The organism is Dietzia timorensis, assembly GCF_001659785.1.
In the GTDB taxonomy this organism is placed as follows: domain Bacteria; phylum Actinomycetota; class Actinomycetes; order Mycobacteriales; family Mycobacteriaceae; genus Dietzia; species Dietzia timorensis.
Genome location: NZ_CP015961.1, coordinates 2976134 through 3089507, shown reverse-complemented (window position 1 = coordinate 3089507; position 113374 = coordinate 2976134). Strand labels below are relative to the sequence as shown.

The 113374-nt window shown below is 67.9% G+C and carries 108 protein-coding genes (2 of these 108 cut by a window edge); 59 read left to right on the top strand and 49 right to left on the bottom strand.

Annotation, left to right across the window (positions count from 1 at the left end):
• Positions 1-671: the end of a 5-methyltetrahydropteroyltriglutamate--homocysteine S-methyltransferase gene (gene metE, locus BJL86_RS14310; protein ID WP_067478554.1), read on the top strand. 1630 nt of this gene lie to the left of the window's left edge; the window shows 671 of its 2301 coding nt (coding positions 1631-2301); its start codon lies off the left edge, out of view; it ends in the stop codon at positions 669-671.
• Positions 672-691: 20 nt separating this feature from the next.
• On the opposite strand, the gene BJL86_RS14305 is transcribed toward metE, so the two are convergent.
• On the bottom strand, positions 692-2152 hold the full coding sequence (locus BJL86_RS14305) for an MFS transporter (RefSeq protein WP_067478551.1): 1461 nt from the start codon (positions 2150-2152) through the stop codon (positions 692-694).
• Positions 2153-2284: 132 nt separating this feature from the next.
• Here BJL86_RS14305 and fbaA point away from each other — a divergent pair, with 132 nt between their 5' ends.
• A complete protein-coding gene (gene fbaA, locus BJL86_RS14300; RefSeq protein WP_067478548.1) occupies positions 2285-3325 on the top strand; it encodes a class II fructose-bisphosphate aldolase in 1041 nt (346 codons plus the stop codon).
• Between the two features lie 102 nt (positions 3326-3427).
• Here the strand turns inward: fbaA and BJL86_RS14295 are convergent, their stop codons facing one another.
• Positions 3428-4801 (bottom strand): LssY C-terminal domain-containing protein, encoded by a 1374-nt coding sequence (locus BJL86_RS14295; protein WP_067478545.1) that lies wholly within the window; start codon positions 4799-4801, stop codon positions 3428-3430.
• A gap of 214 nt (positions 4802-5015) precedes the next feature.
• Here BJL86_RS14295 and BJL86_RS14290 point away from each other — a divergent pair, with 214 nt between their 5' ends.
• On the top strand, positions 5016-7190 hold the full coding sequence (locus tag BJL86_RS14290; protein WP_331710422.1) for a bifunctional lysylphosphatidylglycerol flippase/synthetase MprF: 2175 nt from the start codon (positions 5016-5018) through the stop codon (positions 7188-7190).
• Positions 7191-7210: 20 nt separating this feature from the next.
• Here BJL86_RS14290 and soxR read toward each other — a convergent pair whose 3' ends face one another.
• Together soxR and BJL86_RS14280 are read right to left on the bottom strand one after the other, a co-directional pair.
• Positions 7211-7657, bottom strand: a complete 447-nt coding sequence (gene soxR / locus BJL86_RS14285; RefSeq protein ID WP_067478542.1) for a redox-sensitive transcriptional activator SoxR — start codon at positions 7655-7657, stop codon at positions 7211-7213.
• A gap of 34 nt (positions 7658-7691) precedes the next feature.
• Complete coding sequence (locus BJL86_RS14280) at positions 7692-8123, bottom strand: winged helix-turn-helix transcriptional regulator (protein WP_067478539.1); 432 nt, start codon at positions 8121-8123, stop codon at positions 7692-7694.
• 149 nt (positions 8124-8272) lie between these two features.
• Here BJL86_RS14280 and BJL86_RS14275 point away from each other — a divergent pair, with 149 nt between their 5' ends.
• Positions 8273-8923, top strand: coding sequence for an NAD(P)-dependent oxidoreductase (locus tag BJL86_RS14275; protein WP_067478593.1), 651 nt, complete (start codon positions 8273-8275; stop codon positions 8921-8923).
• 36 nt (positions 8924-8959) lie between these two features.
• Here BJL86_RS14275 and BJL86_RS14270 read toward each other — a convergent pair whose 3' ends face one another.
• The 3 genes from BJL86_RS14270 to BJL86_RS14260 are packed head-to-tail and all read right to left on the bottom strand — an operon-like array spanning position 8960 to position 11642.
• Complete coding sequence (locus BJL86_RS14270) at positions 8960-10018, bottom strand: ABC transporter substrate-binding protein (RefSeq protein WP_067478536.1); 1059 nt, start codon at positions 10016-10018, stop codon at positions 8960-8962.
• Complete coding sequence (locus BJL86_RS14265) at positions 10015-10761, bottom strand: ABC transporter ATP-binding protein (protein WP_067478534.1); 747 nt, start codon at positions 10759-10761, stop codon at positions 10015-10017. The genes BJL86_RS14270 and BJL86_RS14265 overlap by 4 nt, the downstream gene beginning before the upstream one ends.
• Before the next feature lie 29 nt (positions 10762-10790).
• A complete protein-coding gene (locus BJL86_RS14260; RefSeq protein ID WP_075845056.1) occupies positions 10791-11642 on the bottom strand; it encodes an ABC transporter permease in 852 nt (283 codons plus the stop codon).
• Between the two features lie 148 nt (positions 11643-11790).
• Here BJL86_RS14260 and BJL86_RS14255 point away from each other — a divergent pair, with 148 nt between their 5' ends.
• The gene (locus tag BJL86_RS14255) at positions 11791-13032 is read left to right on the top strand and encodes an ROK family transcriptional regulator (RefSeq protein WP_198034329.1); all 1242 of its coding nucleotides are present in this window, start codon (positions 11791-11793) and stop codon (positions 13030-13032) included.
• Between the two features lie 51 nt (positions 13033-13083).
• Positions 13084-13692 (top strand): class I SAM-dependent methyltransferase, encoded by a 609-nt coding sequence (locus BJL86_RS14250; RefSeq protein ID WP_075845054.1) that lies wholly within the window; start codon positions 13084-13086, stop codon positions 13690-13692.
• 4 nt (positions 13693-13696) lie between these two features.
• Here BJL86_RS14250 and BJL86_RS14245 read toward each other — a convergent pair whose 3' ends face one another.
• Positions 13697-14425: an Rv0361 family membrane protein gene (locus BJL86_RS14245; protein WP_083657654.1), complete on the bottom strand. Its 729-nt coding sequence runs from the start codon at positions 14423-14425 to the stop codon at positions 13697-13699.
• Between the two features lie 97 nt (positions 14426-14522).
• On the bottom strand, positions 14523-16214 hold the full coding sequence (locus BJL86_RS14240; RefSeq protein WP_075845053.1) for an alkaline phosphatase D family protein: 1692 nt from the start codon (positions 16212-16214) through the stop codon (positions 14523-14525).
• A 205-nt stretch (positions 16215-16419) separates the two neighbouring features.
• Here BJL86_RS14240 and BJL86_RS14235 point away from each other — a divergent pair, with 205 nt between their 5' ends.
• Both BJL86_RS14235 and BJL86_RS14230 read left to right on the top strand, forming a co-directional pair.
• A complete protein-coding gene (locus BJL86_RS14235; RefSeq protein WP_067475688.1) occupies positions 16420-16836 on the top strand; it encodes a DUF3151 domain-containing protein in 417 nt (138 codons plus the stop codon).
• Entirely contained in the window at positions 16793-18091 is a 1299-nt protein-coding gene (locus BJL86_RS14230) for an FUSC family protein (RefSeq protein WP_156515353.1), read from the top strand. The genes BJL86_RS14235 and BJL86_RS14230 overlap by 44 nt, the downstream gene beginning before the upstream one ends.
• Here the strand turns inward: BJL86_RS14230 and BJL86_RS14225 are convergent.
• On the bottom strand, positions 18088-18570 hold the full coding sequence (locus tag BJL86_RS14225; protein ID WP_067475683.1) for a DUF4442 domain-containing protein: 483 nt from the start codon (positions 18568-18570) through the stop codon (positions 18088-18090). The two genes, BJL86_RS14230 and BJL86_RS14225, sit on opposite strands and share 4 nt — an antisense overlap.
• A 72-nt stretch (positions 18571-18642) precedes the next feature.
• Between BJL86_RS14225 and BJL86_RS14220 the strand changes: the two genes are divergently transcribed.
• Together BJL86_RS14220 and BJL86_RS14215 are read left to right on the top strand one after the other, a co-directional pair.
• On the top strand, positions 18643-19251 hold the full coding sequence (locus tag BJL86_RS14220) for a TetR/AcrR family transcriptional regulator (RefSeq protein WP_082908579.1): 609 nt from the start codon (positions 18643-18645) through the stop codon (positions 19249-19251).
• A 259-nt stretch (positions 19252-19510) separates the two neighbouring features.
• Complete coding sequence (locus tag BJL86_RS14215) at positions 19511-20974, top strand: alkaline phosphatase (RefSeq protein WP_067475678.1); 1464 nt, start codon at positions 19511-19513, stop codon at positions 20972-20974.
• Between the two features lie 100 nt (positions 20975-21074).
• On the opposite strand, the gene BJL86_RS14210 is transcribed toward BJL86_RS14215, so the two are convergent.
• Positions 21075-21728, bottom strand: coding sequence for a hypothetical protein (locus BJL86_RS14210; protein WP_067475675.1), 654 nt, complete (start codon positions 21726-21728; stop codon positions 21075-21077).
• Between the two features lie 179 nt (positions 21729-21907).
• Here BJL86_RS14210 and BJL86_RS14205 point away from each other — a divergent pair, with 179 nt between their 5' ends.
• The 3 genes from BJL86_RS14205 (at position 21908) to BJL86_RS14195 (ending at position 24091) form a co-directional block, all read left to right on the top strand.
• Positions 21908-23194, top strand: coding sequence for an adenylosuccinate synthase (locus BJL86_RS14205; RefSeq protein WP_067475672.1), 1287 nt, complete (start codon positions 21908-21910; stop codon positions 23192-23194).
• A gap of 95 nt (positions 23195-23289) precedes the next feature.
• Positions 23290-23571, top strand: coding sequence for a hypothetical protein (locus BJL86_RS14200; protein ID WP_067475669.1), 282 nt, complete (start codon positions 23290-23292; stop codon positions 23569-23571).
• A 202-nt stretch (positions 23572-23773) separates the two neighbouring features.
• Positions 23774-24091 (top strand): hypothetical protein, encoded by a 318-nt coding sequence (locus tag BJL86_RS14195; RefSeq protein WP_067475666.1) that lies wholly within the window; start codon positions 23774-23776, stop codon positions 24089-24091.
• Positions 24092-24194: 103 nt separating this feature from the next.
• On the opposite strand, the gene BJL86_RS14190 is transcribed toward BJL86_RS14195, so the two are convergent.
• Complete coding sequence (locus BJL86_RS14190) at positions 24195-25304, bottom strand: CaiB/BaiF CoA transferase family protein (RefSeq protein WP_067475663.1); 1110 nt, start codon at positions 25302-25304, stop codon at positions 24195-24197.
• A 165-nt stretch (positions 25305-25469) separates the two neighbouring features.
• Between BJL86_RS14190 and BJL86_RS14185 the strand changes: the two genes are divergently transcribed.
• The 5 genes from BJL86_RS14185 (at position 25470) to BJL86_RS14165 (ending at position 30294) form a co-directional block, all read left to right on the top strand.
• The gene (locus BJL86_RS14185; protein ID WP_075845051.1) at positions 25470-26603 is read left to right on the top strand and encodes an ATP-grasp domain-containing protein; all 1134 of its coding nucleotides are present in this window, start codon (positions 25470-25472) and stop codon (positions 26601-26603) included.
• Positions 26604-26747: 144 nt separating this feature from the next.
• Positions 26748-27224 carry a hypothetical protein gene (locus BJL86_RS17285; RefSeq protein ID WP_075845050.1) on the top strand — a complete coding sequence of 159 codons (477 nt, stop codon included), beginning with the start codon at positions 26748-26750 and terminating at the stop codon, positions 27222-27224.
• Positions 27221-28582: an alpha/beta hydrolase gene (locus BJL86_RS14175; protein WP_075845049.1), complete on the top strand. Its 1362-nt coding sequence runs from the start codon at positions 27221-27223 to the stop codon at positions 28580-28582. The genes BJL86_RS17285 and BJL86_RS14175 overlap by 4 nt, the downstream gene beginning before the upstream one ends.
• Before the next feature lie 36 nt (positions 28583-28618).
• Positions 28619-29032: a rhodanese-like domain-containing protein gene (locus BJL86_RS14170; protein ID WP_067477537.1), complete on the top strand. Its 414-nt coding sequence runs from the start codon at positions 28619-28621 to the stop codon at positions 29030-29032.
• Between the two features lie 59 nt (positions 29033-29091).
• Positions 29092-30294 carry an O-succinylhomoserine sulfhydrylase gene (locus tag BJL86_RS14165; RefSeq protein ID WP_067477540.1) on the top strand — a complete coding sequence of 401 codons (1203 nt, stop codon included), beginning with the start codon at positions 29092-29094 and terminating at the stop codon, positions 30292-30294.
• Positions 30295-30379: 85 nt separating this feature from the next.
• On the opposite strand, the gene BJL86_RS14160 is transcribed toward BJL86_RS14165, so the two are convergent.
• Together BJL86_RS14160 and BJL86_RS14155 are read right to left on the bottom strand one after the other, a co-directional pair.
• On the bottom strand, positions 30380-30754 hold the full coding sequence (locus tag BJL86_RS14160; protein WP_231887289.1) for a WhiB family transcriptional regulator: 375 nt from the start codon (positions 30752-30754) through the stop codon (positions 30380-30382).
• A gap of 251 nt (positions 30755-31005) precedes the next feature.
• Entirely contained in the window at positions 31006-31701 is a 696-nt protein-coding gene (locus BJL86_RS14155; protein ID WP_067477546.1) for a hypothetical protein, read from the bottom strand.
• A gap of 222 nt (positions 31702-31923) precedes the next feature.
• On the opposite strand from BJL86_RS14155, the gene fgd reads away from it, so the two are divergent.
• The 4 genes from fgd to BJL86_RS14135 all read left to right on the top strand — a co-directional run bounded on the left by fgd (position 31924) and on the right by BJL86_RS14135 (position 37280).
• Positions 31924-32961 (top strand): glucose-6-phosphate dehydrogenase (coenzyme-F420), encoded by a 1038-nt coding sequence (gene fgd / locus BJL86_RS14150; protein ID WP_067477549.1) that lies wholly within the window; start codon positions 31924-31926, stop codon positions 32959-32961.
• Positions 32955-33635 (top strand): suppressor of fused domain protein, encoded by a 681-nt coding sequence (locus BJL86_RS14145; protein ID WP_067477552.1) that lies wholly within the window; start codon positions 32955-32957, stop codon positions 33633-33635. Before fgd ends, BJL86_RS14145 begins: the two co-directional genes overlap by 7 nt.
• Positions 33636-33997: 362 nt before the next feature.
• Entirely contained in the window at positions 33998-36094 is a 2097-nt protein-coding gene (gene pta / locus BJL86_RS14140; RefSeq protein WP_067477576.1) for a phosphate acetyltransferase, read from the top strand.
• 4 nt (positions 36095-36098) lie between these two features.
• Entirely contained in the window at positions 36099-37280 is a 1182-nt protein-coding gene (locus tag BJL86_RS14135) for an acetate/propionate family kinase (RefSeq protein WP_067477555.1), read from the top strand.
• Between the two features lie 144 nt (positions 37281-37424).
• Here BJL86_RS14135 and BJL86_RS17280 read toward each other — a convergent pair whose 3' ends face one another.
• From BJL86_RS17280 to BJL86_RS14105, 7 genes are all read right to left on the bottom strand, one after another.
• Positions 37425-37667 (bottom strand): hypothetical protein, encoded by a 243-nt coding sequence (locus tag BJL86_RS17280; protein WP_067477558.1) that lies wholly within the window; start codon positions 37665-37667, stop codon positions 37425-37427.
• Between the two features lie 124 nt (positions 37668-37791).
• Positions 37792-38223, bottom strand: a complete 432-nt coding sequence (locus BJL86_RS14130) for a type II toxin-antitoxin system VapC family toxin (protein ID WP_067477561.1) — start codon at positions 38221-38223, stop codon at positions 37792-37794.
• Entirely contained in the window at positions 38220-38513 is a 294-nt protein-coding gene (locus tag BJL86_RS14125; protein ID WP_156515433.1) for a hypothetical protein, read from the bottom strand. The genes BJL86_RS14130 and BJL86_RS14125 overlap by 4 nt, the downstream gene beginning before the upstream one ends.
• 66 nt (positions 38514-38579) lie before the next feature.
• Positions 38580-40031: a protein adenylyltransferase SelO gene (locus BJL86_RS14120; protein ID WP_067477567.1), complete on the bottom strand. Its 1452-nt coding sequence runs from the start codon at positions 40029-40031 to the stop codon at positions 38580-38582.
• 46 nt (positions 40032-40077) lie between these two features.
• Entirely contained in the window at positions 40078-43014 is a 2937-nt protein-coding gene (locus BJL86_RS17645) for a serine/threonine-protein kinase (RefSeq protein ID WP_067477570.1), read from the bottom strand.
• 2 nt (positions 43015-43016) lie between these two features.
• A complete protein-coding gene (locus BJL86_RS14110; RefSeq protein ID WP_232228995.1) occupies positions 43017-44234 on the bottom strand; it encodes a glutamate ABC transporter substrate-binding protein in 1218 nt (405 codons plus the stop codon).
• Positions 44235-44244: 10 nt separating this feature from the next.
• A complete protein-coding gene (locus BJL86_RS14105; RefSeq protein WP_067472887.1) occupies positions 44245-45612 on the bottom strand; it encodes an O-antigen ligase family protein in 1368 nt (455 codons plus the stop codon).
• Positions 45613-45884: 272 nt separating this feature from the next.
• On the opposite strand from BJL86_RS14105, the gene BJL86_RS14100 reads away from it, so the two are divergent.
• Positions 45885-46850 carry an NUDIX hydrolase gene (locus BJL86_RS14100; protein ID WP_067472890.1) on the top strand — a complete coding sequence of 322 codons (966 nt, stop codon included), beginning with the start codon at positions 45885-45887 and terminating at the stop codon, positions 46848-46850.
• Positions 46851-47308: 458 nt separating this feature from the next.
• Here the strand turns inward: BJL86_RS14100 and thiE are convergent, their stop codons facing one another.
• Entirely contained in the window at positions 47309-48109 is an 801-nt protein-coding gene (gene thiE / locus BJL86_RS14095; protein WP_082908399.1) for a thiamine phosphate synthase, read from the bottom strand.
• On the opposite strand from thiE, the gene BJL86_RS14090 reads away from it, so the two are divergent.
• From BJL86_RS14090 to thiG, 3 genes are all read left to right on the top strand, one after another.
• The gene (locus tag BJL86_RS14090) at positions 48108-49412 is read left to right on the top strand and encodes an FAD-dependent oxidoreductase (RefSeq protein ID WP_067472893.1); all 1305 of its coding nucleotides are present in this window, start codon (positions 48108-48110) and stop codon (positions 49410-49412) included. The genes thiE and BJL86_RS14090 overlap by 2 nt on opposite strands.
• A complete protein-coding gene (gene thiS / locus BJL86_RS14085) occupies positions 49409-49636 on the top strand; it encodes a sulfur carrier protein ThiS (RefSeq protein ID WP_231887156.1) in 228 nt (75 codons plus the stop codon). Before BJL86_RS14090 ends, thiS begins: the two co-directional genes overlap by 4 nt.
• 61 nt (positions 49637-49697) lie before the next feature.
• Complete coding sequence (gene thiG, locus BJL86_RS14080; RefSeq protein ID WP_257787309.1) at positions 49698-50465, top strand: thiazole synthase; 768 nt, start codon at positions 49698-49700, stop codon at positions 50463-50465.
• Positions 50466-50490: 25 nt separating this feature from the next.
• Here thiG and BJL86_RS14075 read toward each other — a convergent pair whose 3' ends face one another.
• Positions 50491-50748 (bottom strand): hypothetical protein, encoded by a 258-nt coding sequence (locus tag BJL86_RS14075; RefSeq protein ID WP_067472899.1) that lies wholly within the window; start codon positions 50746-50748, stop codon positions 50491-50493.
• A 28-nt stretch (positions 50749-50776) separates the two neighbouring features.
• Positions 50777-51478: a TetR/AcrR family transcriptional regulator gene (locus BJL86_RS14070; RefSeq protein ID WP_067472902.1), complete on the bottom strand. Its 702-nt coding sequence runs from the start codon at positions 51476-51478 to the stop codon at positions 50777-50779.
• A 184-nt stretch (positions 51479-51662) separates the two neighbouring features.
• Between BJL86_RS14070 and BJL86_RS14065 the strand changes: the two genes are divergently transcribed.
• The 8 genes from BJL86_RS14065 to BJL86_RS14030 all read left to right on the top strand — a co-directional run bounded on the left by BJL86_RS14065 (position 51663) and on the right by BJL86_RS14030 (position 60926).
• Complete coding sequence (locus BJL86_RS14065; RefSeq protein WP_067472905.1) at positions 51663-52523, top strand: alpha/beta fold hydrolase; 861 nt, start codon at positions 51663-51665, stop codon at positions 52521-52523.
• The gene (locus tag BJL86_RS14060; protein WP_067472908.1) at positions 52520-53563 is read left to right on the top strand and encodes a VOC family protein; all 1044 of its coding nucleotides are present in this window, start codon (positions 52520-52522) and stop codon (positions 53561-53563) included. The genes BJL86_RS14065 and BJL86_RS14060 overlap by 4 nt, the downstream gene beginning before the upstream one ends.
• Positions 53560-55278, top strand: a complete 1719-nt coding sequence (mhpA, locus tag BJL86_RS14055; RefSeq protein ID WP_067472911.1) for a bifunctional 3-(3-hydroxy-phenyl)propionate/3-hydroxycinnamic acid hydroxylase MhpA — start codon at positions 53560-53562, stop codon at positions 55276-55278. The genes BJL86_RS14060 and mhpA overlap by 4 nt, the downstream gene beginning before the upstream one ends.
• Positions 55279-55288: 10 nt before the next feature.
• The gene (locus tag BJL86_RS14050; protein WP_082908400.1) at positions 55289-56425 is read left to right on the top strand and encodes an amidohydrolase family protein; all 1137 of its coding nucleotides are present in this window, start codon (positions 55289-55291) and stop codon (positions 56423-56425) included.
• 470 nt (positions 56426-56895) lie between these two features.
• The gene (locus tag BJL86_RS14045; RefSeq protein ID WP_075845046.1) at positions 56896-58164 is read left to right on the top strand and encodes a Vgb family protein; all 1269 of its coding nucleotides are present in this window, start codon (positions 56896-56898) and stop codon (positions 58162-58164) included.
• Positions 58165-58266: 102 nt separating this feature from the next.
• The gene (locus BJL86_RS14040; RefSeq protein ID WP_075845045.1) at positions 58267-59013 is read left to right on the top strand and encodes a dienelactone hydrolase family protein; all 747 of its coding nucleotides are present in this window, start codon (positions 58267-58269) and stop codon (positions 59011-59013) included.
• Positions 59014-59121: 108 nt separating this feature from the next.
• On the top strand, positions 59122-60159 hold the full coding sequence (locus BJL86_RS14035; protein WP_075845044.1) for an ATP-binding cassette domain-containing protein: 1038 nt from the start codon (positions 59122-59124) through the stop codon (positions 60157-60159).
• Positions 60156-60926, top strand: a complete 771-nt coding sequence (locus BJL86_RS14030; protein ID WP_067477232.1) for an ABC transporter permease — start codon at positions 60156-60158, stop codon at positions 60924-60926. Before BJL86_RS14035 ends, BJL86_RS14030 begins: the two co-directional genes overlap by 4 nt.
• 296 nt (positions 60927-61222) lie before the next feature.
• On the opposite strand, the gene BJL86_RS14025 is transcribed toward BJL86_RS14030, so the two are convergent.
• Positions 61223-62860, bottom strand: coding sequence for an MFS transporter (locus BJL86_RS14025; RefSeq protein ID WP_067477235.1), 1638 nt, complete (start codon positions 62858-62860; stop codon positions 61223-61225).
• Positions 62861-62985: 125 nt separating this feature from the next.
• Here BJL86_RS14025 and BJL86_RS14020 point away from each other — a divergent pair, with 125 nt between their 5' ends.
• Both BJL86_RS14020 and BJL86_RS17265 read left to right on the top strand, forming a co-directional pair.
• Positions 62986-63519, top strand: a complete 534-nt coding sequence (locus BJL86_RS14020; protein ID WP_067477238.1) for a TetR/AcrR family transcriptional regulator — start codon at positions 62986-62988, stop codon at positions 63517-63519.
• Between the two features lie 250 nt (positions 63520-63769).
• On the top strand, positions 63770-63925 hold the full coding sequence (locus BJL86_RS17265; protein ID WP_156515418.1) for a hypothetical protein: 156 nt from the start codon (positions 63770-63772) through the stop codon (positions 63923-63925).
• Positions 63926-63949: 24 nt separating this feature from the next.
• On the opposite strand, the gene thiC is transcribed toward BJL86_RS17265, so the two are convergent.
• From thiC to BJL86_RS14000, 3 genes are all read right to left on the bottom strand, one after another.
• Positions 63950-65698, bottom strand: coding sequence for a phosphomethylpyrimidine synthase ThiC (gene thiC, locus BJL86_RS14010; RefSeq protein ID WP_082908679.1), 1749 nt, complete (start codon positions 65696-65698; stop codon positions 63950-63952).
• 155 nt (positions 65699-65853) lie between these two features.
• Positions 65854-66306: a hypothetical protein gene (locus BJL86_RS14005; protein ID WP_156515419.1), complete on the bottom strand. Its 453-nt coding sequence runs from the start codon at positions 66304-66306 to the stop codon at positions 65854-65856.
• A 124-nt stretch (positions 66307-66430) separates the two neighbouring features.
• Positions 66431-67825 (bottom strand): hypothetical protein, encoded by a 1395-nt coding sequence (locus BJL86_RS14000; RefSeq protein WP_075845042.1) that lies wholly within the window; start codon positions 67823-67825, stop codon positions 66431-66433.
• A gap of 45 nt (positions 67826-67870) precedes the next feature.
• On the opposite strand from BJL86_RS14000, the gene BJL86_RS13995 reads away from it, so the two are divergent.
• From BJL86_RS13995 to BJL86_RS13980, 4 genes are all read left to right on the top strand, one after another.
• The gene (locus BJL86_RS13995) at positions 67871-68674 is read left to right on the top strand and encodes an alpha/beta fold hydrolase (protein ID WP_067478084.1); all 804 of its coding nucleotides are present in this window, start codon (positions 67871-67873) and stop codon (positions 68672-68674) included.
• Between the two features lie 47 nt (positions 68675-68721).
• Positions 68722-69039, top strand: a complete 318-nt coding sequence (locus BJL86_RS13990; protein WP_067478081.1) for a GNAT family N-acetyltransferase — start codon at positions 68722-68724, stop codon at positions 69037-69039.
• A gap of 344 nt (positions 69040-69383) precedes the next feature.
• Positions 69384-70832: a poly-gamma-glutamate synthase PgsB gene (pgsB, locus tag BJL86_RS13985; RefSeq protein WP_075845041.1), complete on the top strand. Its 1449-nt coding sequence runs from the start codon at positions 69384-69386 to the stop codon at positions 70830-70832.
• On the top strand, positions 70832-71818 hold the full coding sequence (locus BJL86_RS13980; RefSeq protein WP_067478078.1) for a poly-gamma-glutamate biosynthesis protein PgsC/CapC: 987 nt from the start codon (positions 70832-70834) through the stop codon (positions 71816-71818). The genes pgsB and BJL86_RS13980 overlap by 1 nt, the downstream gene beginning before the upstream one ends.
• A 2-nt stretch (positions 71819-71820) precedes the next feature.
• Here BJL86_RS13980 and BJL86_RS13975 read toward each other — a convergent pair whose 3' ends face one another.
• The 4 genes from BJL86_RS13975 to BJL86_RS13960 all read right to left on the bottom strand — a co-directional run bounded on the left by BJL86_RS13975 (position 71821) and on the right by BJL86_RS13960 (position 76629).
• Positions 71821-72390: a hypothetical protein gene (locus BJL86_RS13975; RefSeq protein WP_067478075.1), complete on the bottom strand. Its 570-nt coding sequence runs from the start codon at positions 72388-72390 to the stop codon at positions 71821-71823.
• Between the two features lie 139 nt (positions 72391-72529).
• Positions 72530-74587: a gamma-glutamyltransferase family protein gene (locus BJL86_RS13970; protein ID WP_083657652.1), complete on the bottom strand. Its 2058-nt coding sequence runs from the start codon at positions 74585-74587 to the stop codon at positions 72530-72532.
• Between the two features lie 220 nt (positions 74588-74807).
• A complete protein-coding gene (ppk2, locus tag BJL86_RS13965) occupies positions 74808-75701 on the bottom strand; it encodes a polyphosphate kinase 2 (protein ID WP_067478680.1) in 894 nt (297 codons plus the stop codon).
• Between the two features lie 82 nt (positions 75702-75783).
• On the bottom strand, positions 75784-76629 hold the full coding sequence (locus tag BJL86_RS13960; protein WP_067478677.1) for an exodeoxyribonuclease III: 846 nt from the start codon (positions 76627-76629) through the stop codon (positions 75784-75786).
• 123 nt (positions 76630-76752) lie between these two features.
• Between BJL86_RS13960 and BJL86_RS13955 the strand changes: the two genes are divergently transcribed.
• Positions 76753-78528, top strand: coding sequence for an acyl-CoA dehydrogenase family protein (locus tag BJL86_RS13955; RefSeq protein ID WP_067478683.1), 1776 nt, complete (start codon positions 76753-76755; stop codon positions 78526-78528).
• Between the two features lie 281 nt (positions 78529-78809).
• Here BJL86_RS13955 and BJL86_RS17450 read toward each other — a convergent pair whose 3' ends face one another.
• From BJL86_RS17450 to BJL86_RS13945, 3 genes are all read right to left on the bottom strand, one after another.
• A complete protein-coding gene (locus tag BJL86_RS17450; protein ID WP_197487678.1) occupies positions 78810-78953 on the bottom strand; it encodes a hypothetical protein in 144 nt (47 codons plus the stop codon).
• A gap of 109 nt (positions 78954-79062) precedes the next feature.
• Positions 79063-80118: a GNAT family N-acetyltransferase gene (locus tag BJL86_RS13950; RefSeq protein ID WP_075845040.1), complete on the bottom strand. Its 1056-nt coding sequence runs from the start codon at positions 80116-80118 to the stop codon at positions 79063-79065.
• A complete protein-coding gene (locus tag BJL86_RS13945; protein WP_067478668.1) occupies positions 80111-80734 on the bottom strand; it encodes a peptide deformylase in 624 nt (207 codons plus the stop codon). The genes BJL86_RS13950 and BJL86_RS13945 overlap by 8 nt, the downstream gene beginning before the upstream one ends.
• Before the next feature lie 152 nt (positions 80735-80886).
• Here BJL86_RS13945 and BJL86_RS13940 point away from each other — a divergent pair, with 152 nt between their 5' ends.
• From BJL86_RS13940 to BJL86_RS17445, 3 genes are all read left to right on the top strand, one after another.
• On the top strand, positions 80887-81180 hold the full coding sequence (locus tag BJL86_RS13940; protein ID WP_067478665.1) for a DUF3263 domain-containing protein: 294 nt from the start codon (positions 80887-80889) through the stop codon (positions 81178-81180).
• A gap of 123 nt (positions 81181-81303) precedes the next feature.
• Positions 81304-82188, top strand: a complete 885-nt coding sequence (locus BJL86_RS13935) for a LytR C-terminal domain-containing protein (RefSeq protein ID WP_083657651.1) — start codon at positions 81304-81306, stop codon at positions 82186-82188.
• Between the two features lie 116 nt (positions 82189-82304).
• Entirely contained in the window at positions 82305-82682 is a 378-nt protein-coding gene (locus BJL86_RS17445; protein WP_067478162.1) for a hypothetical protein, read from the top strand.
• A 91-nt stretch (positions 82683-82773) separates the two neighbouring features.
• Here BJL86_RS17445 and BJL86_RS17440 read toward each other — a convergent pair whose 3' ends face one another.
• From BJL86_RS17440 to BJL86_RS13890, 8 genes are all read right to left on the bottom strand, one after another.
• Positions 82774-83103 carry a cation:proton antiporter gene (locus BJL86_RS17440; RefSeq protein ID WP_067478165.1) on the bottom strand — a complete coding sequence of 110 codons (330 nt, stop codon included), beginning with the start codon at positions 83101-83103 and terminating at the stop codon, positions 82774-82776.
• Positions 83093-83476 carry a monovalent cation/H+ antiporter complex subunit F gene (locus tag BJL86_RS13920; protein ID WP_067478167.1) on the bottom strand — a complete coding sequence of 128 codons (384 nt, stop codon included), beginning with the start codon at positions 83474-83476 and terminating at the stop codon, positions 83093-83095. Before BJL86_RS13920 ends, BJL86_RS17440 begins: the two co-directional genes overlap by 11 nt.
• Before the next feature lie 5 nt (positions 83477-83481).
• The gene (locus tag BJL86_RS13915) at positions 83482-84102 is read right to left on the bottom strand and encodes a Na+/H+ antiporter subunit E (RefSeq protein WP_067478170.1); all 621 of its coding nucleotides are present in this window, start codon (positions 84100-84102) and stop codon (positions 83482-83484) included.
• Positions 84102-85766, bottom strand: coding sequence for a Na+/H+ antiporter subunit D (locus tag BJL86_RS13910; RefSeq protein ID WP_075845039.1), 1665 nt, complete (start codon positions 85764-85766; stop codon positions 84102-84104). The genes BJL86_RS13915 and BJL86_RS13910 overlap by 1 nt, the downstream gene beginning before the upstream one ends.
• Positions 85767-86303 (bottom strand): Na(+)/H(+) antiporter subunit C, encoded by a 537-nt coding sequence (locus BJL86_RS13905; protein WP_067478173.1) that lies wholly within the window; start codon positions 86301-86303, stop codon positions 85767-85769.
• Entirely contained in the window at positions 86304-89390 is a 3087-nt protein-coding gene (locus BJL86_RS13900; protein ID WP_083657650.1) for a Na+/H+ antiporter subunit A, read from the bottom strand.
• A gap of 188 nt (positions 89391-89578) precedes the next feature.
• Positions 89579-90109, bottom strand: a complete 531-nt coding sequence (locus BJL86_RS13895; RefSeq protein ID WP_082908676.1) for a 2-isopropylmalate synthase — start codon at positions 90107-90109, stop codon at positions 89579-89581.
• Positions 90110-90341: 232 nt separating this feature from the next.
• Positions 90342-92663 (bottom strand): AAA family ATPase, encoded by a 2322-nt coding sequence (locus BJL86_RS13890; RefSeq protein WP_231887281.1) that lies wholly within the window; start codon positions 92661-92663, stop codon positions 90342-90344.
• 70 nt (positions 92664-92733) lie between these two features.
• Here BJL86_RS13890 and BJL86_RS13885 point away from each other — a divergent pair, with 70 nt between their 5' ends.
• Positions 92734-93015 carry a hypothetical protein gene (locus tag BJL86_RS13885; RefSeq protein ID WP_198034328.1) on the top strand — a complete coding sequence of 94 codons (282 nt, stop codon included), beginning with the start codon at positions 92734-92736 and terminating at the stop codon, positions 93013-93015.
• Positions 93005-94420, top strand: a complete 1416-nt coding sequence (locus BJL86_RS13880; RefSeq protein ID WP_067477206.1) for a flavin monoamine oxidase family protein — start codon at positions 93005-93007, stop codon at positions 94418-94420. The genes BJL86_RS13885 and BJL86_RS13880 overlap by 11 nt, the downstream gene beginning before the upstream one ends.
• Here BJL86_RS13880 and BJL86_RS13875 read toward each other — a convergent pair.
• Positions 94417-96006: an MDR family MFS transporter gene (locus tag BJL86_RS13875; protein WP_067477209.1), complete on the bottom strand. Its 1590-nt coding sequence runs from the start codon at positions 96004-96006 to the stop codon at positions 94417-94419. The genes BJL86_RS13880 and BJL86_RS13875 overlap by 4 nt on opposite strands.
• Positions 96007-96146: 140 nt before the next feature.
• On the opposite strand from BJL86_RS13875, the gene BJL86_RS13870 reads away from it, so the two are divergent.
• Positions 96147-96734 (top strand): TetR/AcrR family transcriptional regulator, encoded by a 588-nt coding sequence (locus tag BJL86_RS13870; protein ID WP_067477212.1) that lies wholly within the window; start codon positions 96147-96149, stop codon positions 96732-96734.
• A 39-nt stretch (positions 96735-96773) separates the two neighbouring features.
• Here BJL86_RS13870 and BJL86_RS13865 read toward each other — a convergent pair whose 3' ends face one another.
• Positions 96774-97673 (bottom strand): oxidoreductase, encoded by a 900-nt coding sequence (locus BJL86_RS13865; protein WP_067477226.1) that lies wholly within the window; start codon positions 97671-97673, stop codon positions 96774-96776.
• Positions 97674-97849: 176 nt separating this feature from the next.
• On the opposite strand from BJL86_RS13865, the gene BJL86_RS13860 reads away from it, so the two are divergent.
• The 3 genes from BJL86_RS13860 to BJL86_RS13850 are packed head-to-tail and all read left to right on the top strand — an operon-like array spanning position 97850 to position 102909.
• Positions 97850-99262 (top strand): MFS transporter, encoded by a 1413-nt coding sequence (locus BJL86_RS13860; RefSeq protein ID WP_067477215.1) that lies wholly within the window; start codon positions 97850-97852, stop codon positions 99260-99262.
• Positions 99259-101403, top strand: coding sequence for a molybdopterin oxidoreductase family protein (locus tag BJL86_RS13855; RefSeq protein WP_075845038.1), 2145 nt, complete (start codon positions 99259-99261; stop codon positions 101401-101403). The genes BJL86_RS13860 and BJL86_RS13855 overlap by 4 nt, the downstream gene beginning before the upstream one ends.
• Positions 101404-102909, top strand: a complete 1506-nt coding sequence (locus BJL86_RS13850; protein WP_067470768.1) for an FAD-dependent oxidoreductase — start codon at positions 101404-101406, stop codon at positions 102907-102909.
• Between the two features lie 18 nt (positions 102910-102927).
• Here BJL86_RS13850 and BJL86_RS13845 read toward each other — a convergent pair whose 3' ends face one another.
• Both BJL86_RS13845 and moaCB read right to left on the bottom strand, forming a co-directional pair.
• Complete coding sequence (locus BJL86_RS13845; RefSeq protein WP_067470766.1) at positions 102928-103368, bottom strand: molybdenum cofactor biosynthesis protein MoaE; 441 nt, start codon at positions 103366-103368, stop codon at positions 102928-102930.
• Positions 103358-104494 (bottom strand): bifunctional molybdenum cofactor biosynthesis protein MoaC/MoaB, encoded by a 1137-nt coding sequence (gene moaCB, locus BJL86_RS13840; RefSeq protein WP_082908252.1) that lies wholly within the window; start codon positions 104492-104494, stop codon positions 103358-103360. Before moaCB ends, BJL86_RS13845 begins: the two co-directional genes overlap by 11 nt.
• 89 nt (positions 104495-104583) lie before the next feature.
• On the opposite strand from moaCB, the gene moaA reads away from it, so the two are divergent.
• The 8 genes from moaA to BJL86_RS13800 all read left to right on the top strand — a co-directional run bounded on the left by moaA (position 104584) and on the right by BJL86_RS13800 (position 110993).
• Positions 104584-105567 carry a GTP 3',8-cyclase MoaA gene (gene moaA / locus BJL86_RS13835; protein WP_067470764.1) on the top strand — a complete coding sequence of 328 codons (984 nt, stop codon included), beginning with the start codon at positions 104584-104586 and terminating at the stop codon, positions 105565-105567.
• Positions 105560-105820 carry a MoaD/ThiS family protein gene (locus BJL86_RS13830; protein WP_067470762.1) on the top strand — a complete coding sequence of 87 codons (261 nt, stop codon included), beginning with the start codon at positions 105560-105562 and terminating at the stop codon, positions 105818-105820. The genes moaA and BJL86_RS13830 overlap by 8 nt, the downstream gene beginning before the upstream one ends.
• Before the next feature lie 2 nt (positions 105821-105822).
• Complete coding sequence (modA, locus tag BJL86_RS17255) at positions 105823-106656, top strand: molybdate ABC transporter substrate-binding protein (protein ID WP_197487501.1); 834 nt, start codon at positions 105823-105825, stop codon at positions 106654-106656.
• Between the two features lie 2 nt (positions 106657-106658).
• A complete protein-coding gene (modB, locus tag BJL86_RS17250; protein WP_067470760.1) occupies positions 106659-107459 on the top strand; it encodes a molybdate ABC transporter permease subunit in 801 nt (266 codons plus the stop codon).
• The gene (locus BJL86_RS13815; protein ID WP_075845037.1) at positions 107456-108112 is read left to right on the top strand and encodes an ABC transporter ATP-binding protein; all 657 of its coding nucleotides are present in this window, start codon (positions 107456-107458) and stop codon (positions 108110-108112) included. Before modB ends, BJL86_RS13815 begins: the two co-directional genes overlap by 4 nt.
• Positions 108113-108236: 124 nt before the next feature.
• Positions 108237-108815, top strand: a complete 579-nt coding sequence (locus BJL86_RS13810; protein ID WP_082908251.1) for a carboxymuconolactone decarboxylase family protein — start codon at positions 108237-108239, stop codon at positions 108813-108815.
• Positions 108816-108831: 16 nt separating this feature from the next.
• Positions 108832-109710, top strand: coding sequence for an RNA polymerase sigma factor SigJ (gene sigJ / locus BJL86_RS13805; RefSeq protein ID WP_067470756.1), 879 nt, complete (start codon positions 108832-108834; stop codon positions 109708-109710).
• A 443-nt stretch (positions 109711-110153) separates the two neighbouring features.
• Complete coding sequence (locus BJL86_RS13800; RefSeq protein WP_067470755.1) at positions 110154-110993, top strand: esterase/lipase family protein; 840 nt, start codon at positions 110154-110156, stop codon at positions 110991-110993.
• A gap of 35 nt (positions 110994-111028) precedes the next feature.
• Here BJL86_RS13800 and BJL86_RS13795 read toward each other — a convergent pair whose 3' ends face one another.
• Both BJL86_RS13795 and BJL86_RS13790 read right to left on the bottom strand, forming a co-directional pair.
• Positions 111029-112000 (bottom strand): MBL fold metallo-hydrolase, encoded by a 972-nt coding sequence (locus tag BJL86_RS13795; protein WP_082908249.1) that lies wholly within the window; start codon positions 111998-112000, stop codon positions 111029-111031.
• A 259-nt stretch (positions 112001-112259) separates the two neighbouring features.
• Positions 112260-112748, bottom strand: a complete 489-nt coding sequence (locus BJL86_RS13790) for a hypothetical protein (RefSeq protein WP_067470751.1) — start codon at positions 112746-112748, stop codon at positions 112260-112262.
• A 55-nt stretch (positions 112749-112803) separates the two neighbouring features.
• On the opposite strand from BJL86_RS13790, the gene BJL86_RS13785 reads away from it, so the two are divergent.
• On the top strand, positions 112804-113374 hold the 5' portion of the coding sequence (locus BJL86_RS13785) for a DUF5701 family protein (protein ID WP_197487500.1). The gene runs 86 nt beyond the window's last position; only the first 571 of its 657 coding nucleotides appear in the window; its start codon is at positions 112804-112806; its stop codon lies off the right edge, out of view.

Here is a 113374-nt window from a genome sequence, read left to right as displayed (position 1 = left end):
CCGTCGACTGGGCCACCTACGCCCAGTCGCTCACGGATTCCCCGGTCAAGGGCATGCTCACCGGACCGGTGACGATCCTCGCGTGGTCCTTCGTCCGCGACGACATCCCGCTCGCGGACTCGGCGGACCAGGTCGCGCTCGCGATCCGGCAGGAGACCGTCGACCTGCAGGGCGCGGGCATCCGCATCGTGCAGGTCGACGAGCCGGCGCTGCGCGAGCTACTGCCGCTGCGCAAGGCCGATCAGCAGGCCTACCTCGACTGGTCGGTGCGCTCGTTCCGCATCGCCACCTCGGGCGTCGCGGACTCCACGCAGATCCACACGCACCTGTGCTACTCGGAGTTCGGCGAGGTCATCGACTCGATCGCGGGCCTCGACGCCGACGTCACCTCCATCGAGGCGGCGCGCTCGCACATGGAAGTCGTCGCGGACCTCGAGCGTTCGGGCTTCTCGAACCAGGTGGGCCCGGGTGTCTACGACATCCACTCGCCGCGCATCCCGGAGACCGGGCAGATCGTCACCTCCCTGGGTGAGGCGCTCGACGCCGTCACCGCCGATCGCCTCTGGGTCAACCCCGACTGCGGCCTCAAGACCCGCAAGACCGACGAGGTCGAGGCCGCGCTGGCCAACATGGTCGCCGCCGCGAAGCAGGTGCGCGAGCGCCTCGGGTAGTTCCCGCCCCAAAAAACACCTCACGTATGACGCCGGACGCGCCGTTCCTCCTCGGACGGCGCGTTCGCGTGTTCTCTGCGGGAAGGGGGGCGCCCTTCCGAGAGGGCGACGGCGATCGCTGCGATGAAGAAGACGATGGCGGCGACCCACACTGCGCGAAGTCCGGTTCCGGCGTCATGGGTGAGGGTTAGTGCCTGGGAATGGATGAGCAGAAGGACGGCCGCGCCGATGGCGTTGCCGATGCGCTGGGCGGTTTGGACGGCGGCGCCGGCGGCTCCGCCCATGCGTGGCGGCACGTTCGCGAGGGTCATGGTCATGTTCGGGCCGACGACGCCGCCGGCGCCGAAGCCGGCGATCATCATGGTCGCGATCTGCGTGGGGATCGCGAGCGCGGTGTCCTCGGTGAGGGGGATGAGGGTCGCCGCGAGAGCGAGGCCGACGATGAGGAGGACGAGGGCAGCGACGGTGGTCATGCGGCCGCCGCGTGCGACGAGACGGCCCGCGATGGGCGCCGCGACCGCAGAGGAGATGGCGAACGGCGTGATGAGCAGGCCTGCGTGGAGCGGCGTGAAGCCGAGGCCCGACTGCAGGTAGATCGAGTAGATGAGAAGCACGCCCGTGAATCCACAGAAGTAGAGGAGGCCGACGGCCATGCCCGTCGCGTAGCCCGGGGTGGCGCGCAGAAGGGGGATGTTGAGCAGCGGCGCGCGGCCGAGGCGGATGATGCGGCGCTCCCACCACACGGTGAACGCGCCGAGGATGGGGGCGAGCGCGATGATCGCGAATTCGGGGCCGAATCCGTGCTCGACGCTGGAGATGGGGAACAGCAGCGCGAGGACGGTAAGACCGAGGAGTGCGGCGCCGACGAGGTCGAGATCGGGCTTGCCGGAGCCCGGTTCGCGGCCGGGAATGATGCGCCACACCGCGGCAATGAGGGCGAGGCCGATGGGTATGTTGACGAGGAAAATCCAGCGCCAGCCGCCGTCGCCGCCGGCGAGACCGATGATGACGCCGCCGAGGACCGGTCCGATCGAGCCGGAGATGCCGACGGCCATACCCATGTAGCCGAACGCGCGGCCGCGCTCTGGGCCGGAGAAGACGTTTTGGATGATGCCCGAGTTCTGCGGGACGAGCAGACCTGCGGAGATGCCCTGGGCGAAACGGGCGGCGATAAGCCAGCCGATCGACGGGGCGAGGCCGCACGCGGCGGAGGTGGCGACGAAGCAGACGAGGCCGATGAGCATCATGCGGCGGCGGCCGAGCGCGTCGCCGAGGCGGCCACCGGTGACGAGGATGAGGCCGAACGCAAGCGCGTGGCCGGAGACGACCCACTGCAGCGATGAGGTCGAGCCTCCGAAGTCCGCATCGATCGCGGGGAGTGCGATATTGACGATCGTGACGTCGAGCAGCCCCATGAACGTGACGCACAGCGTGATCGCGAGGATTCGCCAGCGGTCCGGGTGGGGAGATACGTCGCGCATGGCAATAGGTTAGGCACAAACGAGCTTCCATCGGCGGGGCGCCGAACCCGCCGCGGGAAAATACCGCCTAGTCTGGAGGAAGAGCGCGGCGCGCCGCGCGACGAACCCGGACATGTTGGAGGTTAGTACCCAATGCCCATCGCAACTCCCGAGCAGTACCGCGAGATGCTGGACCGCGCGAAAAACGAAGGCTTCGCGTTCCCGGCGATCAACTGCACCTCGTCGGAGACGATCAACGCTGCGCTGCGTGGCTTCGCCGAGGCCGGCTCGGACGGCATCATCCAGTTCTCCACCGGCGGTTCCGAGTTCGGCTCGGGCCAGTCGGTAAAGGATATGGTCACAGGTGCCGTCGCGCTCGCAGAGTTCGCGCACGTGGTCGCCGAGAAGTACGACATCACGGTCGCGCTGCACACCGACCACTGCCCGAAGGACAAGCTCGACGGCTTCGTTCGCCCGCTGCTCGAGATCTCCGCCGAGCGTGTCCGCAACGGACAGAACCCGCTGTTCCAGTCGCACATGTGGGACGGCTCCGCGGTGCCGATCGACGAGAACCTTGAGATCGCCAAGGAGCTGCTCGCGAAGTCGGCCGAGGCCAACATCATCCTCGAGGTCGAGATCGGTGTCGTCGGCGGCGAGGAGGACGGCGTCGAGAACGAGATCAACGAGAAGCTCTTCACCTCCGAGGAAGACTTCGAGAAGACGCTCGACGCGCTCGGTGCGTCCAACGACGGCGACCGCTACATGCTCGCCGCGACGTTCGGCAACGTCCACGGCGTGTACAAGCCGGGCAACGTCAAGCTCCGCCCCGAGGTGCTCAAGCAGGGCCAGGAAGTCGCGCGTAAGAAGCTCGGCGCCGCCGACTCGGACTACCCGTTCGACTTCGTCTTCCACGGCGGTTCGGGCTCGCTCAAGAGCGAGATCGAGGAGTCGCTGAGCTACGGCGTGATCAAAATGAACGTCGACACCGACACCCAGTACGCCTTCACCCGTCCCGTCGCCGGCCACATGCTCGGCAACTACGACGGCGTCCTCAAGATCGACGGCGAAGTCGGCAACAAGAAGGTCTACGACCCGCGCTCCTACCTCAAGAAGGCAGAGACCGCGATGGCCGAGCGCGTCGTCGAGGCGTGCAATGACCTGAAGAGCTCGGGCCGCTCGATCTCCGCGAAGTAGGCCAGCACAGGCACGACCACAACCCGAGTATGACGTCGGAGGTCCCCGTTCGCTTTGCGGACGGGGACTTCGCGCATTTCGGCCGGGTCCGCCGGGCGGCGGCTACTCGGTGGGTTCCTGCGCTCGCCCGTGCGTGGGGGTCGTCCACTCGCGTGCCGTCTGGCTCGTGAGCGCATAAATGATGAGCAGCCCGATCCCCATGGACGCCAGCGCGCCCACGCTCGGGCGCACCGAGCCGAGGTACTGCGCCATTTGGCTGACCTGGGACAGCATGACGAAGGCGATCGCGAGCCAGCGGGCGAGACGCCGTCCCTTGAATGTTCTCCACGCGAGGTAGATGGTCAGCAGGTGGGCGAGCGCGACGAACGCGATGGCGATCCAGAGCGTCGCGTCCGCCTCGGCCTGCGAACCGTACTCCTGGGCCATCTCCCCGTGCTGCGACTGGAGCTGCTGGATCTGCCCCTGGATCGAGAACGCCACGGAGGCGATGGAGAGGACGAGGGCTGCGAGGATCGAGAAGGGGCGCTCGCCGGCCCGCGAGACGGCCTCGGTGACCTCGGCGGTCACCTCCGCGGTGTTCGAGGTTCCTCGCGTCCGGCGTTTCTCGCTCGGTGCCGGCGCTACGCCGGATGCAGGGAGGGCGCCCACGTCGATGATGGGAAGTGCGCCGTCCGTCGTCACGACGTCCCCACCACCGTTGCGCGAGTGGTAGCCCGTCGAGAAATTCTCCAGGCGGCGCAGGCCGATCCGGGAGTCCGAGTGTAGGAGGCTTTCGGAGACGAAGTCGCGTTCGACATCGATGTTCGCGTCGATTTTGTGCGTGACCTGGAGCGTGAACAGCGACAGGCCCACGGATTTGTCGTACGTGGCGGCTGCCAGCCAGTCGACCCGGTGGCCGCCGGGGAGGAGCCAGCCCACGGGGCACCGCCAGAAGCGGATGTGGTGTCGCTTCGAGGGGCTGCCGGCGACCTCCTTCTGATAGGCGAAGGCCTGGCTCGCCCCGAAGAGCACGAGCGGGCTCACGGGCGCGCGGTCGTAGCTGCGCCCGAGGAGGGAGCTTCCGATGATCGCGATACTGGACCTGACGTTGACGGGATCGGCGAGGGTCCACCCGGCATCCTGCATGGCCGCGTGGATTTGGGCTCCGGAGCCGTTGAACGCGAGGTTGACCGGATCGCCCAGGAGCCCGTCGGAAGTGCGCGTTCGACCGATGAAGTAGCCCGGCACGTAGATCGCGGTAAGGATCTTGTGTAGCCGCGGAAGCGCGAGATAGGCGATGATCAGCCAGAACGCCACCGCATAGACGACGAGTGTCCAGGACCAGTCGATCTGTTCGGCGACGATGATGCCGAAGGCGAAGATGAGCACTGTGGAGAACGCGAAGAAGATGTTCTCCAACGCGACGGCGCCGGGGCGCGGGCGCGCGGCGATCTTCACCGCGTCTCGCCGGTATTCCGGCGGGGATGTCTCGCTCATGCACGTCCCGCCTTCCTCGATGCGCGTGAGGCCACGAATTGAGTCTGCTGCTCAACGATACGAAGTATGGAGGGAAGAGAAGGCGTAATAGATAAAAGTAGAGCGAAGGGATTTCCGGCACGGTCATTCGGCCCGCGCGGGCGGGTGGTCTTCCCTAGACTGTGGCCGAGAGAAGCGCTCGGTGGAGTAGTCGACACGGGATACGAGGACCAGCGTGGCAGAACACGACGAGAAACTGAGCTCGCCCAACATCGAACACGGACCGCAGGACACGGAGAAGACGCCCTCGGAGATGGCCCGCCGGATGCGCCACGCGGGGGCCGTCGCGCGGCAGGTCGTGGCGCATGCGCCGCTGTCCGCCGCGGTAGTGCTCGCGCTTATCGTCGCGGGCGTGGCGACGAGCGCGTTGTGGTCGCCGCTGCGCGATAGGGAATTGTTCGGCGAGGTCGGATACGGCGTGCCTGCCTTCGCCGAAGGACAGTGGTGGACGCCGATCACGGGCATGATCTTCGGACTCACCCCGTGGCACGTCATCGTGATGATCGTCCTCGCCGCGGCCGTGCTTGCCGTGTCCGAATGGCGGATCGGGTCGGCGCGAGCCGCGGCCGTGCTCGTCGGATCTCAGCTCGTCGGCATCGTGGCTGCGAGTGGTTTCGCGTGGCTCTTCGGCGACGCGCTCGCCTCGAACTGGCAGTGGCCGCAGCACCTCGCGGACGCCCGGGACGTCGGGATGACGACGGGCATGCTCGGCGTCGCGACGGCCGCCACCGCGACGTTGCGTTCTCCCTGGCGGCTTCGCTCCCGGCTGATTCTCGTCGCGTACGTCGTGCTCATGCTCCTCTTCGAGGGAAAGCTCTCCGACGTCATGCATATTTTCGCTTTTGCCGCGGCGCTCTACGCGGGGGAGCGGATGTTCCGCGAAGGGGAACGGGGCTTCGCTCCGCGCACGCGCCGAGAAATGAGATTCCTCGCGTTCGTCGGGCTGCTCGCGATCGCGGCGACGCACATCCTCGTGGCGCTGTTCCCCGGATCCGGGCCGTTCGGTCCCACCGATGCCGACGGCGAATCGGTGTGGAACATCCTCGTGTCGGTGGTGCTCATCGCGGTGGTCGGGCACTCGCTGCGGATGGGTAAGAAGTGGGCGTGGATCGTGTGCCTGGTGATCGCGGTGGCGAACGCGCTGGTCCTCGTTCTCGTCATCGTCCTCACCGCTACGACAGACTTCGAATCGGTCGGCGGGGTCACGCTTGGCACATCAATCCTGTGGGTCGCGGAGGCGATCATCCTCGTTTCGGGTCGCTTCGCGTTCGCGGTGCCGCGGAAGCCGGAGAAGAATTCCGGCGACGATCCGGAGACGGTGGAGCGCGTCAAGGACCTGTGCCGCACCTACGGTGGCGACACGATGTCGTGGATGACGACGTGGCGCGGCAATCGCTACGCGTTTCAGGGCGGCGAGGCCGCGGGATCCGACGCGGTCGTCGCCTACCACCAGCACGTGGGGACGATGGTCGCGCTGGCCGACCCGATCTGCGACCGCGCGAGGCGGCACGAAGTAGTGTCGTCGTTTATCGACTTCGCCGAGAACTCGGGCAAGGTGCCGTGCTGGTTCTCCATCGGGAGCGAGACCGCCGACATCGTGCGCGGACTCGGCTGGCGGGCGACGCAGATCGCCGAGGACACGATCATCGACCTGCCGGGCCTGGAGTTCAAGGGTAAGCCGTGGCAGCACCTGCGCACGGCGATGAACAAGGCGAAGCGCGAGGAGATCACGTGCCGGATGACTCGGCTCTCGGACGAGAACTTCGCCATCGTCTCCCAGGTGCGCTCGATCTCCGAGGAGTGGGTCGGGGACAAGGGGCTGCCCGAGATGGGCTTCATGCTGGGCACCACGGAGGAGGCGATGGACCCCGAGGTGCGCGTCGCGCTGGCCCTCGACCCGGAGGGCAACGTCCACGGCGTGCTGTCGTGGCTCCCGGTGTACGGAGGTGGCGGCGAGATCCGCGGATGGACTCTCGACGTGATGCGGCGACGCAACGACGGATTCGGTCCGGTGATCGAATTCCTCATCGGCTCGTCCGCGCTCGTGTTCAAGGAGGAGGGAGCCGAGGTCGCCTCGCTTTCCGGTTCCCCGCTCACGCGTTCGGATCACGAGGCGGACCTCGAGCAGATCGACAAGGTGCTCGACTACCTGGGCAAAACGATCGAACCGTACTACGGATTCCGTTCGCTGCACACGTTCAAGAAGAAGTTCAATCCGAGGTACGAGCCGGTGTTTATCGCCTACCGGGACGAGAGCGACCTCGCGAGGATCGCCCTCGCGATCGGCCGCTGCTACCTGCCGAATGCGACGCCGTCGCAGATGGTGAGGCTGATGGCTTCGAGCACGTAGGGCGCGCTCGTGTTCTCGGGTTAGTCGTGGAGGAGGCGGCGCGGGCCGGCGCCTTCTTCGCCGAGCTTGTCGCCCGGGTTGACCATCGAGCACACCTCGAAGGACAGGCAGCCGCAGCCGATGCAGCCGTTGAGGCGGTCCTTCATTCGGCGGAGCATCGCGATGCGCTCGTCGATCTCGTGGTTCCAATCCTGCGCCGCCGCGTGCCACATCCTCGGGCTGGGAGCCTCGGTGTCGCCGAGCCCGGCGAGCATCGAGGCCACCGTGCTCAAGGGGATTCCGACCTCGCCTGCGGCGAGGATGAACGCGACACGGCGCAGCATGGCGCGGTGGTAGCGGCGCTGGTTGCCGCTCGTGCGGCGGCTGATGATGAGGCCCTTGTCCTCGTAGAACCGCAGCGCGGAGGTGCGCACGCCCGCACGGGCAGCGAGCTCGCCGATGGTGATCTCGTAGTGCTTGTCCTCCATGCGGCCCACGGTACGCCTGGAGCTGAAGTTGAAGTTAACTTGAGGACGACGTGGGGGTGGCACATACGTTCTCGTCGTACCGGCGCTGCGCGCGGACCACGTCGGGCATGTGCTCGACGGCCCATTCGGTGAGCGCCCGCAGGGGGACGGTGAGGCTGTGCCCGCTGGAGGTGAGCGCGTACTCGACGCGCGGCGGGATCTCGGGGTAGACAGTGCGGCTCACTATGCCGTCACGCTCGAGCGCACGCAGGGTCTGGGTGAGCATCTTCTGCGAGATCCCGTCGATCCGAGCGCGCAGCTCGGAGAAGCGGTGCGACCCCTCGCCGAGGATCGCGATGACGAGGACGCTCCACTTGTCGCCGATCCGGTCGAGGAGAAGGCGCGACGGACATGAACGGTTGAATGGGTCCCATTCTGTGTCGATGTCGGTGTCGATGTGGTCATTGGGGGTGCTCGCGCCTGCCATTTTCGTTGTCCTTTCGCCCGCGGCGGTGCCGTGACCTTGATTGTCACCGACAGGTAACTCGGTTTCCGAAAAGTGCTCTCTACCCACGAGAGAGCTGGTCACTTATGGTGACTATAGGCCAAGTGGCCGAGAACGAAAAGGAGAAGAACATGACAAAAATCGTTGTTGTAGGAGGAACCGGCTACGCGGGCGGACACATCATCGCCGAGGCCGCGAAGCGCGGACACGAGGTGGTGTCGGTGAGTCGCTCGATCCCCGAGGGTGCGAACAAGGTCTCCGGCGCGGACTACATCGCCGCGGACCTTCTCGACGCGGACGCGGTGGCCGGGGCGATCCCGGCGACCGACGTCATACTCTCTGCTGTTGCGCCGCGGGGTCCGCTCGCGGGGAACACGCGGGGGGCGCTCGCAAAGTTGGGTGATCTGGCGCGCGACCGTGGCGTGCGGTACGGCGCAGTCGGCGGTGCGGGCTCGCTGCTCGTGTCCGAGGGCGGGCCGAAGCTCATCGAGACGCCGGACTTCCCGGACGCCTTCAAGGCCGAGGCCGCGGAGATGGGCGAGGTGCTCGACGATCTCCGCGCGCGTGAGGATTCGCTCGACTGGTTCTTCGTGAGCCCTGCCGCGAACTTCGGGTCATTCAACCCGGGCGAGGCCCGCGGCGATTACCGCCTTGGCGGGGACGTGCTGCTCGCGGATGCGAACGGCACCTCAGACATCTCCGGCGCGGACCTCGCGGTGGCGATCATCGACGAAATCGAGTCGCCGGCGCACCGCAAGGCCCGCTTCACCGTCGCTTACTGACGTCGAGCGTGCCGCGCCACCCGCGCGGCCGGGGCCCTACGGTTCGTCGAAGTAGGGCTCCAGGTCGGGCGCGTATCGGGTGTCGACGAAATCGGCGAAGGAGAACGGCTCGATGAGCTCGGCGTCTGCGAAGGCATCGGCGATGGACTGCTCGGAGTCGTTGAGAGCATCGGCCGGAACAGCTTGCCTGTCCTGACGGCGCCGCTGCGCGATCTTCGCAGGTTCGAGCGGTACGTCGACTGCCTGCGAATATTTTTCGGCCCATTCGTCCGGGTTCGCGGCTGCCCAATCCGAGGCCCTCGCGATCCGCTGTACGAGATCGGCGAGCGCGGTGCTGCGCTTCGAATCGCCGAGCGCGTCGAGGGAGGCGAGGCCGAACTCCGCGCCATTGGACACCGACTCGGCCGTGGCGAGCACGCGAACGTGCTCGGTGGTCTCGGTGAGCGCCGTGTACGGATCCCAGATTGCCCAGGCATCGACATCGCCGCGGCTGAACGCGGCGGACGCCTCGGCCGGCTGCAGATACACGGGCTCGATATCGTCGATCCCGAGCCCGGCCTTCTGCAACTGGAGTAGCAGGTTGCCGTGCGCCGAGGTGCCCTTGCCGACGGCGACCTTCTTACCCTTGAGATCGGCGACCGAGGCGATCTGTGAGTCGGCCTTCGAGAGGATCTGGTCGCCCTCCCCGGCCATGTTCGTCGCTGAGACGATCTTTATCCGCGCGCCCGAGGAGGCGCCGAAGATCGGCGGGGTATTGCCGGTGACGGCGAAGTCGATCTGCCCCGCCGTGAGAGCCTCTACCTGCGGCGGTCCGGAAGTAAAGGTCGACCATTCGATCTGGTAGGGGAGCTCGTCGAGCTCGCCGGCGGCCTGCAGGAGCGACTGCGTGCCGCCCTTCTGGTCGCCGACCTGGAGCGTGAGATCTCCGAGCGAATCGAGCGGGACGCGCTCGGGCTCGGCGGCCTCCTTCGCCTGGTCGGCCTCGCTCGTGACGCACGCCGAGGTGAACACGAGAACGCCGGCGAGCAGCGCCGCGATAAGTGCAAGGGTGCGAGAGTTGTGGCGCGTTCGGGGATGGGTGCGGGAATGGCTCATGCGTGCACGCCCAGGTGCTCGAGCAGGTGTGCCTTGTGGCGAGGGTCCGGCTCCTCGGCGCGCGGGGAGTCGATCCGCTCGGAATGCGCGACGCGCCCGTCGACGAGCACGTCCACGCGATCCGAGAGCGCGACCGCCTCGTCGACGTCGTGGGTGACGAGCAGGATCCCGAAGCCGTGGTGCCGCCACAACGAAAGTAGTAGCCCGTGCATCGTGTGCCGCGTGATCGCATCGAGTGCGCTGAACGGTTCGTCGAGCAGCAGCAGCTCAGGCGCGCCGACGAGGGCGCGGGCCAACGAGGCGCGCTGTGCCTGGCCGCCGGAGAGCTCGCCGGGGTACGCACCCGAATGCTCGCCGAGACCGACCTCGGCAAGCGTGCCCGCGACGCGCTCGGCCTTCTCGGCCGGCGAGATATCGATTTGGTTGAGGCCGTGCGCGACATTGCCGGCCACGGTGCGCCACGGCAGGAGGCTGGGGGACTGGAAGACCACGGAGGGGTTGCCGGAAAGGAGGATGCGCCCTCCGGCGTCATCGTCCAAACCTGCAAGCAGGCGGAGGGCGGTGGACTTGCCGCTACCGCTGCGGCCGATGAGCGAGACGATCTCGCCCGCGCCGATGCGCAGGTCGAGGCCGCGGAGCACGGGTGTCGCGCCGAAGCTGCGGGTGACGTCCTCTAGGAGTGCGGCGGCGCCCGAGTCGGTGGCGTCGACGGTGGCCTGGTGGGAATGTGCGGTGAGGGTCATGGCGAAAAACCTCGCTGAGTCGAAACGGGCTAGTGGTAGTGGCGCAGCGCGCGGCGTTCGAGGGCGCGGACGAGCGCGTCGGTGGCGACGCCGAGGATCGCGTACACGACGAGACCCACGAGAATGACGTCGACCTGCAGGAAATCTCGGGCGTTCATGATGAGGTAGCCGAGCCCGCTCGTCGCGTTGAGCTGCTCGGCGACGATGAGGGTGAGCCAGGCGATAGCGAGGGACTGCCGCAGCCCGACCAGCGCCTGGGGTGCGACGGAGGGGAGGATGACGTCGGTGAGGCGCTGGCGCCGGGAGAACCGGAATACCCGCGCGACCTCGAGCAACTTCGGGTCGATCTGGCGGATGCCCGCCGCGATCGTGAGGTAGATGGGGAAGAACACGCCGAGGGCGATGAGCAACACCTTCGGCACCTCGCCGATGCCGAACCACAGGATGAACAGGGGGATGAGGCCGAGGTGCGGCAGCGCCCTGATCATTTGTAGAGGCGGATCGAGGAGATAATCGGCGATTCGGGAGCTGCCGACGACAACGCCGGCGACGAGGCCTGCGGCGATGCCGAGCGCGAGCCCCTGGAGGACGCGGCCGGTGGAAATGAGCAGAGCCTCGCCGAGCTGGCCGCCCTGGGTCAGCTCCCAGCCGGCTTCGGCGATGAGCTGCGGCGCCGGGAGGACGCGCTCGGGGAGCAGGCCGAAGAACGAGGCGAGCTGCCACACGATGATGATCGCGACCGGCGACAGCCAGCGCAGTAGTCCGGGGCCGGTGGGTAGTCGTCGTCGGCCCCTGTCAGGTGGGGAGGCCGAGCTCGATACGGGGGCCGGAGAGGTGTCGGTGGCCGGTGCCGCGGGTGGCGCGGCGAGTAAGGAGGTCATGGCGTCGTGGAGTGCTTTCGTCGGGGGTGGTCGATGAACGAACATGTTTGTGGCCGCGCGCGGGACCGATCCACCCTTCGAATCAGCGTGAGCGAAAGTTGCCGCGGAAGTAGACAGATCTGTCTATTTCGGTGCTAAGGTTTGGCTCGTGACCGATCAAACTCCCCTCCCCACGAGTGCCCCGACGTTTCGGGTATCCGACGTCAGCGCTGCGCAGGTGCTGCGCGCCATCCGCTTCCGCGGCCCGGTGTCGCGGTCAGAGGTCGCCGACGTGACCGGACTGTCCAAGGCGACGGTGGCGCGCGCCGTCACGACCCTCCAGGACCTCGGCGCGGTGCGCCCGCAGCCCGGCCGGATGAGCCAGGGGGCGACGGGTCGGCCCGGCGCGATGCTCGAGCTCGACCCCGCCGGGCCCGTCGCCATCGCGGTGCACATCGGTTTGAAGAACTCGGTCGTCGCTGTGTGCGACCTGAGCTGCCGCGTGCTCGCCGCGCGCGAGATCCCCACCGAATCCTCGCCGGGCGACGCCGTCGACACGCTCTCCGCCGAGGCCTTCCGGCTGCTCGACGGATTCCGCGGGCGCCGGCTCGCCGCGGGCGGCGTCGCGACGGCGGCCCGCGTGACCGGCGGCGGCTGCGTGGACCACGACCTCCTCGGCTGGGCCGGCACGCCGCTGGGTGAGCTGTTCACCGAGACGATCGGCGTGCCCTTCTCGGTGGCCCCCCACGTGGAGGCGATGGCCGCGGCGGAACTGCTCGTCGGCCACGAGAGGCACTCCGGGACGACGCTGCTCGTCTACGGACGTGAGTACATCGGCTCGGCGCTCGCGATCGACGGCGTCGTGCACCAGCCGTCGGCCGGACCCGCCGACCTGCGCTACCTTCCGTTCGGCAAGGTTCCTCACCTCGACGACCGCGGCGAGGGGCTCATTGACACGGTCTCCGATCACGGTCTCGTCCGCGCTGCACGAAAGCATGGTCTGACGGCGGAAAGTGTGAGCGCCCTCGGCGAGCTCGCCGCCGGCGAGGGTGGAGAGTCCGGCGAGGCGCGTGCGATCCTGCGGGACCGCGCGCTCGCGCTCGGCCGCGTCGTGGGCACTGTCTCGGCGGTCCTGCGCCCGGACACCGTCGTCCTCGCCGGCCAGGCCTTCACCGACCATCCGAAATATCTGCCCGATGTGCTCGCCGGGTCTCGCGAGGTCGCCGTCGCGGGCCGGGCCCCCGCACTGCGCGTGTCCACGGCGGGACGCCGGATTCAGGAACAGGCCGCGATGGCCGTCGCGCTCGACAGGCTGTGCGCGGATCCGGAGGCAGTGCTCTCGGTCGGCGCCCGCCCGGGCGGTGAGGAGTCTCGACAAAAGTCGAGCCCGAAAAGCGGATTCGCAGCCTGACGCCGGAGTGCAGGGATTGCAGGGACGTCCGACGTCACGAACAATGGAGTAATGAGCGGACCCGAGGAAAATCGCTGGCTGGCAAGTGTGCGGGAGAATCCCGATAAGGCGAGTGAATACGCGGAGCGTTGGCGCCGCATCGAGGCCGAGGGAAACGACATCTTCGGCGAGGCGCGGCTCGCGGACGCGATGGCGCCTCGCGGCGCGCGCATTCTCGACGCGGGCTGCGGGACCGGCCGCATCGGCGGCTACCTCCACCGCGCCGGGCACGAGGTGTGGGGAGTCGACCTCGACCCGACCCTCATCGGCGTGGCGCGCGCGGACCATCCGGGGCCGACGTGGCAGGTCCAGAACCTCGCCGAGCTCTCGCTCGTCGACGGCGCGGGCGCACGCATCGAGTTCGGCCTGATCATCAGCGCGGGCAACGTGATGGGCTTCCTCGCCGGCGCCGAGCGCGCCGCGAGCCTACGCGGGATCTTCGCGCACCTGGCGCCGGAGGGCCGCGCCGTGATCGGCTTCGGGAGCAACTGGGGCTGGGAGTTCGGCGACTTCGTCGACGAGTCCTACGCCGCAGGGCTCGAGCTGCAGTCGCGCTATTCGACCTGGGAGCTGCATCCGCCGAACGACGATTTCTTCGTCGGGGTATTCGGCCGCCGGTAGCGCGCTACTGGCCCTGGCCGGCGGGCAGTCCGCCAGTGCCGACGGCCGGGTCGCACACGAGCCAGGAGCCGTCCTCCTGGCGCATCTGCACGTCCTCGTCGGTGCTCGCGCCCTCGTCGTCCGAAGAAGTGACGTGGGCGGTGGCGTTATCCCCGTCGAGCTCGACCGATTCGACGTCGAGCGAGGCGGGGAAGGCCGCGCGGATCTGCTCGGTGAACTGGGCGTCGAAATCGACGCCGGACTGGCCGGAGATCTCCGAGAGCGAGTTCATCACGTCGGTGTCGGGGCGGAACTCCTCGCAGATCTGCGAGCTGAACTCCTCGACGCTGGTCACCTCGGAGAGGTTCTGCAGGGTGGACTCGATGTCCTTCTGCGCGCGAGCCTCCGGGGAGCGGTCGGTGAACACGAAGAAGATGAGCGCGGCGACGATCACGATGACCGCGAGCACGGCCGCAATGGCGATGATCAGCTTCGTGTTCAGTCCGCCTGACTTCGCGCCGCCGGAGCCGCTGGCTCCGCCAAAACCGCCCGGTCCGCCCTGCCCGGAAGGCGCGGAGGCGTAGCCGCCTGTGGGCGCACCCGAGCTCGGCCCACGGCCGTGGCCTGCGGCATTCCCGTCGCCCTGCGCGGATCCGCGTGGCGCGGACTCGCCGCGCGGGCCGAAGCCCGGGACCGGATCCGGTGTGGGGCCCTGCGCGCCGGGGCCGGAGTTCGGTGACTGAGGTGGCTGCATCGTTCTCCCTTTCGCGCCCGTCCGCCTGCCGGACCGCGCTTCAAGCGACTCTGCGTCACCGTACACGGCGACGCTGCGCCGCCTGAACACGTGCTCGCTACGGCAGAGGTCCAGCGGGCTGGATCGGGCCGCTGCCTTGGGGCTTGCGCCAGCCGCCCATCCGGTAGGTTCCGGTGCCGGCGTCCTCGCGCGAGAACACCGCGAAGTAGTCCATGTGCGCGAAGCCCTCGGTCAGCTCGAACACGCCGTAGCCGTGCCGGTCGAGGTCGACCCAGCGGATGTGGTGATTGACGGCCGGCAGCGCGGTCTCCGCGGCGTCCGACAGCGGATTGCCCTCCGGCAGCCCGATCATGTCGTCGATGTTGTTCGAAGTGATTGACGGGACCACGAATTCGGCGCCGACCAGTCCCTCGGCGGGTGCGGCGGCGCGGCGCGGCAGGTCGCATGCCCACGAGGTGTGGATATCGCCGGTGAGGAACACGCAGTTGTCGATCCCCGCGTCGGCGATCGTGTCGAACAGGCGGCGGCGCTCGGCCGCGTAGCCGTCCCACTGGTCAGCGTTGTAGGGCACGCCCTCCTCGGGCAGGCCGGTGAGATCGGTGAGCGCCTTCGTCACTCGCGGGTCGAGCGGCGGCAACAGCACGGGCGTGATCATCACCGAGTTGCCCACGAGGTTCCACCGCGCGGTCGAGGAGGTCAACCCGCCGGTGAGCCAGTCGAACTGCGCCGCGCCGGTCATCGTGCGGCCCGGGTCGTCGATCGCGCGGCCCTCGTAGAACTTGGGCTGCTCCGAACGGTAGGACCGCAGGTCGAGCATGGACAGCTCGGCGAGGGTGCCCCAGCCGAAGCGCCGATAGAGCTGCCCGCCGTCACGAAGCGATTGGGGGCGGATCGGTAGCCATTCGAAGTAGGCCTGCGCGCCGTTTCGCTTGCGGCCGGAGTAGGATCCCTGCCCGGCGTCGTGATTCTCGGCGCCGTGCTCCCAGGCGTCGTTGGCGATCTCGTGGTCGTCCCACGTGCAGATCCACGGCACGTGCGCGTGGAGCCGCTGCAGGTCCGGGTCGGTGCGGTACTGCGCGTGGCGGCGCCGGTAATCGGACAGCGAGACGATGTCCCACGCCGGATCGTGCGGGCGGACGACTCCGTTCGGCCCCGCGTATTCGCCGTTGCCGTACTCGTAGATGTAGTCGCCGAGCTCGAGCACCGCGTCGATGTCGCCGCGGTCGGCAAGGTGCCGGTAACCGGAGAAGAACCCGGCCTCCCAGTTCGAGCACGAGACGACGCCGAAGCGCGCGCGGCCCGGCCTCGCCCCCGGCGCGGGCGCGGTACGCGTGCGCCCGACCGGCGAGGTCTGCCCGTTACACCGGAAGCGGTAGTAGTACCACGTGTCCGGGGCGAGCCCGCCGGCGTCGACGTTCACGGTGTGGTCTCTGCCGCCATTTGTGACGGCGGAGCCCGCGCGCTCGATGGCGCCGAAGCCCGCGTCGCGCGCCATCTCCCACTGGACGGTGGCCTCCGGGCCGGCCCCGGAACCCGGAGTGGCCTCGGGACCAGGGGTCACGCGGGTCCACAGGATCACGCGGTCGCTCAAGGGATCGCCGGAGGCCACGCCGTGCCGGAACACCGCATCCTGGGCCAGCGCCTCGGCGGGCGCGAACGGCCCGATGCCGCCCTTGCCGAGCGCGAAGGCCGAGCCGGTCGCGGCTGCGGCGACGGCGCCGGCCTTGAGTACGGTGCGGCGGTTCGTACCCGCGGGGCGGGCGTCCTCAGAATCCGAATCAGGGCGCACGGAAGTCGAGGACTGTGGATTACGGGGCAGGTCGTAAGCAGTCACAATCCTTCACTTAAAGCCATTCTTTATCTCCGTGTCCACTTTTCGGCGAAAGCTTCACCAAGTCTTCACCTTTTGGTCGCTTGTCCAACCCGGCGCCCGCCTCGTGTGCCCGACCACGTGTGACGGCGGCGGACGCGTCCGAACCTCTAATATCGTCACCATGACTTCTTTTGGTGATTTGCTCGGACCGCCCCCGACCCGCCTTCCCGGAGACCCGGAGGCCGAAGAGGGCATCGCCACCGGCGTCGACGCCCGCAAGGTCGCCGCAGAGAGCCCCACCGCCTCGATCGCCTGGGCGAAGCTCGCCGAGGACGCCTTCGACGAAGGCGACACGATCGGTGCGTATGCGTTCGCGCGCACCGGCTACCACCGCGGGCTCGATCAGCTGCGGCGCAACGGGTGGAAGGGCTTCGGCCCGGTGCCCTTCGATCACGAACCGAACCAGGGATTCCTCCGCTGCGTCGCCGTGCTCGCCCGCGCCGCGCAGAAGATCGACGAAGTCGACGAGTACGAACGCTGCTTGGAGTTGCTGCATGAGTGTGATCCGCACGCCGCCTCGGCTCTCGGCCTGGCGTGAGCGAGTAGACCAGGGGGCCTATGGCTTCTACGCCCGGCTTCCCCCGTCGATGCGTGAGCGCGTCCGGCGGGTCGCCTATGCGCTGATCCCGATCGTGCAGTGCGGCATCGGTGCCGCGCTCGCGTGGTGGATCGCCAGCGAACTCCTCGGCCATGAGCGTCCGTTCTTCGCGCCGATAGCCGCGACCATCGCGCTCGGGGTGTCGATGGGGAAGCGGCTCCGACGCGCCTTCGAACTCGTCGTGGGCGCGGTCATCGGCATCGGCCTCGGCGATCTTCTCATCTCCGCAATCGGCTCGGGGCCGTGGCAGATCGCCATCGCCGTCATCGCCGGGCAGACGATCGCGGTATTCCTCGACAAGGGCGCGATCTTCTCCGGCCAGGTCGCCACGTCCGCGGTGCTCGTGGCGACGCTACTGCCGCCGGGCAGTAACACCGGGTACGAGCGCATGATCGACGCGCTCGTCGGCGGGCTCATCGCCCTCGCGATGATGTCGCTGTTGCCCGTCCACCCCATCAAGCGCGCGCGGCGCGAGACGGCCTCGCTGCTCGGGGTGTCCTCGTCGATCCTCCGCGAGGTGGCCGAGGGGCTGGAGAGCCGGGACGTCGACCGTATCGGCGACGCTCTCCAGTCGGCGCGCGATACCCAGCCGGCCCTCGACACACTGCGAGAGCAGGTGGGCGGCGGCAAGGAGATCATCTCCATCTCGCCGTTTCACCTCACCAAGCGCAGCGAGCTCGACGGGATCGCCGACGTGCTCAACCCGCTCGACAACGGGGTGCGCAACATCCGCGTCCTCGCCCGCCGCGCCGCCACGTCGGTCGAGGACTCGGTGGATATCCACCCGAAGCTCATCAACCTCATCGACCACCTCGCCGACGGCTTGGAGGACCTCTCGCGTTACGTTGCGCGCATCCCGGACGCGCCCGACCAGGTGACGATGACCCGCCAGCTCCGCATGGTCGCAGCCGGCCTGCAGCGCGAGCTCGTCTCCGGCGGCGGCATCACCGAGACCGTGGTGCTCGCGCAGATGCGCTCGATCCTCGTCGACATGCTCCAGGTCGCCGGCCTGTCGAAGATCTCCGCGCTGGCCACGCTCCCGGCGACCGTGCCGAAGCCGGCCGTCCGCCCGGAGCCGCTCACCAGTGGCGAGGCCAAGTCGACCGAGGGGCTGGCGCCGAAGGATGCCGCGCGCGAGGTGCTCCCGCCGCGGGTCATCAAGAACATGCCCGAGGTGTTCCTCGACGAGGACTAGCGCTTCTTTCTGCGCACGTAGACCTGCTTCCGGACGCGGGCGATGGTGTTGCCGTCGCCGTCGGTGAGGTCGGTGGAGAACCAGGTGAGCACCTTGTCTCCGCCGGCGGCCTGTTCGCGGATCCGGTCGATCTCCTCGGGCGTGGCCTCGAAGGTGCCGTAGACGGTGCCGCGGCCGGGCGCGACGAACTCGATCTCGCCCGCGGTATCCCACACGGTGTAGGAGCTGCCGAGCTGCTGCATGACAAGGAACATCCACCACGGATCCGACATGGAGAATAGCGATCCGCCGAATGCGGTGCCCACGTAGTTCGTGTTCCACGGGCGGCGGCTCAGCCGGACCTTCACCGACGTGAAGTCCTTGGCGAAGGGCTCGACGCGCACGCCGGAGGCGAGGAACGGCGGCCACAGGCTCATGGCGATCGACAGGGTGCGCGGGTGTGACAGCGCCCTCTTCAGTGGCGTGACCGATTGAGTCATTGTCGAAGATCTCCATTCGCGGATCGGCCGATTCGGATTATGGTTTATAGCATAAAGCGTAGGGTGGAGGGCATGGCAAATGAAGCAACTCCGACGTCAGACGCGGGTGTGGTGAAGCGCCGTGGAAACACCCGTGACCGCATGGTGCGCACGGCGGGCGAGCTGCTCGGTGAGTATGGCGTGGCGGGGACGAGCATCGACAGGGTGCTTTCGGTGAGCGGGGCGCCGCGCGGGTCGGTGTACTACCACTTCCCCGGTGGGCGCGCGGAGATGCTGTCGGCGGCGGTGGAGCAGGCCGGCGAGTTGGTGTTGCGGACGATCGGGGAATCGCCGGATCCTTCGGTGGCGCTGCGGTCGTTCGCCGATTTCTGGCGGGCGCGGCTCGAGGCGACCGGTTTTCGTGCTGGCTGCCCGGTGCTGGCGGTGACGGTGGACGAGAATCCCGAGCTGCCGGAGTTGCACGATCAGGCCGCGGCGGCGTTTGCGGGGTGGCAGGACGCGCTGGCCGCGCGCCTGGCCGAGTCCGGGTTGGATGACGGCGCGGCCGCGATGCTCGCGGAGCAGTCGCTATGCCTGCTCGAGGGTGCCGTGGCCGTGTGCCGCGCGCGCCGCGAGATCGCCCCGCTGGATTCGGCGGTCGATGCGATCGGCGCGCTCTATCGGTTGCGCGCCGAAGGTTAATCAGAAGAAAAATTGTTCACGCTAATTTATTTGTGACTTGTGGGGCTTTATAGGGCAATTGTGGCCGTTGGTGCAGCATGTTCGCGAATAAATCCTGATTTAATTGGTGCGACGAGCACAGGTTTCTACGAATTCACGACTAATTAATTCTCAGCTGATTGTGTGGGTCGTGCTCGTCGGGCCGCCCGCAGTGTGCGTGAGCGCGGCCTGGTGGGCCACGAGTCCCTTGCGAAGTTCACCACGGAGAAAGTAGCCACGTATGTCTATGTTGCGCCGCTCCGTCCGCAGTGTCTCGGCAGTCACCTTCTCGGCCTGCATGGTCGTGAGTATTGCCGGCGCGGGCGTTGCCCAGTCCCAGTCCCTCGAATCCCAGTCGACGGCCGCTTTCGGCTCGCTGCAGCAGGCCGGCTCCTCGCTCGGCTCGCTCGAGGACCTCCTTCCCGGTGGCAAGGCCCCGAAGAACATCATCTACATGGTCGGCGATGGCATGGGCTTCAACCACGTCGCCAACACCAACTTGTTCGAGTCCGGCCAGTCGCGCTACGCGGTCGAGGGCGAGGCCGACGGCGAGGCGCTGGAGGAGGCCGGCGGTGAGGCCGTGCAGGTCTACGAGGGCGACGAGTGGCAGCAGTCCTCGATGTCGACCTACCCGGTGGACAGCGGATACGACCCGGTCAAGGCGTGGAACGACAACGACTACATCAACCAGAACGTGACCGATTCGGCTGCGGCCGGAACGGCGATGGCCACGGGACAGAAGACCCTCAACGGCATGATCGGCGTCGACGCCGAGGGTAATGAGCTCGAGAACACCAACGAGCGCGCTCTCTCGATCGGTAAGTCCGCCGGTGTCGTGTCGTCGGTTCCGTTCAACCACGCGACCCCGGCCGCATGGGGCGCGCACAACTCCGACCGCAACGCGCTGCACGACATGGCCGACGAGATGATCGACAGCGATCTCAACGTCATCTTCGGCGCCGGGCACCCGGACTTCGACGACAACGCCGCCGGGCGCGACGCGAAGTACGAGTACCTCTCCGAGGAGGGCCAGGACCTGCTCGAGTCCGGCGATTCCGGGTTCGAGTACTTCGATGACAGCGAGACCTTCGCGGACCTCGCCGCGGGCAACGTGTCCTCGGATCGCTACTTCGGGCTCGCGCCGGTCGCCACGACGCTGCAGCAGAACCGCGACGGCGAATCGGTCGTGCCCGGCGATGTTCCGGCCAATGACGTCACCGACCTGCCGACGATGTCCACCGCGGCGCTCAACGTGCTGGGCCAGGACGAGGACGGCTTCCAGGTGATGATCGAGGGCGGCGCCATCGACTGGACCGGCCACGCGAACGAGTCGGCCCGCAACGTCGAGGAGACCCAGGACTTCAACGCGGCGGTCGAGGCAGTGAACGTCTGGGTCGAGAAGAACTCGAACTGGGACGAGACGCTCGTCATCGTTACCGCTGACCACGAGACGGGTTACCTCTCCGGCGAGGACCAGGGTGACGGGTGGAAGGCGCTGCACGGCCCGACCGGACAGCTTCCCTCGCACCAGTGGTACTCGGGTAACCACACGAATCAGCTCGTGCCGGTGTTTGTGCGCGGTGCTGGCGCGGACGCGGTTATCGCGGCCGCCGACAAGCAGGACCCGGTCCGCGGCTCCTACATCGACAACACCACGATCGCGAAGCTCACGCTCGAGAACTGGTGGACCGCCGAGGGCAAGTAGTCCTGACGCAGGTAGCGGCCCGCCCCGTGTCGACCGGAAGGTTGGCACGGGGCGGGCTTTTCGCTGTCTGGGCGTTCTGGCGTTCTGGCGCGCTTAGGCGCTAGGGGCGGACGAGGTGCATCGGCTCGGTATGGCGGTACACGCTAGACCGCTTGACCGGGCGCTTGGCGGGAACGCCGTCGCGCACGACGATGGCACCGGCGGTGCCGAGCTGCACGGCGCGGCCGTCGAACCATTCGCGGCGGCGGCGAAGCCCGTGCTTCTTGCCCGAGGCCACGCGCACGCCGGGCCCCTCGAGGGAGGGGAGGAGCTCGACGAACGGGACCTTTCCGGTGAATACGTGCTCGGAATCGGCATAGACCTGCCCCTCCAGCGGTCCCTGCTCGGGTCCGGTCCACAGCGCCTGGCCGACGATCGCCTGTCCGGATTCGTCGCGGATAAGGACGGCCTGCCTTGCGGTTCCGGTCGCGGCGAGCTCAGCTGCGGCCTCGCCGTGGGGGAGGTCGTATGCGTTGGTCACGGGGCTCGCGGTGGCGCGGACGAACGCGACCTCGGTGCCGAGGCGCTCGGTGCGCATGAGCCGGGTCATCACCGCGGCGAGGGCCGCGTCCGACCCGGCGACGACGAGCCGCTCGGATGCGAGCTCGAGGGCCTCGTCGATCTGCGCCTTCGTGGGAATCGCCTCGCCCGACGTCATACGAAATGAGTCCAGTGGCGCGAAGGTGGCGGCGTCCCCGCAGCGGAGAATGTGCATGTGTCCACTATGCAGGGAGTGCTGGCTAGGGGCGAAGTGGCGGGCGCGAACTTTCCGCAGTGTCGGAGGTAGGCGGTAACCTTATGGGTTGGTGCGTGCAGAACGTGCCGGGAAGTCCAATTTCCGCCGCCCGGGCCCGGTGTGGTGCCCGCGGCGAACGTGACGAGGTGACGAATAATATGCCCGCGATCGTGTTGATCGGCGCCCAGTGGGGCGATGAAGGCAAAGGCAAGGCCACCGATATCCTCGGCGGCCGCGTGGACTACGTGGTCAAGCCGAACGGCGGCAATAATGCCGGCCACACCGTGGTCGTCGGCGGCGAGAAGTACGAGCTCAAGCTGCTGCCCGCGGGCATTCTCTCGCCCACCGCGACGCCGGTGATCGGCAACGGGGTCGTCGTCAACCTCGAGGCGCTGTTCGAGGAGATCGAGGGGCTCGAGGCGCGCGGAGCGGACACCTCACGCCTGCGGATTTCCGCCAACGCCCACCTTGTCGCGCCGTATCACCAGGCGCTCGACAAGGTGACCGAGCGCTTCCTCGGCAAGCGCGCGATCGGCACCACGGGACGGGGCATCGGACCGGCTTACGCGGACAAGGTCTCGCGCGTCGGGCTGCGCGTGCAGGACGTGTTCGACGAGTCGATCCTGCGGCAGAAGATCGAGGGCGCGCTGCACACGAAGAACCAGGTCCTGGTCAAGATCTACAACCGCCGCGAGGTCGAGGTCGAGGAGATGGTCGAGTACTTCCTGTCCTTCGCCGACCGTCTGCGCCCGATGGTCGCGGATACGACGTTGATGTTGAATGAGGCCCTGGAGGACGGCAAGAGCGTGCTCATGGAGGGCGGCCAGGCGACCATGCTCGACGTCGACCACGGCACCTACCCATTTGTGACGTCGTCCAATCCCACCGCCGGGGGAGCCTGTGTCGGCTCCGGTATCGGCCCCACGCGGATCACGCACACCCTGGGAATCGTCAAGGCGTACACGACGCGCGTGGGCGCCGGGCCGTTCCCGACGGAGCTGTTCGATAAGTGGGGCGAGTACCTACAGGTCACCGGCGGCGAGGTCGGCGTGAACACCGGGCGCACCCGCCGTTGTGGCTGGTACGACGCGGTGATCGCGCGGTACGCCGCCCGGGTCAACGGCTTTACCGACTACTTCCTGACGAAGCTCGACGTGCTCACGGGGATCGGCGAGATCCCGATCTGTGTCGCCTATGACGTCGACGGCGAGCGGTTCGACGAGATGCCGATGTCGCAGTCGCAGATCCACCATGCCGAGCCGATCTACGAGACGATGCCCGGCTGGGAAGAGGACATCACGGGCGCGCGGCAGTTCTCCGACCTCCCCGCCGCCGCGCAGGACTACGTGCTGCGGCTAGAGGACCTGGCGAAATGCCACATGTCCTACATCGGCGTTGGTCCGGGTCGCGACGAGAACGTCGTGCGCCGCGACATTCTCGCTTAGGGGACTTCTCCAGCTGTTCGTAACGGCTGATGGACGTGGTCGATAGACCCACTAAGGGATTCGCACACCCGATCCGCAACGCAAAGGAGCGAATCATGTCCTCGACCATCCGCACCCGACGCTACGCCGGCATCGCCGCGACCGCCTCTGCTCTCGCCCTCGGCGGTGCCGTGTTCGCAGGCCCGGCCGCGGCCCAGTCACCTGGAATGGGCACCGTCGACAACGCGATCTCTGCCGCCTCGTCCAACTTCGGTGACCCGGGCTCGCTCAGCCTTCGGTACCTCTTCGGTCCCGGCCCCGGCGAGATCACGTGCATGGCGATCACCCCCGGCTGCATGGGATTGATCCCGTACCTGATCGCCACGTCGCAGTCCTAAAACGGTCCGATCGCCTCCGCCGCTGCCGCGTATGACGTAGCTCTCAGTTTCGAGAGTTAACGCCTGGGGCGACGGAGGCGATGGATTAGCATAAGGTCATCAACGCACGTCCAACCTCGCTGAGTGGGCGGACATAGCAAGTACGACTTTCACTTTCGTTCGCGCCGGCGCCACGTCGGTATTCCCGCCCAGGAGGCCATTCATGAGCTCGTCGACCATCAACTCCCGCCGCACCGCCATCGTCGCCGCCGCTGCAGCCGTCGCGCTCGGCGCCGCTTCGCTCACCGGCGTTGCCAACGCCGCCGAGGCGGGCGAAACCACCGGCAGCGTGAGCGGGCTCAGCAGCGGCGAGAACGCGGGCACCGGCAGCCTCACCTCGGACAGCGTCGGCGATTTCTTCGAGAACCCGGCAGTGCAGGCCGGCGGCGTTCTCGTGCTCGGACTGGGCGTGGCTGCGGCGCTCGCCATCGGCGCCGGCATCCAGGGCGGCGCGTTCAACGACGTGCAGCTGCCCTTCTAGACTTCGCACTGGCTGCGACACAGGCGCGGTCCTCATCTCGAAGGAGATAAGGGCCGCGCTTTGTGAATTTCGGAAAACGCCGGCCTAGCCGTGGCTTACTACGCTATGCCCACACGCCCGCGGCGGGCGTGGCCTCGCGCGGGGGCTGCGAGGGCGTAGGCGAGGCGGTCGCGGAGAAGCGCGGCGCCGGCGCCGGGCCGGTGTCGCCAGCAATGTCGACGTAGATGCCGCGGGCGGTGTTGTGCTCGTTCTCGAGGGCCTCGGTGTAGGAGAGAACGGGTGTCGTGCACGCATCGGACCCGGCGAAGACCTCGGCCCACTCGTCCCGGGTGCGCGTGGCGAAGCGCGCGGCGATGAGCTCGCGTAGCTCGCCCCATCGGTCCACGTCGAACTGGCCCGGATCGTTCTCGCCGTCGACGCCGAGGAGCTTTGCGAACTCGGCGTAGAAGTGCGGTTCGAGGCAGCCGACGGCCATGTACTTGCCGTCCGAGCACTCGTAGGTGTCGTAGAACGGGTAGCCGGTGTCGAGCATGTTCTCCCCGCGCATATCGGACCACTGTCCGCGGGCGCGCATTGCCCACTGGAACTGGCCGAGCGTCGCGGCGCCGTCGACCATTGCCACGTCAACGACCTGCCCCGCGCCGGTGTTTCCACGGCTGTAGAGGGCGGCGAGGATGCCGGACATCGCGAACATCGAGCCGCCGCCGAAATCCGCCGCGAGGTTGAGCGGCGGGACGGGCTTCTCGCCGCGGCGGCCGATCGCGTTGAGGTGCCCGGTGATCGACAGGTAATTGATGTCGTGCCCGGCGAGGTTCGCCCACGGTCCGTCCTGCCCCCAGCCGGTCATGCGGGCGTAGACCAGCCGCGGGTTGAGCTCGAGGGACTCTTCCGGTCCGATGCCCATGCGCTCGGTGACCCCGGGGCGGAAGCCCTCGATGAGCACGTCGCCCACGCCGATGAGGCGGCGCAGCTCGCCGAGGCCCTCTTCGGACTTGAGGTCGAGCTCGACGATCGTGCGGCCGCGGCGGGTGATGTGCGCCCAGCCATCGCGGGACTTCTCGGTCTCGCCCGGCCGCAGCACCGTGACGACGTCGGCACCCATGTCCGCGAGCATCATCGCCGTGTGCGGGCCGGGGCCAATGCCGCCGAGCTCGATAACGCGCAGGCCCGCAAGGGCTCCGCCGGCGTGTGGGGATGCGGTCTCCGACGTCATAGATGGTCCTTTGTCCTGGCGTGGTCTACGGGTTCTGCGGCCCGCTTGGTGAGGGCATGCAGTGATCACAACTGTAACGTGTTCTAGTCGCGGGGCGGGCTGAGTCCGGCAAAACCCGGGCGTTCGCGTCGACGCGCGGCGGCGGGCCGGATACCGTGGGAGGTTATGACACCCCAGGTGACACCGCAGCCCACCGCCGATTCGGTCAGCGACGAGTCCATCCCGCGCCGGGTGCTCGTGCTCGGCCTGGCCGACGAGGCCGAGGAAATGGCCGCGGCGCTGCGCCGACTCGGAATGGCCGTCGCCGTCGCCGCCGATCCCGACCCCGAGCAGCTCGCGAGCATCTGCGAGCAGTTCACCCCGGATGTCGTGGTTCCGGTCGGGGCCATTTATGACGTCGGAGTGCTGGATCTCCTCGAGGACCTAGGCGCACGCGTCGCCCCTTCGAAGGCGGCCGTGTCCATGGCGGGACGCCGCGACGAGCAGCTGCGCTTTGCCTCGGACTCGCTCGGGCTTCCGGTGGCGCGCTACGCCACGGCGCGCTCGTCCGTCGAGGTCGAGCAGGCGACCGGCGTGCTCGGCTACCCGTGCGTCGTCACCCCGGCGCGCGCCGATTCCGGCATGAGCTCGATCGTCGAATCGGCCGGCGACATCCCCGCCGCGTACGGACGCGCGGGCAGCCGCGACGTCGTCGTCGAGACCAAGGTGACGGCGGACGTGGAGATCGTGATGCTCGCGGTGTCCGGGGTGCAGTTCTCCGGCGGTTCGCGCGAGCCGGTCATTCATTTTTGCGAGCCGATTGGCGTCGCGCGCAAGGGCAACGGCGCGATCCGCGAGATGTGGCAGCCGCAAGAGACCACGGAGGGCGAATACGATGCGGCACGCTCGGTGGCCGCGCGCGTGGTGCGGGCTCTCGGCGGGCGCGGGGTTTTCGCGGTGCGTCTACTGGTGCGGCGAGGCGACGTGTACTTTGCCGGGCTCGAGATCGGGCCGGCGGCGGCCGGGGTTTTGACGGTGTCCAGCCAGATGTTCGACCAGTGGGCGCTGCACGCGCGCGCGATCGTCGGGGCGCCCAGCGAGGTGACGATGACCTCTCCGGCCGCCGGTGCCGCGCTCGACCGCGCGCTTTCGGTGGGCCTGGTCGGGCGAGCGCTGGACGTGTCCGAGTCCGCGCTGTGGATTTGCGAGCGGACGAGCGAGTTCTCGCCGTGGCAGTGCGGGGCCGCGCTGGCCACGGCTGATGAGGTGTTACAGGCGCGCGAGCGTGCGCGCGAGGTGGCGTCTCGGGCGCTGCCGTAAGGGCCTGCGCGGGAAGAGTTTTCCTTCCGGGTGTGGACAACGTGGCTGCCGGCGAACACGTTGTGGACGCGCGGCTTCCAGGGCTGTTTCCGGCCCTAGCGTGAGTGGTGGATCGACCAGTCACCACGCGCCGAAGGACCGCCCATGGACCCCGCACGACTAACTGATGACGCCGCCGGAGCGGAGGCTTCTGCGGCGCAGCCGTGCCGTCCCGAAGACGTCGCGCTCGACCCTGAACGCCTTGTTGTTCTCGCGGGACGGTTGCAGAATCTCGCTCTCGAGGCGGATGCCGAGCAGCCGGGCCCGCGGCTGATCGGGCCGCCGACTCCTGCCGCCCTGGCCGCGGCCGAGTCGCCCGGCTCCCGCAGCGCGGCGACGCTCGCGATGGAACGGCTCGCCAGGGTGTGCGCCGACTTCGCTTCGGGGGCCGCGCTTCGCGAGCGCGGGATGAGCCTCGATCGCGAGCTCGCATGGCTGCGCCGGGAGGCCGCCGATATCGGCGGCCTTGCTGCGCGCAGCGTGCGCTCGCTGGTCGGTGCGGACGAGGACGGCGCGTCCGGGGTGGGATCCGCCGGTGCCGGTGCCGGTGGCTCGGGAGCGGGCGAGAGGCCGGCGGCGTGAGTGCGGCCGTGGCGGCTGAGGCCGCCCAGACGGTCGGCGATTCGGCGCGTCGGTGGGGAGTCATAGCGATCGAGCTCGCCTCTATTTCCGCAGGAATGCGGGATGGCTGGTCCGGGCTCGCCGCGCTGGCCACGTTCGCGCGTCTCGACGAACTTGCCCGCCGCATCGAACGGACCATCGGCGAACACGCACACGTCGCCGAAGTCCTCGCTGCGGAGGGCGCCCGCCTCGAAGAGGCTATCGCCCGGGGCGATCGCGAGGCCGCTGCCGACGCCGACGCCGCGCTCGTGGCTCTCCTCGGGACCGACTGGGAGGCCGAGCGCGTGCGATCCCTGCTGCAGGGGCCCGCCGTCGACGCGTCCACCGCTCCGGCGGCTCTGCGCGGGCATGGGCCGCTGCCACCTCCGCCGTCACACCTGGCTCTCGATCCGGCGGTGAGGGCGGCGACCTGGCATGGGCTCTCGCCGTTCCAGCGCGCGGCGTGGGCGGAGCGCGCGCCCGGCCTGTCCGATGGTGCCGGGCTGCCCGCGACGAGCCGCGATGCGCTCAACCGGATCGAGCTCGCTCGGGCGCTCGGTGGCGCACCCGCCGGCGAGGACGACCGGACCCACCGCAGGATGACGTCGGCGGCGCGTCATCTCGCGGCCACACCGGAGGCGCGGTTGCTGGGCCTGCGTCCCGACGGGCGTGGGGTGCTGGCCTCGGGGGATCCCGGAGATGCGAGCGAGGTGGTCACGCTCGTCCCGGGCACCGGCGCGTCGATGGAGACGATCGATCGCAGCGTCGAGCGTGCGGCGGCCGTGTGCGAGGAGCGCGGAGGGCGCGGAAGCGGCGACGACGAAGGGGAGAAGAGGTGTGTGTCGATCGCGTGGATGGACTACGAGGCACCCGAGACGATTCCCGCGGCCGCGCTCGATCGTGGGCGGGCCGAGGACGCCGCGCCCAGGCTGCGCGAATTCCAGGACGGGCTGCGCGAGATGACCGACGGGAGGCTCGGTGCGATCGGGTACAGCTACGGCGGCGTCGCGCTGGGGCTGGCTGCGGGCGGGGACGGCCTATCCGCAGACGCCCTGGCGTTCGTCGCCGCGCCGGGTGTGGGGGCGGAGCATGCGAGCGATCTCACGCTGCGCGATGGTGAGGGCGCCCGGCGCGAGGGCGGCCCGGAGTCGGTGTCCGCGGTGGCGAGCCGGTGGGATCCGATCCCGTGGTGGGCGCTGACGAAGACCTTCGGACCCGACCCCGCGGACGCGGATTTCGGCGGGGATGCGAGGCGTGTGGATGGGTTCGTCGGGCACTCGGACTATTTCGATCGCCGCAGTGTTCCGCTGGCCGAGATCGGTGAGGCATTGGGTGAGTAGAGGTACTTACGCCGGTGGGGTGTTGTAATGGAAGGCATGAGCGAATCCGTGGAATCCGTGAGCCCGGCGCGGGCCTGGGCGCAGCTCGCCTCCGACCCGAACGCCGTGCTCGTCGACGTGCGCACCGCGAGCGAGTGGAGCTGGGTGGGCGTGCCCGACACGAGCTCGCTCACCTCTCGCATGGTGTTCATCGAATGGGTCGGGTCGACCGGGGAGCGGAACGAGGATTTCTGCTCCGAGCTCGCCGACGCGGGCGTGGGCGAGGAGTCCAACGTGTACTTCTTGTGCCGCTCGGGCGCCCGCTCGCAGGCGGCCGCGGAGGCGTCGGCGTCGAAGGTCGGCCAGGCATTCAATATCCTGGACGGGTTCGAGGGGCCGCTCGATGCCGATGGGCATCGGGGGACGAGCACGGGGTGGAAGGCCTCGGGGCTGCCGTGGCGCCAAAGCTGAGGTAGCTCCTCGCGGGGTTTGTCGATAATCGATCAAGTCAATAGAGAAATCAGGTAGAGATGCAAAACAATCGATTGCCGGACGGGCTGCACCCGGACACTCTCGCCGTGCGCGCCGGGCAGGTTCGCACCGGTTTCGAGGAGACCAGCGAGCCGCTGTTCCTCAACTCCGGGTACGTGTACTCCGATGCGGCGAGCGCCGAGGCCGCCTTCGCCGGCGATATCGACCGCTTCGTGTACTCGCGCTATGCCAACCCGACGGTCGACATGTTCGAAAAGCGTCTCGCCGCGATCGAGGGTTCCGAGGCGGCTTATGCCACGGCCTCGGGCATGGCAGCGGTGTTCGTCGCGCTGTCGGCGCTGTGTGCCAACGGCTCTCGGCTCGTGGCGTCCCGCTCGCTCTTCGGCTCCTGTTTCGTGATCTGCAACGAGATCCTCCCGCGCTGGGGCGTGGAGACGGTGTTCGTCGACGGCAAGGACCTCGACCAGTGGCGCGAGGCCCTGTCGCAGCCGACCGATGCGGTGTTTTTCGAGACCCCGTCGAACCCGACCCAAGACCTCGTCGACGTGCGCGCGGTGTGCGATCTCGCGCACGAGGCAGGCGCGACCGTGGTTGTCGACAATGTGTTCGCGACACCGCTGCTGCAGCGCCCGCTCGAGCTCGGCGCGGACGTCGTGGCGTATTCGGCGACCAAGCATATGGACGGTCAGGGGCGCGTGCTCGGCGGTGCCATCTGTGGCACCGAGGAGTTCATCGGTGGACCCGTGAAAAATCTCATGCGCCACGCTGGTCCGGGAATGAGCCCGTTCAACGCGTGGATCCTGCTCAAGGGGCTCGAAACCATGCCGCTGCGCGTGCAGCGGATGAACGACTCGGCGTTCGAGGTCGCGAAGTTCCTCGAAGGCCACCCGGCGGTGGAGTCGGTGACCTACCCGATGCTCGACAGCCACCCGCAGGCCGAGCTCGCCCGCGCGCAGATGAGCGGCGGCGGCTCTGTGGTGACGTTCGCGCTCAAGGGCGATACGCCCGAGGACGCGAAGAACGCCTGCAACAAGATGCTCGACGCCGTCGAGGTCATCGACATCTCCAACAACCTCGGCGATGCGAAGTCGCTGATCACGCACCCGGCGACGAGCACGCACAAGTCGATGGAACCGGCCGACCGCGCCGCGATCGGACTCGGCGACGACATGCTCCGTCTGTCCGTCGGGCTCGAGCACGTCGGCGACCTGATTGCCGACCTCGAGCGCGGACTGGCCTGACGCGCCGTGCCGGGCTCGGTACGCACGAAGAAGGGCCGCTCGCCGATCGCTCGGTGGGCGGCCCTTCGCGCGTGTGAAGGCGCAACTAGTCCGAAGAGCCCGCGAGATCCGAGGCGAAGATACCCGCCGATACCGGGTGGCGGTCGCCTGCGCGGCGTTCGGCGTCATCCACCGAAACGGGACTGCGGCTACCCGAGAGAATGCGCAGGCGCTGGTTCTCGGTGAGCCCGCCCCACACGCCGTACCGTTCGCCCGTGGAGAGTGCATGGTCGCGGCAGGTCTGCAGTACCGGGCATTCGCCGCAGATGCTCGCGGCCTCTCGCTCGTTCCGGCGGCGCTGGCCGCGGGGAGTGTCCTCCGAATGGAAGAACAATTCGATGGGGTGCTCCTGGCACGCGCCCATCGAGCGCCACGCCCAAAAATCGACGGTCGGCACTAACCTCTCGGACTGGATCGACACGAACGTCCACCTATCGGCTCGTACGGAGCAGTGTTTACTACATTTCCGGCGCCCGGCGCCTCGGCCGGGTAGCAGGGTCCGGTGCCGTTCGGCGAACTCACTTCGAGCGCGCAGCAAAGGATCTCGAACCCCAGCCCGTATTGTTTCAGTTCCAGGGTGCGCGTAAGTGAACAATTGGCACACGCGTAGTAAAAAATCGGTGCCCAGGCGTTGACCGGATGGTAAGGCCTGGCGTCGCCCGAGAGCGGGAGCTAGCTTTCCTCGTTCTGCCGGACCGGCGAGGTCGGGTCGATGGTCGAGGCTTCCGCGCCGTTGTCCTCGCTGGGCGCCGCGGCGCGAGCGGAGATGGGCCACGCGAGGGTCAGCTCTCCTCCCGGGGTCTGTTCCTCGGCGCGCTTCGTGCCGAATTCGATGCACACCGTCTCGGCCTTGCCGGCGGTCGAGGGTGTGCCCGCGCCGAGCTCGATGGGCAGTTCGGTGGCCGGGGCGTCGAACGGGCCCGGTTCGCCGTTGCCGACGACGGGCTCGAGGTTCGGATCGTCGAAGAGCGCATCCGAACACACCCCGTCCGGCGAATATGCCATCCGGATTCGCAGGTACTTCGCGGCCTCCGGATCGCCCTGAAGCAGCTGGGCGGTCTCGAACTCGACCTCGCTCGGGGACACCGAATCGACGGTATTGCGCAGGGTTACGGGCTGGTAGACATTCTGCCTGCCGAGCGCGTCGAGATTGACGCGGACAGGAAACAGGCCTTGCCCGTTCTTGTCAAGAGGGGAGGTCCAGGTCGCTCCGTAGTCGGACGAGGTCTCCACAGTCCACGTCAATCCGGCGAGATGGGTGGCGGAGGTGTCCTTGGCGTCTTCGGCGGACACGATGGTCACGGCCACTCCGGCTGTTGTGAGGCACGTCAGCGCTGCGAACGTCGACACCGCGACACGGAATCGCATACGCGCGCTCCTTACTCCAGCCTTGCTACGGCCAGCTTCCTCTAGTCCCATCTGGCCCACGGGACGGCCTACTAGCTCATCCCATATCGGTATCAAATTGTTACATTTCTTTCTCGGGTTCGAAAGACACATCAACAAAAGCCGGAACCTCGATGGCGAAGCCCCCTCGAACGGGCCTACGGTTGATGAAAGCGAACCACAATCACCCAGGAGGCCGGGCCAATGTCAGAAGACGTGGCGGAGTTGAAGTTCGGATACAAGGCGTCCGCAGAGCAATTCGCCCCGCGCGAACTCGTCGAGCTCGCCGTGCTCGCAGAGCGCGCAGGTATGGATTCCGCCACAGTCTCGGACCACTTCCAGCCCTGGCGGCATGACGGCGGACACGCGCCGTTCTCCCTGTCGTGGATGACGGCGGTCGGCGAGCGCACCGATCAGATCCAGCTCGGCACCTCCGTTCTCACCCCGACGTTCCGTTACAACCCGGCGGTCATCGCGCAGGCGTTCGCGACGATGGGCTGCCTGTACCCCGGCCGCGTCTTCCTCGGCGTGGGCACCGGCGAGGCGCTCAACGAAATCGCCACGGGTTACGCGGGCGAGTGGCCGGAATTCAAGGAGCGCTTCGCGCGGCTGCGCGAATCCGTCCGGCTCATGCGCGCCCTGTGGACCGGCGAGACGACGAGTTTCGAGGGCGACTACTACACGACCAAGGACGCGTTCTTGTACGACGTCCCCGAAGGCGGCGTTCCGGTCTACATCGCCGCGGGCGGGCCAGTGGTCGCCAAGTACGCCGGCCGCGTCGGCGACGGTTTCATCTGCACCTCCGGCAAGGGCATGGAGCTCTACACCGACAAGCTGCTGCCGGCGGTCAAGGAGGGCGCGGGCATCAACGACCGCGACCCGAAGAAGATCGACCGGATGATCGAGATCAAGATCTCCTACGACCGCGACCCGGAAGCTGCCCTGGAGAACACCCGCTTTTGGGCTCCGCTGTCGCTCACCCCGGAGCAGAAGCACTCCGTGGATTCGCCGGTGGAGATGGAGCGCCTCGCGGACGAGCTGCCCATCGAGCAGGTCGCCAAGCGCTGGATCGTCGCCTCGACTCCGGAGGAGGTTCTCGGGCAGCTGCAGCCTTACGTCGACGCCGGGCTCAACCACCTCGTCTTCCACGCGCCGGGCAACGACCAGCGGCGCTTCCTCACGCAGTTCGAAGAGGACCTCAAGCCGGCGTTCGCCGATCTCAAGGTGCCGGCCCAGTGGTAGGAGAGCAGGGCGCAGCGGCGGACGGCGTAGGCGCAGACTCAGACGCAGTCTCAGACACAGACGGGCTGCCAAGCGGGCTCGACGGACCGGCGGACCTCGAGGGCCTCGATCCTCTGCTCATCGAGGGGATGCGCGTGCTGCGCTACCCGCACACGACCGAGAAGGACGAGAACGGCGAGCAGACCGAATGGCACTGCGATGTCGTCGTCGCCGACGGCGTGCCCGCGCCGGGCTTTTCCACCTACGCGACGAGCGGGGTTCGGCAGTTCCCCACGAACCTCACGTCCGAGGACGGCAAGGAGCTGTGCACCGAGTTCGTCCTCGCCGCGCGCACGACCGCGCGGGAGGCCGCGGACGTTGCGGACGCGTGCGCGCTCGCCGCATCTAATGGCACTTTTCATATCGCGCCCGGCGCCGTCATCCCCGATGCGGTGAAGTTCGTGGCGCCGAACCTGCGCTGTGAGCACATTCTGCTCGTGCCGCCATTCCTGTGGCCGGAGCTCGAGGTGGTCCGCGACCTTTCCGATGACGTCGTGCTCACGCGGCTGCAGGCCGTGCCGATTACGCGCGGGGAGTTGCAGTTTGCGGCAGAGAAGGGCGCGGATGCGCTGATGGAGCGGCTCGAGTCCCGCGGCGCGGACGTGTCGAACTTCGACCGACCGTCGGTGGTGTAGCTGCGGCATTGCCGCGGCGCGCAGTCGCACCCGGAATCTCGGATGCTGGCAAACTGGAACGCGTGAGCAAAGCGTCGGATACCGAAGCAAGCAAGAAGAAGGCCTCAGCAAGCAAGAAGAAGGCCTCGAGCGCCAAGGCGAAGAAGGGCGGCAGCACGAAGGCCGCCTCGAAGAAGGCCTCGAACACCTCTGCTGCGAAGAAAACGAGCAGGGCGAAGGCCAAGGACTCCTCGGCGAAGGTGAGCTCGAAGAAGGCCGACAGTACGAAGTCGAGCAAGGCGAAGGCCTCGGCGAAGGGCGCCTCGACGAAGAAGGCAGCGCCGAGCAAGAAGGCCGCGGCCGACGACGCAGTGTCGGCGACCGTGCCCGAGCGCCGCGCCGAGGACAGCGGCGCCGCGCCGTCAAGCGTGTTCGTGGTGGCGTCCGAGGGCGCGACCGGCAAGTCGACGGTGGCGCTCGGACTGCTGCGTTTCCTTGCCGGCAAGGTCCAGCGGGTAGGCGTATTCCGGCCGATCGCGCCGTGCGCCGAAGGCGAGCGCGACGAAATTCTCGAGGTGCTGCAGCAGCACACGAACGTCGACATCCCCTACGAAGACTGCATCGGCGTGTCCGGGGATCTGTTCCACGCGAATCCGGAGCAACGGATCGACGAGATCGTGCAGCGCTACCACGCGGTCGCAGACCAGTGCGACGCCGTCGTCGTGCTCGGTTCGGACTACACCGGTGTGGCGTACCCGCCGGAGTTCGACGTCAATGCGCGCATCGCGACGAACCTGGGCATCGCGGTGCTGCTCGTGGTCAAGTCGTTCGGGCGCACGCCGGCCGAGATCGCCGGCAACGCGGAGATCTCTCTGCAGGAGCTGCGCAACCATCACGCGCACCCGGTGGCGCTCGTCGCCAATCGCTGCGACCCCGGAGCGGTCGAGGATATCGAGTCCGCGCTCGGCTCGCTCGATATGCCCGTGTGGGCCGTGCCCGAGGACCCGGTCCTCGTCGCGCCGACGATGGGCGAGCTGATGGAGGCCCTCGACGGCGAATTCCATGCCGGCGATCCGGCCCTGCTAGACCGCGAGGCGATGCACATGATGGTCGGAGGTATGACCGCCGACCGCATTCTCGCGCGGCTCAAGGATGGGCAGGTCGTTATTATTCCCGCGGATCGTACCGATGCCGTTCTCGCGGTCGCCTCGGCGCACAACGCGGAGGGCTTTCCGTCCCTCGCGGGCATGGTCTGGAACGGTGGCGTCGAACCGTCCGAGGAGCTCGACCGGCTCATCACGGGCCTCAAGCCGTCGATGCCGATCATCAAGACCGCGCACGGCACCTACGAATCAGCGTCCATCGCCGCGGGCACCCGCGGGCGCATCAACTCCACGTCCGGCCGCAAGGTCGAGGCGGCGTTGTCGCTGATGGAAAAGTACGTCGACACCTCGGAGCTGCTGCAGCGCCTGCAGGTGCGGATCCCCGACGTCATCACCCCGCAGATGTTCGAATACCGCCTCCTCGAGCAGGCCCGGAGCGACCGACGTCATATCGTGCTTCCCGAGGGGACCGACGACCGCATCCTGCATGCCGCGGGAAGGTTGATGCGCCGCGAGGTTGCGAAGCTGACGATCCTCGGCGATTCCGAGGCGGTGGCGGCGCGCGCGGAGGAACTCGGCATCGATCTCGGCGACGCGACGATCCTCGACCCGGCGACGAGCAAACACCTCGACAAGTTCGCGAAAAAATACGCCAAGCTGCGCAAACACAAGGGCGTGACGCTGGAGCAGGCGCGCGAGAAGGTCACGGACATCTCGTACTTCGGCACGATGATGGTGCTCGAGGGGATGGCCGACGGCATGGTCTCCGGCGCCGCGCACACCACGGCGCACACGATCCGGCCCTCGCTCGAGGTGATCAAGACCAAGCCGGGCGTGAGCACAGTGTCCTCGGTGTTCTTCATGTGCCTCGCCGACCACGTGCTCGCGTTCGCCGACTGCGCGGTCGTGCCGGACCCGAGCGCGGCGCAGCTCGCCGACATCGCCGTGTCCTCGGCGGAGACGGCCTCGCAGTTCGGCATCTCCCCGCGCGTGGCGATGCTGTCGTACTCGACCGGCGATTCCGGTTCGGGCGAGGACGTGGAGAAGGTGCGTGAGGGCACGAGCGTCGCGGAGGAGCGGCTCAGCGGCATTCCCGTCGAGGGGCCGATCCAGTTCGATGCCGCCGTCGACCCGGTCGTGGCGCAGAAGAAGGCGCCCGGATCGGACGTCGCGGGGCAGGCGACGGTGCTCATCTTCCCCGACCTCAACACCGGCAACAACACCTATAAGGCCGTGCAGCGCACCGCCGGCGCCGTCGCGATCGGGCCGGTCCTGCAGGGCTTGAACAAGCCGATCAACGACCTCTCGCGTGGCGCGCTCGTCGAGGACATCGTCAACACTGTCGCGATCACCGCGATCCAGGCGCAGAAGGGATAGGCACATGACCCGGGTCCTTGTGATCAACTCCGGCTCGTCCAGCCTCAAAATGCAGATCGTCGACACCGCCGGGGACACCATCGCTTCCTCGCTGTCCGAACGGATCGGCGACAGCGGTTCCGTCGTCCACGTCCAGGCGGGGGATGACGGCGAACGCCGCGAACGCCAGGTCGACCTCGCCAATCACGGCGAGGCACTGGAGGTCGTGCTGGAGCTCGTCGCGGAACTGGGCGTGCACCCGAAGGACGTGGGCGTGGCGATCGTCGGACACCGAGTCGTGCACGGCGGGTCCAAGTTCACCCAACCGACGCTCGTCGACTCCGCGGTCGAATCGGAGATCGAGCGTCTCGCCGAGCTGGCACCGCTGCACAATCCGGCGAACCTGCGCGGCATACGCGTGGCGCGCGAGATGTTCCCGGACCTGCCGCACGTTGCGGTGTTCGACACCGGGTTCTTTTCCACCCTTCCCGCCTCGGCCTACACCTACGCGGTGCCGAAGGAGTGGGGGATCAGGCGCTACGGCTTCCACGGCACCTCGCACGCCTACGTCTCCGAACAGGCTGCAGGGGTTCTCGGGCGCGAGTACGCCGACGTCAACCAGATCGTGCTGCACCTGGGCAACGGGGCCTCGGCCTCCGCGGTGCGCGGCGGCGTCGCGGTCGAGACCTCGATGGGGCTCACCCCGCTCGAGGGCCTCGTGATGGGCACGCGGCCGGGCGATGTGGACCCGGGCGCGTTGATCCACCTCATGGACGAGCGCGGCGTCTCGCCGAAGGAGCTGTCCGAGGGGCTCAACCGCGCCTCGGGGCTCAAGGGGCTCGCCGGTGTGTCGGACTTCCGCGAGGTGCTCGAGCGGGCCGATGCCGGGGACGCCGACGCGCAGCTGGCGTACGACGTCACGGTGCACCGTTTGCGCAAGTACGTGGGCGCGTACTGGGCCGTGCTCGGGCGGGTCGACGCGATCACGTTTACCGCGGGGATCGGGGAGAATGCGCCGCGCCTGCGCGCGGATGTGCTGGCGGGGTTCGAGAGCTGGGGCGTAGCGGTGGATGCGGCTGCGAACGAGTCGGGCAAGGGCGCGCGAGTGATTTCCGGCGAGGGGTCGGCGGTGTCCGCGCTGGTGGTGCCCACGAACGAGGAGCTCGCAATCGCGCGGTTCGCCGACGAGGTCGCCGGCGAGGGGTAGCAGGCTCCACGCTTGGCGGTCGACGGCTAGAAACCGTCCAAAAGCCTAGAAACCGTCCTGTGCACACGCGAAATCGACACTCTCGACGGTTTCTAGGTTGCGGGGCGTCCCGGTGTCGCCGCGGAGCGCCAGCGGCCGAGCGCGCTAGGTTCCGCAGTACGTCGTGTACGGGCCGAAGTCGGCTGGTGCCGGCTGCGCGTAGCGCTCGAGGCCGGGTCGGGGCTGGAACGGCGAGGTCACGGCGTCGAGGCCTTCGCCAGTGATTTTCGTGCAGGCCCCGCCGATGCGCCTGCGGTGCGGGGAACGACATTGGCGGTGGCCACGGCTATGGCCGGGCGTCTGGGTGTTCTCGCCGAGCTCAGTGGGTATGGCGTCTCCGCGTTGCATTCGCGCCTGAGGTAATTACTTCGTTCGGCCGCAGTGCGAATTGCTACTGAGTGACAATGAGGGACGGACGAAAGTTGGCAGTCCGCGCGAATCCCCTCGGATCCTCCTTTTGGTCTCCAGTACGTCAGCATTCAATGACGTCAAGGAGACCTTCGAGCGCCCGGAAATCGCCCACATTTCGAGTGACTAGCACGAGGTTATGGGCCAATGCGGTAGCGGCGATCATCCGATCTAACACGTGGGCCTTAAGGGACTGCTTGTGCGGCGTTCGTGTGGCGAGAAAGTCCATGATTTCGCTGTATGCCTCGGCTGCCGAGTCGTCGAATGGAAGGCCCGAACCGAAGACGTGTTCAACGCTTTCCAAGCGGTTCCTACGAAGGATGTACTCCTTGGGCGAGCGTTGGAGAGCCACGGAAAGCCCGAACCGAAGTTCGGAATAGCTCAATGAACTCACGTACAGATCGTCGAATTTCGTGAGATCAGGTCGAGGTGACTCCGGAGAGAATTGCGCGATGAGAATGTTCGTGTCGAGCAGAGCTCGAGGGGACTCACTCATTCGCCCCACGGGTCGCGAGCCACGACCTCCTCGCGGTCCGCACTCAATTCAGCTTCCCAATGAGAGTCGGTAGGGACGTCGAATATAGACATCGCCTCGGCTGCGGACACGGGTGTACGAGGCTCAGCGGAAACGATCTTCCACCGAACTCGTCCCCGTTCCGTGACCTCCACCTCGTCAAAATCTTTCCCTACCTTGCGTAGGATCGCCCCGCCGTTGTGGTTGATCTCGCGCATGCCGACAACAGATCGGCGAATATGTCGAGATCGGGTGAAGCGGCGGGTACTCATGTCATGAAATGTACTACACGTAGTACAAGGTGAAAAGGCCTTACTCTTTGCCAGCGGCCGAGCGCGCTAGGTTCCGCAGTACGTGGTGTATGGACCGAAGTCCTCGGGCGCGGGCTGCGCGTAGCGCTCGAGGCCGGGTCGGGGCTGGAACGGCGAGGTCACGGCGTCCAAGAGCGTGCCGAAGGGCTCTAGGTCCCCGCCCGTTGCGGCGTCGAGCGCTTCCTCGACGAGGTGATTGCGCGGGATGTAGACCGGGTTCGTCCGGTCCATGAGTTCGCGGTCCGGGCCGAGGGCCAGCCAGCGATCCAGCCACGCGCCGAGGGCCTCGGGTTCGGACACGAGGGAGACCACCGGCGTCCGGTCGTCGCCGGATACGCGCGCGAGGGCGCGGAAGAAGCTGGTGAAATCGAGCGCGTGCGACGTCATGAGATCCATGAGGTCTCCGAGGAGCTCGGGTGGGACGTCGTCGGGGGCGAGGCCGAGCTTGGCGGCCATCCCGGCGCGCCACGCGTCGGTGTAGAGATCGGGGAAGCGGCGCAGCGAGGCCTCCGCGAGCTCGACGCCGCGCTCGGGGGAATCCGCGAGCAGCGGCAGCAGCGTCTCGGCGAAGCGGACGAGATTCCAGTGGGCGATCTGCGGCTGGTTGCCATAGGCGTAGCGGCGCTGGGCGTCGATCGAGCTGAACACGGTCGCCGGGTCGAAGCGGTCCATGAAGGCGCACGGGCCGTAGTCGATTGTCTCGCCGGAAATGGTCATATTGTCGGTGTTCATCACGCCGTGGATGAAGCCGACGTTCATCCACTGCGCAACGAGCGAAGCCTGCGCGGAGATCACCGCGTCGAGCAGCGCGAGGTACGGGTTCTCCGCATGCGCTGCTGCGGGGTGGTGCCGCGCGATGGCGTGGTCGGCGAGGCGGCGCAGCAGCTCGTCCTCGCCGGCGATGCGCGCGTACTGGAACGAGCCGACGCGCAGATGGCTCGCGGCGACGCGCGTAAGGATCGCGCCGGGCTGGAGGGTTTCGCGGCGCACGCCGTGGCCGGTGGCGATGACGGCGAGCGAGCGGGTGGTCGGCACGCCGAGCGCGGCCATCGCCTCGCTGATGAGGTACTCGCGCAGCATCGGCCCGAGGACCGCGCGGCCATCGCCCATCCGCGAGAACCGGGTGCGGCCGGAGCCCTTGAGCGCGATGTCGCGCAGGCGCCCCTCGCGGTCGCGGAGTTCGCCGAGCAGCAGCGCGCGCCCGTCGCCGAGATTCGGGTTGAAGGTGCCGAACTGGTGGCCCGAGTAGGCCTGCGCGACGAACGTGCCGGCGTCGGTGTCCTGACCGGCGAGAAATGCGACGCCGTCGTCGGTGCGCAGCCATTCGGCGTCAAGGTCGAGCTCGGCGGCAAGCGAATCGCTGAGTGCGACCAGCTGGGCCTTCGCCGGCACCTCGGCGGCCGTCTGGACGGCCATCTCGGGCAACGCCTCGGCGAACTGCGTGCCGAGCTCGTATTTCGGTGACGTCGGGGTGCTCATTCCCCCAGCCTACGAGCCTCGCCCGGAGCCACGCCCGGAACTCCGCCTAGAACAGGGTGTTCGGGCGCACCTCGTTCGCCCAGTCCACTAGCCGATAGCGCTGCTGCCGGGTGCCCATGTTGCGGGCGAGCGCGCGCAGCACGCGCTCCTGCCCGGTGCGCAGGCCGAAGTTCGTGAACGGCACGCCGAGCAGCGGCGACTGCGACGGGCGCGGCTTGTCCGTGCCGCGCAGCCACTCGAGCGCCGTGCGCAAGACGACGAAGCGGGTCTGCAGCGCGCGGTGCTCGCCGGTCGGCAGCGCCGACACGCGCCGCGCGGCATCGCGCAGGTGCCGCTCCTCCAGCTCCTCGATCTCGCGTCCCTCGCACAGCAGCATGATCGTCGTGAGCTGCGCGATCGCCCAGTAGCGCGAGTTCATGGGCACGTTGTCGAGCTCCTCGATCGCCGCGTCCGTCTCGCCGCGCTTTTGCAGCTGGCGGGCGAGGCCGAACGCCGAGGAGATCACCGATCGGTCAGTCGACCACACGCGCCGGTACAACTGCTCGGACGCGCGCTGCCAGCGGGCACGCTCGCTCTCGCCGGCATAGTCGAGGATCAGCTCGGCGGTCGCGGCGAGCGCGAGTTTCGGCCCCGTCTCGCCGGGCATGGCCGACAGCACCTGCTGGAAGCGCCCATAGGCGCCGACCGGGTTGCCCTCGAGCAGGTAGAGCACGCCGCCGTACCAGGCCAGGCGCCATTCGATCTCGAAATCGTCCTTCTGCGGCAGCAACAACTGCCGCGCGGCGAGAATGTCGCCGACGTCGAGGTACGCGCGCACAAGCGCCATCGTCAGCCCCACCGACGGTCCCGGCACGCGGTGGGCGTAGGTACCCACACCAGATGACGTCGCAGATGCCGAGCCGCGCGAGCCGTCCGCGCCTGGAGCGGCCGTCGTCTTGTGGGGCGTCGACTGCGCCGCCTGCGTGGACTCTTCTTGCGTAGAGGCGGCCTGGGTCAACTCCGCCTGCGTCGAGTTGGCTTGCGTGCCGGCAGCGTGAGTTGATGCAGCGTGAGTTGATGCGGCCTGCGTCGCCGCAGCCTGTGTCGATGCGCCCTGGGTGTTCGCTGTCGGCGCATCGTCGCCGTGCCTCTTCGCGTTCGCCTCGGAGGCGGCGACGGACGAGATCTGGCCGTCGGTCGTGGTCGGTGGCCCGCCGGGGGAGCCTGCGTCTTTCGCCTCGCCGGAGGGCTTCTTCGCCTTGCTGGACGACGCCGAGGTTATCCCCTGTTCCGGATCCGAGGAGGCCTTCGCCTTCTTGGCGTGCGAGGCGAGCTCGTCGTCATACAACTTTTGTAGTGTCTCGAGCCGCTCCTCGGCGGAGGCGAAGGACGCCGCGTTGAGGCGCTGCGCCGAGGGGTCACCGGGTTCGATGAGCGGGGCGGGCAGCGAGTTGACCAGTTCCGGTCCGGAGAGGGTGTGCCCGCGGGGGCGGCCGTCGATGATCGAGTCGACGGGGATGAGTGAATAGAGCGTGCCGAAGGTCGCCCGCTGAGGGGAGAACACGGCGGAGAACGCGGGCTGCGGAACGCCCGTGCGCAGCGCGACGACCTCTCGTAGAACGCCCATGAGCTGCCCGGCCATGCCCTCGGCGGTGCGGAAACGCATGTTCGGGTTCGGATTGGTCGCGCGGAGGAGGAAACGGTACAGAGAGTCGTACTGGGAGAACAGCGGCTCCTCGAGCGGCGACGGGATGCCGTCGGCGTAACGGCCGTTCTTCACGGGAAGGCGGCAGATGAGCGAGGCGAGCGTGCGACCGACGGTGTAGAGATCGGAGGCGACCGTCGGCCCGGTGCGCGCGATCTCCGGCGCCTGGAACCCGGGCGTGCCGTAGATGTAGCCGTACGAGCCGATGCCCGAGACCGCGCCCATGTCGATGAGCTTGACGTGCTCCTCGGTGAGCATGATGTTCTCGGGCTTGAGGTCGTTGTAGACGAGGCCAACGGAATGCAGGTAGCCGAGGGCGGGCAGGACCTCGAGGACGTAGGCGATCGCGGTCTCGACGGGCAGGACGCGGTCGGCGGACTCACGGCGCACGTCGCGCAGGCTCGGCCCGCCGACGTACTCCATGACGATGTAGCCACCGTGGTTCGGCGAGATCGCCCAGTCGTCGTGGATGAAGTTGAAGATACGCACGATCGACGGGTGCGAGAGCTCGGCGAGGAACTCTCGTTCGGACACCGCGACCTTGCGGGCCTCGGCCCGGTCGGCGTGGAGCAGGCCCTTGAGTACGACCCAGCGGTCGGAGACGTTGTGGTCGATGGCGATGTAGATCCAGCCCATGCCGCCGTGCGCGAGGCAGCCCTGGACCTCGTACTGGTCGGCGACGATATCGCCGGGCTGGAGCTCGGGCTCGGGGAGTCGGCCGTCGGAATCGTCTATTTCCTGCGCGATCTTCTGCGGCGACATGAGCGCCGCGGCCGGGTCGCGTGGGCTGATATACGGCAGCTCGACAAGCCCCTCGGCTGCCAGCGAGAGTCGGGACTTGGGCTCGGAGGGCTTGCGCATGCGGAAGCGCGGGCCGGGGACGGTGTCGTCGCGGCCCGGGCGTCCGCCGGAGTCGGAGAGCACGTTCGTGGTGAGCTGCGCGCGCGTGCTCGTGTCGAGCCCGGCGCCGGCGGTGAACTCCTGGTCCTCGGCGCCGGCGCTGCCGCTGGGGCGACGGCCCGCGGGACCGGTCGACGGAATGGCCCCGGTGTGCTGCATGGCGCCGGTGGCCGCCATTCCGCCGGTGGATTCCATATCGCCGGTGTGCTGCATGGCCCCGGTCGCCTCCATCGCCCCGGTGGCCTGCATGGCTCCCGTGTCCTGCGTCGGTTCGGGAGCGGACCTGTCGGAGGGTTCGGAATCGAATTCCGGTGAGACCGCCTGGGTGCCGACCGTGGGCTCGTCACCGTACGGCCGTTTCCGCGAGGAGGTGTCGTTGTCTGTGTGGCCTGTCGCCATCGCTAGTTACCTCCCTCTTCGGAAGTAGAGGTGGAGCGCGAACCCGAAGTGGGTGGAGTCGAGGACTGCGGCTTCGAGGTGGACGAGGACAGCCCGGCGTCATCGGGCAGATCTTCGGAGTACACGGGGCGCGGCATCACGGGGTTCGACCCGTACTGGCTTAGCCAGGTGTTGTACATCTCGCGCCAGCGGCCGGAGTCGCGGATCCGCTCTAGCGTCGCGTTGACCTGCCGCACGAGCCCGTCGGTGTTGTCGTCGGGGCTGTTCGGCGGGATGCCGACGCCGTACGGTTCGGCGCCGACGTAGTCGCCGACGATCACGAGGTTCGGGTCCTGCGCGACCATGCCGGCGAGGATCGCATCGTCGGTGGTGATCGCGTCGACCTGCTCCTGCTGGATCGCGACGAGGCAATCTGCCCATGTGTTGACGCTCAGGACGGTCACGTCTCCGACGATATCGCGCAGCTTTGCCGCCGATGTCGTCCCCTCGGCCACGCACACTCGTTTGCCGCCGAGGTCGCTCAGCTGGCCGATATCCGAGCCGCGAAGGGTGAGAAGCCGCTGGTTGGCGCTGTAATAAGGAGCGGAAAAACGCACGTGTTCGCGCCGCTCGCACGTAATCGACATCGACTTGACCACCACGTCGACCCGGTGGTCCTGCAACGCGGCGATCCGTTCGCCCGAGGTGAGCGAGCGGAACTCGACGCGCTCGGGATCGCCGAAGATATCGCGCGCGATCTCCTTCGCGAGATCGACATCGAAGCCCTCGAGCTCCCCGGACACCGGATCGCGAAAGCTGAACAGGTTCGACCCCTGGTCGAGCCCGACGATGAGCCGGCCGCGGTCGTAGATCTTCGGCACGAGATCCTCGGCGTCGGCATCGGAGTCCGGCGGCAGCGTCTGGAACAGCTCGCAGTCGCCATTCGCCGGGTCGGGCAGATCGCCGAGCGACATCACCCGCGCATCCGCCGGCAGCGGAGGACCTGCCTCGACTGTCGGGATCGCGCCGGATGTGGTCGGAGCGCTGGATGACGTCGGAGTCGGCTCCTCCGCGGCGGGGTCCGGTTCGCCAGGTGAGCAGGCCGCGAGGCCCGCGCCGAGAAGCACCGCGCACGCGGCGGCGGATGCGGCGCGCCGAAGGACCGAGGGGCGCCCGGAGGCGCGCACGCCTGGGCGCGCGGCGAGCCCGCCGTCATCCATTCTGACCTGCCCGGAACCCATGATCCCCACCCTACAAATACTCGCGGATGCGCGGCGCGATACCCGCCACGCATGCGAGCAGCGCGAGGAAGGTGAGCGTGCGGACGGCATCCGGCGTGGTGTCGGAGGTGGCGCGGGCTTCGTCGATGACGGTGCGCAGGCGATCGCGAGCCTTCTCGATCGCCTCGACGAGTGCGGAGTCGAGCTCGTCGAACGCGGCCCCCGACTCACCCTCCTCGCGGCCCGTCGACGCGGCGATCGCGCCCTGATAATCGCCCTGCTGGTACAGCGAATCGGCGCGGCGCTGGGTCGCCTGCCAGTCGTCGAGGGAGTTGACGGCGTCGGTGATCGCGCCATCGGCGTCGAGGCCCGCGTCCGCGTTCGACCCGGACTCGAGGTACGCCGACAGCGTGCGGCGGATCTCCTCCATCTTCCGGGTGCGCTCGTCGGAAGCCGATTCGGGATCGGTGCGGCGGACGATGTCGAGGGTCTCTGTCGCGCGGGCCTGCTGTACCCAGATTCGGGCGCGGGTGAGCTCGCTCATCGGCGCGGCGCCCTCCGAGAGTCCGCGCGAATTGCCCGTCGCCATGACGAGGCCGCCGAGCATCGTCCACCCGAGGGCGATGACGACGAGGATCGTCGCCGCGGCGAGGCCGATGTTGAACTGGCGGCCTGTCGCCCGGCGCAGCCAGAACTGCAGCAACACGAGCATGGCGATGGCGATGGACAGCCAGATGAACGACAACCACGGCGGCGAGGACCACTCGCCGGAGAACTCCTGCACCGAGGACGATTGGTCGTCGAACAAGTCGGCGGCCGAGGGGAGGATATCGTCCTGCATCATCGCCGAGGCCTCCGCGAGGTACGCGGTGCCCACGGGATTGCCTACGCGGTTGTTCGTGCGCGCGGTCTCGACGAGGCCGGTGTAGGTGGTGAGCTTGGAATTGATCTCGGCGAGCATCTGTGACTGCCCGGACTCGGAGGTTTCGAGGCTCTGGGTGGCCGCGATGATCGCCGCCGCCGACGTGCCGATCGCCTCGTTGTAGCGATCGCGCAGTTCGGTCGACTCGACGCCGCCGGTGAGGAATGCGGTGTTGGCTGCCGAATCCGCGATCGACAGTGACGAATACAGCGTCTGGGAGGCGTTGGCGACGGGCTCGATCTCGGCGAGCAGCAGATCGCGCTGGGTCTTGCGATCCGAGGCCGTCTGCGCCGTGTACAGGCCGGTGACGAGCGTGATGAGAAGGATGACCAGCGTGAACGCCGTCATTTTTCCCGGGGTCGAACTAGTGCCCTTGAAGAAGCGGCCGAGTCGCGCGCGAAGGCCAGGGCGCTGCGATAGCGAGGTCGGCAGCACGGGCGCAGCTTGGGCCGTATCGGCCGTGTCCACTGCGGTCACGTCCCACCTCCTCAGGGCAACTGCGTCTGCTCTAGCCTAATGTGAATCGGCACCCCACGCGCGGCGTTACGCGTGAGACCTATGAGGTTAGTGTGATTTACCTCGGAAGCCCACCCGCCCGCACGATCTGACCCCATTTTGCGCCTCGCACCCCGCGCGCGGGCCGCTTCCGCGACTTTCCGACACACTGGGGAGGTGGGCCTCGCGCCGCGACCGAAGGTTGCGCGCGGTCGGGGCCGAATCGGAACCAACACGATCGACGGATGTGACCCATGGATTTGGCGGACGAAGGCGACGGTGGCGGCTGGGTGATCGGCCCGGATTCCCAGCGTCGCTGGGGGTTGTTCGGCGCGGCCGGGCTGCTCCTGCGCGCGCCGAGCCCCGACGATCCCGCCGATCCGCTCGTCCTGCTGCAGCACCGTGCGAAGTGGACCGCGTCCGGCGATACTTGGGCGCTGCCCGGCGGGGCCATCGACTCCGGCGAGACGCCCGCAGAGGCGGCCGCGCGCGAGACCTTCGAGGAAGCCGGCATCCCCGTGGGCGCGGTGCGGGTGCGCGGCGAGCGCGTGACCTCGCGGATGTCCGGCGTCCCCCGCCCGCGCACGCGCATCGGTTCGCTCCTCCACGACGGCTCTTTGCCAGACGGGATGAGCCGCTCGCGTTCCATCGAGTGGACCTACACGACGGTGTTCGCCGACCTTCCCGAGCCGCTCGACACGGTCGCCAACCACGAGTCGGTGGAACTGCGCTGGGTGCGCGAATCAGAGGTGGCGGGGTTCGATCTGATGCCCGCGTTCGCCGCGGTGTGGCCGTCGCTTCGCATGCGGCCGGTGTCGTGCGTCGTCGATGTCGCGAACGTGTTGGGCTCGCGGTCGAACGGCTGGTGGCGTGATCGCGCGGGGTACACGTCCGCGCTGCTCGGCGACCTCGCCGCGGCGGTGCCGTGCGCCCTCGCGCCGGACTCCACATCTGACGCCGGAGGTTCATGGCTCGCCCGGACCACCGTGGTCGTCGAGGGCGCGGCCAAGAAGGCCGAGTCGCCCGCCTCCCTCGTGCGGGTCGACGCGTCCGGCGAGGGGGACGACACGATCGTCGACGTGGCCTCGGCCGAGCTTGCGTCGGCCGGTCCCGGCAACGTCCTCGTCGTGACCTCCGACCGTGGCCTGCGCGATCGGCTGCCCGCGGGGATTTCGGTGCTCGGCTCCGGCGGATTCCTCTCGCGGCTGGGGTTGAAGTAGCGCCTGGAGCGCACACACCCTTCTGCGTGCTACAAACCGTCCTGAGTGTCGAATTTTCGTGTTCCTGGGGGCCGTTTGTAGCACTCAGGGCAGTTTGTAGGGCGGGACGACCACAGCGCTCCCAGAAGTCACGGCGGACGCACTCTCCCGAGGAGCGGGGCTAGAAACCGCCGAAGTTGTCAATTTCTAGTGTTTTCGCAGCGGTTTCTGGCATTTTCGACGGTTTGTAGCCGGCGGGAGAGTGATACACACCAACCTGAGGGGCTACGCACCAATCCACGGTAGAAAAATTCGTGTTCCTGGGTTGGTTTATAGGCCCATGCGCTGGTGTGCGTGCCCCGCGTTGGTGGGTGGCACCCCGGGCGAGTTTTAACGTGCGGCCGACGAGGACGGCATGGACAAGAGGAGCGGGTTCGACGCGAAAGGAGGTTGCTGGACGGCAAGGGATGCTGCCGACCCTAATCCTCCGCGGTCACGGCGGCGCGCATGTGCCGGGCGGCCGAGGTGATGTCGTCCGCCGCCGTCACCGCGCGAACGACAACAACGCGCGAGGCGCCGGCCGCGAGGACTTCGCCGACGTTCGATGCGTCGATGCCTCCGATCGCGAACCACGGCTTCGTGGCAGCGGACGAGGCGGAGGTGGCGGTCGCTGCGTGCTCGACCAGCGGCAGGCCGGGGGCTTCGCGGCCGGGCTTGGTCGGGGTCGGCCACGTGGGACCGGTGCAGAAATAGTCGACCTCGGGATCGGCGAGGGCCGCGTCGACTTCGCCGGCCGCGTGGCAGGAGCGGCCGATGATCGGCGAAGGCCCGAGGATGTCCCTGGCCACGGCCACGGGGAGATCGTCCTGGCCGAGATGCATCACGTCCGCCGAGACCGCGTAGGCCACATCGGCGCGGTCGTTGACTGCGAACAAGGCGCCGGCGGAGGCGGCCTCCTCGGCGAGAACGCGCAGCGCCGTCATCTCGTGGAGTGCTTCGAGGACGCCGAACTCGCGCTCTCCCGCCGACCCCTTATCGCGTAGCTGCACGATGTCGACACCGCCGGAGAAGGCGGCGCGGACGTCTCGGCGCAGCGCGGGGAAGTCGCCGGTCCAGCCAGCTTCGCGGGCATCGGCGTCCCGCTCGCGGCGCGCGTCGATACAGACGTAGAGGCGCGAGGCGGCGAGGCGTTCACACCGCCATGTACGCAGCGCGCCTGGGGCGGTGGGGCGCGGCGTAATCTGGGTGGCGGAATCAGCTTGGGACGGATCAGCTGGCATGGCTCAACCATACGGGGAGGAAATCGCGTTGGCCGAAGCACGGAAGGTCGCCGTCGTAGGCGGCTCGGTGATCGGTCTGACCATCGCGTTCCGCGCCGCGCGTGCGGGGTTCGAGGTGACGGTGTTCGACCCCGACGATTCCGGGCCCGCGGGAGTGCCGTCGCGGTCGGCCGCGTGGGTCGCAGGCGGCATGCTCGCGCCGTATTCGGAAGCGTGGCCGGGCGAGCCGGAGGCGCTGCACCTCGGTCTCGAGGCGCTGGCCGCGTGGCCCGCGCTGCTCGAGGAGCTGGCAGAGTACGAGAAGGGAACGCCGGGCGGAGAGGGCGCGGCCGGCGACGCGGATCCGTGGACTCGCGGGCGTATCCTCACCTCCACCGGATGTCTGCTGCTCGGCTGCGACGATGCCGATACCCGCGACCTCAACCTCGCCCTCGACTGGGCGCTGGAGACGACGGGCCGCGAACCGCAGAGCGGAGCGGACACCGTCGACCCGGCGACGCTGGGTGAGGCAGCAGACCAGCCGGTAGTGCGTATTACGCGCCGGCACATGCGCGCCCTCGAACCAGGACTGACCGGCCAGATTCGCAGCGCCTACTACATGCCGGGCGAGGGATCGATCGACAACCGGCGACTGCTCGGCGCGCTCCGTAGGGGAGCAGCGGCGGAAGGTGGGATGTTCGTGCGCCGGCGCATCGATGCGCTGGGAGATCTGGCGGGTGAAGGCTTTGACGCGATCGTCATCGCCGCCGGTGAGGGATCGACCCGACTTACCAAACTGCCCGTGCGCAACGTCAAGGGCGAAGTGTTGCGGATATTCGAGCGCCCCGGCTGTGAGCCTGCGCCCACGCACGTCGTGCGCGCGCAGGTGCGTGGCCGGCCACTGTATCTCGTTCCGCGGGATGGCGGCCTGGTCGTCGGCGCGACGCAGTACGAGCATGGCGAGGACCGTCAGGTCACCGTGGCCGGCGTGCGTGATCTACTCGCCGACGCCGAGACCGTATTCCCCGCGATCGGCGAGTACGAGCTGCGCGAGACCATCGCCGGCCTGCGGCCTATGTCCGCCGATAACCTGCCGTACATCGGGCCGATCCCGCAGGAGTTACTCCGAAGCGGAGAATCGGTGGCGCCGCTGGTCATCGCGGCCACGGGACATGGCAGGAACGGGGTGGCGCTGTCGAGCGTGACGGCCGAGGCCATCCTGGCCTACCTTGAAGGGGGAGCCGATGCGGTCGTATCAGAGGCGGTTGCGGCTGCTCATCCGGCGCGAATGATGCGCGGGGAGAAAGGACGTGAGGGCAAATGAGTTTTGATGTGGCAACAGGCACGATCGCTGTACGCGTGAACGGCGAGGCGCGCGAGGTGCCGGCCGGGTCGACGGTTGCGGATCTCGCGAGGATTCTGGACCTGCCCGATGCGGGCGTGGCGATTGCTGTTGATGACGATGTCGTGCCCGCGGCGCGCTGGGCGAAGGTGTCGCTGCGCGCGGATGCGCAGGTCGATGTGCTCACCGCGGTGCAGGGCGGATAGCGGCGTGGGGAACGAGTTCGCCGCCGGCTCGGCGGAAACCGATGCCAACCCGGGCGATGCGCTGCCGCCGCTGGTCATTGCCGGCGAGGAAGTGCCGTCGCGGTTGATCATGGGCACCGGCGGCGCCTCCAACCAGGAGATTCTGCGTGAGGCGCTGATCGCCTCGGGCACCGCGCTGACGACGGTGTCGATCCGCAAGGTTGACCTGCGCGCTGGCTACAACGGCGCCGGTCTGCTGCCGCTTCTCGGTGAACTCGGGATCCGCACGCTGCCGAATACCGCCGGGTGCCGCAGCGCGCGCGAGGCCGTGAAGACGGCGAAGATGGCGCGCGAGGCGCTCGGCACGAACTGGGTCAAGCTCGAGGTGATCGCGGACGAGCGGACACTGATGCCCGATGCGATCGAACTCGTGGCGGCGGCCGAGGAACTCGTCGACGAGGGTTTCGTCGTGCTGCCATACACGACCGATGATCCGACGGTGGCGCGTCGCCTGGAGGATGTCGGCTGCGCCGCCGTCATGCCGCTGGGTGCGCCGATCGGTACCGGGCTGGGCATCTGCAACCCGCACAACCTGGAGATCATCGTGGCAAATGCGGGCGTGCCCGTGGTGTGCGATGCGGGGATCGGTACCGCGTCGGACGCAGCGCTCGCGATGGAACTCGGCTGTGATGCGGTGCTACTTGCGACGGCCGTGACGCGCGCCGAGCGGCCCGCGCAGATGGCGCGGGCGATGCGGCTCGCGGTGGAATCGGGGTACCTCGCGCGGCTCGCGGGCCGGATCCCGAAGCGCTTCTGGGCGCAGGCATCGAGCCCTCCGCTCGACGACTAGCGCGAGCGCTTGCGGGCGAAGGGCGCTATTGCTCGCCGGAACCCGACAGTTTCGGGCGTCCGCCGCGTTGCGCGTAGAGCGCCCAGGCGAGGTAGCCGGCGCCGAACAGAATCAGCACGGCGGGTGCGAAGAATGCCGCCACAAAGCCGAGCGCGGCGATGGCGAGTGCCGCCATCCGAGTTCTCGGATGGTTGAGGTATTGCGCCAATGCTGCGATGAGCACGATCGCGATGGCGATCGGCGTGGCGATGCTGAAATAGATGTCCAAAATCGGCGGTTCCATGTGTCCACTGTTATCCGATTTAGTTGGGCTAAGGAAGCCTCAGTGCGTCCCAATTGATCTCGTCCTCGCCCGGCAAGTCTCGGGAAACGACGTCGGCGGCGTCCTGCGCGTTCAGGCCGAGCATCCTAAGGACGGATTCGGCCTGTAGATCGATTTCGTCCTCGCTGATCGGCGTTCGACCGGCGCCGAGACGATGCGCGGTGAGGCGAATCATCCCGAGCAGTGCACCGCCGACGGAGGCGAGATGAACCTCGGGGTCCATCGGCGCGAAGCGGCCGGATTCGATGCCTTCTGCGATGTCGTTCAGAGCAGCGGTTCGCAGCGGGAAGTCTTCTACGAGAAGCTCGGTGCCGCTCGCGAGCACGGGAGTGATCAGCGCGGCGTTATTGATAGCGAGCCTGCCGGTCAGGCGAAATGAACGTGCAAATACCTCGGCCGGGTCGGAGCAATCGGACGTGGCCTCGGCGATGGTAAGCGCGAACGCGTCGAGAATCTCGCGAACCGCCGTCGAATACAGCTCGTCCTTCCCTCCGGGGAAATGATTGAAGAATGAGCCGAATCCGACGCCGGCCTCGGCGGTGATCTCCCGAATCCCAACGCCTTGTCGTCCTTCGGCGAGCAACCGCATCGCCGCGGAAATAAGTGCTGACCGCGTCTTTGTGCGCCGCTTCTCGTGCCCGGCACCTGGAACTACTCGAGCGGAGTTCTGCGCTCCAGCCTCACGCGCCATTCGTCCTCCTCGCTTCCATGTATCGCCGGGCCACTTTCTTCCAGCAAGTGTATTCGGCCGATTCCCGCGGTCGGGGCTGCCGTCGGAACTCCATCCTTGACACGCTCAACACATTAGTTGATCATTTGATCAAAGAAAGTGATCGAACGATCAACTAAGGATCGAGCGCCACCCGGAGGACCTCATGGCAGCACTCAACGAACGCACGATTCGAGTAGGGGCGAGAGACCTCCACGTCGGCTCCACGGGGAGTGGACCGGCGGTCGTCCTCTTGCACGGCGGTGGCCCCGGCGCCAGTGGTGTGGCGAATTGGAGCCGCAACATCGACGCGCTCGCCGAACACTTCACCGTCCACATCCCGGACATGCCCGGCTACGGCAAGTCGACCAAGCACATCGAGCACGACGATCCCTTCGGTGACCTCGCCGCCTCGATTCGAGGGCTGCTGGACGAACTCGATATCGACAAAGCGCACCTCGTGGGCAACTCGTACGGCGGCGCCGCGGCGCTCCGCCTGGCTCTCGATCGTCCGGATCGGGTGAACCGCATGGTGCTCAACGGACCCGGTGGAATAGGCACCACCAAGGCTCCGCCGACCAAGGGGCTCAACGCGCTGCTGGGCTATTACGGCGGCGATGGCCCGAGCCGGAAGAAGATGGACGACTTCATCCGCACGTATCTCGTCGCAGACCCCGGGAGCGTCACCGACGACGTCATCGAGGGGCGCTACCAGGATTCCCTCGACCCGGAGGTCATCAAGAACCCGCCTCTGCGTCGCCCCTCCGGCAAGAACGCGCTGCGCACTCTGTGGCGTATGGATATCACCCGCGACCGTCGCCTCAAGTCCTGCGAGGTCCCGACCCTCGTCATGTGGGGAACCGAGGACAAGATCAATCGCCCATCCGGAGGACCCGCCCTCGCGCACACCATGCCCCACGCCGATCTATACCTGGCCTCGGGAATCGGACACTGGGTCCAATGGGAAGCGCCGGATTTGTTCAACACGATGGCCATTGACTTCCTCCGCGGTGAGGCCGGCCGATGAGCATCGACGCAGAAACCACCCAAGAGCACCCGGCCCCCGATGCCGACCTGTTCGGCGCGGTCAAGCTCGGCTACCTGGTTGTCGACACCATGAAGTTCGCGGACTGGCGCCGATTCGGTGCCGACGCGATCGGGTTGCACGTCGACGAGCTCACGCGCGACACCATGCGCTTCCGTCTCGACGAGCGCACGTGTCGCGTGCTCGTTCGTCGTGGCACTCGTGAAGATGTCGTCGCCGTCGGTTGGCAGGCCGACGACCACCACACTCTCGACACCATCCTCGCCCGCGTCAGAGCCGCCGGGCTCCCCGTCACCGAACCGTCCGCCGAGGAATGCGCCCTCCGCGGCGTCGATCGGCTTTATCGATTCCCCGGCCCCAACGGCCTCGCCTCGGAGGTCTTCGTCCGCGCTGCCGAAACCACCGAGCCTCTACGGATGTTGCAACAGGGGTTTGTCACCGGCGACGGGGGCATGGGGCACATCGCTCTCACCGCCCGCCACCCGGAACGTACCCGCGCCTACTACGACGCCATCTTCAACGCCCGGCTCTCGGACTGGATCCACGAGAATATCTCCGGCTTGATGATGCGCATCCGCTTCCTGCGCGTCAACGAACGGCACCATTCCATCGCCATCGCCGGCCTCCAGCGCCTTCGAATCAACCCGATCCCTACGGCTGTGCAGCACTTCAACACGCAGGTCGAGTCCCTCGACGACATGCTCGCCGCCTACGAGCGCGTCATCGCGCACGGCTTCAAGATGCAATGGAGCGTCGGTCAGCACACCAACGATCGCGAATTGTCCTTCTATGCGATCACACCGTCGGGCTTCGAGTGGGAGCTCGGTTGGGACCCCATTGTCTTCACGCCCGAACTCGAGAAAACGTGGGCGCCGCGTACCTATGACTCGATCTCGATCTGGGGCCACACCCAGGTCGGTGGCGTCATCGCGCAGCGTCTCGTGCAGGCGGGTTTCGGGGCGAAATCCCTTCTTGTTGACGACGAAGCGCTCGTTTTCGGAGAGGGAGGTAAGTCTCGATGAGCGCACAACCCGAAACCCCCGATTGCGACGTCTGCATCGTCGGTCTCGGCCCGACCGGGCTGATGATGGCTCACCTCATGGCCCTTCGCGGCCTTCGAGTCACGGTTCTCGAGCGAGAGCCCGAACGCTACGGGATGGCGCGTGCGGTCTACACCGATGACCAGTGCCTGCGGATCATGCAAACAGCAGGCCTCGTGGACGAACTCCACCGCGAAATGCGCGCCGATCTGCCCGTGCGTTGGCTCCGCAAGAGGGATTCGACGCTCGCCGTCATCCACGATCCGCGCCGCACCTACGGGTGGCCCACCGCCAACTTCCTCTACCAACCGGCATTCGAGGGCAGGCTCGAGGACGCGCTCGGCCGCTACCCGCAGGTCGAGGTTCTCCGCGGGCGCGAGCTCGTCGGCCTCGAGCAGGATGCGGACGGCGTCACCGCCCGCCACCAGGAATGCACCGGTACGGATTACGGAAAATCGTCCCCTCGACTCACCGAGGGGTCCCAGCAGGAGCTCCGCGCCAGATACCTTGTCGCCTGTGACGGCGGACGGTCGGCAGTCCGCGAGGACTTTCTGCAGATTTCGATGTCGGGTAAAGCGTTTCCGCAGCGCTGGCTCGTCATCGATCTGCGCGCCAAGGAGGGAGCCGAACCGTTCGCCCACCTGCCGTTCTTCGATTTCCACTGCGACCCCGAACTGCCCGTGGTGAGCTGCCCGCAGCCGTTCAATCGCCACCGCTTCGAGTTCATGCTCCACGACCACGACGCCACCGAGGACTTCGAACAACCCGGCAAGGCGTTGGAGCTTCTTGCCGATTTCGTCGACACCGATAGCGTCGTTCTCGATCGGCAGCTCGTGTACACGTTCAAGGCTCTCGTCGCCGATCGTTGGCGCGACCGCCGCGTGTTCCTTGCCGGCGACGCCGCGCACATGACCCCGCAGTTCATCGGCCAGGGCATGAACGCCGGGATCCGCGACGCCGACAATCTCTCGTGGAAGCTCGCCGAGGTCATCGGGGGCCACGCGGATCCCGTCATCCTCGACTCGTACGAGTCCGAGCGCCGTCCGCACGCCAAGGCGATGATGAACCTCTCGGTGCTCAACAAGGTCCTCGTGAGCACGGGGAACCCGGTACTCACGACGCTTCGCGACCGGGTCATCCCGGTAGCGCGCCGAACGCCGGGGGCGGCGACGTGGCTCCGCCAGTCGCGGATGAAGCCGCGCCCCCGTTTCCGGCGGGGCACTTTCGTTGGTCTTCCCCGCGCTGTCCATGCCCTCGATGGACAGCTGTTCCCGCAGCCGCCCGTGCGCGACGCGCACGGACACGCCGTCCGCTTCGACGACGCCATCGGTCATGGCTGGTCGGTAATCGGGATTGACGTCGACCCGCGTCGCCTGCTCGGCCTCTCCGAGCGCCAGGACTCTACGACGCCCGAGCCGACGTGGGTCGATCTTCTTCCGGCCGGTAGGTCTGCGGAGGTCGGCCCCGGCGTGCTTCCGCTGGAGCTCGCCGACTCCGAGGTATCCCGCTGGCTCGATAAACACGGAGTCATGGCCGGCTCCATCGTCGTGCTCCGCCCGGACAGGTTCGTGTGGGGAGTCGTTATTCCCGGCGACGACGAATCGTTCCGCCGAACCGTCGATTTTCTCACCACCATCCCTCCCGGCTTGCGCAGTCACCCGCGCACACCGCGCGCGGTCGCCGCGCAATCTCACTAAAGGGGATCTCATGAACCAGGACGATCACATCATCACCAGGCGAAGCATGATCCGTGCCGCTTCTGTCACCGCAGGCGCTGCGATCGCGGGCAAGACGGTGTTCGCGGGCGCCACCGCGGCCGCAGACACTGCCGGAGCCGACACCCCGGCCCCCGCGGATCCTCCGGCCGGGCGCTACCGCATCGACATGCACGCCCACTTCCTGCCTCCCCGATACCGCGAATCCCTGCTGGCGCACGGTCACTTTCTCATCGGCGGATATCCGCTCCCGGAGTGGTCACCCGAGGCCGCGGTGTCCTTCATGGACGACTGGGGCATCCAGGCCCAGGTTCTGTCGGTCTCGGATCCGGCGGTCGCGTTCGTGCGAGGCGCGGAGGCACACGACCTCGCCCGGTACTGCAATGACTACGCCTCCGATCTCATCGCACGCCAGGGCGATCGCTTCGGCGCTCTCGCGACCCTGCCGATGCCCGATGTCGCCGCCTCGATCAGCGAGCTCCACCACGCGCTCGACGTGCGAGGCCTCGACGGCGTCACGCTGCTCAGCGCGTACGACGGCATCTATCTCGGCGATCCGCGCTTCGAGCCCCTCATGGCCGAGCTCAATCGCCGAAAGGCGTACGTGTTTATCCACCCGGCGTCCATTCCCGCCGATGCAAAACCCGAACTCCCACTGCCCGATTTCCTCGCAGAGTTCACCTTCGACACCACCCGCGCGGCAATACTCTTGATGACGACGGGCGTGCTCGATCGCTACCCGGACATCAGGTTTCAGCTTTCTCACGCGGGAGGGACGCTGCCGTTTCTTGCAGGCAGGCTCGGCGTGGTCTCGGCCAGTCCGGTCGGGGAGATATGGCCGGACACCCTGCCCAAGGTGTCGCTGCTCCACACCGAGGAACTTCTCTCGCGCTTCTACTACGACACAGCTTTGAGCTCCCATCCGTCGGCGATGGGAAGTGCGCTATCGGTGACCGACTCATCCCACATCGTCTTCGGCTCCGACTGGCCATTCAGCCAGCTGACGTTCCGCGGTAGCGGCGACCCGGCGCCCCGCTTGCAGGAAACATTCGACATTGCAGGGCGGCTCGAGGTGGAACGCGACAACCAGCTCCGGGAGCTCCCGGGATTAGCTTCGCGGATCGGCTGATCCCAGCCGAACAATCCCTGGCTAACGGCCGTTCGAGCCATGGGGAAAGTAGGGGCAGGTTGGCACCCAAGTGAGAGAAGTGAAAGTGCGGACAGAGCGAAAACTTATGTGTGTCGCAGATCACAGATAAAATCCTGCTCAATTATCTGGCGTGCGTGCGGGTTGTTTGGCGCTCGAAATAAAAGCGTTTCTCCAGGGGGTTGGCGATTACTGCGGTCCGGAGCCCGTGGTGGCGCCAATTCCGCCTCGGTCCGAATTGGGTCAATGCGAGCTGAGGAAAAAGCAAGCGTTCGTTGAAAACTAAGGCAAGGCTCGCCTACGGTCAGGGGCGTTCGCTCTACTCGTTGACGAGAGCAATGTTGGAGGGCAAAAGCCCGCCAGAGCTCGCGAAGCCGTTGTCTTGTCAGCGAGGGGGCGTTCATCTGCGGGTAGTCCGCAGACCACACTTTCGCACCAAGAGTTGAGGTCATATGTACGCATCACCATCTCGCATCGCCGGACGCCGAGCGCTCGCCGGACTCTTTGCCGCAGCCATGGTCGTCGGCGGTGGCTCCGCCCTGTCGATGTCGGCGGCCAACGCTCAGGAAAACCCGCTGGGGCAGATAACCGGTTCGATCGGTGCCACCCAGTTCGCGCAGGAGTGCGTGGCGCTCGACGCCGGGCTCTACCAAACCGCATACAGCGAGACCGAGAACGCCGTGTTCGTCACCCGTTCGGTCGGCCGTCCTCCGGTGACCGAGTCGACTCTCACCAAGGTCGACGCGGACTCCCTCGAGGTTCTCGACTCGGTCGACCCCGCCGTCAACGATGAGGCGAGCGGCGCGCGCACCGCCGTCTACGGTGTGGCAGTGGACGACGCTAACGGTCTCGTGTGGACGACCAACACCCGCGACAACACCGTCGCCGTGTACGACGCGAAGACCCTGGACCTCGTCAAGCAGTTCGACGCGGGCCTCGTCGACCACGCCCGCGATGTTGCCGTCGACCCGGAGACCGGGAAGGCGTACGTCTCGGCACCGACGACGGACTCCGGCGTCATCTACGAGTTCGACGGCACCGACCTCGACGCCGAGCCGACCGTGATCGAGCTGCCCGAGCTGGCGAACACCGTCTCGCTCGACCTCGACCCGGCCACCGGCGCGCTCTACACCGTCGACCTCGGCGGGCCGCACGCGGCGAAGGTCGACACTCGGAATGACAACGAGGTCACCACCTACAATCTCGGCGATTCGGTCGAGGCCGCTTCCGGCGTCACGATCGACACCGAGAACGGCAACATCTGGGCCATCGATCAGACCACTGGTAGCGCGGTCGTCGTCAACGAGGAGTCCGGCGAGGTCGTCGAGAACTTCGAGACCGGCGAGGGTGCCCTCAACGCGAAGTACGACGACGCAAGCGGCCTCGTCTACGTCTCGAACCGCACCGCGAACAACATCACCGTCTACGACGCGACGACCTTCGAGCAGGTCGGCGACCTCCCGGCCGGCCCGAACGCCGAGCTCGGCCAGACCCCGAACCACGTGAGCGTCGACGGCAAGGGCAATGCCTTCTCCGTCAATAAGTTCGCGCCGGAAGAGGGCGAGGGCGCCGGCAAGAACCAGCTGTGCCGCATCACCCCGGATGGCGGCCCGCTCGGCAGCGTGACCGGTTCGCTCGATGAGCTCACCGGCTCGCTCGAGGGGATCAGCGAGCAGGCTCCGGCCGAGGATGCTCCCGCCGAGGACGCCCCGGCTGCGTAATTAGGTTCGCCTCCAACGCAGTCGACAATGCACCGCCGGCTGCCGCCCACTCGGGTGGCGGCCGGCGGTTCTTTTGTTGCCGCGCGGCGTACGGTGTCGCCCATGGGATACATCAGTGTCGAGACGGCCGACGGTCCTGCGGAGGCGTATCTCGCGTCCGCTAGGGAAGAGGCGGCGCCCGGCGTCATCCTCTATATGGATGCGCTTGGCTTGCGCCCGCAGATCGCCGAGATGTGTGAGCGCATCGCGGGGTGGGGCTACGCGGTGCTCGCGCCGAACGTTTTCCACCGCGAGGGCTCTGTGGCCGAGCTCGCGCCGCGCGCCGACATGCGCACCCCCGAGGGGCGCGACGAGGTGATCGCCGCTGCGAAGCCGCGCATCGGAAGGCTCGACACCGACCGCGCCGAGCGAGACGTCGACGCCTACGTCCGCGGCCTGCGCTCGCTCGCCGAGGTGCGCGATGGCCGGGTCGCGACCGTCGGGTTCTGCATGGGTGCGCGCCTCGCGCTCCGTACGGCCGGCCGCCACCCGGACTCCGTCGCGCTCGCCGCGGGCTTCCACGGCGGTGGGCTCGTCACGGGCGACTCCGACAGCCCGCACCTCGCCATCGCCTCGGCCCGGGCCGCGCTGCTCTTCGGCCATGCGGACAACGACCCGGGTATGACGCCGGAGAACGCCGCCACCTTGGACGCAGCCGCCCGCGACGCCGGTCTCCAGAGTTCGAGCGCGATCTACCCGGACGCGCCGCACGGGTACACGATGGCCGACACCGTCATGTATCAGGAGCAGGGGGCGGAGCGCGCGTTCGCCGAGCTTCGAGAGGCTCTCGGCCGCCACCTGCCGGCGTAGCGGCCGACTCCCGCAGAGGCCCTGGCGCGTGGGCCTACAGGGTGAGCCCGGTCACCACCGGGCCGCGCCGCCAGACAGGGGTCGGGTCCGTCGTGCACACTGGTCACCATGATTGAAGTTAGCAATCTAACGAAGAGATACGGCCAGAAAACCGCCGTGCAGGACCTCACGTTCAGCGTGAAGCCCGGCCGCGTGACCGGCTTCCTCGGGCCGAACGGCGCAGGTAAGTCGACCACGATGCGGATGATCCTCGGCCTCGACAACCCGACTACCGGCCACGCGCTCGTCGACGGCAAGCCGTTCGCGGATCACCAGCACCCGTCCAGGGTCGCCGCTGCGCTGCTCGATGCGACGTGGGTGCACCCGAGTCGCCCGGCGCGCGCGCACCTCGAGGCGCAGGCGGCGTACGGCAACATCCCGGCCTCCCGGGTCAACGAGGTGCTCGACCTCGTGGGCCTTCGGCAGGTCGCGAAGAAGAAGGTCGGCGGGTTCTCGCTCGGCATGCGCCAGCGCCTCGGCCTCGCCTCCGCGATGCTCGGAGACCCCAAGGTCCTCATGTTCGACGAGCCCGTCAATGGCCTCGACCCCGAGGGCATCCTGTGGGTCCGCAACTTCATGAAGGCCCGCGCCAAGGAAGGCAGGACCGTGCTGGTCTCCAGCCACCTGCTCTCGGAGATGGCGCTGACGGCGGAGGACCTCATCGTTATCGGTAAGGGCAAGCTCCGTGCGCAGACCTCGGTCCACGACCTCGTCGCCACCCAGGAGGCAACGATCCTCGTCCGCACGCCGGACGCGACAGCGTTCGCGGAGGTCCTACGCCACAACGGCTTCGACCCGCAATCGACGGGCGAGGCGCAGCAGATCGCCGTCAAGGGCAAGAACATCGAGCAGGTCGGCCAGCTCGCATTCGACAACAACGTACTGCTGCACCAGCTCTACCTCGACCAGCCGAGCCTGGAGCAGGCGTTCATGGCGCTGACCCAGGACGATGTCGAGTACCGCACGGGCGAGCCGATCGCCGACGATGCCGGCCAGGTCGGCGGCGGCCAGGCCGGCGCCGGTCAGGGCGCTGGCGGTCCCGTGAATCCCGGGCAGCAGTTCGCCCCCGGACAGCAGAACTTCCCCCAGCAAGGAGGCCGGCGATGAATCTTCTTCGCGCAGAGTGGATCAAATCCAAGTCCGTACTGTCCACGTGGGTGCTGCTGGCTATCGCGCTGGTCATCACGCTCGGCATGGCCGGGTTGATGAGCTACCTCCAGACCCTCGACATCGAGGACGCCAACGGCGATTCGGCCCAGATGGAATTCTCCGCCGGTGACATGGTCGCCTCCACCTTCGGCAGTTTCCCGTCGATGCTCGTGTGGGTTGTGGCGATCGTGCTCATCTGTGGTGAGTACCGCAGCGGAACGATCAAGAACGTCTTCGCGGTCGCGCCGCGGCGTTGGGACGTCTACCTGGTCAAGACCGGCTTCTTCATCGTCGCGGGCGCGGTTATCTCGTTCGTGTTCACGTTCCTCGCGCTCATCCTCACCTACCTCGTCACCGGTTCGGATTCGCTTGCCCCGTGGAGCGGGGACGCGTTGCTGGCGAACCTGCGATTTACCGCCTACATGGCCATCGCGATGGTCGCGATGGTCGGTATCAGCTTCCTGCTGCGCAACGTCGCCGGCACTATCACGCTGGTCATCGGCTGGGTGTTCATCATCGAAAGTGTGCTGTCGAATCTGCCGCGCATCGGCGATGCCATCGGTTCCTGGATGCCGTTCCAGAACGGCATGGCTTGGGCAATGGATTCGGCGGGCTCGGAGTTCACCAAGTCGCTGGACAATCCCGCGAACATCCTGTGGTTCCTCGCGTTCGCGCTGCTCCTGTGGGTGGGCGGTCTGTTCGCGCTGTACAAGCGCGACGCCTGATTCGCGGCGGCGCCGACTTACTGCCGCGAGTAGTGCGCACGGCGCCCGAAAACACCGCGTCTGGGCGGAAAAACATAGGCTGGCCGTGGTGAATTCGGCCGGGCGTGTGTCTTCGGGCTAGGTGGCCAAGTCGGCCCAGCGGCCAAGTGGCCAAGTGTCCCAGAGGAAAAAGAGCGGCCGGGTGGAATTCCACCCGGCCGCTCTTTCGTCGCTCAGCCGTGGTTCATCGCAGGAGGTTCTATCCCCGCAATCTGTAGACGGTGTCTACTCAAAAACGCATGAGGATGTCTTTCAGGCTAGATCCGCGAGCCCGCGGCGGCGTCCTCGGATGTAGTCGCGTCGGTGGCTGCCGCCTCGGCTGCCGCGTCGCCGTCGCAGGTGGAGACGGTGGCGCTGGCTTCACCGGTCTCGCTGGGGCGGATCGTCTTGTGCACGAGGAACGCCGCGCCGAGCATCAGCACGAACGCGAGCGCGGATGTAGCGATCGAGCCCATGTCGAATGCGTGGCGCGCGGAATCCGCGAGCGCCGCGCCCTCGGGCCCGCCGAGTGACGAGGCCACCCCGAGCCCGCCGGCGAGTGTCTCGCGTGCGGCCGATGCGGCGTCCCCCGCAACAGCGGGCACCGAGACCACCGAGCTGTAGACGAAGCCGAGGATCGACCCGAGCACTGCCGTGCCGAGCACGGACCCCGTCTCGTACGCGGTCTCCGAGATCGCCGAGGCCGCGCCCGCCTTGTGCGAGGGTACCGACGACAAGATCACGTCGTTCGAAAGGGTTTCGGCGACGCCGATGCCCGCGCCGAGGATCGCGAAGGCGAGCATCAGCCCGATGTCGCTGGCCATGTAGGCCGCGGCCGCCACCACCACGTAGGCCGCCGCGTTGAGCAGCAGGCCGAGCGTGATGAGCGCGCCCGGCGTCATAAACCGAACCAAGCGCACGGCCAGCAGACCCGTAACGACCGACGCGCCCAGTCCCGGGAGCAGCATGACGCCGGCCGCCATGGGGGAGAGGCCGCTGACGAGCTGCAGGTGCTGCGAGACGAAGAACAAGAAGCCGACCATCGAGAAGATGGCGAGCAGATTGGCGAGCACGGCTCCGGTAAAGGCCGGCCGCGCGAACAACCGCACGTCGAGCATCGGGTTGGCGCGCCCCAGTTGGCGCCGCACGAACGTCGTACCCGCAACCACGGCAAGGATGACGGCGGACGTGGCGATCACCGGGGAGCCGCCCGAGGCGAAGGTCTTGATACCGAAGACGAGCGGGGTCATCGTCGCGAGCGAGAGCGCGATGGACACCGCGTCCACGGGGCCCGGATGGGGGTCGCGGGATTCGGGGATGAGCGCGGGGCCGGCGAGGAGGAGCGGCGCCATCACGGGCAGCGCCATGAGGAACACCGAGCCCCAGTAGAAGTGCTCGAGGAGGAACCCGCCGACGATCGGGCCGAGGGCCGCGCCGCCGGCGAAGGCCGCCGCCCAGATCGCGATGGCCGTGCGCCGCTCGGTGGCGTCGGTGAAGATGTTGCGGATCAGCGACAACGTGGCCGGCATGAGCGCCGCGCCGAACACCGCCATGCCCGCGCGGGCTGCGATGAGCCACGCTGCCGACGGCGTGAACGCCGCGAGCACCGATACCGCGGTGAACCCTGCCGAACCGATGAGCAACATGCGGCGCCGGCCAAAGCGGTCGGCGAACGAGCCCATGGGCACGAGCAGGCTGGCGAGCACCAGCGGGTAGGCATCGACGATCCAGAGAATCTGCGTGCCCGAGGCGCCGAGCTGCTCGGTGATCTGGGGCACCGCGAACGCGAGCACGGTGTTGTCGACCGCGACGAGGAGCACCGGGAGCATGAGCACGGTGAGCGCGAGCCAACGGCGCGTGGCGCCGGCGCGATTCGCGGTCTCGCGGGATGCGGTGATGCGGGCGGTGGTAAACATGGTTCCTGCAACTTTCGACGGGGCGCTGGGCCCGTCACGACTACTGTACCGTCTGGACGGTTTTGCTTTTCGGGTCAACTGTACCGGCTGGATGGTATTGCGCAAGGGCTTGTATCGTGACTCACATGGCAGCAGAGTCGGCGCGCGAGAAGGTCCTGGATTCGTACGAGCGGATCCTCATCGATCACGGCGAGAAGGCGGCCACGCTCGAGCAGGTTGCCGCCGGCGCCGGGGTGTCCAAGGGCGGGCTGCTCTACCACTTCCGCGATAAGGCGGCGCTGGCCGAGGGCCTGCTCGAGCGCCTCGTCGCGCTATCGGAGCAGGACGCGGAGGAGATGGCGGCGGCGCCGGACGGGCCGTCTGCGTACTATCTGCGCACGTCGGTGTTCGAGGATTCGCCGCTCGACCACGCGATTATCGCGGCGACACGCCTCGATTCGCTTCCCGCCGAGCGGCGCCGCGAGGCGTTCGCGCAGACGCAGGAGCGCTGGCTCGAGCTCATCACCGCGGAGGTCGAGGACCCGGCGATTGCGCGCGCGATCCTGCTCATGGGCGACGGGCTGTATTACAACGCGAGCCTCGGCGCGCAGGGCGACGAGCCGCAGCGCCAGATTGCCGAGCTCATCGGGGTCGTCGAGAAGCTCAAGAACCAGCGGTAAACAGCCCCGGCCACCCCCAGCCACCCAAGCCCGACTCGATCCCGTCCCGCCCGGCCCAGCCGGCTACAGCACGTAGACGATATGCCCCGTCCGCTGATCGATCGCCACCCAGCGCCACCCATCCGCCATGACGACGGACGTGCTCTACACCTCGGCCCCTGCGCCCTTCGAGCTTGCGGTATCAGAGTTGGGCCCGCCTGCGCTCTCATCGCCGTCCGCGGTCTACGGCGAAGCGGATGTGGAAGTTTCTGTGAAGGCACCTTGGCGGAAGGGCGCGTTGCTCTGGGTGCTCACCGGCCTCGCCGCGCTGACGACGCTTGTCCTCGCCGTCGGGTGGCTGCGGAACCGCCCAGACGTGGAACGTGACGGCCGACCCGAAGATGTCGCCGGCGCGGGCGCCGCCTAACCGAAGGCGCCCGCGCCCGAGCTGTTACTTCGCGTCGATCGGCAGATACACGCGGTTACCGGCCTCGGCGAACTCCTCGGATTTCTCGGCCATGCCCGCCTCGATCGCCTCGACCGTGTCGAGCCCGTTCTCTGCGGCGTACTCGCGAATGTCCTGCGAGATGCGCATCGAGCAGAACTTCGGCCCACACATCGAGCAGAAGTGCGCCGTCTTGGCAGGCTCCGCGGGCAGCGTCTCGTCGTGGTACTCGACCGCAGTGTCCGGGTCGAGGGCGAGCGCGAACTGGTCGCGCCAGCGGAACTCGAACCGTGCGGTCGACAGCGCGTCGTCCCGCTCCTGTGCCTTCGGGTGCCCCTTGGCGAGGTCCGCCGAATGCGCGGCGATCTTGTAGGTGATCACGCCCGTCTTCACGTCGTCCCGGTTCGGCAGTCCGAGGTGCTCCTTCGGGGTCACGTAACAGAGCATCGCGGTGCCCGCCTGCGCGATCATCGCCGCGCCGATGGCGGAGGTGATGTGGTCGTAGCCGGGCGCGATATCGGTGGCCAGGGGGCCGAGGGTGTAGAACGGCGCCTCCTCGCACCACTCCTCCTCGAGCCGCACGTTCTCCACGATCTTGTCCATCGGCACGTGGCCCGGACCCTCGATCATCACCTGCACGCCGTAGGACTTGGCGATGCCGGTGAGCTCGCCGAGCGTGCGCAGCTCCGCGAGCTGTGCCTCGTCGTTCGCGTCGGCGATCGATCCCGGACGCAGGCCGTCGCCGAGCGAGAACGTCACGTCGTACTCGCGCAGGATCTCGCACAGCTCGCCGAAGTGGGTGTAGAGGAACGACTCCTGGTGATGCGCGAGGCACCACGCGGCCATGATCGAGCCGCCGCGCGAGACGATCCCCGTGACGCGCTTCGCCGCGAGCGGTACGTACCGCAGCAGCACGCCCGCGTGGACGGTCATGTAGTCCACGCCCTGCTCACACTGCTCGATGATCGTGTCGCGGTACAGCTCCCACGTGAGTTTCACCGGATCGCCGTTCACCTTCTCCAGCGCCTGGTAGATCGGCACCGTGCCGATCGGGACCGGCGAATTGCGCAGGATCCACTCGCGCGTGTCGTGGATGTCCTTGCCCGTCGACAGGTCCATTACGGTGTCCGCGCCCCAGCGGGTCGCCCACACCATCTTCTCGACCTCTTCGGAAATGGAGGACGTCACCGCCGAGTTGCCGATGTTCGCGTTGATCTTGGTCATGAACGCCTTGCCGATGACCATCGGCTCGCACTCGGGGTGCTTGTGGTTGGCCGGGATGACGGCGCGGCCGGCGGCGACCTCGGCCCGCACGAACTCGGGCTCGAATCCCTCGCGGGCAGCGATGAACCGGACCTCCGGCGTCACAAATCCCGCACGTGCCCAGGCCAGCTGGGTCGACGCTCCGCCGGAGGGGACCGGGTGGGTCCACCCCTCGCGCAGCCGCGGCAGCCCGTCGGCGAGATCGTGGCAGTCCGAACCGTCCTCCGCGTAGGCGGTGTAGGGGCCGGAGGTGTCGTAGACGTCGAAAGTGGAGTCGTTGGTCAGCTCGATGCGCCGCCACGGAATGTGCAGCGTGCCGCAGTCGCCGGCGTCCTCGCACGGGACGTCGACGAATGCTTTCGACGAAGAATAGATCGGTCCGCACGTCACCGCATCGACGGGTGCGGTGTTCTTGGCCTCGCCCGGCTCGCGGGCACCCGCGAGGGCTCCGGAGGCAGCGGCGGAATCAGCGGTCGCGAATGAATCGCTCATGGTGAGAAAACTCCCTACGCCGGCATTACCCGGTCAGGTTCTACGGTCGACGGCTACGCTGCCGTCCTCTCAGCCCCGGGCAGATTTACGGGACTCCCGTGCGATAAAAGATTCCATATTCAGTTATGACGTCGGAGTGACTGTCGTCGCCGATACTACGCGCTCGTTCGCGCCGGCCTCGTGACAAGGAGATAAAATACGAGAATGCCGAGCACGGCGGCACTGAGCACGCTGAGCACGATCCCCATCGTCGTGGGCGCATAGAACTCCGAGGTCGCCTGCACGCGAAGGATCTCGGTGCCCAACCCGGACATGAGGACCGCGAAGAACACATCGACCGCGCTCACCGCGGGGAAGAGGTGGTGGCCGTCGTTCTCGGTGTAGGCGAACGCCCACGCGATGAGTCCGCACACGAAGATCCCGCCGCACAGCGTGAGCACCGCGGGACCCTTGGCCATCCAGCTCGTGGCGTTGCCGTCCACATCGGACAGTGTGGCGATGAACTCGGGGAGCTCGTCCCACAACAGAATCGACACGCACACGGGAACCGCCAGCGCCGCTCCGAGAATGACGGAGATGGCGATGATGGCCTTCGGTGAACTACGCACGACCTCTCCGAAACCTCGAACGTCAACGGGACGCACAACAAGCAACGTCTCATTCAAGTTAACCGCTCGGCCCAGGATTTCGAAGGAATTTCGGCGTTGCGGGCGATTATCGCCGCTTCGGGGGCTATTCGTGCAGCTCCGGGTGTAGCTTCGGCGAAGCTTCCAGCAACGCGTCCGCGCGGCGATCCAGGCCCGCGCCCACCGCTCGCAGCCACCCGCCGACACCGGCCCTGGCCTGCGGCGTGTCCGGGTAACGGCAGCGCATGTGCAGCCCGGTGTCGTTGACGACGAACCACACCATGACGCCGGTCGTGCGGATTCGCGCCGAGACGTGCTGCGGTTCGAGTGCCGGGTCGATGTCCACGGGCAGCCGCCGATGGTCGAGCCACGACAGCGCGAACATGCCCGGTGTGTGCGGCATCCCGCCCCAGGGCCGAAGAATCGGCTCGAGCGGATGGTTGCCGAGCGCGATGGCCTCCGTGATGCGCCGTCCACACTCCAGCGGGTCGTCGGAGATGCACTCGAGAACGGAGTTCGTGATGAACCATCCGACCGAATCGTGCCAGGTGTCGCCGGTTCGGGAGTGGACGGGGAACACCGCGCGCAGGCCTGCGGCCCCGCGCTCGTGCAGCGCCAGGGTCATCTCGGCAACGGCGAGCGCGAGCATTCGCGTGCCGGCCGAGCGCGCGTGCGCGGCAAGTCGCTCCACCCCGGCGGCATCGAGCACGTGGTGGACTTCGACTACCTCGTCCCGCGGGACCGAGATGTCCCCGAGCGGCAGCGGAAACACCGGCATCTCCCCGCCGCCCGCGGCCATGATCTCCTCCCACCTGCGCCGCACGGACTCCGGAGCGACCCGCTGGGCCGCGAGCTCCGCGGTGTGCCGGGCGAACGCCGGCGCCGGCGGGAGCTCCGAGCCAGGGCAGGCGGCGCCGCGCGCGACATCGGCGAGGCACGCGGCGAAGTCCCGGGCCACGACGAGGAGGGACCACGCATCGACGTGGGCATGGTCGAAGCCGATGACGACGGTCGGTCGCGAATCCCCGGGCCGATCCGCGCCTGCGGCGCAGTGGTCGTGCTCGACGAGGCACAGCGCGTAGGACGGCGCGGCGAAGGGATCGCACTCGCGGTCGAACTCCCGGCGCAGCACCGCGCGGGGATCCTCGCCCGGCCCCGCCTGCGGTGTGACCCACGCTCCAGGGTGCACCTCTACAGTTGTCAAGGTGGGGCGTCCGCCGTCATGGGCGGAAGTGTCCAGGGCGGGGGAGAACACGGTGGTGAGAGTTCCGTGGCGGGCGATGACCGCATGCCACGCCCGCGCGAGCTCGTCGCGTCTCGCGGGGATCGTCGGTCGGAAGGCGGCAGCGATCCAGGACCCCGGGCGTGAGCCGAGCGCGACGTGGCGTTCCTGGTCGAACGACACCGGGACCTCGGTGCCCGGAATCGGCCGGACCTGCACCGAATAGCGGTGCACAGTTCCGGCGGCGAGGTCCATGCGCGCTATGGTGGTAAGCCTCATTCCCCGAAATCTAGGGGAGCATAGTTACGGCAGGGGTCCCCGAATATGACGGACAAGAAAATTCGGTTGCCCGGCTCCGGAGTCGAGATCGCCTACGATCTGCGCGGGCCCGCGGGTGGGCCTGCGGTCGTGCAGTTGCACGGGCTCACCTCCTCCCGTGCGCGGGACCGGGCATTCGCGCTCGACCTCGGTTCGGCGCTGACCGGCGCGCGGGTACTGCGCTTCGATGCCCGCGGGCACGGCGCCTCGACAGGCACTCGCGAGCCGTGCGACTACACGTGGAATGCGCTGGCCGAGGACCTGTTCGCCCTGCTCGACGAGGTGTTTCCCGGCGAGCGCGTGCACGGTATAGGCCAATCGATGGGCACCGCGACGCTAATTACCGCGGCGACGATGGACCCTGCACGCTTTGCCTCGCTCACCCTCGGTATCCCACCGACGATCTGGGACACGCGCGCGGCGCAGTCGGAAAACTACCGAGAGGCTGCGGACTTCGTTGAGCGGCTCGGACGCGAGGCCTTCGGCGAGAGGGAACGCGGCGCGCCGCAGCCGCCCGCGGTGGACCCGAACCGGCCCTTCGTGCTGCCCGATGTGCGCGACGAATGGCTTCCCTCTGCGTTTCGCGGCGCCGCGGCCACCGACCTGCCCCCGGCCGATGACGTCGCGCAGCTGACGATGCCGGCCCTGCTTCTCTCGTGGATCGACGACCCCGCGCACCCGGAGTCCTCCGCCCGCGCGCTGCGCCGCGTCCTCTCGTCGGCTGCGCTCGAGGTGGCCTCCACCCCCGCAGAGGTAAACGCGTGGCCAGCGACGATAGCCGAATTTATCGCGAGCGCTCCCCGGGCGTAACGGGCGTGGGTACGATACCGGAAACGTCGCTATCTCCGGGAGGCACCATGAGCGGCACTGCTTCGCTGACGCTTGTCGACAACACCGACAAGGCCCGCTTCGAACTGTGGGATGGCGGCACGATGCTCGGTCTCGTCGGCTACGAGATCGAACCGTCGAGCTTGTCTGGGCCGACCATCTACAGGCTGATGCACACCGTTGTCGAGGTGAACTTCGGTCGCCAGGGCATTGCGCGGTTACTCGTGACGATGGTGCTTACGCGGTTGCGCTTCGACGGCGCACAGATCGCCCCCGTCTGCAGCTATGTGCAGCGCTACCTCGGCCGCTTTCCCGAGTACAAGCCACTCGTCGCGCGCGGACGCTAGCCCACTGCGTCGATGCTTGTGCCGAAGATCACGGTTACATTTCGATTAAAAGTACACAGTCCTCTACATTTGTTCCTTTCGCAGTTATAGGGATCGCGGACCTAGTTCGAATAAATAAGGGAAGCCTTTACTTTCCGGGCGTTCGCTCTCCGTTCATTCGGCGGCTCTTGTGCCCTGCGGTGCGCTCGGTAGTGTCCGTTGGCGTCGTGACGCGGCCGCCGCGCACTCGCAATTGACGCCGGAAGCGTGCTCCCTCGTTCGCACGTTCTCCCCGGGTGTTTCTGTCGGTCGTCACGCAACCGGGCCTTCCCCTTGGCCCTTCGCATTCGATCGAAAGGTCCCTCGTGGTCATCCTCCTGGTAATAGCCGCCGTCTTCCTCACCGGCGTTCTATGTACCACCGCGCTGCACTTCCGGAGCCATCGCGCACGGCTCCGCGACCTGGAAACAATCGTTCACGTCAACGGGATCCGCGGAAAGTCCACGGTGACCAGGCTCATTCACGGCGCCCTCCACGAATCCGGTCGCACGACCGTCGCGAAAACCACCGGCACTTACGCCTGCGTACTCGCCCCCGACAAGAGCGAGCACCCGATCATGCGTCGATACGCGCCGAACATCCTCGAGCAGTTCTCGATCTTCGGTAAGTGGATCAACAAGTCCGTCAACGCGATGGTCGTCGAGTGCATGGCCGTCCGGCCCGAGTACCAGAAGTTCTGCCAGGACAAGATCGTCCGGGCGGACATTGTGGTGATCACCAACGTGCGCATCGACCACACCGAGGAAATGGGCGAGACCCTCGAGGAGATCGCCAAGTCGCTGTGCTCGACCATGCCGCGCGGCGGCGTCGTCGTCACCGGCGAGCACAACCCCGACGTGCTCGAGGTGATGCGCGCCGAGTGCGAGAAGGCGAACACGCGACTCATCGTCGCCGACACCGATCAGGTAAGCGATGAGCACGTCGGCGCGTACCGCTACCTGCAGTTCAAGGAGAACGTCGCGGTCGGGTTGGAGATCTGCAAGCTCCTCGACATCGACACCGAGACCGCGCTGCGCGGGATGCTTGCGGCCGAGCCGGATCCGGGCATGGTCACCGTCGACACGATTCCCATCGACGGTAAGCGCGTCCACTGGGTGCCGGCGTTCGCGGTCAATGACAAGGAATCGACGATCTCCGTGTTGGACGAGGTCGACAACATGTTGCCCGAGGGCTGCCCAAAGATCGGGCTCCTCAACAATCGTAGTGACCGCGGCACGCGCGCCGAGCTCTTCGCCGAGATCGTGTGCGAGGACGTCGACCACCACTTCGCCAAGCTCGCGCTGCTCGGCGATCTCGAGCGGCCCGTTGCCGAGAAGATCGTCGGCAACGGCTGGGAAGACGAGGACGTGCTGCGCCTCGGCGCCGCGACCAACCCGAGCCGCGCCGAGCTTCTCGATTCCCTCGTCCACTCCGTTCCCGGCGACGACGTTGCGATCGTCGGCATGGTCAACATCCACTCCGCGCAGGCCGAGATGCTCATCGAGTACTTCGAGAATGCGGAGAAGGTGCCGTTCGAGAGCGCCGGTCGCCAACCCGAGGGCCCCGACGAGCAGCTCATCCAGGCCAAGCTCGACCGCGAGCTCCTCTCCGAATACGAGCACGAGTTCGCCGAGTACGGCGTCGACGTGCACGACGAGGACGACATGGCGGCGCTCGGCATCACCACGCCCGCCCCGAAGACCGAGTTCATCAAGTTCGAGGCAGCGCTCAAGGTGCTCGCCCGGCGGCAGAAGGTGAAGGCGGGGCAGAACTGATGGAAAGCCTTGTCGGTGACGTCGCAGAGTACTACCTGGCCGTGGCGTTCTTTATCGGCGTCGTCGCCTCGTACGCCTTCCACCGGCTCACCTTTATCTCCCTCGGTGGGCTGATCTCCGTCGGCTACCTTGCCGGCGCACTCGTCCAGCCGCTCAACGTGATCGCCACGATCGTGCTGTCGCTGGTGAGCTATTGGCTGCTCTACAACCTCGTATTGCGCTTCTTCGTGTTGTCCTCGCGGCGCGCGTTCGAGCTCGGCGTGCTCATGGGCATGGTGCTCGGCCTGTTGTATGAGGTCGTCGTCTCGCAGTACCTGTTCGAGCGCGGATTCGAGTGGGGCACGATGACGATCGTCGGGTTCATGGTTCCCGGACTCATCGCGCACGAATTCAAGCGCCAGGGAGTCATGCGGACGCTGGTGCCGCTCGTCGCGATCGTCGCAGGCGTGGGGGCTCTCGCGCTCGGCGTCACACTTGCGTCGAAGGCGCTGCTCGGGGCCGAGGCCCTGTCGATGGACGCGCTGTCGGGGACGGAGCAGATCGATTTCAACCGTATTGCGATCGCCGTGTTTGTATCGGTGATCGTCGCGGCGCTGCTTTCGGACTACCTCGGACTGCTGTCGGGTGGATACGTGACGGCGGCGATCCTGGTGCTCACGATCTCGGGCTGGGTTCCGGCGCTCGTGCTTCTCGGAGCGGTCGCCGTGACCTACGGATTCGTTACCCTCGCGTGCCACTACCTGCCGGTATTCGGAAAGCAGCGGCTCACGCTCGGGATCCTTATCTCGGGAATCGTGACGATGGCCGCGCAGATGATCGTTCTTGAGCAGACGGGGCAGGCCGTGTTCACGGGGTTCGTCGTGGTCGCGCTCGTGCTGCCCGCGCTGATCGCGAATGACGTGATCCGCGTCGGCGTGTGGCGCACCGGGCTCGGCATGGCCACGACCGGCGCCGCGGTCGCGGGCGCCCTGGCGCTCGCGGGGTAGCGCTAATAGCCCGCGTCGGTCGCGGGTAGTGGGCCGGTGGCGGCGCTCGGCTCCGGTTCCGGCTCGGGAGCGGGTGCAGGGGCCGCCGTCGCGGTGGGAACCGGCTCGTACGACGTGACGGGTGCGGCGGGCTGCGACGGGGCCGGAGCTGGGGTCGAACTACGCGATGGCCGGTTCTGACTCTGGCAGAAGGACGGATCCGGCACCTGGTGGTCCGTTCGCGGGCAGCGATACGGGTTCTCGCGAAGCACTTCCCTGCGCAGCTCCTCGCACTCGGGATAAGTCCCATACGATCCATCCGCAAACCAGGCCATTCCGGTCCAGTTTCCGCCGCCGTAGATGCACTCGACGAACTCCTTGCCCTCGCCGCTTCCCTCCGAAACGGCAGCGGGAGCAGCTGGTTGTGGTCCCGCGGAGGTACTCGACTTCGCGGCCGCGGGCTTCGCCGACGTCGACGTGACGGTGCTGACCACCGTCGTCACCGCAGTGCCCTGTTCGCCGCCCGAGGACGAACACGCGGCCAAAAGAAACAGCGCGGACACCGCCGCGACGCACCTCACCAGAATTGCCATGACCGGCACTTGCCTTTCCCCTGCGCCCCGCCACTCGGAGCGTGAATGAAAGGAACTTTATAGCGCCGGCCCGACAGTTCCCAGGGGGTAGGGGAGCAGGACCCCCGCAGGCGCCCGCTAACCCTCAATCGAGTCGGAGCTAACCCCCGCGAACCTCGCCCTCGCGGCGCGGATCGGCGCCGCCGATGAGTGCGCCGTCGTGGCGCAGGATCGTCGCCGTGCCACTAGGCATCGAGGACTCCTTCGGATCGGGGCCCGGCCCGTCCAGCGCGTCGACGAGGTCGTCCCCATCGGAACCGTCCGTCGCTCCCCAGCCCGACTCGACGATCGCCTCCGAGCGCGAGACCGCGCCGAAGTTGCGCAGGTCCGCGGCCGACTGCGGGTCCATGCCCCAGTCGAGCATCGCGACGAGATTCTTGACGACGTACGAGGTGATCTCCGAGCCTCCGGGCGAACCGGTGGCGAGGAACGGAGTGCCGATCGAGCCGTCCTCGCGCGCCGAGAACACCATCGTCGGCGCCATCGCGGTGCGAGGACGCTTGCCACCGGCGAGCGCGTTGGCCACCGGCTCCCCGTCCTTCTCGGGCTCGGTGGCGAAGTTCTCCAAGTGGTTGTTGAGGAAGAAGCCGCCTGCCATGTGGAACGAGCCGAAGTTCGACTGTAGCGAGGTCGTCATCGACGCCATGTTGCCGTCGCCGTCGACGATCGAGATGTGCGAGGTGCCTTCCTCCTTCTTGTCGTCGGTGGTCGCCGGCTCCTTGCCGGGCTCGGCGGAATCCATCGACTCCTCGGGGTCGAGAAGCGCGGCGCGCTGGGCGAGGTACCCCGGGTCGAGCAGGGAGAACGTTTCGCCCTCGGGTGGTTCTACGAAAGTGGGGTCGGCCGAGTAGGCGCTGCGGTCGGCGAGCGCGAGACGCTCCGCCTCGGAGATGAGGTGGGCGGATTCGGGCGCAGGGTCTCCGCCGTCATCGGAAGGGGTTTCCGGGGCGGGGAGCTCGACGTTCTGCAGCATGCCGAGCGCGGAGAGCACGGCGGTGCCGCCGGATTCGGGCGCGTCCGGGGCGCACACGAGCTGCGCGTCGCGGTAGCGGATGCACAGCGGATCGCCGGTGCGGACCTCGTAGTCTTCGAGGTCGGATTTCTCCATGCGGCTCGGGGTGCGGCCGCCTTCCTCGCTGCGCGCGGAGTCGAGCACGGCGTCGCCGACCTCGCCGGAGTAGAAGGCGTCGGGTCCGTCGGCGAGCGCGGCCAGAGTTGCCGAGTACTCGGGGTTGCGCAGGGTGTCGCCGGCGCGCACGCGGCGCCCGTCGGGCATGAGGTAGTCCCGCGCGGCGTCGACCTCCTTGAGATCGTCCTTCGCGCCGCGGACGGCGTCCTCGAGGCGCTGGCTCACCTCGAAACCGTCGTCCGCCAGCGTCGTGGCCGGCGCGAAGGACTCCTCCCACGATTTATCGCCGTGGTCGTCGTGGAGCGCGCCGAGAAGCGCGGGAATGCCGGGCACGCCGATCGAGCGGCCGCTCGCGCGGACGCTGGGCTGCGGGGCACCGTCGTCGTCGGAGGAGACCTGCGCGAGGTCCGTCGGCTCGGCGGCGCCTGGCGCGGCCTCCATGCCGTCGTACGTCGTGGTCTTGTCATCGTCGGCATCGTGATACATCGCGAAACCGCCGCCGCCGAGCCCTGAGGACTGCGGCTCCACCAAACCGAGCACGGCCTGGGCCGCGATGAGCCCGTCCGCGGCGGTGCCGCCCGATGCGAGTACGCGGCAGGCCGCCTCCGAGGCGAGCGGGTTGGCCGTGGAGACCGCGAAGTTCTGCGCGCTCGCGGCTTCCATGCCCTCGCGCGGACCCGAATCGCCGCTCGCCGCAGCGCCCTCGGCCGTCGGGGCGCAGTCGGAGGTCTCGGCGACCGCGCCCGGCGAGGCCATGACCTGCGGGGCCGGCAACTCGCCCGGCTTGTGATTGACGACGATCGCCGTCACGACCGAAGCCACGACGATGAGCGCGAGCCCGGCCGCCCCGAGGGAAAGCAGCGAGCGGCGCGCGAAGAACCGCGACACCGCCCCCGGGCGGCGGGGGCCGGGGGTTCCGGCGCCGGCGTGCGCGCCGACCTGCTCGGGCGTGACCCGCGGATCGGCCGGCGGCTTATCGCGCGGGTCGCCGATCGGGTCGTGGGGGGAATCTGGCTCTGGCCGAGTCACAGGGGATCCTTCCGGTGGGGTCGCCTTCGCCCCGCGCGGGCGCGGAGCAGGGCACGGGCGCGCCGAACCCCAGCCATGCTATAGGGGGCGCCCATGACGCCGGGCTTTCTGCGTGCGCCGCTACGCCGGTTACTCCAGGTCCACAGGACGCGCGGCCGCGCCGGCGGTGACTGATCCCACAGGCGGATCTGCCCGCGCCTGCCCGCGCCTGCCCGCGCAGCTAGTCGCCGACGGCATCCTTGCCGCGCTGCACGATCTTCGGATCCGCGGGGAACACGACTTGGGTGTCCTTGTCCGGGTAGTCGAATTGGTTGAGGAAGAACCGCAGCGCGTTGATGCGCGCCCGCTTCTTGTCGTTCGACTTGATCGTCGTCCACGGCGCCCACTCGGTGTCGGTGCGCCGGAACATCTCCTCCTTCGCGTTCGTGTACAGCTCCCACTTGTCCAGCGATTCGAGGTCCATCGGCGACAGCTTCCACCGCCGCACCGGATCGAGCTGCCGGATCGCGAAGCGGGTGCGCTGCTCCTGCCTGGTCACCGAGAACCAGAACTTCGTGAGCGAAATCCCGTCGTTGACCAGCATCCGCTCGAACTCCGGCGCCTGCCGCATGAACGACTCGTACTGATCATCGCTACAAAAACCCATGACCCGCTCGACCCCGGCCCGGTTGTACCAGGAGCGGTCGAACATCACGATCTCGCCCTTGGTGGGCAGGTGCGCGATGTAGCGCTGGAAATACCACTGGTGTTGCTCGGTCTCTGTCGGCTTGACCAGCGCCACCGTCCGCGCCATCCGCACGTTGATGAACTCGTTGAACCGCTTGATCGTGCCGCCCTTGCCAGCGGCGTCGCGCCCCTCGAACACGATGACGTGGCGCCGGTTGGTCTCCGCCGTCCAGTTCTGGAACTTGAGCAGCTCGATCTGCAGCAGGTACTTCTCGACGTCGTACTGCGCGCGGTCGAGGCGGTGGTCGTACGGATAGTTCTCGCGCCACGTGTCCACGGCCTTGCCGTTGATATCGATGAGGTCCGGGTCCTCGCCGTGGTCGTCGCGCACCGTGTACCCCTCGGCGCGCAGCCGGTCGATGTAGTGGCGAAGCTCGAAATTACTCATGACATCCCTTTCGCACCTTCCGGCGCACACCCGTGTATGACGCCGGACCTTCTTTCCCCCAACGGCGACGCCGCCCTCCGCGCTAGGCGAAACGGGCGATAACCGGCGCATGATCGGACGCGCCCTTGCCCTTTCGTTCCTCCCTGTCGATGGAGGCCTCGGTAGCCCGATCCGCCAGGGCGGGAGAGCACACCTGGAAATCGATGCGCATGCCCTGCTTTTTCGGGAACCTCAGTTGTGTGTAGTCCCAGTAGGTGTACACCCCGGGACCGGGAGTGAAACCCCGGGTGATTTCTTTGTAACCGGCGTCCGCGAACGCGGTGAAGGCATCGCGTTCGGGCTGCGAGACATGCGTCTTCCCCTCGAAGAACTCCATGTCCCAGACATCTTCGTCCAAGGGAGCCACATTCCAGTCGCCGACCAGCGCGATCTGCGCTCCGGCGTCATCGGTGACCTGCTTTTCGGCATAGGTGCGCAGGGCAGCGAGCCAGTCGAGCTTATAGCCGTAGTGGCGGTCGGTGAGCTCGCGGCCATTGGGCACGTACAGGCTCCACACGCGTATCCCGCCGGCGAGCGCCGAGATCGCGCGCGCCTCGCCTGCCTGCTCGGCCTCGGGATCCTTCGCAAAGCCCGGCATGCCGGGGAAACCCGTCTGTACATCCTCGAGACCGACGCGTGAGGCAATGGCGACGCCGTTCCACTGCGAGAGGCCGAAATGGGCGACCTCGTAGCCGATCTCGGCGAACCGCTCGTACGGGAACTGCGAGTCCTTGCACTTGGTTTCCTGCATCGCGAGCACGTCCACATCCGAGCGACCGATCCAGTCGATGACCCGGTCGGCGCGAGCGCGAATCGAATTGACGTTCCACGTCGCGAGAGTGAGCGGGGAGCGGGGAGCGTCCTGGGCCTGCGAGCTGTGAGAAGACATGTCGGAAGTGTATCGCCGCGCCGAAGATTAATGTCGAACATTAAATAACTGCAGGTAATGTCGGGTGTACTCGCCGGTAAGGTGTTCGCTTCGTGCGCCGCGAATGGGGATACACTCGACGGTATGAGCTACAAGGTTCCCTTCAAAGACATCAAATTCTCCGTCCACAACGTCCTCGATGCCGTGAACCAACTGCAGGCAGCCGGCGTCGAGATCGATCAGGATACGTTCGATTCCGTGCTGCAGGGTTACGGCGAGTTCATGGAACAGGCCGTCGCACCGATCAACCTCGAGGCCGACCTCGAAGGTGCGAAGTGGGCGGACGGCGAGGTCACCACGCCCGCCGGTTACAAGAAGGCGTGGGAAGAGTTCACCGAGGCCGGTTGGAACACCATCGGCCACGATGAGGAGTTCGGTGGCGGCGGTATGCCCTACACGCTGTCGAACGCCGCCAACGAGGCGAGCGCCGCCGCCTCGTCCGCGTGGTCGATGTACTCGGGCCTGACCAACGGCGCGATCAAGGCGCTTTCCAGCGTCGGCTCGGACGAGCTCAAGGAGAAGTTCGTTCCGAAGATGGTCTCGGGCGAGTGGACGGGCACGATGTGCCTCACCGAGCCGCAGGCCGGCACCGACCTCGGCCTGCTCACCACGAAGGCTCAGCCGAACGACGACGGCTCGTACTCCATCTCGGGCAACAAGATCTTCATCTCCGCCGGACAGCACGATTTCACGGACAACATCATCCACCTCGTGCTCGCCCGCACCCCGGGCGCTCCCGAGGGCACGCGCGGCATCTCGCTGTTCGTCGTTCCTCGTAACGAGGTCGCGGACGACGGCTCCGTCGGCGAGAACAACGGCGTCCACTGCGATGGCATCGAGCACAAGATGGGTATCCACGGCTCGCCGACCTGCCAGATCCGTTTCGAGAACGCCCGCGGCTGGCTCGTCGGCGAGGAGAACCGCGGCCTGCCCGCGATGTTCGTGATGATGAACCACGCCCGCATCGGCACCGCCATGCAGGGCCTGTCCATCGCGGATGCGTCCTCCCAGCTCGCGCTCGACTACTCCCGCGAGCGCATCCAGTCCAAGGCGCCGAAGTCCGTGCGCGGCGACCGCCCGAAGGGCTCGGATCCGATCATCCTGCAGCCGGATGTGCGCCGCATGCTCCTCGAGCAGAAGGCGTGGGTCGGCGGCTACCGCATGCTCATGCACTGGATCACCCTCCAGTACGACATCGCGCACGGCCCCAACACCTCCGAGGAGGACCGCGCGAAGGCCGAGGGCTTCGTCGAGCTCCTCACTCCGATCGGTAAGGGCTTTGGTACTGACGTCGCCGTTGACGTCGCTTCCCTGGGCGTCCAGATCCACGGCGGCATGGGCTACATCCACGAGACGGGTGCGGAGCTCTACCTGCGCGATGCCCGCATCCTGCCGATCTACGAGGGCACCAACGGCGTGCAGGCGCTCGACCTCATCGGCCGCAAGATCGCCGGGGACGGCGGCGAGCGCCTCAAGTCGTTCCTCGCGCTGGTCCGGGACAACGGTTCCTCCGCTCCCGAGGGCTTCACCTCCTACGGCGAGACCCTGGTCGGCTACGCCGATCGTCTCGAAAAGTCCGTGATGGAGTCCTTCTCGCAGGCCGGAGAGAATGACGTTCGCGTTCTCGCCGCAGCGACCCCGGTCCTCCGCGCTCTCGGGTACCTGTCGTTCGCGCACTTCTGGTTGCTCGCCGCGAAGGCTGGCCTGGAGTCCTCGGACGCCGACGCCGAGGTCGCAGCCAAGCACGTCTCGCTCGCTAAGTTCTTCTTCGAGTGGCTGCTTCCGCAGGCGGAGCCGAACTTCGACTTCGCGCTGGCCTCGACCGACATCCTGATGGACGACGCCGCGATCGCGTACTAGCGGAATTTGGTGCGGCGGCCACGCTGCCGGCCGCCAAGTCGGGAGCGATCTCTCGACAGTGTCGTCGACTGGACGCCACTTTCGACCGATAGACGCCAGTTTTTTCGGGCGTGTACGGGCGTCTATCGGTACGAACTGGCGTCCAGACGTGTACGGGCTCCGAAAACGGGCGAACCTTTGCGCAACGAACCCCCTGCCGGGTGCAGTAAATTCTGCCCCGGCAGGGGTTTCGTCGTTTCGAGAAGCGTGGACGCCGCCGTCACCGCGATGGCGGCGAGCGCTCAGTACTCCGGCGGGTCCGAGGCGGGGAAGGATTCCCGGCCCCACTCATCGGCCATGTCGTCATCGTGATCGTGTTTGACCTTGACCGCGGCCTCGTCGTCTGGGTCCGGTGTGGGTACGTGGTCTTTTTCTCCGGCGGTCATGATTCGCCTCCGCTGTGTTCGTTCAGCTCGACCTGCGCTGATGGTTAAAGCGTAGCCCCGATGTCAATGGTCGCGGCGCACCCACGGCACAGCGACAACGCGAAGAACCTCAGCCCGGCGGTATCGGCGCGTGCAACGTGCGGTGGTGCGGGGCGAAACCGAGCTCGGACCAGAGCGCGAGTCCGGCGGAGTTGCGGCGGAACACGTGCAGGTGCGCAGACAAGGCGCCCTGGCCCCGCGCCCATTCGGCGAGCGCGATGACGACATCCTTCGCCAGCCCGCGGCGGCGGAAAGCCGGCGTAGTCTCCACACAAGAAATCCCGAGCGTGGCCGGTCCGGAGTCCGCTGCGGACAGGCTGCCGCGCGCGATCGCGGCGAGCTCGCCGTCGATGAGTAGGTGCGCGAAGCGCACGCCGTCGGTGTGCGCGGCGAGCGTCGGCGCCACACGTTCGCGACTGTGCATCGCCGTGCCGTGATAGGCGGCGAGGAATCCGTCGGATGGGGAATCGGTGAGCTCGATCCTCGCGCCCGGCGGGAGAGCGCCCGTAGTAGCAGAGGAGCCACCGCCCGCAGCAGCCTCCGCCGGCACGAGCGCATCGAGCGCCGCCGTGCGCACCTCGAGTTCGCCGGATCCGGCGGCCTCCATCGCGGAGGCGGCGTCCGACGTCAGACGCGAACCGTCCACGAGCAGCTGATCCGCGGCCACGAGGCGGCGCGGCAGCTCGACCCACGCGGGCAGTTCGCGCGCGGCGTACCACGCGGCGACCTCGCGGAGGTCGGTGTCGACGGCCCACGGTTGCACGGGCACCGCGGCGCCGTGGCGGTAGGACCACGAGTCCCCGGCGCGGCACATCCAGCCGCCGACGATCTCGGTCTCCGTGCCCGGCCAGCCGCGGGCGGCAGCCCAGGTCAGCGCCCGGATATCGCGCACGAGTACCGGTCGCGGCGGAAGAACCTTGAGCACCGCGATGTCCTCGGATGCGATCGTCACCTCGGCGCCGGACCCCGACTTGGGTTGCACCCGCAGCGGTTCGAGCCCCACGACCTCGCCGAGCACATCGGTGTACAGGTGGGAGGTCTCGCCGCCCTGAAGGTGCCGGCGGACCATCACGCGCGCGCCGACGCGCAGCTCGCGCCCGGCATTCCAGCGGGAGTGCTCAGTCATTCGCGAACGGGTCGGGGTCGGTCGCCGGGTCCCAGCTCAGGCCGGGTACGCCCCAACCATTGTCGCGAATCGCGCGCTTGGCGGCCTTCTTGTGGCGCCCGACGAGCACGTCCGTGTACAGCAAGCCGTCGAGGTGGCCGACCTCGTGCTGCAGGCAGCGCGCGAAAAAGCCGTACCCCTCGACCGAGACCTCCTCGCCGTTCTCGTCGATCCCCGTGACCCGCGCCCACCACGCGCGCCCGGTCGGGAAATTCTCGCCCGGCACCGACAGGCAGCCCTCGTAATCGTTATCCGGGTCCGGCATGGTCTCCGGGATCTCGGAGGTTTCCAGCACCGGATTGATGACGGCGCCGGACCGGTTGATGAAGCCGCGCGCGTCGAGCTCCGCCTTGGACAGCACCGAACCGTCGGCGGTGTCCATGTCGGGGCAGTCGTAGACGAAGACGCGCTGGGCGACGCCGATCTGGTTCGCGGCCAGGCCCACCCCGTTGGAGGCGGCGAGCGTGTCGAACATGTCCGTGAGCAGCTCGGCCAGGTCCGCCACCGACGCGGTGGTCGGCGGGATGGGCGAGTGGAGAACGGGCTCACCGGCAATCACGATCGGGCGTATCGACATGGGCGAAACTTTACCCCGCCCGCCCGGGGTTCATGCCACCCGAGCACCGACCGCAAACCCGCATTCGGGCACGCTGAGGACTTTCCCCGGGTACTTACAAGCGTGTAACTTGGTGGGATATCAGATGTCGCTTCGATGGCTTAGGAGGCTCGATGAGCGCACCCACACAGCAGCGCGCAGAGCAGGGCGCGGCGGAGTTGTCCGAGCGGGACATCGCGATGCTCGACTTCGAGCGACAGTGGTGGCGCTTCGCCGGGTCGAAGGACGAGGCGATCCGCGCGAAGTTCGATATGAACGCCACGCGCTACTTCCAGCTCCTCAACACCCTCCTCGATTCTTCGGCGGCGCTGGAACACGATCCGCTGCTCGTCAAGCGTTTGCGCAGGCTCAGGGACTCGAGGCAGAAGGCACGCGCGGGACGCTCCACCGGAATGCGGTTCGATTAGCTTAGTGTTCGGGTAGGTGTTTGAAGTCAGCTCGCCGCCCCCGCGCCGTTCCGTCCGTGGCGTATCTATCGGCCAGCTGCCACATGGCCGACCACCATGTGCGAAGGAACGAGAGAGGACACGATGAGCGACCCTCGTTACCCAGGCGAGTTCGATCCGCGGGGCCATGACCCGAACGAGTACGGCGACCCGAACAACTACGGCGACCCGAACGAGTACGCCGGCCACCACGCGCGCAGCGAGGGCCCGGGATACGACGCCTACGACGGCTACCAGCCCAATCGCCCCACCGAGGGCACCTACGGCCCCGAGGACGCGGCCGGCTGGGACACTCCCGCCGGCGATCCCTCGGTCGAGCCGTCGGAGGACGCCGACGAGCTCGCCAGCGGCGTCCCCTACCGGGCGATAGCGATGGTGCTGCTCACCCTCGTGGTCATCGCCATCGCGATCGGCCTCGTCCAGCTCTTCACCGGCTCGGACGACGACGAGGCGGCCGAACCCGCCACCCAATCCGTGGTCGAATCGCCGTCTGACGCCGGAGGTGCCGATTCCGCCGAGGGGTCCGCGCCCGGCGGCAGCGACGGACAGCAGCCCGGCGGGTCCGGCCAGCAAGGCGGCGCAGGCGCCGAGGCGCCTGCGGACGGGGCTCAGAATGGGCAGGACGGTGCCGCGGCGGGCGAGAACGGCGCGGACTCCGCCGACGGTAACAGCGCCGGCGCCGGCGAGGTCCCGGTCCGCGTCTACAACAACTCGACGATCTCCGGTCTCGCCGACGACGTCGCCGGCACCCTGCGCGGTAGCGGTGCCGACGTGCAGGAGGTCGGCAACTACTCCGAGGGCAACGTTCCGACCTCGGGAGTGTATTACGGCGAGGGCGAAGGCGAACGGGCCGAGGCCGAGCGGATCGCCGGCGAGCTCGGTATCGAGGCGCGGCCGCGCTTCGAGGGGCTCGGCGGGGCGACTCCGGGCATCATCGTCATCGTCACCCAGGACATGCAGGGCCGCTAGGCTCCTCCGGCCACCCCGATCCGCAGGGGGCGCTACTGTGCCCAGTTCCGTGCCGCGGGGGCTCGGCCGATAAGATGGCCGTAAGCCCACTGTAAGAGACCTACCAGGAGCGCCTCATGGCTTCGCGTTTTTCGACTTCCACCCGCGTGGCAATCGCCGCGCCCGCACTCGTGCTGGCCGCGGCCCTGGCCGCCTGCCACCCACCGAACGAGAAGCCGTCCGAGAACACGGGCGAGTACACGTTGCCGTCGTACTCGGAGCCCGCTCCGGCCGAGGACGCCCATGGCGAGGAAGGCCACGGCGAGGCGGAGTCGGACGAGTCCCCGGTTACCGTCACGGTCACCGAGCAGCCGGGCGCCGAGGGCGCCGGGGCAGAGGGAGCCGAGCAGCCGATGGGCGGCATGCAGCAGCAGGTGCCGGGGCAGGAAGGCGCGCAGGGCGCGGTGCCCGGCGCGGCCGGTGGGCAGCAGGCCCAGGTTCCTGCCGCACAGTAGCGAACCAACAAGCCGGGGAGTCCGCGAGAAATTCTCGCAGGCTCCCCGGCTTTTTCGTGGCCGAGAGCGTCCTGGAGCGCAGCGCTCAGGCTCAGGCGTCCTCGAGGGGATCGGACTTATCCCGGCGTACCTGTCCTGATTCGTGGTAGGCGACGTTGGAGACGCGGTTGGCCACGACCGGTGCGGTGATGATCGCGAAGAGCCCCGCGAGTAGGAACACACCCACCTCCAGCGGCTTCTGCAGGCGCAGCGCGGCGCCCGCGAGCACGGCGACGAGGCCGAGCACCTGCGGCTTCGCCGCCGGGTGCATGCGCGTGAGCGAGTCCTTGAACCGGACGAGCCCGACGCCGGCGGCGAGGGTGAGGATGCAGCCGAAGAGGATCAGCAGCACGCCGATGACCGAGAAAATGTCACTGACCATTCTTTTCCCCCTCTGACTTCTTCGTCGCGCTCGGCATGGAGTGGGCGGCGGCCTGCCCCGCGGCCGAGCCGGTCTCGACGGCGCTGTGACCGACGGGCACGACGTTGCTGTCCGGAACCCGGAAACGCGCGACGGATACCGAGCCGAGGAAGCCGATGAGCGCGAGTACGAGCACCACCGGGATCGGCGTGGTGTCGAGGGTCCACGCGATGTACAGAGCGACGCCGCACTGCGCGGTCGCCGAGATCGTGTCGAGACTCATCACCCTGTCGATACTGTTCGGGCCGATCGCCATGCGGAACATGGTGAGCAACAGCGACACACTGAGCACGCCGGCGCAAATGTAGAGCACTACCAGTTCGAACGTTTCCATGGTCGCTACCGCACCTCCGAGTTGGTTTCGAATTCGGCACCGTCCACGAGCCACTCGTCCTTGATCGCCGGGGCCACGGGAGTCGTCCGCCGGGCCTGTTCGAGGTGCTGTAGGTTCTCGCGCGGCTCGAAGGCGCGTACGTACCGCCACTCGATCGCGGCAATCGACTTGTAGAACTTCTCGACGTCTTTCTGCGAACCGGCCTCGAAGACGTGCATGATGACCTGCCGGTTTCGCTCGTCGATGCGCACGACGATGCCGCCGGGGATGATGTTGAGCGTATTGACCGCGAGCGAGAGAACGAAGTCCGATTCGAGGCGCATCGGCGCGACGAGAAGCGCGGCGGTGGGCTTGCGCCATGGGCTCAGCGACACCCACGCCACCTCGACCGAGGAGATCGTCACCTGGCCGAGCACGTAGAGCACCAGCCGGATGGCGTCGAACAGGTGAAGCGTGCCGATCACCTTGCGCCGGGGAAGCGGGAACACGACCATCACGATAAGTGCGATACCGAACCCGGCGACCCATGTGCCGAGGCTCGTCGGGTCGCCCCACAGCAGTACCCACGCGAACGCCAGCCAGCAGCCTGTCGCCACGCGTAGTCCGAGTCCTTTGAAGTCGCGCATTACCGGCCTGCCTCGGCCCTGTCGGCGGGACGTTCGGCGTCGACGGCATTGCTGCCGCGCGTGGTGTCGCGCCCGGCCTCGGAGGCATCGGGGCCGACGGCGTCGACGTAGTCGGTGCTGCGAAGGCTCTGCGCCGCGCGGTCGGTGACGTCGAGCAGCGGTCCGGCGGCGAACGTCATCACCAGCGAGACGCCGATGAGCCCGATGGTCGGCGCGACCATCGTGAACGGCATGCGGCCGGGCGATTCGCGCTCTTCCTGCTCGACACGGTCCTTCGCCGGAAGCAGCGATACCGGGAACGCGTCGACCGCGCCTTCGGGCGAATCGGCGCTGGGCCGCCAGAACGCCTTGGACCACACGCGCACCATGACATAGAGCGTGAGCAGCGAGGTGATCACCGAGCCGGCGATAAGCGTCCAGGCGAGCACGGAACCATCCTGCGCCCCTGCCTGGATGACGGCGAGCTTGCCGATGAACCCGGTGAACGGCGGAATTCCGCCGAGGTTCAGCGCGGGCACGAGGAACATCACCGCGAGGAAGGGGCTGGCCATGGCCAGTGACCCGAGGGTGCGCAGGGACGAGCTGCCCGCCTGCCGCTCGATGAGCCCGACGATGAGGAACATCGAGGTCTGCACGAGAATGTGGTGCGCGACGTAGTAGATTGCCGCCGACAGTCCCAGCTCCGAGGACAGTGCCACGCCGAACGTCATGTAACCGATGTGGCTGACCAGCGTGAACGACAAAATACGTTTGATGTCCGACTGGGCGATGGCGCCGAGAATGCCCACGAGCATCGTGAGCAGCGAGGCGACCATGAGCACGGCGTCCATCGTGCCGCCTGGGAAGACGACCGAGTGGATGCGGATGATCGCGTACACGCCGACCTTGGTGAGCAGGCCGGCGAACACCGCGGTGACGGGCGCGGGCGCGGTGGGGTAGGAGTCCGGCAGCCACGAGGACAGAGGGAAGATCGCGGCCTTGATGCCGAACGCGACGAGGAACACGGCGAAGATCGCGTTGCGCACGCCGTCACCCACATCGCCCATGCGCATGCCGATATCGGCGATGTTGAGCGTGCCGACCGCGGCGTAGGTGAGTGCGATGGCGACGAGGAAGATCATCGACGACACCATCGACACGACCGTGTACGAGACGCCGGCGCGCACGCGCGCCTGGGACGCGCCGAGCGTGAGCAGCACGTACGAGGCGGCCAGCAGGATCTCGAAGCCGACGTACAGGTTGAAGATGTCGCCGGCGATGAAGGCGTTGTTGAGGCCCGCCGCGAGCACCAGATAGGTCGGCAGGAAGATCGAGACCGGCTGTTCCTTGCTGCCGTCGCGGATGCCCTGGCCGACGGCATAGATGATCACCGACAGCAGCACGAGCTGCGAGACGAGCAGCATGAATGCCGACAGCCTGTCGACCACCAGCGAGATGCCGAACGGCGATTCCCAGCCTCCGACCTGTACGACGCCGACGTCGTAGGTGTCGGCGAGCATGAGCAGGCCGAACGCCATCACCGTCGTGAGCGTCAGCGTGAGCAGCGTGATCGTGTTCTGCAGCGTGCTGCGCCGCGAGACGATGAGGCACAGTGCCGCCGCGAGAAGCGGCGCGAGGAACATCGCCGGGATCAGGATCGGGAAGAGATCGGGGGAGAGCGTCATCTACTTCGTGCCTCCCTCGTTCTTGTCCTCTTCGGCTTCCTTCGCCTCGCGTTTGGCCTGCGCGTCGAAGTCGTCGATCGAGTCGGAGTACTCGAGCTGATCGCCAAGTTCGGTCGGTTCACCGGTGAGCGGGTCGTCCGAGCGGTCGCGGTCGGGCGCCGAGGACATGTCCTTCGGCGAGCGCGAGGCGACCTTGGTGTCCTCGGGGTCGTCCTCGACCTCGTCGTCGGTGGTGAACTGGTACGAGCGGTACATCAGCGTGAGCAGGAACGCGACGACTCCGGCGGTGATCACGATCGCCGTGAGGATCAGCGCTTGCACGACCGTGTCGACGTCGCCGGCCCCCTCGATGTTGCCGCGACCGAGGATCGGCGGATTGCCGGGAGGTCCGCCCATCGCGATGAGTAGCAGGTTGATGCCGTTGCTCAGCAACATCAACCCGAGAATCACGCGCAGCAGCGTGCGGTCGAGGATAAGGAAGACGCCTCCGGCGGACAACACGCCGCACAGTAGGAGAATGCCGAAATCTGCAGTCATCTACCGGTCTCCCTTCTGTCCTGCGTCGTTGCCGGTCGTTTCGTTGCCCGATGACGTCGGACCCGACGGGTTCTCCGCGGCGACCGGCATTTCGTGCAGGTGGACAGGCGGCGCCTTCTGGGAGACGGCGTTCTTGTCGTCGTCGAGCAGCGAGAAGCGGCCGAGCGGCAGCGAACCGGACTTCGACATGCGGCGCCGGGACAGGCGCTCGCGCAGCTCGGTGACGTCCCGGGCATCGAGTTCGAGGCGAGCACCGAGCGAGCGCAGGATGTCGAGCACGAGCCCGACGACCACGAGGTAGATGCCCACGTCGAAGATGAGCGCGCTGTGGAACTTCACGTCCCCGAACACCGGCAGCGTCGTCTCGAACACGGCCGAACTCAGCGGCGGCGCGCCGAAGAAGATCGACACGGCTGCGGCGCCCGCCGAGATCATCAGCCCCGCTCCGAGGAGCCGGCCCGCGTCGAACGGGATCGTCTCGCCGAGCTCGTAGCGGCCGCCGGCGAGGTAGCGCAGCAGCAGCGCGAGGCCGGCGACGAGGCCACCGGCGAAGCCGCCGCCGGGGTTGTTGTGTCCAGCGAAGAAGAAGAACAGTGAGAGCACCATCATCGTCGGGAACACCACGCGGGTGGTGGCCTCGAGCACGAGCGAGCGCGCCTCCGGATCGCGCACCGACGCCCCGCGAAGGAAGCCGCCGAGGTGGTCGGTGCCGTGCTTGCGGGCGGCGCCGAGCGCGCGGCGCCCGGACCGGGTCTTCGCGGCGTCCGCGAGGCGTGGGCCCGAGCCGTAGCGGCCGATACGGAACACGAGCGAGGCGACGCCGGTCGCGGCGACGATGAGCACCGTGATCTCGCCGAGCGTGTCCCACGCGCGGATGTCGACGAGGGTGACGTTGACCGCGTTCTTACCGTCTCCGAGGAGGTAGGCGATCTCCGGGAAGCGTAGCCCGATCGGGTCAGCCACGCGCGCGTTGGAGGCGTATGCACCGATGATCATGACCGTGACGCCGACGCCGATCGCGACCCAGGCGCGGGTGCGGATGAATCCGCTCATCTTCGCCATGTTCGGCGGGAGCGTGCGCAGCACGAGCACGAACACGACCATCATGAGCGTCTCGACGAGCACCTGCGTGACGGCGAGGTCCGGGGCGCCGTGGAAGGCGAAGATCGCGCCGACCGCGAAGCCGGTGACGGAAACGCACACGACCGCGGCGAGGCGGTTGTGCAGCACGCATGCGGCGAGCACGGCGATCGTGACGGGGATGATGAGCGCGTAGATCACCGGCGCCGCAGCGAGCTCGACCCTCAGCCCCTCGCGGGTGCCGATGAGCAGCGCCAGCATGGGGAACACGACGAACGTCGTCATGATGATGATGATGTTGAGCGGCAGCGAACCGCGCTGGATGAACGCGGTGAGCCGCAGCGAGGCCTTGTCGCCGAGGCGGAGGACCTCGTCGTAGATGCGGTCGGCGTTACCGAGCGCCGGCTTGTTGAACTGGAGGCGCTCGACGGTCCGCTGGGTGACGTAGAGAACAACGCCGAGCAGGTACACCACGGCGGTGAAGAGCAGCGGGAGGGTGAACCCGTGCCACAGCCCGAGGTGGTACGGGTGGTCCGAGGTCCACTGCGAGCCGGGCGGGAATGCGACGTCGACGAACTGCTCGAACAGCGCCTCCAGCGGCGCCGAGTACAGGCCGAAGGCGAGCCCGCCGAGCGCGAGGATCGCCGGCACCGAGAGGAATCCGAGCGACGGTGTGTGCGCCGAGGACACCGCAGGGGAGCGGCCGAAGCTGTGGTTTGCCTTGCTGCGCAGCGCGCCCATGACCAGGCGAGCCGAGTAGGCGAAGGTGAGCACGGAGCCGATGACGAGGACACCGGTGATGACCGGTCCCGGCATGCCGTGCAGGCGGGGGTCGGAGAGCACCGTGGCGAACGCGGCCTCCTTGCCGACGAAGCCGACGAACGGCGGCAGGCCCGCCATCGAGGCGGCGGCGAGCACGAAGAAGGTCGAGAACGCGGGCCAACGGCGGCCGAGACCGGACAGGTGGCGGATGTCGCGGGTGCCGGTCTCGTGGTCGATGATGCCGACCGACATGAATAGCGCCGACTTGAACAGCGAATGCGCGACGAGCATCGTGAGGCCGGCGAGCATGGTGTCGCGGGAGCCGATGCCCACGAGAATCATGAGGAAACCGAGCTGGGAGACGGTGCCGAACGCGAGGATCAGCTTGAGGTCGTACTCGCGCAGGCTGCGCCAGCCCGCCATGAGCAGGGTGACGGTGCCGAGGCCGATGAGGACGATCTGCCACGTCGGCGACCCCGAGAGCCCAGGCGACAGGCGCGCGACGAGGAAGATGCCCGCCTTGACCATCGCCGCCGAATGCAGGTAGGCGGAGACCGGCGTGGGTGCGGCCATGGCGCCGGGAAGCCAGAAGTGGAAGGGTGCGATGGCCGATTTGGTGACCGCGCCGAGGATGACGAGAAGGAGCGCGACGCGCACGGCCGTCCCGGAGGGTTCGGCTGCCACGACGTCACTGAGGAGATATGAGCCGACCGTTTCGCCGAGGATGACGACGCCGACCAGCATGGCCAAACCGCCGAGCGTGGTGACGAGCAGTGCCTGCGTCGCGGCGCGGCGGGAGGTCGCGCGCTCGGCGTAGTGGCCGACGAGCAGGAACGACAGGACCGAGGTCAGTTCCCAGAAGATGTACATGACCAGCATGTCGTCGGACACGACGAGGCCGAACATGACGAACGCGAACGCCGTGAGCTGGCCGGCGAAGAGGTGCAGGCGCGGTTCGTCGTCGGAAAAATAGAAGGTGCAGTAGAACAACACGAGCGCGCCGACACCGAGCGCGATGAGCGCCATGAGCATCGACAGGGCATCCATGCGCAGCGTGAGTGTGAGCGACAGGGATTCGACCCAGTTGTAGCTCACCTCGGGTTCTGTTCCCCATTGCGTGAGCACCCAGACCGCGCCGGCCGCGGGCACGAGCGCGATGATCGGAAACGCTTTGCGGCCCAGAAAGCGCGTGAGCGGAACCGCTAGAAACGAAGCAATGAAGAGGGACCCAAGAACATAAAGCACCTTCTGCCCTCCGAACGAAGTTTCGATTGCTGACGAAATGAAACCTCCGTCAGTATAGCGAAACGACGTTATCCGCCTGCGCCCGGAAGGTGCGATAATCAACCCGAAAACTTAGCCTGAGCACGCTAAATAAAACTGACTAGGAGTTTTGCTCCATGCACGGTTCCCTGCATGGTTCCCGTGCGCGTTCAGTACAGCCGCGCGACCGCCGACAGCATCGCCTTCACGGACGCTTCGGCACTGTTTTCGCCGAGGCCGATCGCCCAAGCACCCTCGGGGTTGCCGCCGGTGGTGCAATAGAGCATCGTCGCCCACGTGGATCCGCGGTGGTGCTGGTGGAAACGCTCGATCTCGATGCCGTAGCCCAGGCCGTGCAGCATTTCGCTGCATGCGGCGATCGCGCCGGAGGCGGTGGCCTGCGCACGGACCGCGGAAGCGTCGGAGCAGGTGGTGCTGAAGATCGCCTCGAAGTGGTGCTCGCCGCGGCCGAGCGCGCGGTCGTTCCAGTCGCGCAGCCGCAGCGGACCGTTCTCCGGGGCGTAGGTGGAGCAGAAGGTGCGCCAGGTCATGCCCGCCGATTCCGCGGCAAATGCCGGCGGCAGCGGGCGCTCGAAACGCCTGGTGTAGGGGTGTATGCGACGTTCGGTGGTGGTGCGCGATGACGCCGGGGAATGCGATTCCGCCTGGGCGGCGGTGAAAGTGCGGGTGAACTGTTCCATCGATCTGAAGTCTTCCTCGTGGAGCGGGAGCCTTTGGGGCTTCGACCGACATACGACGAGGAGACGCGAGCGAGGTGTCGGTCCTAGTGCTGGACCTCGCTGCGTCTGCCTACGAGGAGGATGGAAAAGCGCATGGTTCGAAACTAGCCCTCGTGTGGATGGAAGGCAATACTTTCGGACGCGGCATTCCGCATTGTGGGATCTGTGAGGGTCCGGGGAGTCGGTCGTCCGGCTAGTCCCCGGACCGGGAATCGGCGTAGGTACGCAGGGACTCGACCTGCGCGGGATCGAGCGACGGGCGGACCGACGAGCGTGCGGCGGTGATGTCGGAGCCGGTGACCTCGGCGGCGTCGAGATCGCGGCGCATCGCCGTCATCGCCGCCTCGCGCAGCAGTGCGGCGCAATCGGCGGCCGAGTAGCCGTCGAGATCCGCGGCGAGCGCGTCGAGGTCGACGGATTCGGCGAGCGGCACGTCGCGTCCGGCGGTGCGCAGGATGTCCCCGCGCGCGTCTGCGTCCGGCGGCGGAACGAACACCAGGCGCTCGAGGCGGCCGGGGCGCAGCAGCGCCGGGTCGATGAGCTCGGGACGGTTGGTGGCGCCGAGTACCGCGACGTTGGTGAGCGGCTCTGCGCCGTCGAGTTCGGTGAGCAGCGACGCGACGACACGGTCGCCAACACCGGAGTCCGAGGACTGCCCGCGGCGCGGGGCGAGGGCGTCGACCTCGTCGAGGAAGATGAGCGACGGCGCCGAATCGCGGGCGCGCTGGAACAGCTCGCGCACCGCTTTCTCCGAGGAGCCGACCCACTTGTCCATGAGCTCGGCGCCCTTGACGATATGCGCCGTGAGCTGCCCGGACGCGGCGAGGGCGCGGACGAGGAAGGTCTTGCCGCAGCCCGGCGGACCGTAGAGCAGCACCCCGCGTGGCGGCTCGATGCCGAGGCGCTGGAAGGACTCGGGGTGCTGGAGCGGCCACAGCACGGACTCTGTGAGCGCCTGGCGGGTCTCGACCATATCGCCGACGTCGTCGAGGGTGATCGAGCCGAGCGAGACCTCCTCCATGCCCGACCGCGACATCGGTCGGATAACGCGCAGCGCGCCGTCGAGATCGTCCTGTTCGATGCGCGGGTCGGTGTCTTCGCCGGCGCGGCCCGCGGCCCGCATCCCGGCCTCGCGGCACAGCGCTCGCAGGTCCCCGGCGACGTAGCCCGGGGTGCGCGCGGCGATGGATTCGAAATCCAGCTCGCCCTGCGGGACGTCCGCGAGCAGCGATTCGAGGATGCCCTCGCGCGCGGAGGCGTCGGGGAGCGGCAGGTCGAGAACGCGGTCGCAGAGATCGGGCGCGCGCAGGCGGGAGTCGGCGGACTCGGCGGTCACGGCCGTGACCACGAGAGCGGCGCCCGGGGCCGCGGCGACATCGCGCAACTCGGAGAGGATGAGCGTGGCCACGGGCTCCGGAGTGGCCGGCAGCAACGCGTCCACGTCGTTGATGAGCAGTACGCCGCCGCCGGAGCGCACCTCCGCGGCTAGCGCCTGCACGGCCTCGAGCCGTTGTTCGGCCGACAGCGAACCGGTGAGCGGCCCGTCGAGCGCCACGCACGGACGGTCTCCGCAGACGCTTCGCACGACTGTCGCCTTTCCGACACCCGCCGGACCGGTCACCATGACGCCGAGGTGCGCCGCCGCCCCGAGAGTCTGCAAGAGTTCGGGCCTGTCGAGGGCGAGGCGTAGCCATCCCTCGAGCGTCTCGGCCTGCTCGGCGACCCCGACGAGGCGGTCGCGGTCGACGCGCTCGATCTCGGTGCGCGCGAGGTCCGCGATCGAGGAGGACGCAGTGGACGAGGCGGACGGAGAGGCGGCCGCCGCGGACCGCGACCGCGTGGCGCTTCCCGTCGACGAGGTCCGGGAGGACCGGGGGCCGGTGGATGTGGCGTCCGACGTCATGGGCGACGTGCTCGAACCGGCGGGGGACGGGGACGCCGCCGGCGCCGCGGCATCGGAGACCCAGCGCACGGCGGTCGATGGGCGGATGGACACGGAACCGGCCGGCTCGGTGGCGGTGACGGTGATGAGCTGCGAGGACCACGCGGCGCCGAGGTAGTTCGACAGGGTGCGCGTGGTGTCGCCTGTGGGGAAGGAGGGGCCGAGGTCGCGCGGCATGAGGGTGAGCGAGTCGCCGACGCGGGCAACCTTGCCGAGCAGCGCCGAGCGCAGCACGCGCTCGGTGACCGTGGCCTGGGCCAGGCGCGGGCCGTCGACGATGACCTCGGTGGCGCCGATGACCTCGGCGGGACGCACCACGACGCGGCTGTCGTCGGTGAGCCCGCAGTTCGCGGCGACGACCTCGTCGACGATGCACAGGGCCTGCGAGGTATCCATCGGCGAGGCCGCGGCGACAGCGGCGGTGGTGCGTGCGCCGACGAGCTCGAGCGCGTCCCACTGGCGCATCCCCAGGGCGGTGAGGACTTCGGGGTGGAGGCGGACGATGCCGCGCCGCGCGTCGGAGGCCGACGCGAGCACGCGCAGGGTCAGGGTCAGCTCGGCGGAGTCAGTCACACGTTTCAGCGTAATGGAGCGGCGGGGTGGGCCGCTCGGGGCCGGGCTGGGGTGACGAATTCTCCGTAGGGTGAGAACCATGTTCGGCTTCAACGACAGCGCACGCAGGATTCACCGACTCGAGGCCCAGGTGGCCGCGCACGAGCAGACGATCGCGCAGTTGTGCGAGAAGCTCGGTATCGAGCCCACGCGTTCGTCGGCCCCGACGATCGTCGCGACGGGTGCGCCGCTGGCCGACGAGGAGAAGCGACTGCTCGGCGAGGGGAAGAAGATAGGCGCGATCAAGGCGTACCGCGAGCGCACGGGTGCGAACCTCGTGGACGCGAAGGAGGCGGTCGAAGGTGGGCTCTGAGGGTAAAGATGTAGACGTCATTGTTGTCGGCGCAGGCTTGGCGGGGCTGAGCGCCGCCACCCAGCTGCGCCGCGCCGGCAAGACGGTCCTCGTCCTCGAGGCGAGCGACCGCGTCGGCGGCCGCTGCAAGCCCGGCGAGATCGTCGGTCGGCGGATCGACCACGGCGGTCAGTGGATCGGTGCCGAGCACCACCGTTACCGCGCCGCCGCCAAGGAACGCGGCATCGAGCTCGCCCCGCAATTCGACGAGGGGGACGCGATGCTGCACCGCGGCGGGCGGGCGAAGTCCTACGCGGGCGCGCTCCCGCCGCTGCCGAAGGTGGCGCTCGCCGAGGTCGCATTGGCGCAGAGGCGCATTGCCGCCGACGTCAAGAACCTTCCCGAAGGGGCGCTGCCGCACATGGCGACGCGGTCGGCGATACTCGACGCGCTCACCGTCGAAGGCTGGCTGCGGCGGCACGTGCGCTCGGTTCCCGCACGCGAGCTGCTGCGCGTGGCGATCGCGGCGATCGTGTGCGCGCCATTAGCGGAAGTGTCCTACCTGCACTTTCTCGAAATCGTGCGGCAGGGCGGTGGTCTCGAATCGATGGTCGCCGTCGCCGGCGGCGCCCAGCAGGATGTCGTCGTCGGTGGCGCGTGGAGCCTGCCCGAGGCGCTCGGCGAGGAGCTTGCCGGCGCGCTGCGCCTCGGGCAGCCGGTGCGCAGAATCACCCAGGATGACGCCGGGGTCTCCGTATTTACCGGCGCCGGAGGTGCGGGTGCCGACGAATTCCGCGCGCGCAGGGCGATCGTCGCCGTCCCGCCTCCGCTGGTGGCCGAGATCGACTTCTCGCCGGCACTGCCGGCGCGGCGGCAGAATCTGCTGCGGCGGCAGATGATGGGCGAGGTGATCAAGGTGCACGTGGCGTACGAGGCGCCGTTCTGGCGTGGCGGCGGTCTCAGTGGTTCCGCGCTCGGCCTGGACCTCGCCATCGGAGTCGTCTTCGATGCCGGCGAGGGCGCCGGCGACCACGCGGGGGCGGGCGTGCTCGTCGCGCTCATCGAGGCCGAGCACGCCACGCGGCTGGCGGAAATGTCCACACAGGACCGGCGCGAGGAGGTCATCGGCGACCTCGTGGCGATCTTCGGTGAGGCCGCAGCCGAACCCGTCGATTACACCGAATGCGTGTGGCGCGAGGAAGAGTGGGCGCGCGGCGGGTATGCGGCGCACCTCGTGCCCGGCGCGATCACCACGCACGATGCCTCGTTCGCCGAGCCCCACGGCCGCGTGCACTGGGCCGGTACGGAAATAGCCCGTGAGTTCACGGGCTATTTCGAAGGTGCGCTGGAATCCGGGGCGCGGGCCGCCGGGGAAATCATTCGCCCCGGCGGCGGTGTCGATGGCGGGGAGGCGGCGCGCTCCTAGGCGTCCGCGCCCACCGGCTCGACGGTCTTCTCCACCGTCTCCTTGAGCGCATGCTCCTTGACGAAGGACATGATGATCGCCGCGATGATGCCCAGCGGTGCCATCCACAGGAAGATCGGCAACAGGGCGTCGTTGTATGCGGTGACGATCGCCTCGCGGGCCCCGGCCGGAAGGCCGTTGACCATCTCGGGGGTCAGCGAATGCGAGTCGCCGCCACCGGCGGGCGCCTGGCCGCCCATGGCATCTGCGAGCAGCGACGTCAGACGCGATGCGAACACAGCGCCGACGAGCGCGGAGCCCACCGTGGCGCCGACCTGACGGAAGTAGTTGACCGAGGCCGTGGCCGTGCCGACGATCGCGCCCGGGAAGGTGTTCTGCACGACGAGCGTGAGGATCTGCATCGAGAGACCGACGCCCATGCCCAGCACGGCGAGCCCGCCGAGGAGCTCCCAGCGCGGGGACTCCGGGTGGAGGTTCGACAGCAGGAACATGCCGAGCGCCATGATCACGGTGCCCACGACCGGGAAGAACTTGTAGCGTCCGGTGCGGGAGACGATGATGCCCGAGCCGATCGAGAAGATGAGCATGCTGCCCATCATCGGGGTCATGAGCAGGCCGGCCATCGTCGCCGAGACGCCGGTGACCATCTGGATGTAGGTCGGCATGTAGCCGAGCGAACCGAACATCACCATGCCCACGCAGATCGCGGCGAGCACGCACAGCACGAAGTTGCGCTCGGAGAACAGGCCGAGCGGGATGACCGGGCTCTCGGCGCGGGACTCGGCGCGGACGAACGCGACCGCGAGCACGATGGTGGCGATGATGAGGCCGATGATGGTCGGCGACGTCCAGTCGTACCGGGTGCCGCCCCACGTGCACACGAGCACGAGGGTCGTGGTCGCGCCGGCGACGAGTGCCATGCCGAGGTAGTCGAGTTTTGGCATGTTCTTCGACTTGACGTGCGGGATGTTGAGGAAGATCGACACCAGCACGATGGCGAGCACGCCGATCGGGATGTTGAACCACATGGCCCAGCGCCAGCCCGGGCCCTCCGTGAACCAGCCGCCGAGCAGCGGGCCGGCGACCGAGGACACGGCGAATACCGCGCCCATGGCGCCCATGTATTTGCCGCGCTGGCGGGCGGGGACGACGTCGGCGATCGCGGCCTGCGACAGAATCATCAGACCGCCGCCACCGAGGCCCTGGATGACGCGAGAGACGATGAGGATCTCGATCGAATTGGCGAGCGCGCCGACCACGGAGCCCACCATGAACAGCCCGATCGCGGTGAGGATCACCGGACGGCGACCGAAGAGGTCGGACAACCGGCCATACATCGGCATGACGACGGTGGAGGCGAGAATAAAGCCGGTGATGACCCACGTCATCTGATCGACGCCGTGGAGCTCGCCGACGATGGTGGGCAGGGCGGTAGCGAGAATCGTCTGGTTGAGGGAGGCCAGCAGCATCGTGGCCATGAGGCCGATGAATACGGCGGCTACGTTGACGTGCGGGGTGGAGTCGGCGCCGGGATCGCCGGGGGCCTCCTCCAGGAGCACGCCGTCATCAGGCGGAGTGGAAGACATGATTTACCTCGTGCGTTTATCGTGTGCCGCCGATCGGGCGGCAAAATTCTAAGGTGAAATTTAAGATACGACTGTGTATCTTGACAATCCGATACTAGGCGCATTCAATTGGATACGCAAACGTACCTAAAGGAGCTGTGATGTCCACTCGCCGGAGAGGGGAAGACCTCGAGAATGCGCTGTTCAAGGCCGCGTGGCAGGAGCTGAGTGAGTCAGGTTACTCGGGGATCACGTTCGAGGCGGTGGCCTCGAGAGCACAGACTTCGCGTGCCGTCCTCTACAGGCGCTGGGCGGACAAGGGCGAGCTCGTGCGGGACACGATCGCCCACCACTTCAAGCTCTTCGCACACAACGTGCCCGACACCGGTACTTTTCGCGGGGACCTCATCGCGTTGCTCGAGCAGTCGAACGCGACGCGGGAGCACATGCTCACCGGAATCCGCGTGCATTTGAGTGGGTACTACGAGGCCACGGGTCAGAGCCCGGCCGAATTGCGTAAGCATGTGCTCGGCGACGGGCCAGACGTGCTTGAGGTGGTGTACCAACGAGCCATCGAGCGCGGGGAAGTGGACCCGGAGAAGGCGACCCGGATGGTGCGCAAGGCGCCGTTCGCGGTGCTCCGCAGCGAGATCATGAGCACCCGCGACAGGGTGCCGCAGAACACGCTCGAGGAAATCGTCGACACCCTCGTGCTTCCGCTGGTCACGCCGGCGCACAGCACGGTCTGAGCGCTCGGCACGTCTTAGGCGAAAGCCGGCGCTCGGGGGCTAGCGCCGCTCGACGAGCTCGGCGCAGGCGTCCCAGAGTTTTTCGGCAACTCCGACGTCATAGCTGCGCTTATTCGAGGCGACAGGGCGCGGGAAGCCCTGAACCTCGCCCGGGCCGTCGGGGCCGATGTACCAGCCGCCGGGCAGATCCGGGACCGTGGCCGCGTAGAGCTCGGGCAGCGCGCCGCGGTGAGGCGGCTGCGCGAGGAGCGGCAACGAGTTGCCGAGCTTCATGATCTGGCGCACCACCGCGTTGCTGCTGTGCGACTGCAGGTTGGTCGCCGAATAACCCGGGTGCGCGACGACAGCGCGCAGCGTTGACCCCTCGCGCACGAAACGGCGCTGCTGTTCGTAGGCGAGCATGACGCACGCGAGCTTCGACTGCCCGTAGGCGAGCCACGAATTGTAGGAGCGCCGCTCGTAATTGAGGTCGTCGAGGTTGATCCAACCGAGCTGGTGCATGAGCGAGCCGAGCCACACGACGCGGTCGGTGATCTTGTGCTCGAGCTGCGAGGTGAGCGCGAAATGGCCGAGCACGTTGACGCCGAACTGCTCCTCGAAGCCCTGCGCGGTGCGCCCGAGCGGGATGTCCATGACGCCGGCGTTGTTGATGAGCACGTCGACGCCGCGGTCCTCGATGCCCGACACGAACGAATCGACCGAGCGTAGATCGCCGAGGTCGAGCTCGTGGACCTCGGCGAGCTTGCGCGAGTCCGCGGGCAGCTCCTCGCGCGCCGCCTCGGCCTTCTCGGTGTTGCGGCACGCCATGATGACGCGCGCGCCCGCGCCAGTGAGCGCCTTGGTGCTGTGCAGGCCCAGGCCCGAATTCGCGCCCGTGACGACGAAGGTGCGGCCGGTCTGGGCGACGATGTCGGCTTCGGTCCAGCGTTGAGTTGCCATGGCGCCCATTAAACACAACTCTCGCGGGGCCCGCGTGGATCCGCGCCACGAACAATTGTTACGGGCCGAGCGCGGGCACGAAACACAGTCGTTTCACGGCGTTCACGCGAGTAAACCTCGCCGAAATGCTGCGTGCATAGCGTCGGACGCATCCACTGCGGAAAGGATGTGTCGCGATGGCGCGCTCACACGTGATCGAGAACTGGAATCCCGAGGACACGACGGCCTGGGAGGCGGGCGGCGAGAAGATCGCCAAACGGAACCTGCTGTGGTCGGTGGTCGCCGAGCACGTCGGGTTCTCGGTGTGGAGTTTGTGGTCGGTGCTCGTGCTGTTCATGCCCGAGGATGTCTACGGGCTCGGCGCGGCCGATAAATTCCTCATCGCCGCCGCCGCGACCGCGACCGGCGCGGTGCTCCGCCTGCCCTACAGCCTCGCCACGGCGAAGTTCGGCGGCCGTAACTGGACCGTGTTCTCCGCCGTCGTCCTTCTCATCCCCACCGGCGGCGCGTTGCTGCTCGTGCTCGACCCGGGCCACGCGCTGTGGGCGTACCTGCTCGTCGCCGCGCTCTCGGGCTTCGGCGGCGGGAACTTCGCGTCGTCGATGACCAACATCAACGCCTTCTTCCCGCAGCGCCTCAAGGGCTGGGCGCTCGGCCTCAACGCCGGCGGCGGCAACCTCGGCGTGCCCGTCGTGCAGCTGCTCGGCCTGCTCGTCATCGCCACCGTGGGCAATACGCGGCCGGAGATCGTGTGCGCGGTGTACCTCGTACTCCTAGCGGTCGCGGGCATCGGCGCCGCGCTGTACATGGACAACATCGACGGCCGCACCGCGGATCTCAAATCCCTCGGCGCGGTGATGGCCTACCGCGACTCCTGGCTCATCTCGCTGCTCTACATCGGCACCTTCGGCTCCTTTATCGGCTTCTCCTTCGCCTTCGGCCAGGTACTCCAGCAGCACTATCTCGCCGGCGGCGACAGCCCCGCGCAGGCGACGCTGCACGCCGCGCAGATCGCGTTCCTCGGCCCGCTCCTAGGCTCCATTGCCCGCGTGTACGGCGGCAAGTGGGCGGACCGGATCGGCGGTGGGCTCGTCACCGCCGCGGCGTTCGTCGTCATGCTCGCCTGCTCCGTCGCGCTCGCCGCCGTCGACTCGTTGCCGGTGGTCGTCGCGCTGTTCATCGTCTTGTTCATCGCCTCGGGTGTCGGCAACGGTTCGGTGTACAAGCTCATCCCGGACAGCTTCGAGGCGGTGTCGTGGAAGAAGGTCCACGACCAGAGCCTCGAACCGGGCCGCCGCCGAGAATTCTCGCAGGTCTCTTCGGGTGCGCTCATCGGCGTCGCCGGGGCGATCGGCGGACTGGGCGGCGTCGGCATCAACATGGTGCTGCGCCAGTCCTACCTGGACACCGGCGACGCCTCCTCGGCGTTCGCGTTCTTCGCGATGTACTACGTCGTGGCCGCGGTGATCACCCTGTCGTTCTTCACGAAGGTGCGCCGCCGCACGAGCACCACGCAGGCCTGCGACGCGCTCACCTACGGCGAACGGGCCGCGAATGCTGCCGATCCCGCCCTGGTGCGCCAGAAATGACCCGCACCGACACCCACTGTCCCTACTGTGCGCTGCAATGCGGGATGGCGCTGTCTCCCACAACCCCATCGCAGGATGACGTCGGACGCCGCGTCCCGCTCGAGGTCACCCCGCTCGACTTTCCCACCAATCGCGGCCGGCTGTGCCGCAAGGGCTGGTCGTCCGCCCAGGTCCTGGGCGTCGGCGATCGCCTGACGACCCCGCTGCTCCGGCGCGGCGGAAAGTCAGGCGAGCTCGCGCCCGCCACGTGGGGTGAGGCCTTCGACGTCATCGCCGAGGCGGTGCACCGGGCGAGCGCCGGCGGCCGCGAACCCGACCGGGTCGGCGTGTTCGGGGGCGGCGGGCTGACCAACGAGAAGGCGTACATGCTGGGCAAATTCGCCCGCCTCGGGCTGGGCACCTCGCAGATCGATTACAACGGCCGCTGGTGCATGTCCTCGGCGGCCGCGGGCGCGGCGCGGTGTTTCGGCCTCGACCGCGGCATGCCGTTCCCGCTCGCCGATCTCGACGATGCCGAGGCCATTCTTCTCGTCGGCGCGAACCCGGCGGAAACGATGCCGCCGATGGTCACGCACCTGGATACCGCGCGAGAGTCCGGCGGGCTCATGGTCGTCGATCCCCGCCGCAGCGCGACCGCGCGCCTCGCGGACGAGGCCGGAGGGGTGCACCTGCAAAATCGTCCCGGAACCGACGCCGCGCTCGCCGCGGGGCTGCTGCACATCGCCGTCACCCGCGGATGGGCCGACCGCGACTACATCCGAGACCGCACCAGCGGTTTCGACGATGCGTGGGCCGTGGCCTCGCAGTGGCTGCCCGAGCGCACCGAGGCCGTGACCGGCGTCGGCGTGCCTGCGCTGCGCGCCGCGGTGGAGCGGCTCGCCACGGCCGCGCGGGCCGGGCGCGGGGCGTACATCCTCACCGCCCGCGGCGCGGAGCAGTCCTCCCGCGGCACCGACACGGTAGCCACGTGGATCGCGCTGGCACTCGCCCTCGGGCTGCCGGGCCGCAAGCGCTCGGGCTGGGGCACCATCACCGGACAGGGCAACGGCCAGGGCGGACGCGAGCACGGGCAGAAATGCGATCAGCTCCCCGGGTACCGCAAGATCACCGACCCCGCAGCACGCGCCCACGTCGCCGCGGTATGGGGAGTGGACCCGGACGCCATTCCCGGGCCGGGGCGCAGCGCGTTCGAGCTGCTCGACGCCTGCGGCCGCGATGTCGCCGCCGACGGGCGCCCCGGCGTTCAGATGCTCTTCGTGCACGCTTCGAACCCGGTCGTCTCGGCGCCGGACGCCGCCCGCGTCGCCGAACGGCTCGACACGCTCGACACGCTCGTCGTCGCCGACTTCGTGCCCTCGGAGACCGCGCAGCTCGCCGACGTCGTGCTGCCCGTGCGCCAGTGGGCCGAGGAGGAAGGCACCGTGACCAACCTCGAGGGGCGCGTGCTGCGCCGGCGCCGCGCCGCCGAGCCGCCCGCCGGCACCCGCGACGAACTCGAGATCCTCCGCGCGCTGGCCGAGCGCCTCGGCAGGCCGGCGCACTGGTTTCCCACCGACCCCGCGGAGGTGTTCGACGAGCTCGCCCGGGCCTCCGCCGGCGGCGCCGCGGACTACTCGGCGATCTCGCACGCCCGGCTCGATGCCGGCGAGGCGCTGCACTGGCCGTGCGGGGCCGATTCGCCCGGCGGGACCCCGCGGCTGTTCCTCGGCTCCTTCGCCACCGCCGACGGGCGCGCGGTGTTCTCTCTGGACGTGGGCGCGCCCGACACGTTCGACACCCGCGTCGCCGAGCGCCAGGTCGTGCTCACCACCGGGCGGCTGCTCGGGCATTACCAGTCCGGCGCGCAGACCCGCCGCGTTCCCGAACTCCACCGCACCGACCCCGAGGCCACCGCGACGATGCACCCGGACACCGCCACCAGCTTCGACCTCGCCGACGGGGTGATGGTGCGGATCCGCGGGCGCGCCGGATCGATCGAGGCGCGCGTCCTCCTCGATCCCACCTCGCGCCGCGACACCGTGTTCGTGCCCTTCCACTTTCCCGGCGCCGGGCGCGCGAACCTCGCCACCGAGGCGAGTCTCGACCCCCACAGCCGGATGCCCGATTTCAAGGTCAACAACGTCACGATGGAGGCGATCTGAATGTCCCACCGACCGCGGGTCATCATCGTCGGCGGCGGAATGGTCGGCGCCCGCTGCGCCGAGGAACTCCGCTCCCGCAGCCGCTCACTCGAGATCATCGTTCTCGGCGACGAGGAGCACCTCGCCTATAACCGCGTCCTGCTCTCCACCGCGCTCGCCGGCTCCCTGGCCCCGTCCGAGACTGAGCTCCACTCTGCGCGGTGGTGGCGCGAGCGCGACATCGACTTCCGCACCTCTACATCCGTGCAGGCCGTGGAAGCCGCCGCGCGCACCGTTCTCGTCGACGGCCCGGCCGGGCCCGAGCAGCTGCCGTTCGACCACCTCGTCCTCGCCACCGGCGCGCGCTCCTTCCTTCCGCCGACCCTCACCACCGCCCATGACGTCGGACATCCCGAAATCCTCGGCCTACGCGGACGCGCGGACTGCGAACGGGTGCTTGCGGCGGCGCGGGGCGCCCGGAACATCGCCGTCATCGGCGGGGGAGTGCTCGGCGTGGAGATAGCGGACGCGCTCGCGCGCAATCCGGACGTCGCGGGCCGCGGCGCGCGGGTGTCGCTGCTGCATCCCGGCGACGCGCCGATGGACAAGCAGCTCGGCGCAACACCGGGGGCGATCCTCGCCCGGTGCGTGCGCGAACAGGGCGTCGACCTGATGCTCGGCGCCCGCGCCGCCGGCGTCGAGGAAGGAGGGCTGCGCCTCGGCGACGGCCAGTTCGTGCCCGCCGATCTCGTCGTGGTGTCCGCGGGCGTGCGGGCGAATACCGCGCTCGCCGAGAATGCGGGTGTAGACGTGCGGCGCGGCATCGTCATCGACGAGCGCTGCTCCACCAGCGCGGATGGGCTGTGGGCAGCGGGGGACTGCGCCGAATTCGACGGGGTGCCCACGGGAACCTTGCGGCCGGGCTGGGAACAGGCGGAGGTCGTCGCCCACAACATCTGCGCGCAGTTCGGCGGCGCGCAGGAGCCGCGCACCGTCGCCCACCGGCGGGAGGCGGTGCGCCTGAAGATCGACGCGCTCGACGTCGCCTCCTTCGGGCGCTGGTGCGTCGAGCCCTTCGACTGGGAACCGGGTGGGCCGGACGTCACCGTGCTCTCCGACCCCGCGGCAGGACGCTACGGCAAGCTTGTCGTCGAGTCCGGAAGGATCGTCGGCGGCGTGCTCGTGGGGATGGACGACGTCGTCGGCGCCGTGACGCAGATGTTCGACTCCGGCGCGATGGCGCCGCTCGACAGGCTCGCGATGCTCACCGGCACCGAGTCGGCGGGCGCCGGCGGCGGCGAGCCCGAACCCGCGGACATGCCCGGCGAACACACGGTGTGCCAGTGCAACGCGGTGAGTAAGGACGCCCTGGTCCGCGCCCACGGCGAAGGCGCGTGCGACGTCGCCGCCATCGCCGAGTGCACCCGCGCGACGACGGGCTGCGGCACGTGCGCGGGGAAAGTGGAAAAGATCCTCGGCTGGCTGGACGCGCAGGACGCGCACGCACGCGAACCCGCCACGGTGTGAGATGGCGCGCCTCGCCGCTCAGTGCGTGCAGGTGCCGCGGACCCATTCTGCCGAGCCGGCCGCGCCGTACTGCCGCTTCCAGATCGGCACCTCGGACTTGATGCGGTCGATGAGCTCGCGGCACGCCTCGAAGGAATCGCCCCGGTGCGCGCTCGACACGGCGGCGGCGACGGCGACATCACCGACCGCGAGGGTGCCGACGCGATGTGCCGCGGCCACGCGAACCCCGAACTTCTCGGCGATCTCGCCGCACACCTGCGCCATGAACTCCGGTGCCGACGGGTGGCAGGAGTACTCCAGCGAGGTCACGGTCTCGCCGGGTAGGTCGCGATCGTGGTCACGCACGAGCCCGGTGAAACACACTGTCGCGCCCACGGATTCGGCACGCACGAGCGCCTCGACCTCCGCCGGGACAATCGCCTCGTCGCGGATCTCCGCAAGCAGGACGCTATTTCCCATGCTTACCCCGCGAGGACGGCGTGGACTCCTCGTGCGCACCGGAGGCATCCCCGACGGCCTCGGACACCATGAGCAGATGCTCGAGCACGGTGTCGAGCACAGCGAGCCCATCGGCCACCCCGCCGCGCGAACCCGGGAGCGTCGCGACAAAAGTAGAACCGGCGAAACCGGTGACCGAACGGGATACATCGGCAAGCGGGGTGTTCGCCCGCCCGTGCGCGCGCATCGCCTCTCCGACGCCCGGCACCTCGCGAGTGAGGAGCTCCGCTACGGCCTCCGGCGTCCGGTCGTCCTTCGCGACACCGGTGCCGCCGGTGGTGAGCACGACAGAGGGATTCGCGGCGAGCGCCTCCCGCAGCGCGACGGAGACATCCGCGTCGGCCACGAGAAGGGGACCTGCGACGTCATACCCCTTGCCGCGCAGCCAGTCCGCGATCTTCGGCCCCGTTTTGTCCTTGCGCTCGCCGAGCGCCCCTCGGGTGGAGGACGTGAGCACGACCGCAGTGCGCGCCTCGCCCGGCTCGCGGGCGGCGAACTCGCGCAGCGCCCCGACCGCCTTCGAGAGTGCGGCGCTCGCAGGCCCCGAATCGGCGCCGCGCGACCACTGCCCGGAGCGGCCTCCCGTCTTCGCGGCGAGCTTGATGTCCTCCGCGCGCGCCGCCGGGTCAACAGCCTTGACCATGTCGTGCAGCGTCAACGCGGCGACGTGCACCGCCGTGAGCGCCTCCATCTCCACGCCCGTCTTTCCCGTGGTCTTCGCCGTCGCGGAGATCTCGATCCGATCCCCGCGCGGGGTGAGCTCCACCTTGACGCCGGTGAGCGGAATCTGGTGGCACAGCGGAACGAGTTCCCACGTGTGCTTCGCCGCGTTGATCCCCGCGAGCCTCGCGGTGGCGAGGACGTCGCCCTTGGGCATTCCGTCGCTCGCCACGAGCTCGATAACCTCGGCCGTGGTTACGAAAACGCCAGTGGCGGTGGCAGTTCGACTTGTCACGGCTTTATCGTCGATGTCGACCATCCGCACCGCGCCGGCGGCATCGGTGTGCGTCAGGCCCGCGGCGGATCCTGCGTTTTCCACTGCGTCCTCGGGTGTGTCCTGGGGCTCGGGCTTGGAGTGCTTGGCCATGCCCTCAATCCTAGCGCCGCGCGTTTCGCGACCGCCCGCCCCGCGCGTAGCCTCGGATTTGAGCCGAGCCGGCGGGAAGGAGGAATGCGATGCTCCTCGACACGTTCGGACGCGTGGCGCGCGACCTTCGCGTCTCGCTGACCGAAAAATGCAACCTACGCTGCACGTATTGCATGCCTGCCGAAGGTTTGCCGCTGGTCCCCGCGGACCGGCTTATGACGTCGGAGGAAGTCATCCGCCTCGTCGACCTCGCTATCCGCGATCTCGGCATCGCCGAGGTGCGCTTCACCGGTGGCGAGCCGCTGCTGCGCCGCGACCTCGAACACATCGTCGCGAGGTGCCACGAGCTGCACCCGGCGGTCCCGCTCGCGATCACGACCAACGCGCTCGGCCTGGCCAAGCGCGCGGACGCGCTCGCCGCCGCGGGGCTCACGCGGGTCAACATCTCCCTCGACACCGTGGACCGGGCGACCTTCGAGCGCGTCACCCGCCGCGACCGCGTCGATGCCTCGATCGCCGGGGTGCGCGCGGCGAAGGCCGCCGGGCTAGGCCCGGTCAAGGTCAACGCGGTGGCGATGCGCGAGACTCTCGCCGGTGCGCCGGAGCTGCTGCAATTCTGCATGGACGAGGGCGCCGAGCTGCGTTTTATCGAGCAGATGCCGCTCGAGGCGGAGCAGACGTGGCAGCGCGGCGCGATGGTCACCGCGGACGAGCTGCTCGCGGTCCTGTCCGAACACTTCGAGCTCACCCCTGTCGGGCGCGACGATCCTGCGGCGCCCGCGGAGCGTTGGCAGGTCGATGGCGGCGCCCACACCGTCGGTATCATCGCGTCGGTCACCCGGCAGTTCTGCGCCGCTTGTGACCGCACACGCGTCACGGCGGAGGGGACCGTTCGGCCGTGCCTGTTCGGGGACGACGAAACCGACTTGCTCACGCCACTGCGCGCCGGCGCGAGCGACGAGGAGATTGGCGAGCTCTGGAAACAGGCGATGTGGGGCAAGTGGGCCGGACACGGCGGGCTCACCGACGACCGCCCCCGCGCCAAGCGGACGATGGGAGGGATCGGTGGCTGAGCTCGTCACGCAGGCCGTCGAGGTCGAATATTTCGCCTGGGCCGCCGACACGGTCGGCACCGAAAGCGAGACGCTGCAGGTCGCCGGGGGTACGCTGGCTGGAGTCCGCGAGGCCATCGTGAGCACCCACGGCGAGAAGGCCGTCGAACTCCTCGACGCGTGCCGCTTCTTCGTCGACGAGGTCCTCACCCGCGACCTCTCCCGCCCGCACGGCCGCAAGGTCGACGTGCTCCCGCCCTTCACCGGAGGCTAACCGTGACCAGCTCGCTCATCCGTTCCTCCACCCGTGCGGCGACCTTCCGCCGCGCAGGCGCAGCCCTCGCCGCCACCGCGGTTCTCGCCGCCGGATGCTCGACCGATTCCGATTCCGGTTCCGGTGCGGACTCGGAGCAGTCACAGGTCACCATCCGAATCGGCGCCGCGGCCTCGCTCTCCGATGTTCTCCCGCAGCTCATCGAGAAATTCAACGAGACCAACCCCGATGTGCAGGTCGAGTTCGAGCCCGCCGGTTCGCCGACGCTCGTGTCCCAGCTCATCGGCGGCGCCCCGTACAACCTCGTCATGCTCGCGAGCGAGGCCTCGCTGGAACCGGCGACCAAAGCCGGCGTCGTCACAGGCGAAGCGATATTCGCCCGCAACGTCCCGCAGATCGCGGTGCCCGCCGACAACCCGGCGCACATCGACGGGCTCGACGACTTCGCGGGCGAAGACGTCCGCGTCGCGTTGTGCGAGGTCGAGGTGCCGTGCGGCGCGGCAGCGAAGAAGGTCATCGACGCGGACGGGGTCCAGTTCGAGCCCGTCACCCGCGAGAACGATGTCACCGCGGTGCTCACCCGCGTGCGCACCGGCGAGGTCGACGCGGGCATCGTCTACCGCACCGACGTCGCCTCCGCGCGCGGCGAAGTGGAGGGCATCGACGTGCCCGACGCCGAGGCCGCGACCACGAGCTACCCCGTCGCCCAGTCGACCGCCGACGACGGCGACGAGGCAGCCGACTCGGCCGCCGGAAAGTTCCAGGACTTCCTCCTCACACCCGAGGCACAGAGCATTCTCGCCCAGGCCGGATTCCTCGCGCCCGAGGGCAACTAGGGGTGCGCTCTCGCGCACGAGCGGGCGGGGCAGCGCTGCGCATCGCCGGCTGGATCGGCGTCGCCATACTCGTCGCCCCGCTGCTCGCGCTCGTCATCCTCACCCCGCTCGGTCGCCTGTCCGAGCTCACCTCCGACGGCGCGGTGTGGGACGCGATCAGGCTCTCGCTCCTGTGCGCCGTCTGCGCGACGGCGGCGTGCGCCGTCATAGGTACTCCCATTGCGGCACTGCTCGCCGGCCCCGATTTCCGAGGCAAACGTGTAGTCCGCGCGCTGGTCACGGTGCCGATGCTCATGCCCCCTGTCGTCGGCGGCGCCGCATTGCTTGCTCTGCTCGGTCGGCGCGGCGTGGCCGGCGAGCCGCTGTTCGACGCGTTCGGTTTCTCCATTCCCTTCACGACGGCGGCGGTGGTGATCGCGCAGGCCTACGTCGCGCTCCCGTTCTTCGTCATGAGCGTCGAGGGCGCGCTGCTGTCCCGCGACCGCGATGTCGAAGAGGCCGTCTCCGCCTTCGGCGCCGACCCGGCAACCGTATTCCGCAAGGTCACGCTCCCCGCAGTGTTCCCGGGCATCGGCGCAGGCGCGGTCCTCGCCGCCGCCCGCGCTCTCGGCGAATTCGGCGCGACCGTCACGTTCGCCGGCAATCTCCAGGGAGTCACCCGCACGATGCCCTCGGAGATCTACCTCGCGCTCCAGACCGATCCCGATCGCGCGAACATCCTGTCGATCTTCCTCATCGTCGTCTCGCTCGCCGTGCTCATCGTGCTGCGCGGCCGCTGGGCGGACAGGGTGGGGGTGTCATGAACGAACCCTCGTTGCACGCTCGCGGCGGCGCCCTCCGCCTCGCCGGCACCATCACCCGTGGAGAGTTCACCCTCGCCGTCGACATCTCCGTCGAACCCGGCGAAATCGTCGCGCTGTCCGGACCTAACGGCGTCGGAAAAACGACAGTCCTGCGCTTCCTCGCCGGCCTCGGCGGCACCCTCGACCCCGACGGCACCTACACCCTCGGCGGCGAGGACATGACCCACCTGCCGCCAGAGCATCGCCGCCTGGCCGTCGTCTTCCAAGAGCCTCGGCTCGTTCCACATATGACGGCGGAGACCAATGTCTCCTTTGCCGCCACACTCTCCGGCATTCCCCGCGCCGACGCACACCGACGGGCCGCCGAGCTCCTCGACGAACTCGGCCTTCCGCCGAACAAACACACACTCAAACCGACGAAGCTGTCCGGCGGGCAACGCGGACGGGTGGCCATCGCCCGAGCCCTCGCCGCGCAATCCCCGCGCCTGCGTCTACTCGACGAGCCGCTCGCGGCCATCGATGCACCCAGCCGCGGCCCGCTGCGTGACGTCCTCGCCCGCCACCTCGCGGACTCGGACGCGCCCACGATCCTCGTCACCCACGACCCCACCGACGTCAAAGCACTCGCGACCCGCGACATCCCGCTCGGCTGAGCACCGGCCTCAGGCAACGGCGAAGCGGTATCCGCGACGGTCTCGATGTCACAGGACTGCAATCGGCGGTGTCCCTGGTGTGTGGGCTTCGACAAGCGGGCCCCGACAAGGCAAGGAGACGGGAATGGACAAGGTGCAGGCGGTAAGCGGCAGCACTGATCGTGCGTGGATCCCGCTGGGCGCGAGCAGCCTGCTCGAGAGATGTGCGGAGTGGGCGTCGACAAAGATCTACGGCAAGGTGCTCGACCCGCTGGCGGTGTCCTTCCACCACAAGGGCGCGCTGGCGAGTTCACTCGCGTTGGAGGCGACCGCCTCGCGGTGGAAGGCGCTGCCGACGACGATGAGCACGCTGGCGATACTCGCGGTGAGTCGGGAGATCGGCTGCTCGTGGTGCATGGACTTCGGCTACTGGGAGGCCAACCACAGGGGAGTGCCGGCAGAGAAGATCCGCGGCATCGCGGAATGGGAGGCAAGTGCCGTCTATACGCCGCTCGAGCGAAAGGTGATCGCATACGCGGTCGCCGCGACGGCGACGCCCTCCGCCGTCACACGCGAGATGGTCGACGAACTTCGGGAGGAGTTGACCGACCGGCAGATCGTGGAACTTGCTGCGCTTGTTTCGCTGGAGAATTACCGTAGCAGGACAAACGCGGGACTCGGGCTGTCGAGTCAGGGCTTCAAGGACACCTGCGAGATCGGATGAGGGATGCGGTGTGAGCATGGACGATGACGGCCACGCGCAGGTGTTCGGTGAGCATCGCGCGGCGCTCTTTCGCGCCGCTTACGGGATCCTCGGTTCGGTCGCCGACAGCGAGGACGCCGTACAGGAGACGTGGCTGCGCTGGCGGGAGAAGGAGCTCGATGCGATCGAGCGGCCGCGATCGTACCTGCTCACCGCAGTGACGCGGACCGCGCTGAATATCGTGCGCTCGGCCGAGCGTCGGCGCGAGTCGTACGTCGGTCCGTGGCTACCCGAGCCGATGTCGACCGGAGAAGGCGCGGACCCTCCGCACAGTGTCGAAGTGGCCGAGGACGTTTCGCTGGCGATGCTGGTTGTGCTCGAGTCGTTGTCCCCGCTCGAGCGGGCCGTGTTCGTGCTGCGCGAGGTGTTCGATTCGTCGTACGCGGACATCGCTTGCGCCCTGGACAAATCCGAGGCGTCGGTGCGGCAGCTGGTACACCGTGCTCGCTCTCACGTGCGGGAACGCGCTCCCAGGTATCCCGTCGATCCCGACGCGCAGTTTCGCGTCGCCGAGATGTTCCTCGAGGTCGCGAGGGGCACGGTCGCGGTCGACGAATTGTTGGGAGCGCTGTCCCCGGACATTGTTCTCACGACTGACGCCGGAGGCCACGCCTCTGCCGCGCGACGACCGATTTCCGGTGCATCGAAGGTGGTTCGCTTTACCGCCGGGATCCTCTCCAAGCCGGACACGCAGGCGCTTGAATGGCAGATTGCCGAGGTCAACGGTGCCCCGGCCCTTGTCGGGCATCTCGGCGGTGCGGTCGACACGGTCGTGTGGTTCGAGATCGATGGCGACAGGGTCACCAGGGTGGACATGGTCCGCAACCCGGAGAAGCTCGCGCACGTGCGCGTGTGATTCGGCGAGCGAGCGCGGGGACGATGCCCCGTTCTCGACTGCCAGCGCGACCGCTTGGGCCGGGAAAACCGGAATGTCACGGATTCTGTTAAATCGCGCGATCCAACTTGGCCAAAAGCGTCCGGTCCTTTCGTCCCTTCAGATAGGTTGGGGGCATCGGAGGCCAACGTGAAACGCATTCTCAAGTCGATCTCGCCCCGTCACACGGCAACGCGGCAACGTGTGCCCACCGTGTCCCGCGAAGCGTCTCTCGCTCTACGCCTCATCATGCACGGCGACAAGGAGAGAACCCCATGAAGACACCTCGAACACGACAGGGCCGGCGGCGAGGATTGGCGCTGGGCGCGCTGACCGTATGTGTTGGCTTTCTTATGAGCCTGGTACCGAGCACGGGCGCTGCAGCCGCAGCTTCCGGGCCGCCTCTGAGCGTGCCTCAGGAGGCCTTGGACAATTCGGTGTGGTGCGACGGCAACGTGAACCCGACCTCGGGCAAGAAGACGGTCCTGCTTGTCCACGGCGTCGGCTTCGACGCAAGGGACTCATGGAGCTGGGGCTACCAGCGAGCTCTCACCAAAGACGGGTTCGCGGTCTGCACCGTACAGGTAGGCAATTTCGGACGAGGTGAGGCCGCCCAGGGTGCCGAGTACGTGGTCAACGCCATCCGCGAAGCTCGGGAGCGGGCAGGGCAGAACATCTCCGTCATCGGGCACAGCGCCGGACCTCCGCTCGCGCTGTGGGCGATGAAGTACTGGCCCGATGTGGCCGAGTCGGTCGACGACATGATCGGGCTTGCCGGAGCGATCAAGGGCACCATCTTTGCCGATGCCGTCTGCGTGGTGGACAAGTGCCCTGCGCTCGCGTGGCAGCTCTCCCGCGACTCCAATTTCGTCAACGCGCTCAACGACCAAAGGGTTAACCCCGATATCGACGTCACCTCGCTCTTCAGCCTCACCGACGAAGGCATCCAACCGGCGCGTGAGGTAAGCAGTTACGACGGCGGCACCAACATCGCCATCCAGGACCACTGCCGGCCCTGGCTGGTCGGGCACGTCGGGATGCTCTACGACGGGGCCGGCTACAAGCTTGCGCTGGATGCATTGAACCACCCCGGTCCAGCAGACCCAGCGCGGGTGCCGGACTTGTGCGGCAACCCGATCCTGCCGGAATTCGACGCCCTTGGATTCGCCAAGTCCGGTATCGAAGGTGCCGGCAAATACCTGGGCATCATCGGAGAGCCATTCATCGGTGCCGAGCCTGCACTGCCTGCATACGCCGCCGGCTGACGTGGCCCAGACGGGAGTAGCGCGTTCGCGTCGGCTCAGAATGTCAGAAGTTCGGGTTTCACGTAGTCCTCGGGGTCACTGAGGAACCGCAAGCGGGGCGCATCAGGACCGAGATTCTCGATCTCTCTTGTCAACGGTCTCCGGTAGGCGGATCCACGCGTGGTGATTGTCGGCAGCCAATTGTCGTGGTGGGTCGGCACGAACACGCGGGGACGTAGCGCTTCCATGTAGAGGCGCGGGTCACGCAGACCATTGGCGTACTGATTGAATCCTTGCACAGCCCCGATTTCCACCGTCGTGTCCGGCAGCGTCCTAAGGTCATCAGCCAACTGCGGGGCATTTTCGGGAATGGGGCCCGAGCTATCGTGCCACGTGATGGACGTATCGCCGCCACGAAACTGGTAAAGCAATGTGCCGCCTGCGGGATCGCGCAAGTGCGAACAGAGATGCCGCACGTCCTTCATCGAGGGGCGAAACCGGATCAGGGAGCGCGCACCTGGCAAGGTCACGAGCGGCTTGGCCGGATCCTCGCGGTCGGGGCGCTTGGGTGCACTGTGAATGTGCGCCATCACGCTGAGGTCGATTCCGGCGATGTTCACGTCATTTCGAGTGCCGGGGGCATCTGCCGCATCTCCGACTGGTCGCGTGCGGACATATTGTCCATGCCGAGCTTGGCCCTGGATCTGTTCGCACTGTTGCTCCGTGCCCACGACGACGGCCCCAGACGCCGCCGCGATCTCGGCGGCATCGCCGGCGTGGTCGAAATGGCCGTGGCCGATAAAAATCGCCTCCGGTCGTAACTGGGCCAGTTCGCCGGGCGAGGTGGGAACGTACCCGGAAATCATTCCGCGCGGCACCCACGCGTCGAGCAGGACGACAGTTCCGCGGAAAGCCATCGCGAAACCGCTTACCCCGAACCACGAGAGAATGATCTTGCGCGGGTTCACCTCGCCGGTGTCCTTGTCGACGTTGGACAACCCGAAGTGGCGCTGCCTCGCCGCCAACATTGAAGCGAATTCTCGTGCGTGCGCCGATTGAGGTAACAACTCATCCCCCGAGCTTGTGGCGATCGGATCCAGAGCCACGCGCTTTGGCGCGGGACACGGATATTCCTGGTGCAACCATAGTTTCAAAGTGACTTTGATGGGTGAACCGGGATGTACGGTCGTCCGCACGCATCAGATGAGAAGGGGCGCATGCTGAGCCCCAACGGGCGGACATTCATTTGAGCGACGTGCTTGTGCGTCTTCGAGGAACCTGGCTACGTCAATGAGTGAACGCCGCGCGCAGCTCGTCGTGGCGGCCGTCGAACTGGTGGCCGCCGCTCGAGTAGGACGCCACCGGCGCACGGGGAAGGAGCGCGGAGTTGAGGCCGAGGTGAGAATGCGGCACCACGTCGTCATCGGCGCAATGGTGCAGCGTGATGGACTGTGGCGGCACGGGCGCGGCGAATTCGTAGTCGGCGATCGCCCAACCCTTCGGTCCCCAATTCGGCATCGCGAGCATGTGCACGTCGAACCGCGGCCACGCCTCCTCGGCGAGTATGAGCAGGAGGATGGACCCGCCGAAGGAGTGGGCTATCACGAGGTCACCATCGTCCAGCTCGGCGAGCGCCGGTCGCAACGTCCCGGCCCAGGACTCGTACGACATATCCTCGTCCGACATTCGTGGCATACTCGCGTGCGCCCCGAACGCGGCGGCGAGCGGGCGGTCCTCGTCGAAGCCGCCCGCGCCGTGGATGAACAGTGTGCGCATGTCTCGAGGCTACGAGCGCGTACGGCTGCGGGGAAGAGGGATCGAAGGAGTGCGCATGAACGGACAAACGCTGCCCACCATCGTCGAACAGGTCGATGCTCTGGTCCGGAAGGGACTGCCCGCGCTGGCCTCCATGGGGGAAGACGAGTTTCGCAAACTCGCCTCCGGGCTGGGTAATGCGCGTGGAGGGATCGTCGCCGTCCATCCCTCGCTCGTGCCCGCCGCGTCGCTAGCTCCGCTGCTCGAGCGCGCTGGCCGGCCGGGGTTCGTTGTCGAGGACATGACCGACCTCGCCGAATTCGCGCCGATCGCCGGCGTCGAAATTCCGGACGCGCCGTTATACGTTCTCGCAGAGCCGCAGCGCGGCGACGACATGCGCAATTGGAGTCCGGACGAGGCGTTGCCGGAAATCACCGCTCGCGGGCGCACGCCGCTCACGGTCTCCGAGGGGATCTGTTGGCTGCTCGCCGAACCGGCTCAATTGGAGCCCAACCACTGCTTCATGACCATCGCCTCGCGCAAACCCAAGGCCCGGCAACCGAAATCGCAAAAGGGCGTTGCCCTCGACGCGCGGACGCCGGCGCTGTGGATCAGCGGCGGTACCGGACAGGACGGCGCCGAGCGTA

Coding starts and splice junctions, on each gene's coding strand:
- BJL86_RS13995 (WP_067478084.1), top strand. CDS start 67,871: ATGACGGACAAGAAAATTCGGTTGCCCGGCTCCGGAGTCGAGATCGCC.
- BJL86_RS14190 (WP_067475663.1), bottom strand. CDS start 25,304: ATGACGTCGGAGACCGCATCCCCACACGCCGGCGGAGCCCTTGCGGGC.
- BJL86_RS14025 (WP_067477235.1), bottom strand. CDS start 62,860: ATGTTTACCACCGCCCGCATCACCGCATCCCGCGAGACCGCGAATCGC.
- BJL86_RS13945 (WP_067478668.1), bottom strand. CDS start 80,734: ATGTCGATACGCCCGATCGTGATTGCCGGTGAGCCCGTTCTCCACTCG.
- BJL86_RS13845 (WP_067470766.1), bottom strand. CDS start 103,368: ATGGGAAATAGCGTCCTGCTTGCGGAGATCCGCGACGAGGCGATTGTC.
- BJL86_RS14185 (WP_075845051.1), top strand. CDS start 25,470: ATGACACCCCAGGTGACACCGCAGCCCACCGCCGATTCGGTCAGCGAC.
- BJL86_RS14295 (WP_067478545.1), bottom strand. CDS start 4,801: ATGAGCGAGACATCCCCGCCGGAATACCGGCGAGACGCGGTGAAGATC.
- BJL86_RS14215 (WP_067475678.1), top strand. CDS start 19,511: ATGTCTATGTTGCGCCGCTCCGTCCGCAGTGTCTCGGCAGTCACCTTC.
- BJL86_RS13815 (WP_075845037.1), top strand. CDS start 107,456: ATGAACGAACCCTCGTTGCACGCTCGCGGCGGCGCCCTCCGCCTCGCC.
- BJL86_RS13875 (WP_067477209.1), bottom strand. CDS start 96,006: ATGTCTTCCACTCCGCCTGATGACGGCGTGCTCCTGGAGGAGGCCCCC.
- BJL86_RS13810 (WP_082908251.1), top strand. CDS start 108,237: ATGGACAAGGTGCAGGCGGTAAGCGGCAGCACTGATCGTGCGTGGATC.
- BJL86_RS14075 (WP_067472899.1), bottom strand. CDS start 50,748: ATGGAACCGCCGATTTTGGACATCTATTTCAGCATCGCCACGCCGATC.
- BJL86_RS13920 (WP_067478167.1), bottom strand. CDS start 83,476: ATGGAAACGTTCGAACTGGTAGTGCTCTACATTTGCGCCGGCGTGCTC.
- BJL86_RS14205 (WP_067475672.1), top strand. CDS start 21,908: ATGCCCGCGATCGTGTTGATCGGCGCCCAGTGGGGCGATGAAGGCAAA.
- BJL86_RS14260 (WP_075845056.1), bottom strand. CDS start 11,642: ATGACCTCCTTACTCGCCGCGCCACCCGCGGCACCGGCCACCGACACC.
- thiS (WP_231887156.1), top strand. CDS start 49,409: ATGAGTTTTGATGTGGCAACAGGCACGATCGCTGTACGCGTGAACGGC.
- BJL86_RS14155 (WP_067477546.1), bottom strand. CDS start 31,701: ATGCGATTCCGTGTCGCGGTGTCGACGTTCGCAGCGCTGACGTGCCTC.
- BJL86_RS14195 (WP_067475666.1), top strand. CDS start 23,774: ATGAGCTCGTCGACCATCAACTCCCGCCGCACCGCCATCGTCGCCGCC.
- BJL86_RS14135 (WP_067477555.1), top strand. CDS start 36,099: ATGACCCGGGTCCTTGTGATCAACTCCGGCTCGTCCAGCCTCAAAATG.
- thiE (WP_082908399.1), bottom strand. CDS start 48,109: ATGCCAGCTGATCCGTCCCAAGCTGATTCCGCCACCCAGATTACGCCG.
- BJL86_RS13905 (WP_067478173.1), bottom strand. CDS start 86,303: ATGACTGCAGATTTCGGCATTCTCCTACTGTGCGGCGTGTTGTCCGCC.
- BJL86_RS17645 (WP_067477570.1), bottom strand. CDS start 43,014: ATGGCGACAGGCCACACAGACAACGACACCTCCTCGCGGAAACGGCCG.
- BJL86_RS14045 (WP_075845046.1), top strand. CDS start 56,896: ATGTACGCATCACCATCTCGCATCGCCGGACGCCGAGCGCTCGCCGGA.
- BJL86_RS14050 (WP_082908400.1), top strand. CDS start 55,289: ATGAACCAGGACGATCACATCATCACCAGGCGAAGCATGATCCGTGCC.
- BJL86_RS17280 (WP_067477558.1), bottom strand. CDS start 37,667: ATGCAACGCGGAGACGCCATACCCACTGAGCTCGGCGAGAACACCCAG.
- BJL86_RS14170 (WP_067477537.1), top strand. CDS start 28,619: ATGAGCGAATCCGTGGAATCCGTGAGCCCGGCGCGGGCCTGGGCGCAG.
- BJL86_RS13975 (WP_067478075.1), bottom strand. CDS start 72,390: ATGGCAATTCTGGTGAGGTGCGTCGCGGCGGTGTCCGCGCTGTTTCTT.
- BJL86_RS13870 (WP_067477212.1), top strand. CDS start 96,147: ATGTCCACTCGCCGGAGAGGGGAAGACCTCGAGAATGCGCTGTTCAAG.
- thiC (WP_082908679.1), bottom strand. CDS start 65,698: ATGAGCGATTCATTCGCGACCGCTGATTCCGCCGCTGCCTCCGGAGCC.
- BJL86_RS14225 (WP_067475683.1), bottom strand. CDS start 18,570: ATGACTCAATCGGTCACGCCACTGAAGAGGGCGCTGTCACACCCGCGC.
- BJL86_RS13940 (WP_067478665.1), top strand. CDS start 80,887: ATGAGCGCACCCACACAGCAGCGCGCAGAGCAGGGCGCGGCGGAGTTG.
- mhpA (WP_067472911.1), top strand. CDS start 53,560: ATGAGCGCACAACCCGAAACCCCCGATTGCGACGTCTGCATCGTCGGT.
- BJL86_RS14280 (WP_067478539.1), bottom strand. CDS start 8,123: ATGGCAGGCGCGAGCACCCCCAATGACCACATCGACACCGACATCGAC.
- BJL86_RS14245 (WP_083657654.1), bottom strand. CDS start 14,425: ATGCAGCCACCTCAGTCACCGAACTCCGGCCCCGGCGCGCAGGGCCCC.
- BJL86_RS13790 (WP_067470751.1), bottom strand. CDS start 112,748: ATGCGCACACTGTTCATCCACGGCGCGGGCGGCTTCGACGAGGACCGC.
- BJL86_RS14040 (WP_075845045.1), top strand. CDS start 58,267: ATGGGATACATCAGTGTCGAGACGGCCGACGGTCCTGCGGAGGCGTAT.
- BJL86_RS14250 (WP_075845054.1), top strand. CDS start 13,084: ATGAGCGGACCCGAGGAAAATCGCTGGCTGGCAAGTGTGCGGGAGAAT.
- BJL86_RS14110 (WP_232228995.1), bottom strand. CDS start 44,234: ATGGGTTCCGGGCAGGTCAGAATGGATGACGGCGGGCTCGCCGCGCGC.
- fbaA (WP_067478548.1), top strand. CDS start 2,285: ATGCCCATCGCAACTCCCGAGCAGTACCGCGAGATGCTGGACCGCGCG.
- BJL86_RS14130 (WP_067477561.1), bottom strand. CDS start 38,223: ATGAGTGAGTCCCCTCGAGCTCTGCTCGACACGAACATTCTCATCGCG.
- BJL86_RS14090 (WP_067472893.1), top strand. CDS start 48,108: ATGGCTCAACCATACGGGGAGGAAATCGCGTTGGCCGAAGCACGGAAG.
- BJL86_RS13950 (WP_075845040.1), bottom strand. CDS start 80,118: ATGACTGAGCACTCCCGCTGGAATGCCGGGCGCGAGCTGCGCGTCGGC.
- BJL86_RS14035 (WP_075845044.1), top strand. CDS start 59,122: ATGATTGAAGTTAGCAATCTAACGAAGAGATACGGCCAGAAAACCGCC.
- BJL86_RS14070 (WP_067472902.1), bottom strand. CDS start 51,478: ATGGCGCGTGAGGCTGGAGCGCAGAACTCCGCTCGAGTAGTTCCAGGT.
- BJL86_RS13955 (WP_067478683.1), top strand. CDS start 76,753: ATGAGCTACAAGGTTCCCTTCAAAGACATCAAATTCTCCGTCCACAAC.
- BJL86_RS14200 (WP_067475669.1), top strand. CDS start 23,290: ATGTCCTCGACCATCCGCACCCGACGCTACGCCGGCATCGCCGCGACC.
- BJL86_RS14060 (WP_067472908.1), top strand. CDS start 52,520: ATGAGCATCGACGCAGAAACCACCCAAGAGCACCCGGCCCCCGATGCC.
- ppk2 (WP_067478680.1), bottom strand. CDS start 75,701: ATGAGTAATTTCGAGCTTCGCCACTACATCGACCGGCTGCGCGCCGAG.
- BJL86_RS14275 (WP_067478593.1), top strand. CDS start 8,273: ATGACAAAAATCGTTGTTGTAGGAGGAACCGGCTACGCGGGCGGACAC.
- BJL86_RS17445 (WP_067478162.1), top strand. CDS start 82,305: ATGGCTTCGCGTTTTTCGACTTCCACCCGCGTGGCAATCGCCGCGCCC.
- BJL86_RS17450 (WP_197487678.1), bottom strand. CDS start 78,953: ATGACCGCCGGAGAAAAAGACCACGTACCCACACCGGACCCAGACGAC.
- fgd (WP_067477549.1), top strand. CDS start 31,924: ATGTCAGAAGACGTGGCGGAGTTGAAGTTCGGATACAAGGCGTCCGCA.
- BJL86_RS13850 (WP_067470768.1), top strand. CDS start 101,404: ATGTCCCACCGACCGCGGGTCATCATCGTCGGCGGCGGAATGGTCGGC.
- BJL86_RS14020 (WP_067477238.1), top strand. CDS start 62,986: ATGGCAGCAGAGTCGGCGCGCGAGAAGGTCCTGGATTCGTACGAGCGG.
- BJL86_RS14230 (WP_156515353.1), top strand. CDS start 16,793: ATGAGTGTGATCCGCACGCCGCCTCGGCTCTCGGCCTGGCGTGAGCGA.
- BJL86_RS13915 (WP_067478170.1), bottom strand. CDS start 84,102: ATGCGCGACTTCAAAGGACTCGGACTACGCGTGGCGACAGGCTGCTGG.
- BJL86_RS14125 (WP_156515433.1), bottom strand. CDS start 38,513: ATGAGTACCCGCCGCTTCACCCGATCTCGACATATTCGCCGATCTGTT.
- BJL86_RS17440 (WP_067478165.1), bottom strand. CDS start 83,103: ATGGTCAGTGACATTTTCTCGGTCATCGGCGTGCTGCTGATCCTCTTC.
- BJL86_RS13960 (WP_067478677.1), bottom strand. CDS start 76,629: ATGTCTTCTCACAGCTCGCAGGCCCAGGACGCTCCCCGCTCCCCGCTC.
- BJL86_RS14000 (WP_075845042.1), bottom strand. CDS start 67,825: ATGAGGCTTACCACCATAGCGCGCATGGACCTCGCCGCCGGAACTGTG.
- moaA (WP_067470764.1), top strand. CDS start 104,584: ATGCTCCTCGACACGTTCGGACGCGTGGCGCGCGACCTTCGCGTCTCG.
- BJL86_RS14210 (WP_067475675.1), bottom strand. CDS start 21,728: ATGCACATTCTCCGCTGCGGGGACGCCGCCACCTTCGCGCCACTGGAC.
- BJL86_RS17285 (WP_075845050.1), top strand. CDS start 26,748: ATGGACCCCGCACGACTAACTGATGACGCCGCCGGAGCGGAGGCTTCT.
- BJL86_RS13935 (WP_083657651.1), top strand. CDS start 81,304: ATGAGCGACCCTCGTTACCCAGGCGAGTTCGATCCGCGGGGCCATGAC.
- BJL86_RS14165 (WP_067477540.1), top strand. CDS start 29,092: ATGCAAAACAATCGATTGCCGGACGGGCTGCACCCGGACACTCTCGCC.
- sigJ (WP_067470756.1), top strand. CDS start 108,832: ATGGACGATGACGGCCACGCGCAGGTGTTCGGTGAGCATCGCGCGGCG.
- BJL86_RS14100 (WP_067472890.1), top strand. CDS start 45,885: ATGGATTTGGCGGACGAAGGCGACGGTGGCGGCTGGGTGATCGGCCCG.
- BJL86_RS14065 (WP_067472905.1), top strand. CDS start 51,663: ATGGCAGCACTCAACGAACGCACGATTCGAGTAGGGGCGAGAGACCTC.
- BJL86_RS13990 (WP_067478081.1), top strand. CDS start 68,722: ATGAGCGGCACTGCTTCGCTGACGCTTGTCGACAACACCGACAAGGCC.
- BJL86_RS13855 (WP_075845038.1), top strand. CDS start 99,259: ATGACCCGCACCGACACCCACTGTCCCTACTGTGCGCTGCAATGCGGG.
- BJL86_RS14220 (WP_082908579.1), top strand. CDS start 18,643: ATGGCAAATGAAGCAACTCCGACGTCAGACGCGGGTGTGGTGAAGCGC.
- BJL86_RS13895 (WP_082908676.1), bottom strand. CDS start 90,109: ATGGAACAGTTCACCCGCACTTTCACCGCCGCCCAGGCGGAATCGCAT.
- BJL86_RS14120 (WP_067477567.1), bottom strand. CDS start 40,031: ATGAGCACCCCGACGTCACCGAAATACGAGCTCGGCACGCAGTTCGCC.
- BJL86_RS14030 (WP_067477232.1), top strand. CDS start 60,156: ATGAATCTTCTTCGCGCAGAGTGGATCAAATCCAAGTCCGTACTGTCC.
- BJL86_RS13910 (WP_075845039.1), bottom strand. CDS start 85,766: ATGACGCTCTCCCCCGATCTCTTCCCGATCCTGATCCCGGCGATGTTC.
- soxR (WP_067478542.1), bottom strand. CDS start 7,657: ATGGAGGACAAGCACTACGAGATCACCATCGGCGAGCTCGCTGCCCGT.
- moaCB (WP_082908252.1), bottom strand. CDS start 104,494: ATGGCCAAGCACTCCAAGCCCGAGCCCCAGGACACACCCGAGGACGCA.
- BJL86_RS13865 (WP_067477226.1), bottom strand. CDS start 97,673: ATGGCAACTCAACGCTGGACCGAAGCCGACATCGTCGCCCAGACCGGC.
- BJL86_RS14305 (WP_067478551.1), bottom strand. CDS start 2,152: ATGCGCGACGTATCTCCCCACCCGGACCGCTGGCGAATCCTCGCGATC.
- BJL86_RS13795 (WP_082908249.1), bottom strand. CDS start 112,000: ATGTTGGCGGCGAGGCAGCGCCACTTCGGGTTGTCCAACGTCGACAAG.
- BJL86_RS14235 (WP_067475688.1), top strand. CDS start 16,420: ATGACTTCTTTTGGTGATTTGCTCGGACCGCCCCCGACCCGCCTTCCC.
- BJL86_RS14270 (WP_067478536.1), bottom strand. CDS start 10,018: ATGAGCCATTCCCGCACCCATCCCCGAACGCGCCACAACTCTCGCACC.
- BJL86_RS14265 (WP_067478534.1), bottom strand. CDS start 10,761: ATGACCCTCACCGCACATTCCCACCAGGCCACCGTCGACGCCACCGAC.
- BJL86_RS13980 (WP_067478078.1), top strand. CDS start 70,832: ATGGAAAGCCTTGTCGGTGACGTCGCAGAGTACTACCTGGCCGTGGCG.
- BJL86_RS13860 (WP_067477215.1), top strand. CDS start 97,850: ATGGCGCGCTCACACGTGATCGAGAACTGGAATCCCGAGGACACGACG.